The sequence below is a fragment of the Cohnella luojiensis genome (assembly GCF_004564235.1).
Lineage (GTDB): Bacteria > Bacillota > Bacilli > Paenibacillales > Paenibacillaceae > Cohnella > Cohnella luojiensis.
Genome location: NZ_SOMN01000003.1, coordinates 56,288 through 167,989, shown reverse-complemented (window position 1 = coordinate 167,989; position 111,702 = coordinate 56,288). Strand labels below are relative to the sequence as shown.

The window sequence follows — 111,702 nt, the reverse complement described above, 5'->3', positions numbered from 1 at the left end:
CTCTCGCCATGCGAAGTCTCCGCGCTCCAGCGCTTTAACGAGCAGCTCGCCCGTGGCGACATTCGTAGCGACCGGTATGCCTTGAACATCGCATAACCGCAGGAGAGCGATAATATCCGGCTCGTGCGGTTGAGCCATAAGCGGATCCCGGAAAAACAAAATGAGGTCCATCGTGTTCTCCGCTACCCTTGCTCCGATTTGCTGGTCCCCTCCGAGCGGTCCCGACATGAATCGATGTACGGAAAGGGACGTATTCTCCATAATACGAGTGCCTGTCGTGCCCGTTGCGTACAGGCGGTGATGCTTAAGTACATGTTCGTATGCGATCGCGAAATTAACCATTTCATCCTTCTTGCGATCGTGAGCGATAAGTGCGATATCCATCATGGAAATCAATCCCCTCTCCTAGGCAGTGCCAGCTAATCCAAGAAGTGTTCGAAGCCGTACACCATCCCGGTAACCGTCATAATCTTCTTAATGGCTGTATTGACTCCCGGCATGTACCCAGCGCGATCGTAAGAATCATGGCGAATCTTCAGGGTTTGTCCGAATGCGCCGAATACGACCTCCTGCTGAGCGAATACGCCAGGCAGCCGAACGCTATGTATGCGGAATCCGTTATAGTAACCGCCTCTAGCTCCTTCGATAACCTCTTCCTCGTTGGGGTTGCCTTGACGGAGCTCTTCCCGGGCTTCCGCTATCCACTCCGCCGTTTTGATCGACGTTCCGGACGGCGCGTCTAGTTTTTGGTCCCCATGGTATTCAATGATTTCCACATGGGGAAAATACTTGGCAGCCATCGCGGAGAATTTCATCATTAAGATGGCTCCGATAGAGAAGTTGGGCGCGATCAACCCGCCGATGCCTTTCTCTTTGCACTGCTTGTCCAACTCGGCAATCTGCTCTTGCGTGAACCCGGTCGTACCGATGACGGGTCGAACGCCGTATGCAAGCGCGGTTTCCGTATTGGGCATGGCGGATTTCGGATTCGTGAAATCGACCAGAACGTCCGGGCGGCTTACGGACAAGGCGTCACCAAGATGCGGAGTCACGATGACGCCTGTATCCGGCTTGCCGACCAGCGTACCGGCGTCAACGGGACCCGCGGAAGTAGCGATTGCCGCGACAAGCCGCAACTCGGGATCCTCCAATACCATTCTGACGACCTCGCGGCCCATGCGTCCGGCTGCTCCGGCTACGGCAACCGTAATTTTGTCCGACATGCTATCACCTGTTCCTTCTCGAATTGTAGTGGGAGTATTGTTGTTTAAGAAGACGACGCCTTTCGGCTCGCACTTCGTGCAGCAGTCGTTTGGCTTCCTCGAGCTGAGGTTCAAGCTGCAGAGCATCTTGCAGAGAATCAAGCGCAAGCTTGTATTTCCTCTGCATCCGGTATAAAATACCGAGCAGTAGCCTAGCTTCGGCAGAGAGCGGATCGAGATAAGCGGCTTCCTTAAGATACGCAACGCTTTGCTCTAAATCCGGAATAGGCATCTCGAGCAATTGCCTAGCCACCGTAATCTTTTGCCTAGCCATCATCGTCCGAAGATTCAACTGATAGGTCTTTTCATTAGGATTCAGCTCAACCGCTCTATGGGCATAAGTCATCGCAAGAGAGAGCTTTCCGCTTCTAGCGCAAGTAATCGAGCCTCTATAGTGGTACTCCGCATTGGTTGGTTCCATCTCGATCGCTTGCCCGAACCAGAACACGGCTGATTCAAAATCCCCATGAAAGATGGCTTCATATGCTTGCCGGAGGCACGTTTCCCCGTCCATGCCGACCATCCTCCCTTCACTTCGGGGATAGTACAGCATATGATTATTAGCCGTTATCGGTGTCCATCTTCGTCCAACGGTCCGCATCTCGGGTATTGAATTTGTGCATGACCTTCCGATGGGCTTCCGTCAAGTCGATGCCGAGAGAGTTGGCAAAGCAAGTGACGATGAATAAAATATCGCCGAGCTCCATTTCGATGGAATTATCCGCTTCGTCTCTTTTTTTGGGCTTCTCGCCGAATTGGTGATTGACTTCCCTTGCCAGTTCACCGACCTCTTCCGACATCCGCGCAAGCATGGACAACGGGGAGAAGTACCCTTCTTTGAATTGCGATATGTAAGCATCCACGTCACGTTGAATGTCTGCTAGCGTACGCTCGGCTAGCGTTAGTTCGGTTATGCGAGACTCTCCCATCGTACGCTTCCTTTCATGAAGGTGTCTATCCTATGTTAGCGTAAGACGTATGCGAAAACAAATGCATTTTTGGAGGAATCGTACTATGAATCAATCATTGGTTTGGAGCAATGTCAGATCCTGGGGCTTGGTCGTCTTGGGAACGGCACTCTATGCGTTCGGATTGCAGTTTTTCATTATTCCCAATCTGCTCATGGAAGGCGGAGTGACGGGCGTTGCCGTACTCTTGAACTATGCGCTCGATCTACCCGTTTGGTTGACGTCTTTGCTCATCAATCTTCCCTTGTTTATTTTAGGATGGAAGCAGCTCGGAAAAAGCGCGATGATCTTCACGTTGGCGGGCACGATTCTGCTCTCGCTGTTCTTATGGATCGCCGAAGTGCTCGTGGACGAGGGCTGGCTAGTCCCGTTTACTTCGGAGAATGACTTCATCCTCGTGGTTCTGTACGCGGGCGTTACTCTTGGAATCGGGCTGGGTCTCGTTTTTCGAGCCGGAGGTACTACGGGAGGGGTCGATATCGTTGCGCGGATCCTGCACCGCCTACGCGGCTGGAGCATGGGGCAAATCATCTTAACCTTGGACGTGCTCATCCTTGGCATCTCCCTCTTCTTTATTCCGAAGGAAAAAGTGCTTTACACACTAGTGAGCGTATTCATCGCCGCGAAGATTATCGACTTCATTCAAGAGGGCGCATACGCGGCTAAAGCATTCACCGTGATCTGCCATAATCCCGAGAAGCTTGCAAAGGACATTACCATAGAGCTTGACCGCGGAGTTACGCTCATGCCGTCGATCGGAGCTTATTCCGGGGAAAATAAAACCGTTATCTATTGCGTTGTCAGCCGGTTTGAAATTCGCAAATTAAAAAGCCTCGTCCGTCAGCATGACCGGAGGGCCTTTATCGTGATTAGCGATGTGCATGACGTGCTCGGCGAAGGCTTTAGAGACGAATAACGCACTCATCGTTTATCTTTGCTATTCCATCTTTTCATCAGCCTTTGCGCGGCATCCTCCTGCTCGTCCCGCTTAGGCGGGCTCTTAACAATTCTTGAGTACTCATCGACTTTATACCGCCTCCATCCGACCCAGGTCAGAATCGTAACGATAAACGAGCCCATCATGGCCGACCAACCCCAGGATGGCGGAGCAACGGGTAACGGAGGCACGAAAGCGGCGGAGGTTTCCTTGTTGCCGGGAAACAAATCGTCCATCGCCTCTTGCAGCGGCTGAATCGTTCCCTGCAATAGTTGGTTCGTTGGAGAATCCGCGTGCAAGATCCGTCTCGCATACCGGATGACCGAATCGCTTCGTTCTACCTTCCATGGTTCCGTTTGAAGGATCGCCGCGGTACGAATAACGCGATAATGTTCGGATAATTGATGAAAAGCAAGCAAGGCCGATTCAGGAGCAGGACCGGATATCGTCCCGCTCTGCGGTATGGCTTTGCGCATTTTCGCTAGATCCTCCTGCAGGACGCTTCGGTATTGATGCCAAATCGGCTTGTCCGGATGAACCAGCGCATCAGCGGCCAACCTCAGAGTCGCAGAACCGGATTTCCACTTCTCCTCGTTAGGTTTTACCGCTGCAATCGCTCGTTTCATGTCCGTGATACTCTGTGCGAGAGCATGTATCCCATCAACGGTAGCAATTTCCTTCATAGGCAGGTTGCGAAATTGCACCTCGATTTCCTTCAAATCGTTAATCGCTTTTGAAAGCTCTCCCTTGTTCACGGCATCATACAGGCTCTCAGTCGCGGTTAAGAACCGTTTGAAAGCGTTACTAGAAGTTGATGCGTTCATCGAGGGTACGACAATCAGCAATCCTAGCGTAAATAAAAGGCTGCCGATCGTCATTCTAATCCAGAAACGCCGCTCACCCCGAATATGAAACGAAAACACGGACATCCCCTCCTACCCCATAGATATGAGGGGATGTCCGCATTTAGAACGACTTGTCCTTGCCGCCTCTTACCGGGAAAGCGAACTTGGCGATCGCGGCTGCCAGTACGCTGACGGCAGTCAGAACGAATGTAAAAAGTCCGACGTAAAAGAGATCATCGTCAAGCTGCCAAGGCAAAGAAGGGAATACATCGAATCGATAATCGATCGTATCGTTAAGGAATGTCCATGCAGCGGCGGCTAGCAACGCTAATCCGCCGAACGTAAAGAATCTGGCATAGAAAAGCGCCGTTAACGCCATCGCGGAGTGCCCTACGATCAGCATCCAATGTTCCCACTGCAGCGTATCTCCTTGGGCTTGTCCCGCAAAGATGATCGCCGTAGCCCATACCCCGTATTTCACGGAGGTGACGACGCCAAGCGCCTCCACGATTCCGCGTACCCCATTCACCCACCCTCGTCTCGAAGGCTTAGGAGATATCCATAACCATAGAACCGCAATAGCAAAGAACAGAGATGCCGTAGGGCTGTCCGGCACGAAAGGAATTTGCCAATGCGGATTGTCATTCCATGTCCTCTGCAGCTGATCCTTGTACCAATAATAACCATAGACGGTTCCCGGAACGTAAATAAGCATCAACAGCCGCAAGGTCGCGGGGTGAAGCAATATACTCCGTGAAACGAGCCATTTTAACCAACTCATCCTATCCGTCCCTTCCTCGCCTATCCGTTATAAAAAAACCTGACCGATTAAGGTCAGGTTTTAGAGCGAAAAAGAGCGTTATTCCGCCGCTTCCGCTTTTTGTTTGGAAAGCCATGTCGCGATTTGATCGATTTGCTCGGCAGTAAGCGTATCCTTAAAGGCAGGCATTCCTTCGCCTTTACCGTTAGTAATCGTAGCGACTAATTCTTCCTTGCTCATTACATCGCCGATTCCTCGCAGCGCAGGACCGCTGCCGCCTTCGAGCTCTGCTCCGTGGCAAGCAATACAAGCCGCTTGCGTCATCGTATCGGTGAAAGCCGGATCGTCCGCGGCAACCATCGCGGGTATTTTCTCCTTGCCCGGAACCGGACGCGGCAATCCTTTCTCGACGGCTTCTTCCGCCTTGATCTCGCGTTCGATATGCTCGGGAACTACTCCGTTCTTCTCCAACTCGTGAGTGTAATGATCCCATGATACCCATGTGAGGTACGCTACAGCCACCAAGGAAACCATCATGAGGGAGGAAGCGATCGGACGACGATAGAACCGGCGTTCCTTGCCCGTATCCAAGAATGGAGCGAGCAGAAGCGCGATGAAAGGCAACCCCGACAATCCGAGTACGCCCAATACAAGATAATCTTCCGACGCGTAAGGGTATTTCAACAATTGGTACAAGAAAAGGAAATACCAGTCCGGCATCGGAATGAAGGACCCATTTAGCGGATCCGCAGGATAGCCAAGCGGTGCAGGTTCGGCAACGACCAATACCAAGAAACCTACCAGTACGACAACCCCGACCATCCATTCTTTAAGCAGGAAGTTCGGAATGAAAGCTTCCGACTTGCCTGGATACGCGGAATAATCCGGAGGAGTCACGTTCGAGTAATCACGTTTGCGTATGCGAGAATCGCCAATGAAGACGACTTTTTCGTTTGGATCATGTTTATGCGCCATCGCTTGTCACTCCCCTCTCTTACAGTGGCCCGGAAATGCCCTGTTTTCGAATCATAAAGAAGTGTCCGGCAAGCAATGCTAGCAGCGCACCAGGCAAGAAGAACACATGGAAAGCGAAGAATCTGGTCAGCGTTTGCGCGCCGACGATCGTTCCGCCGTTCAATAACTCCTTGATGTACTCGCCCAAGATAGGCACGGCGCCGGCGATTTCCAGACCAACCTTCGTCGCGTAATACGCTTTGTTATCCCAAGGGAGCAGATAACCCGTAAACCCTAGGCCTAACATGACGAAGAAAATCAACATTCCGACTACCCAGTTCATCTCGCGGGGCGCTTTGTAAGAACCCGTGAAGAATACGCGAAGAGTATGTAGGAACATCATGACGATAACAAGACTTGCTCCCCAGTGATGCATACCGCGCACGATCGCTCCGAAAGCGACTTGATGCTGCAGGTAATCAACGCTGTAATAAGCGTTAATGATATCCGGGACGTAATACATCGTCAGGAACATCCCCGAAAGGATCTGTATGACGGTAATAAAGAACGTCAGCCCGCCGAAGCAATAAACGAAAGCGGAAAAGTGGTGCGCCGGGTTAACGTGCTCAGGAACCTCGTGATCGGCGATATCTCTCCACATCGGCGTAATATCTAGACGTTCGTCGATCCAATTGTACATGTTTTTGAACATGGGACGAGACGCCCTCCTTCTAAACGCGACTATTCGGTTCTAATGGGCCTAAGTAAACCCAACCATTTTCCGTTTTGACTTCGTACTCGTCTAGCGGTTTTGGCGCAACTTTTAGGTTTTTGCCGTCTTTGGCGTAACGAGCTCCATGGCAAGGACAATGGTACTCGTTAGGCGCTTCTTCGCCGCCCCAGCTCACCATGCAACCCAAGTGCTTACATACGGGGGACAGAGCGTAGACCTTGCCGTCGTCGCCCTTCGTGATCCATGCCGCAAGCTTAGGATCGCTTTCAAACCAGCCGTCTACCTGATGAATCTTGAATTTCACCTCGGTCGGCTCCTTCGTCACCTTGCTTTCCTCGATGACTTTAACGAATCCGCCTTGTTCTTTCTTTTGCAATATAGGATCTACGGCAAAGCGGATCATCGGTAAAATGGCCCCGCCCGCCATGAAGGCTCCTGCTCCGCCAAGCGTATAGGACAGAAACTGACGTCTTGTCATTTCTTTGCGCTTGACCGGTTTATGCGTGGTTTCTTGCTGCTCATTGTGGTCCATTCATTCTACCCCCTTTGCCACACCAATCTCGCGTCCGGTACGGACTTTAACATTTTGTTCAACAATCGGATCGCTTAACTAAACTTTGGTTTGCGACGCATCCGATTGCACGATACAAACGTTCAACGCCGTTCAAAGAACGCCTGCAGTCGTTTTACTTGACAAGGACATAACTATAATAGCCCACGCGCTATGGAGCGTCAAGAATAGGGTCGGGACTTTCCTTATTCCGCGGGATTCGCGAAACTAAAATGTTCTCAAATTGTCACATTTCCCCTTGGGTTGTGTCTGCCTATTGTTTACCCCATGCAGCCCACCTTATGCGTCCTTTGCTTGATGAATAGTCCGATGGGAATGTTTTATCCGACCGGCTTCCGCCACAGTTCTGCAACTAATTTGCTTATCCTCTGCGTGTCCGGTTCCCCTTCGTCCGAGTCAGGCCGGATAATCAAATCCGCGTTTAGTCGTTCTTCCTGATGTACGGCTTGTCCGCTAATCACAATGACATAACGAAAGCCGACAGATTTCCAAGACCCGATTAACCGGTTAAGGCGATCTAGTTGTTCCCGACCCCCGAAATCATAATGGAATGCGGGCATCGTAACCGTTCTCCCGCGAAAGGCTTGCTCTACGGGGGCTAGCCATTCCCCGGTACGCGCGACTTTGTCCGTTGCCTCCCAAGGCGACTCATCGCCCGTTAATCCCGATAAGGGAAGCAAACAAGTATCCAGGTAAGGCTGCAGCTCCGGCCAGCTATCCGGATCGATCTCGCTGAATTTCATCTGAAGGATCCACTCCCCAATCTCCATACTCACTATAATCGTACTCCAAAAGAAAGAACAAATGAACCTCCCCTGCGTACGCTTCGCTAAGAAGCAGGGGTTTCTTACCAGCCACAGTCGTTACTTTCTATAAGCAAATGGGTTGCCCATTTGCTTTCGCTGAATGCGGAAACGTAACGACGAGGTTCAGTAAGCAACACTTTTTCAAGTGGGTGGGAACTCACCATCTACTACTTCTCGCTAAGCGATCCGTAGATACTTGAATGACTCTGTTTCGCCCAAATATCGAATATCCCCATGTAGATACTTGGACAATATTCCTTTGCTGCCGTGAACATCCCGATGTTCTTTATAGCCGCAGGAACATTTGTAGTTTCTTGTAGAAGTCTTATTTCTTCTACCGCAACAAGGGCATTGTTGACTAGAGTAGCTTTCATCTATGCTTGTCAAGTTCGTTCCATGTGCTTCAAGTTTATATTTGAGCTGCTTTTTCATCTTGCCAAAACTCCAATTGGACAGCTTTTGATTCAGCAGCTTTCTTTTTTTCTTTTTTGTATTTCGCTGTACACCCTCCACTTCTCCGATTACAACTTCCTTGACTTCATGTTCCTTACACCACTTTACGAAATGTTTTGTTGATTTGTGGATGACATCATTTAATTGCCGCTCGCTTTTGCTCAAAATGAAGCGTTTGGCTTGATTGTACTTTTTCCATTGCCGGCTCCCTTTTTTGCACTTGCTCATCAGCTTCTGAAGCTCGGCCAGCTTTTTATTTCGGAGCCGGTGAATACTTCTTGCTTTTCTCCCCGTTATGATGATCGCTTTGTTTTCCGTTGTCGTTGCCGCGATGGAGTGAATTTCACCCAAGTCAACGGCTGCAACCTCGTTTCCATGGTTTACTGCGGCAGCTTTCCCATCATCGTAGCTCATGGAAACCATCAATCTTCGATCGAATACAAGCTCAATTTCTTTAATTTCCGCATCAGGCATGTCAGGAACGATGATCTTGATCGGTTGCTGGCGCTTACCGTCTTGGATCCCCAAACTAAGAAGAATTGTATTACCTTCAATTTTGAACGATTTGTCAACCCATTTCGTATTGTAATGCCTCTTGTTTTTGTAAGGGTATTTGGAATTCAGGCCTTGTTTCTTTGCTTGTTTGGCGCTTTCTCTGGCAAAAAGATATTTGTGGCTTACAGCCTGAACGGACTGCGAGTGAAGGGGGAACTGATTTTTCAATGCTGCTTGAAGTTCCGTTTGGCCAATCCATTTCCCTTCATGCGCCAAGGAATAGTTCTTGGCGATGACAAGACACTTATTCCAAATTTGTGCCGATAACCGGTTGCACGCAAACAGCCGTTCAAGATCGAATTTAGTTGTTTGAAATGCTGTTTTGATACAACGGATCATCTTGTTTTCGCCTCCTTTCCTTGGTTTTCAATGTATGCCTTCAACACCTCCAAAGGCGCGCCCCCTGCTGTAATCATACAGTAGCTCTGCGTCCAAAAATATTCCTTCCACAGATTCTTTGTAACTGCGGGGAAATCTTTTTTGATGAGGCGAGAACTGGCGCTCTTGTACGCATTGATAAATTTGGATAACTCGGTGTTCGGATGAGCTTTGAATTGAACATGAACATGATCACCATCGTGATTCCACTCGATCAATGCAACATGATAGTTTTCTCCTATGCGTACAAAAACGCCTTTCGCATATTCGGAGATATCGTCTGTCATTACTCTTCTCCGGTATTTGATACAAAGAATGAGGTGGTAATGAAGAGAGAATACTGAGTGATTATTTGAATCTAATTTCACAGATACACCAGCCTTTTATCTAACTAAGACTGACTATATCAAACGAACACAACTAAGAGCAACAATAACTTCCAGGCTTCGCCTGGCCGATATTCATCCCCTCCCTAAAGAGGAAGGGGACTTCTCTCGGAAGACCGTTAAAATGAAAAAACCCGACCGTTTGAGGTCGGGTCATAAAGGGATTAGCAAATCGTCCGCTGCATGCGGCCTATCGCTGAATCGTTTTTAGTTCTTCGGTTAATCGCCGAAACGATTCTACATCGCCTTGCGCAAGCGCATCATCGATCGCATGATATATTTTCTCCGTCCGGTAATTGCGCAGCGCTTCGTCCAGGACCATTTCTGCCGCCAATCCCAGCATCGTCTCGTAGGCGACTTTCATGTTGTCCATTCGTTGCACCTCCGAAATCCGGCGTTAGGGCTCCCTGCCAGGGCTCCTATATTGCTCGCCTTTGCTCACGTAGCTGTCAGCCGTACTTTTCATCCGCTGCAAATCTTGTTCCGTTAACTCTCGAACAACCCTTGCCGGAGATCTTAAGCATAAAGTTCCGGGCGGAATGACCTGATTTTCAGTTACGAGTGCGCCGGCTCCCACTAAAGCATATTCACCGATGTCCGCCCCGTTCAAGACGATAGCCCCCATGCCGATCAATGTACTTTTGCCTATCTTGCAGCCATGGATGATAGCCGCATGTCCAACGGATACTCCGTCTCCCGCGATGAGGGGCTGGTTTGAGTTTACATGATCGATAACCCCGTCTTGAATATTACAATGCTCTCCGATGACGATAGGTGCTAAATCTCCACGCAGCACCGCATTAAACCAGATGGTGCTTCCAGCTCCGTCAAAGCCTTGGCTTACTAAGATCAAGAATCAACTTATCCTCGATAACCAGGGAATTTCCCGATACGAGCGTTTTCCCCTGCGGAGTAATCCGTACGACGCTGACGCCATCCGCCGTTTCCCCCCAGCGCAATACGCCAAGGTGCATGAGCATGATCAGCACGCGACGTTCTAGAACGTCTTTCTGCGTATCGTAATAGTAGGGTCTGACAAGAGGCTGCAAAATTTGATGGATCGATTCCACAGTTACCCAATCCGCGGACAATCTCATAATCCATTGCGTCAAGGTGGATAGATTAGGGATTGCACCTTTGTATAGTCGCAGCCAGAACCGATAAAGCTTGGTCGGGTCCGGCTTGGCCATCCCATCGGCCACGTTGCGCCCTTCGGGAGTGAGCGTGAGTCTATCCTTCTCCTCTACGATAAGGCCCTCGTAGTAAACAAAATCATAGAGCAACGAGAAACGATCCGGATAATCATGGAACTTGCGACCATATCCGAACCTCCAGCCTCCCCGATTCGGCAGGGTCTCGTTCACGGAGAGGAGGTCCAGCGCTTGCGCGATTTGCCGTTTGTACAAAACGCCCTCCGAGGTTAATTGCAAATCATTATCCCTAACGTACCGGAGAAAATGAACGATGTCCTCTAAGAGCAAGTTTCTCTCGTCGCGGTACGCCGGGGGTTCGTCCATGATCACGAGCGAGGAACGGTAACGTTTCTCGAGCGCGTCGCATAGCCTGAGCTTCACGTCTTCCGGCACTTGGTACAATTGTCGCGTCTGTTGAGAGAATCCGTTAAAAAGCCATCCGAACCTCTTAAATCTCGAGATGGAAAGCCTTGCCGTCTCATCGGGTCCCGGAGGGGGCTTCTGTTCCGTATTCTTGCCTTTGCGCGTACGATTTACGGGACTCGGAACAATCGGGATGGATTTCGCCTCTGCCGGCGTTTTGTCAACCTTTGCAGGTTCGCCGCCAAGAGCTCTTGCTTTCAGTTCCTCGAGGCTATATGCCGTCCGGTTCTCGAATACAAGCGAATTTAAGAACCGCAAATCGTTTCCCGTCATTTCTCCCACTCGCGACTCCATCACATCCCGTCTTTGAACAGTCGATAGGATCGACTGAATCAACTCGTTCTTGGAATGGCTGCTGCAGTTACAATCATAGGTTTCTGCAATTCTTGTCAACTCGGCAATATCTGCGTAACAGAGCATGTCAGCCAAGTTCATCGGCATACCCCGCTTTACGGAGGGATTTACTGTTCAGTATGGGCGCGGGTTGCCTGTCTTAAACGTTATCTATACGCAAAAAAATCCGGGCGAATGCCCGGATTCTTAAATGGAGGATTTAATTGTCTCTTCCGTCAAATGCCGCGTGCAATTATGGAGCAAAGGATACCAGCCTTCCTGTTGCTTCTCTAATAGGGTCAACGACATATTAAGCAAGTGCGAATCATTAAGGTCCGTACAGAGCGATTGCAACATTCTAGCCAGAAAGCTGCCGTGAGTAACGACTAACCACGCTTCTCCCGAATGCTTCTCGAGCAGTTCGTCAACAAACTCATGTCCGCGAGCTTTAATGATCTCGTCGGTCTCCTGATCCGGAACTAATCGTCGCCACTCCACGCCCCAGCGGGACAATCGTTCAGCCTCCGTCGTCCCTTCCGCTTGCCCGAAGGAGCGCTCCCTCAATCGGGAATCCTTGATCAGCGGTATGCCTAGACGTTCGGCAAGAATTTCCGCGGTCTGCGAGGCCCTCTGCAAGTCGCTGCAGTAGATTCCGTTCCATTGCCCTGCCTCTCTCGCTAGCCGGTTGGCAAGCAAACGAGCTTGCCGTATACCTTCGGCGCTAAGCGGGATATCCGTAATACCTTGTATTTTGCCTAGTTGATTCCATTCCGTAATTCCATGACGCACCCATCCGATTCGCGTGGCTGACCTCATGCGCGCACCCGCGAAAACCAATTGAGAATGAGCAGGGTCATGATCATGCCGACAATGGAGAGGGCAATCCAATACTCCGGCATGGCAGGCGATACATGAAGCATATATGGATCACTTAGGCTGGCAACAGGTACTTCCAGGTAGAGACTATCGCCGCTTTGGTGACTGGCCGCGAATGCGTTGGCGGAGTCCGTAACGTTCGTGTCTTTGCTGTTCGCACCGCCGATACCGCCGATACCGCCGAATGCGGTGTAAAGAAATCCGCACACGAACAAAGCTAATAACGCGGCCAGAATTCCTGCAACCTTCCGCCTGAACGCGAAGGTGAAGGAATAAGTGCGGCGAACGGTTGGCATATACCAGCTTTGTTCCGCGTAAATGCGGTTCATAACGTTCTGATTCATCCAAGCGGTAGTCACAGGCTCATCTTCCTGCACTTCATCGAACGGCAGCTCTTGAATCAATAGCGCGCTTTCTTCCCATATCCTGAACTCTTCCGCGCATTCGGTACATTCCCGCACATGCCTATCAACGGCGAGTCTCTCGGCGGAATCTTCGGGCAAATCCCGATAAATTCCGAACCATTCCCCGGCTTCTTCGCATTTCATCGCAGCTTCATCTCCTCGTACTCCTTCATCATGGCCGGTTCGGTAAAGTACGATTCCAACTGTGTTTTGACACTGGCCCTGGCCCGGAATAACAACGATTTGACGGAACTGACCGTCTGTCCTAGAATGTTGGCGATTTCTTGGTAGTCCATTCCATCATATTCTCGCAGAATAAGCGCGGACCGCTGCTTCTCGGGCAAGCTATTGATGGCCTCTCGTACCATGGAAACCTTCTCGTTGCGCAGCAAACGCTGCTCGGGCGCCTCCTCGGGAGGTGCGGCCGGTATGTATGTGGAGTCGTCGAGCGAGAGATGCGCCGTCTTCTGCTTGCGCAATTCACTGAGAACCGTATTACGTGCAATGGTATATAACCAGGTTGAAAAGGAAGCATCGACTTCCCTAAAGGAATGTAAACTCCGATATGCCTTGTAGAAGGTTTCCGAACTTAAATCTTCCGCCATGATTTCAAGCTTGGCGCTCTTGAGCATATGATATACAAAAGACAAGATCTTCTTCTGATAACGCCCCATAAGAGTAGAATACAATTCTACGTTGCCGTCTTTAATTTCCCGTATTAATTGGGAATCGGTCATCATAACCGCGACCCTCCCCCCATGTCAGGGTGAACGTTCGCAGCCGGTAGGGTGTTAACCTATTGTACCGGCTAAAAACGAAAAAGTTGCGCTTAGCGGCGCATGAATGTTTGTAAGCCAGTATTTTACAAATACTATATGCTATTGTATCACAGGAATGGGCATGTTGAGCTTAAAAATTTCTCAAATTTTATAGGGAATTGTGACCTTTACATGCCGAAAATGAATTAATCGCAAAAGGGCAAAAAAAATCCACCCCGAAGGGTGGCTGCACAAAGTGCTAGGATTGGATAGGAGTGGAGAGAAACCATACTGTACCTTTATTATATGTATCCGTTTTCATTTTGTCAATAAGCGTTTACATTTTATTTTTAAGCGTTTACAACTTGTCTTGAAGCGGTTCTATACCGATTTTCAATTAAAAGAGGCTGCATGTGAATGCAGCCCTCTAATACTTACATATGAACGTCATATCCCATTGATTTCAATAATGCCGTCGCATTATCCAAGTCATCGGATTGTTGGAAGGATAGCCGCAGTACTCCCGGTACGTCTTCTCTACTCTCGATGATCCGCAGATTGCTGAGGTTGATCTTGGCTTGACCGAGCTCAGTTGCGATTTTGCCGATAATGCCCGGGTGATCCGGTACGTCTACATAACATTCGTAGACAGACGTAATCATCCCCTTTCGGCGTTCCGGCAGCTGGCTGCGGAATTGTCCGGCGCGGCGGAATTGCTCCGCTACCCCATCGCCGTCCCCTTGTTCGATCAAAGCAACGAATCGGTCCATCTCGCCTTGCCAGTCGCGAACAAGCTTAATCATGACTTCGCGATTGTTGAGCAGGATATCCCGCCAGATCAGAGGATCGCTGGACGCGATCCGCGTGATATCCCTGAATCCGCCCGCTGCCAGCCTTCGATATAACTCGTTAGTCTCATTGTAACCTGCAATCTGGTTCACGAGAGCAACGGCGATCATATGCGGCAAGTGACTGATCGCCCCGACGATATCGTCGTGCTGGATGGCGTCAGTCTTAACGATGTGGGCCCGCGTCCATTTCAGAAGCTGCTCCAGCTTAAGCACGCATTCGTCCGGCGTGCCTTCGGTAGGCGTCAGCACATAGAAAGCATTCTCCAACAGATGCAAGCTTGCGGCTTCCACGCCGGAGCGTTCCGAGCCCGCCATCGGATGTCCGCCGATGAATACGGCGCCTTGCAGCGATAACTTAGCCGCATGGCGGACGACGGAAGCTTTGGTGCTCCCTACATCGGTAATGATGCACCCCGGTTTTAGAGGCAGCTTGGATAGTTCCTCTACATATTCCTCCAGCCGTCCGACTGGAACGCATAGAAACATAAAATCCGCATCCTTCGCCGCTTCCGCGATCGAAGTCGTTGCCCAGTCCACGACGCCGCGGGCCACGTATTTCCCCGTAGAGGACGCATTGACCGAATGACCGACGACTTCAACGCCTGGCTTACCTTTAAAACAAAGCGCGAGAGAGCCTCCGATGAGGCCTGCTCCGAAGATGGCGATCTTGATCCGATTCGATTCGTTTAATTCCGCAAAGCCGCTAAACTCTCCGCTCATGCCTTCACACCTTTACCGCTATTTCTTGCAGCACGGCAGTCAGTGCGGCGATAACCTTCTCGTTCTGTTCCCGGCTTCCGACGGTAATCCGGATATACGTCGGATATAGCTTATGACCCGCCCTTACGATGATGCCCCTGCGGAGCAACGCATCGAATACTTCTTGGGCCGATCTCTTCACGTCGACCATGATGAAATTTCCGTATGCCGGAAATGCTTGCAAACCAAGCTCTGCGAAAGAGCTGTTGAAATACGCTAAGCCTTGTTTGTTCGCCGCACGGCAATTCGCGATGAACTGTTCGTCTGCAAGGGCTGCCAAAGCGGCCGCTTGGCCGAATCTGGACGTATTGAACGGCTCTCTGACCTGATTGATGCTGCGGATGACGTCCGGGCGACCGATTCCGTAGCCGATTCGCAGAGATGCCAGCCCGTATATTTTCGAGAATGTACGCAGCAAGATAATATTTGGATATTTATTAAGCAGCTTCAATCCATCCGGAAAAGCGGGATCGTCAATATATTCGCAGTAGGCTTCGTCCAATACGACAAGGACATTGCTCGGCACCTTGGATAGGAACCGCTCCACTTCGTCGGCCGTGTTGATCGTTCCCGTGGGATTGTTCGGATTGCACACCCAAATGACTTTGGTTTTGTCCGTAACCCGTTCTAACATCGAATAAAGATCATGAGTGCCTTCTTTAAGCGGGACCTCGACGATAACCGCGTTCTCGATCTGGGCGTTATGCTTGTACTGCGGGAACGTCTGATCCGCCATGATCGTCTCGTCCCCGGGCACGAGGAACGCGCGGGCGATCATGAGAATGATTTCGTCGGATCCGGCTCCGAAAATAATCTGGTCGGGGTTAACGCCGAACTTACCGGCTATGGCGCTCGTTAATTCAACGGCCGCCCCGTCCGGATATATGCTAATGTTCTCCATTTCTCGAGCAATAGCTTCTTTTGCCTTGGGAGAGCTGCCGAACGGATTTTCGTTGGAAGCAAGCTTGATGACTTCGGTTAATCCGAGCTCCCGCTTTACGTCATCAACGGGTTTGCCGGGTTGGTAGACGGGCAAATGTACGATATTCGGTTTCGGTTGCATGGGTTTCCCTCCTGAGATCACGACAAACGGAGCGTTACGAGCTCCGCCGTTCGGCGGAACGTCAGTCGCTCCGTATGGAAATGTGTATTCTATTGTGACACATCAGCGCGGCACTGTACAGATGGCTTTTGCGTTCCGGCCGAGTTGGATGGCTAAGAAACGGACGCCCTTGGCTTCAGTCCCGCGATAAAATCCTGAACGGCTTGAATGCCTTGCTTGCGTTCCGACTCGTTAGCGGACGTGAGCAACGGCAATGCATCCTCGACTTGGCGTACGATCGCGCTGCCGACGATAACGCCGTCGCATTGGCCCGCGAACCGTTCCGCGTGTTCGCGGGAAGAAATACCGAAGCCGACGCAGATCGGGACGGACGCCGCTCTGCGAACGGTGCTAAGAAACGCGTCGATACCTTCGTGGAAAGTGGAACGCACGCCGGTAACGCCTAAGGACGAAACGCAATACACGAACCCTTTGGCATTGGCGGCTATGCGTTCCACTCGGGCTTCGGAAGTGGGAGCAACGAGCGGTATCAAATGAATCCCGCTTGCTTCCGCGAGAGCGCGCGTCTCGGAGTCTTCCTCCAGCGGCAGGTCGGGAATGATTACGCCGCTGAACCCATGCTCTTTCAGAAGCTCGAAGAAGCGCTCTAATCCAAGTTGCAGAGCCGGGTTGAAATAACTAAACAAAATAAAAGGCATCTTAACGCCCCGGGCTCTTGCGCTCGAAGCGACTGCCATGCAATCCGTCAAGCTGATGCGGTTCTTAAGCGCCCGCTCGGAAGCGCGCTGAATAACGGGACCGTCCGCGAGCGGATCGGAATACGGTACGCCGAGCTCGATCATGTGGGCTCCGGCTGCCTCGGCCGCTTGCACCAACGCAACCGAAGTGTCCAAGTCGGGGTCGCCCATCGTCATGAAGGGAATCAGCGCCGTTTCCCCTTTCGCTTTCAAATCGGCGAAAACGGTATCGATTGCGTTCGGTATGGATGTCGCGCTCATAATTGCTTGCCCTCCTCTGCAGCTAGATAAGACATGATCGACTCCACGTCTTTGTCCCCGCGGCCGGATAAGCTCACGACGATGATCTCGTCTTTGCCCATCGCCGGAGCGATCTTCAGCACTTGAGCGATCGCGTGCGCGGATTCTAGAGCGGGGATAATGCCTTCCATGCGGGATAGCATGCTCAATGCGTCTAAGGCTTCCTTATCCGTAATCGGAACATACTCCGCGCGTTTGATGTCTTTCAGATAAGAGTGCTCCGGTCCGATGCCCGGGTAGTCGAGTCCCGCGGAAATCGAGTGAGCCGGCAATACTTGTCCGCCCTCATCCTGCAGCACGTAGCTCATGGAACCTTGGAATACACCCGGACGGCCTTTGGTCATCGTTGCCGCGTGCTCTTCGGTATCGACGCCGCGGCCGGCGGCTTCCACGCCGAGGAGACGAACGCTTTTGTCCTCGATAAACGGGTGAAAAATACCGATGGCATTACTTCCGCCGCCGACAGCGGCCACGACGACATCCGGCAAGCGTCCTTCGGCTTCTAAAATTTGCTCCCGCGATTCCAATCCGATAATGCGCTGAAAATCGCGTACCATCATCGGATAAGGATGCGGACCCGTAACCGATCCGAGGATGTAGTAAGTATCGTCGACATGACTGACCCAGTAGCGTAACGTCTCGTTGCAGGCATCCTTCAGAGTTCGGGTACCCGACATGACGGGAATGACTTCCGAGCCGAGCAGCTTCATGCGGAATACGTTTAACTGTTGGCGCTTCGTGTCCTCTTCGCCCATGAACACTTTGCATTCGAGTCCCATAAGAGCGGCTACAGTCGCGGAGGCTACGCCGTGCTGTCCGGCTCCGGTTTCCGCGATCACTTTTTTCTTGCCCATGCGCTTGGCTAGTACCGCTTGTCCGATCGTGTTGTTGATCTTATGCGCGCCGGTATGGTTCAGATCCTCGCGCTTGAGGTAGATTTTGGCGCCGCCAAGGTGCTGGGATAACCTTTCCGCATAATAGAGCGGCGTCGGGCGTCCGGAATATTGCTTCAACAAGTATCGGACTTCCTCGAGAAAATCGGGATCGTCTTTATATTTCAGGTAAGCTTCCTCAAGCTCGATTAGGGCATTCATTAAGGTTTCCGGGACGTATTTCCCGCCGAAAGGACCAAAGCGTCCGTGTTGATCCGGTACTTGACTCATGAGCTTTTCACCCTTTCTACGAATGCGGCGATTTTATGATTATCCTTAACCCCGTCCGTCTCCACACCGCTGGAGATATCGACGCCGTCGGGAAGGTATGTCGTAATTAACTCGTCTGCGTTATCGGGATTCAGCCCGCCGGCGATGAATAATCGCAAGCCGTTGTTTCGGGCAGCCTCCTGATAGGATGGGATAACGTCCCACCGAAAGGCTGTTCCCGTTCCTCCGCCTGCCGTGTCGAGCAAGATGGTAGATACAGCGTCCTTGTAAGCTGTGAGACGATCTGCGCCGCTTTGTTTACTCGTCGGTTCTGATCCCTCGGATATTGGCAACGCGCGCCACACGTCAATCCGGAAGCGCTCGCGCACCTCTCGGCTGAACTCCGGCGTTTCCTCGCCGTGAAGCTGAACGACGTCGAGAGGCACGTCTGACAGCGTCTCTGCAAGCTGCTCCATCGTCGGGTCGACGAACACGCCGACCGTCAGAGGAGGCTTGCCGCCCGCCATCGGAATTTGCTTTGAAACGGCTTGGAGTTGGGCTGCTTGCATTGGTGTCAGTTGTCTACGGCTTTTCGCGAACACGAAACCGATGTACTCCACCGGAAGCCCGTTCATTCCCCGCAAAGTCGCCTCTTCTTTGATTCCGCATATTTTCACCATCGACGGCTTCTCGCTCGTCATCTCGTCGCGCCTTCTTTCGATACCGGTCCGAGAAGCTCGTTGACCGCGTCCTGAACGTTCGCTTGGCGCATGAAGTGCTCGCCGATCAACACCGCTTGCGCGCCAGCTTCGCGAACGAACGCCACGTCGTCCGTAGAAGCGATCGCGCTTTCGCTGACCGCGACGATTCCTTTCGGCATAAGCGCGATCAGCTCTTCCGTTACTTTCAGGTCCGTTACGAAAGTTTTCAGATCCCGGTTGTTGACGCCGATCAGCGATGCCTTGCCAATGTCTAGAACGGTCTCCAGTTCAGGACGATTGTGAACTTCAACGAGCACATCCAATCCCAGATCGCGAGCAAGCGTATAAAAGGTCGATAACTGGATCTTAGTCAGAATGGCGGCAATCAGCAGAATCGCGTCTGCTCCGATGAGTCGCGCTTCGTAGATTTGGCGCTCGTCAATGGTGAAGTCTTTACGCAGCAAAGGCGCATTAACATGCTCGCGAATTTGCTTGAGGTATTCATTGCTCCCCTGAAAATAATCCGTATCCGTCAGAACGGATATGCAGTCCGTTCCTGCTTGCTCATATGCTTGAGCTAGGCTGACGGGATGGAAATCCGGACGGATAAGGCCTTTGGAAGGACTCGCTTTCTTCACTTCCGCGATGAGCCCGACCGGACGGTTGCGCCCAATCAGCGCTTGTTCGAAGCCTCGGCATGGGGCGAGATCGGCGATCGTTCGTTCCGCTTGGCCGATGTGTAACGTTTGTTTAAGCTCCTGCACTTCTTCGTGCTTGGTGGCGACGATGCGATCAAGAAACATGGCTCACTTCTCCCGTCACAGCAATCCATTGCTGCAATTTATTCGCCGCAAGGCCGGAATCGATCGTTGACGCGGCGATCTTGACGCCTTCCGGCAACGAGTCGGCGCGACCCGCGACATAGATGCATGCCCCGGCGTTAGCGAGCACGACGTCACGATAGGAACTCTTCTCTCCGGCGAGTATCCGGCGTATGATTGCGGCGTTCTCCGCCGCGTCTCCGCCCTGCACCTCTCCTAGGGATACGGTGGACAGACCTAATTGTTCAGGCGTGATGTCATAGGTGATAACATCTCCGTTCCTTAGCTCGGAAACTTGGGTAGGCGCCGAGATGCTAATCTCGTCCAATCCGTCATGGCTGCCCACGACCATCGCCTTTTTCAAGCCTAACCGGGATAACACTTCCGCGACTGTCGCAGTACGAGTCCGATCGTATAAGCCGATAAGCTGGCGGTCCGCGTTAGCCGGGTTGGTGAGAGGGCCTAACATATTAAAGATGGTGCGAACGCCTAATTCTCGTCTTGGCGCGGCAGCATGCTTCAGAGCGGGATGATACAATTGCGCGAACATGAAGCACATTCCCGTTTTCTTGAGGCAGGTTGCCGCTTGTTCCGCGGTGAGGTTAATGTTGACTCCCAGCGCTTCCAACACGTCTGCGCTTCCCGCCTTGCCGGACATCGCGCGATTGCCATGCTTCGCTACTCTTGCTCCCGCAGCGGCGGCGATAATCGCGGATACCGTAGAAATATTGAATTTATGAATGCCGGACCCGCCGGTGCCGCAAGTATCGAGAAGATCATGGTTTTCCGTGGCGACATGGTTGGAGAAAGCTCTCATCGCTTCCGCAAAACCCGTGATTTCGTCTACCGTCTCGCCTTTCAAGCGAAGCGCGATAACGGTTCCGCCGATCTGAGCGGGCGTTGCTTCGCCTTTCATGATCGTCGTCATCGTACCGTAAGCTTCATCGCGAGTTAAATCGCCGCCGCTCATTATCTTGGCTAATGCTTGCGGCAGGCTTATCGTGAGAGTTGTGCTCATATCGCCTGATTCCCCTTCCCTATATTCGCCTTAGTCATAATCCAGATTCGTGCGGCGGTCTCCTGCTAGGACGGCAGAGAACTCATTGCCATTGCGCTTGGCGGAACCTGCAGGCGGAAAAGCCGCTTCCGCGGAACGGATCGCTTTGAGCATTCCCTTCGCTTTATTGACCGTTTCCTCGTACTCATTCTCGGGTATGGAATCCCAGACGATTCCCGCTCCGGCTTGCACGTAGGCTTTGCCATGCTTGAAAATAATCGTCCGAATCGTAATGCACGTGTTCAAATTTCCGGAGAAGCCCAGGTAACCTATGGCTCCGGCGTAAGCGCCTCTTGCTTCGTTTTCCAACTCGGCAATGATTTCCATAGCCCTTAGCTTCGGCGCGCCTGACACCGTCCCCGCCGGGAGACAGGAAAGAAACGCGTCGTAGAAGTCTTTATCCGGTCTCAATTGTCCCGTCACGTTCGATACGATGTGCATGACGTGGGAATAGCGCTCGATTTCCATGTAGCTATCGCACTTGACCGTGCCGAAGGTAGACACCCTGCCCAGATCGTTGCGGCCCAGATCGACGAGCATGACATGCTCCGCGCGTTCCTTCTCGTCCGCCAACAGTTCCTTCTCGAGCGCCAAGTCTTCCTCGGGCGTTTTCCCCCGCGGCCTCGTGCCGGCGATCGGACGGGTTTCTACCTTGCCGTTATCCACTTTGACCAGCAACTCGGGGGAAGTCCCCACCACTACCTCGTCATCCAGCTTGAGCACGTACATGTACGGTGAAGGATTCATTGTTCTAAGCACGCGGTAAACGTGGAGAGGATCCACTTCGGTTTCGATATGGAAGCGTTGCGACAACACCACTTGGAAAATATCGCCGGCGCGAATGTATTCCTTCGCTTGGTTGACGTTGTCCAGAAACTGCTGCTTTGTTAGATTCGACGAGATTTCTCCTAGATCCGGATCCTGCGGAGGCGTTCCTCTCGAAGGTTGAACCGGTATCGGTTGCTGAATTCTACGAATCGTGTCGTCTATGGCGTTTAACGTTTCCTTGTACGCGGATTCGATGTTTGCGTCAGTCGCACCTTCGGGAACGTGCACGTTGCCGATGACGAGCACCTGCTGCTTAAAGTGGTCGAAAACGATGATGCGGTCGCAGAACATGAATTGCATGTCATCCATATTCAGATCGTCCGTAGGATGCGGCGGAAGCTTTTTCTCGTAATACTGCAACAGGTCGTATCCGAAAAATCCGATCGCCCCGCCCGTGAATGGTGGAAGCTCGGGCAGCGCCGGACTGCGATAGGAGCGAAGTTTCTCGCGGAGGAGCTGCAACGGCTCGGTTGTCTTGTGGGACTCTGTCTTTCCGTTCTGTTCCAAGGTTAGGTGATTTTGCTTTAGTTTCAGAACGAGGAACGGGTCGGTTCCGATAAAAGAATACCGGGCCCATTTTACGCCGCCTTCTACGCTCTCCAGCAGAAATGCGCGCTTGTCACGGCTTAAATGCTGAAACACCCTAATCGGCGTTTCCGTATCCGCCAGCAATCTACGGACGACCGGAATGACGTTATATTGCCCTGCCATTGCTTTGATTCCTTGCAGCTCCTGCTGATCCATCGCTGATCTCTCCCTTGTCGACGACTCATCCTCACATGAAGCGTCTATTCTATCATTTCCGTGCTCGACAGGTGATGAAAAGTGGCCAAAATAACCATTAAAAAAGCACCCCTGCTCGGCAGAGATGCGCGTAATCGATAAGTTTAGGCTCCGACTTCATCGCGATTGCACGGCAATGCCCATGCTGCGCAAACGATACGGATTCTCCGCTCATCTCTTCTCATCTCTACTCGCATCCGCGTAAGTTGCCGTCCCTCTGGCCGACCGTTCCGCGATGCATAATATGTAACTAAATATAGCACTCCGTAGCAGTCAGCGTCAACTAACTTTAACTGACTACTCTTTATTCCCTCTAACAATTTTAGACCGCTGTCAGCGGCTTAGAGCTCTAAACCAATCGGATTTTTACTGTTTAGACCGCTATCAGCGGCTTAGAGCTCCAAACTAACCTGATTTTCGCCATGTAGACTGCTGGCAGCGACTTAGAGCTCCAAACTTAGACCGCTGGCAGCGGCTTAGAGCTCCAAACTAACCTATTTCCATTTAACACCGCTCTCAACGACTTATAACATTCTACCAAAGATACTTACTCGCGTCCTTGTCTAACACATATTCATGATGCCTTTGTCTATCGGCGTTGGTCGGATGCAATAATCTCTTATCGACCATTCGCTTTATCATTTTGGTGCTGAAGTCGTTGCTTTTCCCCAAACACTCCCGCAAGTCGGCCATCCGAATGGGGCGGTTCAACCATATCGCGTAACGGATAATCTCGCGCTCGTACAAATTCAGCTTCTGATAATTATCAGAGCCCGCATTCCCGCCATATCTGCCGTATAACTCATACAATGCCCGCCTGCACATATCCGGTTTTTTGTTCATTTCGTCATAAGAGAAAGGGACGAATCTCAATTGCAAAGCTCCCATTGAGCGAACTCTTTGTTTCTCGAAATCAAAACGTGGTCGAGTAATATTCTCCGCATGAGACACGTAACCTTCTGCCTCCAACCCAAACCGGAACGATTCATCCACGGCATCGACATAGGCTTTTACCCCGGAGAGGGTAGTGATCTCTTTCTCCAGCGTGATTCCTTTAAACGACCTGCGTACTGGCCAGAAAATATCCACCAACAGCATTCGTTCCCCCTCGCTTTGTTCTCGCAACTTCTCCAATCTCATTCCCGAAGCTCCGCGAATTTGTTCCTGTAACAAATCCGCATATTCCTTTTCCGCTACCGATATCGACATCGACATCAATATCCCTCCCTGACTGAATTAAAAACAAAAAACGCCGCCCCTCCGAAGAGAGAAACGGCGTGTGCTTCACGCGAGAACCGATAAATGCTGTATTAGAGAAGACTGGCGCTGGGTTGGTGCTGGGTTGGTGCTGGGTTGGTGCTGGGTTGGTGCTGGGTTGGTGCTGGGTTGGTGCTGGGTTGGTGCTGGGTTGGTGCTGGGTTGGTGCTGGGTTGGTGCTGGGTTGGTGCTGGGTTGGCTGGGTTGGTTCTGGGTTGAGCGGTGTTCTGCTGGACTACAGTCAGTACGCGCCGTGTTACTTCCCCGCTAAATCCGGACGAAGAGCTTGTGCTCTGTTCAGATAAACGTGGCGAATTTCCTTCTGGGAAGCTTCCGTGTTCACGAGTACCATGAGACGGATGCATTTCTCCAAGCTGCCCTTGACCGGAACTTCCAAAGAACACATGAGCGGCACAAGCTCCCATCCGTCCATCTGGCGAATAGCGCGAGCCGGGAACGTGGCGTCCAAATCCTGAGTTACCGTTACGAATACGCTGGCGATATCCTCGGGAGTAAAATGATTCACTTCTACGATGCCGTTCAGCAGCTCGATTGTCGCATCCAAGATCGGGCCCTCTTCGTTCAATTCAACCGTTATGGCTCCGCGGATTCCCCTAACGCTCATAGTTGTCAATTCCCCTCTCTTAATCCATCCACGATTTCCCTTACCCATGAGGAAGGCACGTCATTGCGAATTTCCACGCTGCCGATTGCGGTAGGTACGACGAATACCATTTTTCCCTCGGAAAATTTCTTGTCGTGCATCATCGCGCTCATGATCTCGTCTGTGTCCAAGTGGCTTGGAATTCGAACAGGGAGGCCGAATTTGAGATGAAGACGTTCCGTTTCCTGAGCGATGCGTTCTTCGTAGCCGAATTTGACGGCAAGTCTCGCAGCGCCGACCATTCCGATGGCGATCGCTTCCCCGTGCAACAACTCGCCGTAACCCGCGACGGCTTCAAGCGCATGACCGATCGTATGCCCCAAGTTTAAGATCGCGCGCAAATCATTCTCGCGTTCGTCCTTCGAGACGACTATGGCCTTTATGTTACACCCTTCATAAAGAGCATAACCGAGTGCGTCCGGATCTAGCGCAAGCAGCCGCTCCGCATGCTCGTCGCACCAATGCACGAAATCTCCGTCCCACAGCAAGCCTTGTTTCACAAGCTCGGAGAGCCCCGCCCGAACCTCGCGCATCGGCAAGCTCAAGATCGTATCCAAGTCGTATAAAACGAACTCGGGCTGATGGAAAGCGCCTATGATGTTTTTGGCTAGCCTATGGTTAACCGCAACCTTGCCGCCTACGCTGCTGTCATGCGCTTGGATCGTCGTCGGAATTTGCACGAATCGAACGCCTCTCATATAAGAAGCGGCAACGAATCCCGCCAAATCTCCGACTACTCCTCCTCCGAGCGCGATAACCGTTGATTTGCGGTCTAGTCCCGCTTCCAAGGCCGCGCCGACCAACTCGTCCAGCACTTCTAGACACTTGGAGGCTTCGCCGGAGGGAACGACTGCCGTCGTTACCGAGTACCCAGCCGACGCTAGAGCCGCTTCTACTTTTTCCGCGTATAGGTCAACGACCGACGAATCGGTTACGAGCAGAATCGGCGACTTGACCGGCAACCCGTGTCGATTAAAAATCTCGCCGGCCTGCTCGATTAAACCCGAACCGATATAGATGGGATAGGAACGTTCCCCTAGTTCAACCTTGAGTTCCCTCGTCCCGGCCGCCATTAGTAAGCCTCAACCTGACTTAAGTAATGATCCAGGTTCGCTTGAATTTCCTCGATGGAATCCCCGCCGAACTTTTCTAAGAAAGCTTTGGCTACTTCCCATGTAACGACATGCTCCATTACAACGCTAGCAGCCGGTACGGCGCATGCATCGGAACGCTCGACCTGAGCGGTAAAAGGCTCCTTCGTGTCGATATCCACGCTTGCCAAAGGCTTATACAATGTGGGAATCGGCTTCATGACGCCGCGAACGACGATCGGTTCGCCGGTCGTCATGCCGCCCTCGAATCCTCCAGCGCGGTTGGATGCGCGGTGGAACCCCTTGTCAGCCGTATGCAAGATTTCATCATGCACTTTAGAACCGGGAATGCGAGCGGCCTCGAAACCGATCCCTACCTCGACGCCTTTGAACGCGTTGATAGAAACGACCGCCTGGGCGATGCGACCGTCCAGCTTGCGATCCCATTGAACGTGGCTTCCCAGTCCGACCGGCAATCCCGTCACGATGCACTCGACCACTCCGCCGATCGTATCGCCTTCCGCTTTCATGCGATCGATCAACTCTATCATTTTTAGCTCCGCGTCTTTATCTACTACTCTCACCGGAGATTCTTCCGTAACCGCAATAAGTTCGTCGATCGGAAGGGTAGGCGCCGCGGCCACGACTTCGCCAATCGATACGACATGCCCTGCTACCTTTATGCCGAATTTAGCTAGCAGCTGACGCGCGATCCCGCCCACCGCTACGCGGGCAGCGGTTTCGCGAGCGCTAGACCGCTCAAGCACGTTGCGCAAATCCTTAAGATTATATTTCAAACCGCCATTTAAGTCCGCATGACCGGGGCGAGGACGGAATACGCGGCGTTTCGCCTCATCGTTACCTTCGATCGGTTCAACGTTCATAACGGATGTCCAGTGCTTCCAATCCTTGTTCTCGACAATAATCGCCACCGGTGCGCCCGTCGTGCGACCATGCCTTACTCCGCCGACGATCTGCGCGGTATCCGTCTCGATCTGCATGCGCCGGCCCCGACCATGGCCCTTCTGACGACGCTGCAATTGAAAATTCAAAGCTTCGAAGTCGAGCTCCAGGTTACTAGGTAATCCCTCGATAATAGCCGTAAGCTGCGGTCCATGCGTTTCTCCCGCTGTCAAATAACGTAAACTCAACTCCGGTTCCCCCTTTAGCCACAAAAGCCGTGAATATCTTTGACCATTATAGTACAGCGTTAAAGCGTTTGACAAGAAAACAGCCCGTCAGGTACGGACGGACTGTTTCTTGGCGGCTTTCGGACGCGCGACCCTCGACTCCCTCATGTAACCGAGCAATTCCACGTTGTCCAAGCCTAATATTTGCGCGCACTCCTGCACGGAAATTAACCCTCGCCTGTAAGCGGCTATGACTTTGCGTTTGTCCATGGTTCCCTCCGTGTGGCCTGAATAGCCTTATTATCGGTTGGGAGCCTTGTTAACATACGCTAAATCGATCGCCGGTAAAAAAAAGTATCGGCCGTTTCCAATCCGTATTGACCGGGAGAGAAAATTTGCTCCGTGCTGCCCACGAACAATAGGCCGCCGGGTTTAAGCGCGCGAGCAAACTTGCCATAGAGAACGTGCTTAGCGTCTTCGGTGAAATAAATCATGACGTTCCGGCATACGATCAAGTCGAACTTGTCTCCGAACGTATCCAGGAGCAGATTTTGCTTTTGATACTTCACGGCTTTCTTCAACCGGTCGGACACTTTGAAGGCGCCGTCCGCCGCGGTAAAATACTTATTCTTGAATTCCGTCGGCACATCCCGCAAGGACCGCTCCAAGTAAACGCCTTCCTTCGCTTTGGCCAAGACGCCTTCGTCTAGATCCGTTGCCAGAAGATTCGTCTTATCCAAGATGTCCAGCGAATCCAAGATCATGCCGATCGTATAGGGCTCTTCTCCGGTGGAGCAAGCGGCGCTCCATATATTAAGTCGCGGAGATTCTTTCAACATTCGGGGAATGAACTTGTCCTTCAGCACTTGCCAACGGTTAGGATTGCGCCAGAATTCGGAGACGTTGATCGTCATTCTGTCCAAAAATTCATTGCGCAATTTCGCATCCGAGGAAAGAGCCGCGAAATAATCGCTAAACGTCGAATAGCTGTATTTCATGCGCAGGGTAGTTAAACGGCGACGCATTTGATTTTCCTTGTACTGAGACAAATCGATGGACGTCAACCGCTTGATGCTAACGATAAACCGGGCAAAATCCTCATCCTCGGACAAATTCAAGCCAACGCTTAAACCGGAACGTATGTCTCCCATGACGCTTCCTGCTCTCCCCTTATAAATTCTCAACTGGTTTATTTCGAGAAAACGTAAAAAGGTGTGGATAAGGAGGACAGAGGAAAGGTATGGTCACGGAAAGTTTACGGCCGCCTTTAAAATCGAGTTGTCACCGCTTAATCCGATAAATACAACTTGATTGGTTTGGGGGTCCCCGCAAAGTAATCGGATTAAGCTTCGTCAGCATAATCTTCACTTTGTGGGGCTCAGCAGCGGTGTAGTGACCATACCTCTTCCGGCGTCCTTCTTAAATCCACACCTGTATCGCTTTATCGTAAGAGACCAGTTCCTCTTCCGAGAAGAAAATGCCGATTTCCCGTTCCGCGTTGTCATGGGAATCCGAGCCGTGGATCAGGTTGTAATTCGTATGTATGGCGAAGTCGCTGCGGATCGTTCCAGGGGCGGCTTCAAGAGCGTTGGTCTTGCCGATGAGCGCGCGGGACAACCCTACCGCTTGATCGCCCTCCCATACCATGGCGAATACGGGACCGGATGTAATGAACCTCAGAAGCATCTCATAGAAATCTTTACCCTTGTGCTCGGCATAATGCCGCTCAGCCCGTTCGAGAGAGACGTTCATAAGCTTTGCGCCGATCAGCTTTAACCCTTTGCGTTCGAAACGGCCAACGATTTCACCGATCAGTCCCCGTTGCACGCCGTCCGGTTTAATCATTAAGTAAGTTCTTTCCATTAAACTCACTCCTTCCTGCATAAAACGATATCGTATCGACTATTTTACCATAAAAGCGGCTGCTTAATAACTTCGTTTTGCGACAAATCTAGCGATATCCGCCAAATTTCGTTTGGCCGGAATATCCGGAAGCGACTCCAATGCTTTCAAGGCTTTAGCTATGTATCTATCGGCCATCTTTTCCGCCGTCTTGATACCGGAGCTGGAACGAACGAGCTTAACGGCAGCGGCCGAGTTCACCGGGCCTTCCGTATCGCGAATGAGCGTAATTTCGGTAAGCAATTGGTCTCTCAGAGAATCCTCTTGAAGAGCATATAAAACCGGCAAAGTAATATTTCCTTGACGCAGATCGCTTCCCGGGGGTTTTCCTATCGCTTTCTCCGTTCCGCAAAGGTCTAGCAAATCATCCGTAATCTGAAAAGCCATGCCGACATTGTATCCGAATCGATACAAAGCGTGGCTGACCCTGGGAGGAGCCTCCGTCGCCATCGCGCCAAGCTGGCAGCTAATCGCTATCAATAGCGCAGTTTTCCTTCTAATCCGTCGCATATAATTGCGAACGCTTTGATTCACGTTAAAGAAATCGCGGATTTGCTCCATTTCCCCGATGCACATCTGTACGATGGAACCGGATAGAATCTGATGAATTCTCGGCTTATCGAGATCCGTAATAACGGTGAGCGCTTTGGCGTATATGTAATCCCCGGTGAACATAGCGATCCGGTTATCCCATTTCGACTTAACTGTCAACTGTCCGCGCCGCGTCTCCGCGTCATCGATTACGTCATCGTGCACCAAGGTTGCCATATGGATGAGTTCAAGAGGCACGGCGACTTTTTTTAACGTCTCCATCGAATAGGTTCCGAACTTGCCCGATAGCAACACGAATATAGGCCGGAGCCGCTTGCCTCCCGCCTTAAGCAGATGTAACGAGGTTTCACTGAGAATCGGCAGGTCGGAGGTAACGGTTTGAGCCATTTGATCTTCGATTGCCTGCAAATCCGATTTCATAGCGGCATAGAGCTGCATTAATTTCATAAGTTCACCTGCGGTTCGGTAGGTTATCTGCTACGCGGGGGCTGGGGAGCTCCAAGAGTTCAACCTCTTCGCTCATAAGCCCAAGTTCCCTTGCGTATTGGAAGTATAGCTGAAGACCGGCTTTATGCTCCGGACCGAAGTCATGGCATAAATTCTGATAATAGTTGTGCCAATACTGCGATGTGCCGCCGATTTGGCTCATGGCTTTGGATACGATCGGTTCAAGATCGCGGGAGGATTTCCTTTTGCTCTCCAGCAATCCTTCGTAAATGAGATTAATAGCCTCGGGATAGCGTTGAGCCGTATTCTTGTGGACTGCCCATAAGGCATAAGTCATCCAGCGGCCGGTCCATACGTTCCATACTTCTCCCAAATCCAGAACGCGGTAACCCTTGTTCTCCCAAGAAGCACGAATCGCATGATCTCCTATCAGCAGCGCGGCATCCGCGTTTTCCAACATTTTTTCCAAAGAAGGCTCTGCGTCCTCATAGGTTGGTTTGCCTCCGTAGAACTTCTCCATGATGATCTTGAGCAAGTTAACCGACGTTGCGGATGTAATCGTTAGCGCAATCTTACCATGAATAACCTTCTCAAGCGGCGATTTCAGGAAAAGCAAGATCGATTGAACCCGACCGAGAGAGCTCACTGATAGGTTCGGAAGCAGATAGTACGATTCTGACGATATCCCGTAAGCATACGAAGATATCGCAGCCATATCGATGTCCCCCGCTCGCAACTTGCGGTTCAGAGTCGCAGGCATATCCGCGTGTATCTCCGTTTGGAAAGGAAGGATAGTAGGATCGAAGTGATGGAATACGGGCCAAGCGTTGGTGTAAGAAATGCGGCCAAGCTTTATTGGCCGCTCTAGAGAATTATTCATTGGGTTGTCCCCATCTTTTATATAGGTTATGTTGGATTCCCATGCTGTCCATCGCTTTGCCCACCATGAAGTTAACGATATCGTCCAAGGTTTGAGGGCCGTTGTAGAACGCCGGCATTGCCGGAATGATTCGAACTCCGAGTCGGGCAAGCTTGAGCATGTTCTCCAGATGAATCGCGTGAAGCGGAGTCTCCCTAGGGACGATCAACAACGGACGCCCTTCCTTAAGCATGACATCCGCTGCGCGAGTAAGCAAATTCGTCGATGCTCCGCTGGCGATCGCGGAGAGAGTGCCCATGGAGCAAGGCATAACGACCATGCCTTCACAGCGGAAAGAGCCGCTGGCTATGCTTGCTCCGATATCGTTGAGCGGATGATAGGTCATCCGTCCTGCGGATAGGGCATTGTCGAAAGCTTCGTTCAAACTGTCAATCCGACGCGAAGCATCCCAGCCCAATTCTTCTTTAAGAACCCGCCAGCCGGCATCGGAAATGACGAGGTGCAGATGAAAACCGGCAGTAAGCAATTGCCGGCATAAAGTAATCCCGTATATGGCTCCGCTGGCGCCCGTTATTCCGACTACCCATCTGGCGGGCGTATTTGAAGCTTGCGCTTCCCTCGCTGCGCTTACCAAGACCTCACCACCACCAGGTCAATGAACGTGAAGATGAAGATCACTGCGCTCAGCACTCCGTTCATTGTAAAGAATGCCGCGTTGAGCTTGCTTAAATCGTTGGGCTTCACTAGTCGATGCTCGTATAGCAGAAGAACCGCCGCGACTAACGTTCCGATAAGATACCACCAGCTTAAATCCGTCATGACGAGCAATAACGCAAATCCGGCAGCGGTAAGAGCATGAAGCATTCTAGCAATTCCGAGAGCGCGGGAGATCCCGAATCTCGCCGGAATGGAGTGCAAACCCTCCTTCCGGTCGAAATCCACATCCTGGCAGGCATAAATGGTATCGAAGCCCGCAGTCCATAACGCGACGGTAATGTAAAGGATAATAGCCGTCCAAGTGACGCCGCCCGTTACGGCTACCCAACCGCCGAGCGGAGCTAGTCCGATCGTGAGGCCAAGCACAAGGTGGCAAGCCCAAGTAAAACGCTTCGTATAAGAATAAATAACGAGAAAAAAAACGGCCAAAGGTAAAAGTTTAACGGCTAAGCTGTTGAGTTGAGCCGCGGCCCAGAACAATAAAACAAACGAAACGATGATGAAAATGAGGACGTCTTTGGATTTCAGCAACCCTGCGGGAATAGCCCTCATGGCCGTCCTTGGATTACGTCCGTCGATGGCTTTGTCGATAACCCGATTCAATCCCATCGCTGCCGTTCGGGCTCCTACCATCGCGAGTAGAATCCATCCGCATTCGCTCCAGTCCGGCAATCGTTTCTCCACCGTTACGGCACCAAGAATCGCGCCGACGAACGCGAACGGAAGAGCGAATAGCGTATGCTCGAACTTGATCATTTCAAGAAAAGTACGAATCTTGGACATCATGAGCCTTCATTCCCCTTCGTTCCGATATGCAACGCCGCTACTCCGCCGGTGAGCGGATAAGCCTTCACGTTACGCATTCCGACGGAGCGGAACAGCTCGGCAAGCGCCAGCAAATCGGGGAATGACGCCAAAGACTCCGGTAACCAGCGATATTGCTCGTATCTTTTTACGAACCATTTGCCCATAAGCGGCAGAAGCTTCTCGAAGTAGAAATAATAAATTCCTTTGAACGGCTGCCAAGTCGGCTTGGACAGCTCTAAGCAAACGATTTTGCCGCCAGGTTTAACGACCCTTTTCATTTCTTTAAGCGTCTTGACGATATCGGGAACATTACGAAGACCGAAACCGATCGTAACGAAGTCGAAGGAATTATCCTCGAATGGAAGTTCCATCGCGTTGCCTTGTATTAAAGTGATCTGTTCGCCTAAACCCAGCTTATCGATCTTAGCTTGTCCCACATCAAGCATGTTGCGGCTGAAGTCGAGGCCGACGGTTTTTCCTTTGCCGCTTGCCTTGGCAAGAGCAAGCGTCCAATCGCCCGTTCCGCAGCATAGATCCAAGGAAGTCTGTCCTTGCTGAACATCCATCTTGCGCATCGTGAACCGACGCCATGCTTTATGCCTTCTGAAGCTAAGAATGTCGTTCATCATATCGTATTTCGGAGCGATGCTCTCGAACACGGCATGCACATGCTTTTGTTTTGATTCCGCGTCCATCATGATGTGTTATCCCAGCTCCTTCAAAGCGGTTACCCGTTGCTGCCCTGTTGCCTGCAGGAACGGCTCGATCAAGGGTTGCAGTTCTCGTATCAGCTTGTCCGATTGAAGTCTCTGCAGCAACGTTTGTAATTGTCCCGTGGATTGCCGCAGCAAGGCGCCCAATTTCTCCGAGACGTCATATTTATGCAACATGGATTTAATTAGATTTTGGTCTTCACGGCGATCCGTCAGAATACGGCGATCTTCTTCGGTCCCTTCCTGAAGAATATGCCATACGCCCCAGCTGCTATCCAAGGATGACATCTTCTCGACCTTGCGCAGCTCATGAAGCAATACCTCGCATCTGCTGAACCGCTCAACCAATTCAGGCCATAAACGCTCGTATAGCCCGCTCATAAAACCCGTGAACGAGAGGAAAAGCCCAGACTTTAGTTCTGCGCCGAAATGGAGGTATTCCTCCGCGTTTAATTTCATTTGCTTCATCCTGCCATAGAAATTCATCTTGATTCGGTTGATGTTGCAAACCGCTTCGCTGAGCTGCCGAATCGTCTCGATTTGTCCCGCCTGCGATAACAAGTGATAGAACCGGCTGCTGAAGTAATCTCCTGCAAGCACCTTTAATTGCTGGGCCCGCATGCCAATCATTCCGCTCTTGGCAGGGTTTGGGGAATTCTCGACCATATCGTGGGTATCTAAGCCCATTTGGACGAGCGAGGTCACGATGGCTAGCAAATCCTTCTGCGAGGCCGCTCCGGGTTGATGACTCAATACGGTGTAAAGCAAAGAAATCCTGCCATCCGGAAATTCCGGCAATTCCGTATGCAGGCGAATCATTTCATGGCTCATATACTTATCGGCCATCTGCGTAATCTGTAATTTATTCATTTCTTCCGCCTCCGAACATGCTGCCAGGCACCAGTAACACCGGGATTCATTTCATTTATTATAACATAACCGAGAAAGGCTCGCATAAGACAAGGACTTTGTTCATTAATTTGCAAAATTTGCGATCCAGCGCTTTCCTTTCGGGGTTATCAATAGTCGGATTCTATCCATCAGCTCCGAAGCCTCCGAGAAGGAAGACGGCGTCAGAACGGACAATTCCTTATCCGTCCATTCGAGCTTGCGCGATTCCACCGCTATCAATAGCGAGCGATTCTGATTTTTATCCTTATCCGAGAATACCCTAATCAAGACCTGTTTAACGTTATGGACTTCCCCGTAGGAGAAAACAATCAATTCCCCGATGTCACCCCATACGTCGTCAGGAACGGCAGCTTGCAGGTCTACGGTCAATATGGCATGATCCCAGCCGACCTTAATGAGTTGCTCCTGCAGGGGAAGCATAGAAAGCGAATCGACCAAATTGTCGTCCGTTAATAGCGTCGCTTTATTCGGCTGAAATACGTTAACTGCTTGACGGCGCTGCTGCAGCCCGCGCTCTATCGCAGGTAATTGGCTTAAAAATAGGACGATCATAATTCCGACGAGCAGCATGAGGCTCCATTGCTTGAGCGGAACGTTGGGCACGGCGATTTCCCCTTTCTTGTACGATCATAGGGCTCCTCCTTACCCATTGTACAAATAAAAAGGGCAGGCTATGCCTGCGCTCCTGAAAGGCGGTTCAAAAAGTCGTCTTCTGTTCACGAAGCTATGTAATTCCTAAGCGTCCGTATCTAAGGTGCCATGCTTCGTCAGAATGGTTGCCTTGCCCCGTATTTTCATGGCCGACGTATGATCCGTAAATTGAACGATCAGCACTTCGCCCTTGTCCAGCTTCTCCGTGTGATGAAACTTCGTGTCCTGGCCCCGGGTCAACCCGATGACCTGCACGCCGTTGTCTTTCGCCTTGATGACGATATATTCCTGCTGTTCCGCATCCACAGTCATGGAACCTCCCTCTTTGAATTTCATAATGAAGAAAAAGATAGAGTGCTGTCAAACAAAAACTGCCCTCCCACATCAACTATGCGAGAAAGCAGTCTACTGTTATGTAATGGTCGGAACGGAGAGATTCGAACTCTCGACCTCACCCACCCCAAGGGTGCGCGCTACCGGGCTGCGCCACGTCCCGAATAATTTACGAGAGTGATTATAGCACAGCCTATTCTAGCGTTGCAACCCGCAAATGCAGCACTTGGCATGCACGGCCCACTACTTATTTGATACCTTCTTTAAGCGCTTTACCCGGCTTGAATGCGGGGATCTTCCCGGCCGGAATTTCGATTTCCTCTCCGGTTTGCGGATTGCGTCCTTTACGGGCGGAGCGTTCGCGCACTTCGAAGTTACCAAATCCGACGAGTTGTACTTTATCCCCGCCTTGCAGAGCTTCGGAGATTACGTCGAATACGGCGTCAACCGCTTGGGTTGCATCCTTCTTGGACAAGTCTGACAATTCAGCCACTTTGGTAATCAATTCGGTTTTATTCATAGCATTCACCTCCCACAACGGTACGATGGCATGTTATCTGTTTATCCGTTTCAACAGAAATTATACACTCCTGCAATGCGAACTTTCAAGCGGGGCGCGAATTTCAGCCCATTTTCCCGCTTCGAGATCACGAATTCCATCCATTTGGCCGATGTATACAACCGTTTTATTATTAACCGTCAAGGATTGAAAGCTTGACAACCGCCCGCAGTGCCGCTTCTATCTCGCGTTCGACCGCTAGCGCAACCACGTCGACGTTCGGGTCGTATACGGCTGCTAGATCGGCGTCGGCATAACCATCCAAAGCCAAGATCGCTCCCGCCCTGACCCCGCGCAAGCTCGCAATCACGTACAGCGCCGCTATCTCCATCTCTACCGCGATAGCACCGGCCTGTTTGTATTGCTTGTGCGGGAATTCTAAGACTCCTTGAAAGAACACGTCAAGCGTTACCGTAATGCCTTTGCGAACAACGCCGCCTTGCTCCAGCGCCGCTTCGTATAAAGCCTCGACTACACGGCTGTCTCCGACTGCGGGAAAACCTTCGGGAACAAGCTGGCGGGTCAAGCCATCGGTACGGACCGCAGCCGTGCTGACGATAAGGCTGCCCGCCGGCGTATCTTCCGAGTAGGAACCGGCGGTTCCCACTCGAATTAAGGTCTTTACTCCCGCTCGGATCAGTTCCTCGAAACAGATCGCCGCTCCGGCCGATCCCACGCCATGGCTAACGACGGCCAAGCGGACGCCGTTTATTTCCCCTATGAATGTTCGATATTCCCGGCTGAACGCCAGTTCTTGCGCTCCCTCCAGCTTGCGCGAGATGAGCTCGGCTCGCTTTGGATCGCCGCACACGATAGCATACGAAGGAATGTCTTCGGAATGAATTTGCATTATAGGCAGGAACATCTTAATCGAACTCCTTCTTCGTCCACTCGTCTTCCGGTATCGGCAACGCTTCTCCGGAGAACCGCTGCTCTTTGAAAGGATCGGCCTCGTTGTGAAAGCCGTTGCGCTCCCAGAAGCCCGGACGATCCTCCTTCATGAATTCAATACGTTTCACCCATTTCGCGCTCTTCCAGAAATAACGGTGAGGAACGATGGTCCTAAGCGGCCATCCGTGCTTTTCCGTCAGAGGCTCTCCCGCGTAACGGTAGGCGAGCATGACATTGTCGAGCATCAGATCGGCGAGCGGCACATTCGTTTCGTAGTCCGGATCCGCGTGGAACATTACGAACTTCGCTTCCGGCTTTACTTTGAGCAGAGGGAGAAGATCACTGAACAATACGCCCTCCCACTCCGTATCCAGCTTCGACCAACGCGTAACGCAATGGATGTCACACTGGATGCGCGTTGAGGGCAGCATAAGTATTTCATCAAAGCTGAAGGAGATCTCCTCCTCCACTTCGCCGCCAATCGTCAACCGCCAATCGTTCAAATCGTACTTCGGGACTTCGCCCTCATGAAGGATCGGGAACTTTCCGGTAAAGGTTTGACCGGCTGGAAGACGATCGCGTTTTTCGATGTCTATATCGGAAGGCAAGATCACCTTGGCATTCTTTAATCGATCTGCTTTATTATGCATGAATTTCTACCTCCATCTTGACGCGCTCAGTCGACTTTGGCCCTATCTGGAGCTGGAGCCGGAGCTTTGAGCGTCCTTCAGAAAACCTTTGTCCTTGAAGAAGAACATAGCGACGATTGTCACCGCGTAAGGAACCATTTGCGTAAAATGAGACGGCAACGACAAGCCCTGCAGCCGAATGCTGAACGAATCCATCAATCCGAAGAGCGCGCTGGATGCGACAACGCCGAGAGGGCCCGACTGCCCGAGCATCATGGCGACAAGCGCGATGAAGCCCCGCCCCGCCGTCATCCCCTCGGTGAACATCGTGACTTGCCCAAGCGAGAGCTGGGCGCCCGCCAATGCGCATAGAACGCCGCAAGCCAGCACAGCCCCATATTGGTAGCGCCGAACTCGTATGCCGATGCTCCTAGCTGCAAGCGGGTTGCCCCCGGCAGCCAGAAAGCGGAACCCGCCGATTGTCCGGTAGAAATAATACCATAACAGCCCGGCAAGAACCAAAGCTAAATAAACGAGCGGCGATTGGCCGGACAGAATATCTCCCACAACCGGGATATCTTTGATCAGCGGCAATTCCCACTTCGGAAGACCGATCATCTCTTTGTTGTGATAGGCGCCTTTTACATGAAAGATCGTCCTTAGGCTGAACGTTGTTAATCCTAGCGCCAGGAAGTTCATCGCGATCCCCACGACGATAACGTTTGCCTGGAGATGAATGCTTAAATAAGCGAACAAAAGGGAGAATATTGATACACAAGCAATAGCGAATAAAATAGCCAGCGCCGTATTCGAGAAATAGTGATTGCCGACGATCGCGGTGAATGCGCCGATCAACATCAAGCCTTCTAGTCCTACGTTAAACAACCCTGCGCGGGCGCAAAGCGCCCCGCCAAGCGCGGCAAGCAGTATCGGCGTAAGAACGCGCAGCGCGGAATTGAACAAAGCGAGATCAAGCAGTTGATCCATCGTGGTTTCTCCCCTTTCTCCGTTTCCAGAAGCTCAGCGTGAACTTGACGGTAATGAAGAGTATCAGCACCGCTTGAATGACCGCTCCAATTTCAAGCGGCACCTCCGTATTCAATTCAACGCCCATTCCGCCCGTCTGAAGCGCGGCCAGGAAGAATGCCGCCACGGCCGTGCCGAGCGGATTCGCGTTCGCAAGAAGGGCGGCCATAATGCCTGTCCATGCGTAATCGGCCGAAGAGAAAGCATTATCAATGTAACGGTACTGCGAGCCGAGAACCTCGGTCGCTCCCGCCAACCCGGCTAGCCCGCCGCTGGCGAACATCGTGGTAATCATCAGCGACGTCCGCTTAATTCCGCCGTATACGGCGAATAATGGATTTCCTCCCAGCATGCGCGCCTCATAACCCGACACTGATTTCGTCAGGTAAACGTACAGCGCGATAACAGCTATAACGGCAATAACCAATCCGGCATGCACGGCCATGCCCTTGAACAATTTAGGCAGCCAGATCCCGCTGTCCAACATGGCGGATTGCGCCATCGCGGCCGAGCCCGATCGATCCTTGAAGGGATAGGCGACCATATAACCGGCGAAGAGCGTGGCAATATAATTAAGCAGAAGCGTCGTAATAAGCAGATTTACCCGAAATCGCACATCGAAATAACCGGCCATAGCCGACCATAGCCCGCCTGCAATAACTCCGGCGAGTAAAGCGGCAATGCAAACAAACCATGCCGGTCCGGGCAAATACAGCCCGACGAGCGCGGCGCTTAATCCGCCGAGCACCATCTGTCCTTCGGCGCCAAGGTTAAAGAAGCCGGAACGGAAAGCGATCACCGCACCCATTCCGATTAGAATAATGGGGGTTGCGCGGCTAAGCGTGCTCGTAAAGAAGTAAAAGCTTCCGAACGCGCCTTTCCACATCTCGGAATACGTCTCCGCTATGGAACCGCCTGCGACTAGAATGGCTATCGATCCTGCCAGCAGACCAAGGAAAATCGCGACAATCGGTCCAACCAACGGTTGAAGCAGCTTATTGATCTTGTGCATTCCGCTTCCCTCCCGCCATTAACAAGCTTAGCTTTTCCTCGGTGGCATCGCTGACCTGTAATTCTCCCGCGATCTTTCCTTCATACATGACGAGAATACGGTCGGACAATTTAAGAACTTCCGACAGCTCCGAAGAGACCAACAAGATGGCCCCTCCGCCGTCTCTCTTTCGAAGCAATTGTTCATGAATCGTCTCCATCGCGCCGATATCTACTCCCCGCGTCGGCTCGGCGGCGATCAAGAACGGCGTATTTTGCGCAAGCTCGCGGGCAACGATTAGTTTCTGAAGGTTTCCTCCGGATAAATTCTGAGTTTGGTTATCGAGAGAACCGGCTTTAATCGAATATTGTTGAATCCAGTCCGATACGAGCGTTTTTATTTCTTTGCCTCTCATTAGCCCAAATCTCTGCAGCCTGCGTTGGTGGCCCATCATTCCCGTCTCGGCAACGGTTGCGGATTTGTTTGCCCCCCATATATAACGATCTTCGGGAATATGGGCAAGCCCTGCATCCCTAAGCTCGCGGGCGCTTCGTCCCGTAACGTTGGCTCCCAGGAGCGAGATGCTGCCTTGATCCGGCGCAAGCAATCCCGCGATGGCCTGGATAAGCTCCGATTGGCCGTTGCCGGATATGCCGGCGATTCCGACGATTTCCCCTGCCCTAACGTTCATGCTGATCGAGTCCAACAGCGGTTTACTCCCGCTGCCGAACAACGATACGTTGTTTAACTCGAGAACGGCGCGCTTTGGCGAGGAAGGCCGCTTGATTGCCGGCGCAAGCGATCGACCGACCATGAGCTTGGACAATTGTTCCACGTTGGTTTGCGAAGCCTCGAGGGTCCCCGTCACTTCGCCGTCTCGCAAAACCGTTATCCTGTCCGCGGCGCTCATGACTTCGTTCAGCTTGTGGCTGATAAGAATGAAGCTCTTGCCTTTAAGCGTCAGAGCCTTGATCGCGTCCAACAGCTCCCTAACCTCCAGAGGCGTTAGAACTCCGGTCGGCTCATCCAAAATAATAATTTCCGCTCCCTGATGGAGAACCTTCAGAATTTCCACGCGCTGCTGGACGCCAAGAGGACAATCGCCTGCTTTGGCCCAAGGATCGACTTTAATCCCGTAAGCATTCGACAAGGCCTCCACTTGGGCTGCGGCGGTTTTACGGTCAAACCTGACCTTGCCCGGCTCCTTGCCGATTACGATATTCTCGGCGACCGAGAAATTCGGAAACAACATGAAATGCTGGTGAACCATCCCGATTCCATGACGTATCGCTTCCTTCGGATCGGCGAAGAACACCTCCTTGCCCTTAAGCTTGATCATGCCTGAGGATGGCTGCTCCATACCGTATAAAATACGCATCAACGTTGTTTTTCCTGCTCCGTTTTCACCAACGATGGCATGCACTTCGCCTGCTTTGAGATTGTAGTCGATTCCCCTGTTCGCTTTCACGTCGCCGTAACTTTTGGTTATCCGTTCCATCTCGAGCAACATTTGATTCACTCCTATCCATTGTCCGAAAGCATAGGAAACCGGCTGCTTTGGGGCAGCCGGTTAAAATAAGCAGTATATGGTTTTTATTAAATTATTGCAGCGGGTTCTTGACTACGATAGTCCCTGCTACGATATCATCATTGATCTTCTTCAGCTTGTCAATGTTTTCTTGTCCGATCGCGTCGTTAAGCGGGGATTTGCTTTCTTTGTTGACGAAAGTCAAGCCAACGCCGCCCTCTTTAAGTCCGTAGTCGCGTACGCCGAAGGAGAAGTTGCCCGAAACGAAATCCTTCACCGTTTCGTAAGCGACCGCATCCGTTCCTTTAAGCTGAGAAAGAATAACTTGCTTGCCGTCCGTGTTATCGGTATCTTGTCCGGAAGCGAAGAAACCTTTCTCGCCGGCGGCTTCGAACACGCCCAGGTCGCCTACCGCGGACATTCCCGCAATGAAATCGGCGCCTTGAGAATTTTGCAGGATCGCAAGCTCTTTGGCTTTAGCCGGATCGGTAAATCCGCCAACGTAGTTCACCAATACTTTAATGTCCGGATTAACCGATTTCGCGCCTTGGTCGAATCCGCTCGTGTACTTCGACAACAACGGAATGTCCAATGCCACAACGTTGCCTACCGTACCGGATTTGGAAATCAACGCCGCTGCCGCTCCAAGTAAGTAAGAGGCTTCGTGCTCGCGGAACGCTACGCTGCGAACGTTCGGCAGGTCGATCACGGTATCGATGACCGCGAACGATTTGTCCGGAAATTCGGGAGCGATTTTCTTCAATGCGTCTTCGACTTGGAAAGTCGACGTAATAATCAGATCATAATCACCGGCGGCGGCAGTCCTCAGGTTCTGCTCGATGGATGCCGGATCGGTAGACTCTATGGTTTTGACCTCAACTCCGAATTCTTCCCCAGCTTTCTTGAAGCCTTCGTCCATAAGCTGGAAGAAAGGGTTGACGCCAATCGGTTCAGGAGTAACTAAAGCGATTTTCTTAGGTTTTGCGGCAGATTCGGATGGCGATGCGCTAGCAGATGCGCTTTCGGTGCCCGCAGGCGCGCTGCTTTTCGCGTTATTACCGTTATTCGAACCGCATGCCGCAAGAAGTCCCCCGAGTAATACGAAAGTAAGAACAAGCAGTAATGGTTTTTTCATTTGTATTCTCTCCTAGTCTAATATTCTATTATCTATTATTAGATCCTAGTTTAAAGGTTGGATTTTGTCAAAACATTAAATATGTTGCATGTATTTGGCGGATTTCGCTTAGGCTTTGCGTCGATTCAAGTGAATGAAAGTAACGGCAAGGGCCAGAACCAGAACGGATCCCTTGATGATGTCGGTCGTGTAATATTGAACGTTCATCATCGTTAATCCGTTGACGAGCACTCCCATTAGAACGGCACCGAAGAAGGTGCCGATAATGTTGGGGCGCCCGGCGGCGAACACGGAGTATCCGATGAATACCGCCGCCACGGATTCCATCAGCATCGGGGCGCCCGCGTCGATCTGACCGGAACCGATTCGAGAGGCAAACAGGATACCTCCGATCGAGGCGAAAATACCCGAAGCGATATAGGCTAGCGTTCTAACCCGTTTTACCTTCAAACCGGACAGCCTGGCCGCCTCCTCGTTGCCGCCGGTCATGATCATCTGCCGTCCCCATCTCGTATATTTGAAGAAAACGTGGGCGGCTACGACGGCCAGCAGCATGAGAATAACGGGAAATGGAACTCCCAGCAGCTTGCCTTGGCCGATCCAGAGGAAATCCTTGTCCATGACTCCCGGCGCCGTCGTTCCATCCGGCAAAGGCATATTGTTATAGATGGAATAGCCCTTGGTATAGGTCTTGTGGATTCCGTTCACGATGTACATGACGGCTAACGTCGCCAACAAATCGGGAATCCGGATTTTAACGATCAATAGCGCGTTCAATATTCCGACGAGAGCTCCAATGACTATCGGGACGATAAGAACGACGACGAGCGGCATTTCATACCACACCATCAAGGTCGCCGTTACTACGGTCGACAGAGAAACCGTGGCTCCAACCGATAAGTCGAATCCGTCTACCGTCAAGGATATCGTGACTCCGATTGCCACGAACGTTACGATGGAGATGGATCGAAGAATGTCCGTCAAGTTGCCGTAAGTGAAAAAATACTCGCTCTGAAAGGAGAAGAACAAAATAACCAATCCGATGAACGCAAGCGCTCCGTATTTGAATGTAAACGACAGCAGATGCTTTTTCACGCTAATTCCTCCCGGCCCGCGCTGGCGTAATACAATAGATCCTCTTGCGTTGCTTCTCCGCGGCTGAATGATTTTACGACGATGCCATCGCACATGACCAGAATGCGATCGGCCAAGCCGAGCGCCTCGGCAAACTCGCAAGTTAAGTACAATATCCCCTTGCCCTTTTGCGCTAGATTGCCTATGATTCGAAAAATATCGCCTTTCGCGCCGACGTCCACTCCCTTGGTTGGCTCGTCGAACAGAAAGACTTCCGCTTCGGTGCCCAACCATTTCCCGATAGCTACCTTCTGCTGATTTCCTCCGCTTAAGTATGCGGCAATCTGAGCTACCGAAGAGGTTTTGATCCCCAGCCCCGAAATCTGACCGTTAGCGAATTCCCGCTCCGATTTCCCCGACAAGAAACCGAATCGGCTTATGGCCTTCAAGATCGGCAAGCTAAGATTATGCAATACCGACTCCCTGACGAGAATGCCTTCCTTGCGCCGCTCCTCCGGAATAAGCGCTATGCCCGCCCGCACCGCGTCGGACGGACTTCCGAGCTTAACCGGTTTGCCGTCAACGGAGACGGTCCCCCGCTCCGCGGTATCGGCACCGAACAAAACCCTGGATAGCTCGGTTTTGCCGGCGCCGACCAGTCCTACGATCGCCAGGATCTCTCCTCGCCGAACATCCAGGTTGACGCCGCGGACGCGTCGCCCCGCCTCCAGTCCCCGAACCGTTAATATCGGTTCGCCGATAGTCGCGGGCAGCTTGGGGAATTCTTCGTCGAAGCTTTTGCCGAGCATAGCCCGGACGACTCCCGCCGAATCGATATCTTCTTTGCGCTCGGTCAACACTCGCTCGCCGTCGCGCATGACCGTGATTCGATCGCATATCCGGAACACTTCGGGCAGACGGTGAGAGATGAAGATAACGCCGATGCCCGCGTCCTTCAACCCCCGCATGATGCCGAACAGCTTGTCCGCTTCATCCAAGCTTAGCGGAGCCGTCGGTTCGTCGAGGATAACGAACTTCGCTTCCTCGGCAAGCAGTCTTGCGATAAGCACCAGCTGTTTCTCCGACAACGTCAAGTCCCTGATCAACGCCTGCGGGGAAATCGTTAGTCCGATCCGTTTGAGTACTTCTCTTGCCGCATCGTGAAGACTTCCCCATTTCAACCAAGGGTTACCCATTGAATTGGCAAGCTGATCAAGGAATATATTTTCCGATACGCTTAGATGGGAAACGAGGGAAGTGTCAACTTCTTGATAGACGCAATGAATGCCGGCGTTCTTCGAATCGGCGGGCGATCGGAAACTGTAGGTTCCATCTCCCGTTTCGATCGTACCTTCATCGGTTTCATAAGCACCGGACAAAATTTTCATCAGCGTGCTTTTGCCAGCGCCGTTGGCTCCGAGCAAGGCGTGGATCTCGCCCCCCTTAAGGTTAAAATCCACGTTCTTCAAGGCCGGAACGCCGGCAAAAGATTTCGAGATGCTTCTCATGTTCAACTCGGAAACCGTCTTGGCCTTCGACATCGTATTCCTCTCCTTTCTAACCGCGGACGATCGATCTTCCGCATTGACAGCAGGAAACGGCGCGGTTATTATCCGCGCCGCGCCATGCCTAGCTTTACGATCCATTCCTATTCTTACTTTGCCCCAACCAAAGTTTCGAGCTCTTTCAAATAATCCGTGTTCCCCAGATCGCTGCTTCCCCAACCTTCCACGTATTGTGAAAGATCGGCCGTGGTAATGACTTTATCCTTCGGCAACGCATCGCGATGCACGAATACCGGTTCGAGTTGAACGACGGGATCCGTCGTATCGCCATGGAACTTCTGGTACAAGTATCTCACTTGCACGGTTCCGATAGACGTAGGATCGACGGCCGCGGACGCAACCCATGGACTGGTCGGATCTTGGATCATCTTCAAGTCTTCGTCGCTAAGATCGATGCCGTATACTTTGATTTCGTCGCGGGCGGCTTGTTTAATCGCGTTGGCCGCTCCTTTAGCGAATTCATCCCACGCCGCCCATACGGCCGTAATGTCGCCTTTATTCGGATATTGCTTCAACACCGCTTCCATTCTAGTCTGACTATCGAGCTGAGGATTGCTGGCATCCCCGAATTGCGAGATTTCTTTGATATCCGGATACTTCTCGGTGAATGCCTTATAAGCAATTTGACGGCTTTCCATCGGCGGGAAACCGGCTACCCATACTTTAACGATATTGCCTTTTCCGCCCGCTTCTTCGGCGAGTTTCTCCAAAGTGAATTCCGCAAGCAACTGATCGTTCTGGGCAATGTTCGTAATCCCTTCGAAATCGTTCAGGCCGGAATCGAACGCTACGATAGGAATGCCGGCCTCTTTTGCTTTGTTGAGTCCGTTGGTCAGGGCAGCGGCGTCGCCGTGGTCGATCAAAATTCCGTCGAACTTTTGGTTAACGGCCGAATCCAGGTTCGCAGACAATTTAGCTAGATCGTTCTCGGAAGACAATACCGTTACTTCGCCTCCGAATTTCGCTACTTGCTTCTTTACTCCGTCTACATACTGCGCGGAGAACGTTCCCGTGTTAAACCGCATGACGAGCGCGATCTTCTTGCCTTTCAGGGAGTCAGCCGCGGACGCGCTCTCCGAAGGCTCTGCCGACGCGGACGCCTGTACGGAAGCAGTCGGGGATTCAGAAGCCGGCGCCGAATTTCCGGCGTTGTTCTCTTCTTTATTGCCGCAAGCAGCCAGCACCGCTACGAGTACCAATACAAGCGCGAGCCATGTTCCTTTGAACTTTCTTTGTGTCATCTCTCTCTGCCTCCCAAATCTGTTTCATAATATGATAAAATTTACTATAATCACTTATTCCGAGTATGTCAATCGGTTTTATATAATTCATTTCCCGGGTTTGTATAAGTTTAAAGTCGAATGAGCCATCCATCATTCTAGGGCATTTCCTAGTCTATGACAACAGAATAAACCTTATATTCCTAGAATAGAAACATCGTAACTGCTTACATTTCCTCAATTGGAGATTAACAGCGCACGCAAAAACACGAAGCGTATGCGGAGGATAAATCCACCCCAAACGCTTCGTGCTTAGCAAATCCGTTATAAAATGATCGCGATCAATCCGCCGGAGCCTTCATTAATGATGCGTCCCAGCGTTTCTTGCAGCTTGTAGCGGGCATTATCCGGCATCATCGCGATTTTGCCTTGAATGCCTTCCCTTACGATGGAATGAAGCGAGCGGCCGAAAATATCGGATTCCCAAATCTTGATCGGATCCTTCTCGAAATCCTGCATCAGATAGCGGACGAGTTCCTCGCTTTGCTTCTCCGTCCCGATGATCGGCGCGAACTCGGATTCCACGTCGACCCGAATCATATGAATGGAAGGTGCGGTGGCCTTAAGTCTGACGCCGAAGCGAGAGCCTTGGCGAATGAGCTCGGGCTCGTCGAGCACCATCTCGGCAAGCGACGGGGCTGCAATGCCGTACCCGGTAGTCTTGACCATCTCAAGCGCCTCGGCGAACCGATCGTACTCCCTTTTCGCGTGGGAGAACTCCTGCATGAGCTGAAGCAGGTGATCTTTGCCGCGGATTTCGGTACCGACAACTTCCATCAGTATTTTATCGTACAGCTCATCCGGAGCGTACAGGTCGATTTCGGCTACGCCTTGGCCCATGTTCATGCCGCTTAGGCCGGCGCGAGCGACGAAATCATACTCCATGAACTGAGCGACTACCCGCTCCACGTCGCGTAAACGGCGAATATCCTTCACGGTTTCGCGGACTGAATTCTCGTAACTCGCGCGAAGCCAGTGTCCTTCGTTGAGCACCATGACCCAGCTAGGGAGATTGACGTTCACTTCATGTACGGGGAACTCATATAGCACCTCTCGGAGGACGCCCATGACTTCCTCTTCCCCCATCGTTGCAGCGCTTACCGCCATGACGGGGATATCGTATTTAGCGGCTAGCTCGTTGCGAAGCGATTGGGCATCTTCGCTCTTGGGCCGCGCGGAATTTACGATTAACACGAACGGCTTGCCTACTTCCTTCAACTCATTGACGACCCGCTCTTCCGCATCGATATAAGAGCTTCTAGGAATCTCCGATATCGTTCCGTCGGTCGTCACGACTACGCCGAGAGTTGAGTGCTCTTGGATGACCTTACGAGTCCCGATCTCCGCCGCTTCCTGGAACGGTATCGGCTCTTCGAACCACGGGGTCGTAATCATCCGAGGGCCGCCTTCGTCCTCGAAGCCTTTCGCTCCTTCAACGGTATAGCCGACGCAATCGACTAACCGAACGTTGACCTCCAAGCCTTCCGCTACCTTAAGTTGAACCGCGTTGTTCGGAACGAACTTCGGCTCGGTCGTCATGATCGTCCGGCCTGCCGCGCTCTGCGGAAGCTCATCGATCGCGCGAACCCGGTCCGCTTCGTGAGCAATATTAGGTAAAACAACGGTTTCCATAAACCGTTTGATAAAGGTCGATTTGCCCGTACGGACGGCACCCACGACCCCGAGGTAGATATCACCGCCGGTGCGTTCGGCGATATCTTTGAAAATGTCCACTTTTTCCACTGAGATTCCCTCCCATCGTAATCGCGAAACTTTCGTGACCCGCCTGCAGGGCGGAACTCGTACACGAACTTGGACTAGTAACATTGTATGTGCGAACGTCCCGATTATGACGCATCCGCTCAAAATGTTTGCCCATCCGGTTTACGTCATCCGACGCCCCTGTTGTTTCCCCCATGATCATATGAAAAAAGAGAGACACGTATGTCAGCTCCCGAAAACTTTAAAAGGCTGCGTTTTCCCCGAAGAGGACGCAGCCTTCTTGATTAATTGGATGGAACGGCTTGAGGCTCCCCATTCGCCCAACGATAAGCAGGCGAACGTACGGGCACGAAGTACGATTCTTCGACGAGGATCCGCCTTAAGTCTACATTAGGACGGGGCTCGGTTCCCGATTTTTTAACGGCGGTAGCGATATCGATTCCGTAATCGACCAGTACTTCTCCCTTTACATTCACAAGCAAACTGAGCGACTGATGCGAGTACATGCTTGAAATATCCGGCTCTTCCGCGCCAAGCTTGCCGAAATCGATCGTTGAAAAACCAGGATATCTCTCATCCCCCGCGGGATTCCGATTTCCATGGCCGGACCGGTATTCGTTTATTTTCTTCTGAACGTCGCTAACAGCTTGGAATACCGTTAAATCCAGCAGCTTTACGAGAGGCTTCGTTTCTTCGTCGATAATCAAGAATTGATAGGCTCCCCCGTTCTCGAACGCTGCCGAAGGAATCTGCGCTAGGAAGTCCATTCGCTTCAGCTTTCCAAAATCGACTTTGTATTTTTCATAAAGAGGAGTGCTCTCTTTGGCATTCTGAATGGGTAACAGTCCGGTTTGCTCCTGATAGCTATCGACCGCATCCTGCACAGTCAACACCGATTGACGGGCGTTAACATTGCTTCCCGGCGTTTGGTCGTCCGGGTATAAGCATCCCGTCAACGAGAAAAGCGACAAGCTCAGAACACCGATAGCCATAGCCCTGCGAAAATTGCGAATTAACATCGATAGACCTCCTGGACAACGTCATTTCAACCAGTCGTCGTCCTCCTGTTGTTCTGCGAGTTTCTTGCGAATAGCCGCTTTTAACGGATCCTCGGGTACGGTTACGGTGACATTCCCCTTCGTGCGCGCTTGGCATGAAAGACGCACCCCTTCAGTCAACAAGGAACCTAGCTTGTGGGTTTCGGCGGGAGTCGGCTCTTTCAAGTTCTCCGCTTGATCGTCGTCAACATGGACTTTGCACATCAAACAGCCGGCCACGCCGCCGCAACGGGTTCGTATGGCAACTCCGGCACGCCTGGATGCTTCCAGCAACGTCGTGCCCGGTCTTACCGAAGCCGATCGGTCTTCTGGCAGGAATGTTACGACATGTTGATTCGTCATAAAGGCTCCTTCCCAAAGTCACGGATGGATTGGATGCCGGGCGTCGTCATCTCCATCGCCTCACTCTTGATTTCTGGAGAAAATTTGTTTCTACGAATCAAATCTTGAAGCAAAGGCATATGTTTCTCGGGATTCTGCGCCATTAGATCACCTGCGACGGCAGCTCTGTCTTTACGTTCGCGAAGCAAGTTAAACAAGAGTTCATGCGCTAACGGGACAATCGCGATCCCGAAACCATTTACCTCTACCTTATCGCCGTTCGGATACAAGAAATCGTTCACTTCCGCAAGGTAGTTGGATTGCATGGCCGATACCCGGAAATCCCCGACCAATTCTACCATCGCTCCCGCCAGGCGATAATGGGAAAGAATCGAATGGTAACGCTCCGTCCGGTTATCCTCCGGTCCGTCAAGCCAATTCGAACTTAATCTTTCGTGAACCGGGAATACGGAATCATGATCCACGTAGATGTCGATATCCCGGGGAGCCCGATCGAGCTTTGCTCCCCGCAGCACTAAACCCGTACTGCCTCCGACCACCCATCGGGCGTCGCAGCTTTCCAACGTTTCCGCTAGGAGAGCAAGCGCGGTAACCGGGAAATCACTATGCATACCGCGTCACTTCCATTCTCTATATCAGAAATAAGTCTTATTAACCGCTTGAATTTCTCCCTCTTCGATGACCGTTGCCTGGCAACCAAGCCGATATCCAGCGTTCAACTCATCGGGACCTAGCCTGTCCCATTCCGCATCATTCGCTTCCGAGAGCAGGTCGGCGCCTTCCGCCACTATGCACCTACATCTTGCGCAAGTGCCGCGAGAGCAATTATACTGCCAATCCACTGAAGCCGCTAGCGCCAAAGCAAGAAGACTTTGTCCAATTTGAGGCTCAACGGTTTTCTTGAGGGTGCGTCCGGTTAAAGTAATCAAGGTCATGCCCTCCGAGCAATAGGTTTATATGATGGCTAACAATCCGCACACGAATCCATAAATCAGAACGACGAGGGCTGCCAAAGTAAGCAAGAGACGAATCCAGCCTTTTGTCTTATTGCGCGCATAAGTAATGATGACTGCCGCGACGATCATCAACCCGATTCCGATGAAGGACACCCACATCTTACTCATCGGGTCTAGCTTGGCCGCCATAAACGTTTGTAGCATCGTGTACATCTATGTCTTCCTCCGTCTCCTAGACTAACTCAAATGCATAGTATTATACCATTCTAGAACGATAATAACAAAATAAACGAAACGGGAATATGTAAAAAAGCTGACCCGACTGCAAGCATTTGCAGAGGGTCAGCTTCATCATCATTTCTTGATCATCATTTTAACGAGCGATTCCAGGCTGTTCAGGTTCATTCCGCTCTTCTTCACGGCGCTAACGATTTCCTTCATCGTATCATCGGACACGGGAATGTTAGCCATTGTCGATACCTGCTTGATTAGCTGACGGATTTGCGCCTCGCTTTGCAGCGTGTTCGGCGTGACGTTGCTCGCTATTTTCTTGATCGAATTCTCGGAGATGTTTTTTCCCGCTTTTTTGTTCACGGCGCCTAACAGATCTTTCGGAAATTTATCCATGCTTCCCCTCCTCCGGGTGTTTGCACTGCATCCTATGAGGAGAAGAAGCGAAGCGTGCGGGCTAGTTTCTCGGCTTTGTTCGAGGAATCGCTCCGATTAACCCTTAAGCCATTTATTGCGGGAAGCCGATGCGATTTCCTCGATCTCGTGAGTACGAACGCGCCCCATCAATGCTCCGACGGCATTCTCAGGGGATAGGCCTTCGAATAGAACAGAGTACAACTGATCCGTTATCGGCATCTCTACCCCGTGTTGAACGGCCAGCGCATGAGCGGCTTTCGTCGTCCGGACGCCTTCGACGACCATCCCCATGCGCTCAAGAACCTCCGCAAGCGGCAGGCCTTGCGCCAACATGGATCCGGCTCTCCAGTTGCGGCTATGCTGGCTCGTGCATGTCACGATCAAGTCTCCGACACCCGCCAATCCGGCAAAAGTAAGAGGATTGGCCCCCATCGCGGCACCTAGCCGGGCGATCTCGGCAAGTCCCCGGGTTATGAGCGCGGCCTTGGCATTATCGCCGAAGCCAAGCCCATCGGATAACCCCGCCCCAAGAGCGATAATATTCTTAATCGCGCCTGCCGTTTCGACGCCGATATAATCCGGATTCGTATAGACGCGGAAATAGGCTTCGTTCATAAACAAATCTTGCGCCGTTTCCGCGCAAGCAATATCTTTCGATGCAACAACGATCGTCGTCGGAAGTCGGTTCACGACTTCTTCCGCGTGGCTAGGTCCGGAAAGCACGACGATGTATTGTTCGGGCCTACCTAGCTCCTCCGCTAACACCGTGGTCATCCGCTTAAGAGTATCGCTTTCAAACCCCTTAGTCGCATGAACAACCAATGCCTCTTTATGTAAGAAATTTGCCGCTTGGCGGGCAACTTCCCTCATCGCCGAGGAAGGGGCGACGAACAACACCGCTTCCGCATCGGTAACGGCTTCGGCGATATCCGTCGTAGCCGTGATCCCTTCAGGCAAGATCGCGCCGGGAAGGAACTTCTCATTGCGACGTTCGCTATTGATCTGGTCCGCTTGAGCCGCATTGCGCGTCCAAAGCTTCACGTAATGTCCATTGTCCGCTAATACCCTCGACAATGCCGTACCCCAACTGCCCGCGACTATAACCGCGATCTTCTTATGCGCCATGAGGCTCACCCTTTTTGCCGCTGCCCAGCTTATTCTCGGTACCGTTCAATAGCTTTACGATATTATTGCGATGGCGAACGATAGCTAATAAAGCTACCGCCAAAGCACCCCAAATATAGGCAGCATCTAGGTGAAACAAATAGAACAATATCGGCAGCCATACCGCGAAAACCATAGATCCCAGCGATACGTAACGAGTAAATACGATGACGAGAATGGCGACGATTCCGGCGATCAATGTCGGCAAGAACGCCCATATTACTAGCGCCCCCACTGTCGTCGCAATTCCCTTGCCACCTTTGAACCGGAAATAAATCGGCCAATTGTGCCCGCCGATCGCAGCTAATCCGCAAGCAACGGGCACCCATTCGCTTCCCTCGCCGAGCCATAAACCTATCAATACGGCGACGGAGCCCTTCGCTATATCAAGCAGGAATACCGCGATCGCCGGACCCTTACCCAACACTCTTAGCGTGTTCGTTGCTCCCGCGTTGCCGCTTCCGTGCTCTCGGATGTCGATCTTACGGAGCCCACGGGCAAACAAAATGCTGAACGAAATAGAGCCTAACAAATAACTGACGATGATCGCGATGATTGAGTTAAACACTCTCGGTCTCCCCTATTCTTGATCCGACTTCTTACGGGTGAACAATCTAAGCGGCGTTCCTTCGAATTCGAAGGCCGCGCGAATTTTGTTCTCCAAATAACGCTCATAAGAAAAATGCATCAATTCGGGGTCGTTCACGAAAATAAGCAATGTTGGCGGTTTAACCGCAACCTGAGTGACGTAGTTAATTCTCAACCTGCGTCCTTTGTCTGTTGGCGGAGGATTGATCGCAACCGCGTCCGAGATAATGTCGTTAAGCACGTTAGTTGGAACCCGAAGCGCATGCTGCTCGGCAACGCGGTCGATGACCGGGAACAGCTTCGTCAAACGATGTTTCGTCAGCGCCGATAAAAATACGACGGGCGCGTAAGTCATGAACAGGAAATGATCGCGGATCGTGTTCGTAAAGTGTTGCATCGTCTTGTCATGCTTCTCGACGACGTCCCATTTGTTCACGACGAATATCGCGGCTTTGCCATTCTCATGCGCGTAACCGGCGATATGCTTGTCTTGTTCGATGATGCCTTCCTCGCCGTTTATGACCACAAGCACCACGTCTGCGCGTTCGATGGCTTGCATGGCCCTCATGACGCTATATTTCTCCGTGGTTTCGTACACTTTACCGCGCTTGCGCATGCCTGCCGTATCGATAAGCACGTATTTCTGCCCATCTTTCTCGAAAGGCGTGTCGATGGCATCGCGCGTCGTTCCCGCGATGTTGCTGACGATAACGCGTTCTTCGCCTAAAATGGCGTTGACAAGCGAGGATTTGCCGACATTCGGACGTCCGATGAGCGCCACCTTAATAATGTCGTCGTTATACTCTTGCTCTTCCTTGACCGGAAGCTTATTCACTGCCGCATCCAGCAAATCCCCGACTCCCTGTCCGTGCGCACCGGACATAGGCACGGGATCGCCGAAGCCAAGCGAGTAGAATTCATAGATATCGTCCATACGTCCCAGATTGTCGACTTTATTAACTCCGAGCACTATCGGCTTCTGGGAACGGAATAACATCTGCGCGACTTCTTCGTCCGCATTGGTAACGCCAGCCTTGGCATCCACCATGAATATAATGACGTCGGCCTCTTCGATGGCTAATTCCGCCTGCATCCGAACCGAGCGAAGCAAGCCGTCTTCTCCATCGATCTCGATGCCTCCGGTGTCTATGACGCTGAAAGAACGTCCATTCCACTCGCCTGTGCCATAGATACGGTCGCGGGTAATCCCCGGCTTATCCTCGACAATAGCGAGCCGGTCTCCGATTATTCGGTTAAATATCGTGGATTTGCCCACGTTGGGTCTTCCGACGATAGCGATTACGGGTCGTGCCATATTTTCCACTCCTCAACTTATCGAACAACTTCTCCAGCCCATGGCTGAATTCCTTCAAAAAAAACACCCACAACCTTCATCATAGCAAAAATCGGCTGGCTTGGCTAACGATAATTACCAATCCCGCGATAGAATCTAATGCCGATTGACGATTATGAACAAGTCCTTATTCACTTCATGAGCGGCGCTATCCAGCACTTTCTCCAAAAGATGGGCAATGGTCTGCAGCTGATCTCTGTCCTTGGCATAGAAGATAGGAGCTCCGCCTCCCACTTCCGTATCACCGGTCGCAACGACCCCGACGATCTTAGCCATTCTGCTTCGCCTCCGTGCTCTTGCGGTTCGCTTCCGTCGGCATTCTGACCGCCGCCTCGAGTAAAGGTACGTTGCAAACCGCTTGATAAGCCTTATCTGTATCTTTCTCGCGCGGCAGTACAAGAAGTCCCAGCTTGCCGGTTCGAAGGCCTAGCTTCCCGATGGGCAACAGCCCTGGATCCCCATCATCGCGGTAGACGCCCAATCGAGTGGAGACATCGTGCAGAATGGCCTGCCTCTGACCCATGTTGGCAATAGTAACTCTTGCGTCATCGTTCTTGGGCGTTAGAATAAATCCGATTCCTTGTTCTTGAATGATTTTTCTGTTCTCATCCAAACCGACGTTCATCAAATAGACGTCCCCGACGTATAAGTTAGGACCGTCCATCTTCAGGGGGGCCATCTCGACGTCGGCGATATGCGTGATTTTCTTCCCTTTCATGAAGTGATTGGCGAGAAGAAGCGACAGTGCGCCCGCGATTAAACCACCCCACCACCCGATCAGCATGACGAATAAGCTGGATAAGAAAGCCGTAAGGATCGCCAAGTAGTTCCTGCCTTCGAAAACGACGGCTATTCCTTCTATGTATGCAGCACCCCGAGGCACCAATTCCAATTGGTCGATGGCTGTCAGAGTGTTCCGCTCCATGTTGCGAACTTCACGAAATTGTTGGGCCGCAAGCGAAAGAAAAGTAATTGCCGTGTAATCCTTGTTATACAGCGCAGGAACGGCCACTGCCCCTAGTGCGCCCGCGATCAACCCTAAAGCTAAGTGAATGATCTTGCCATGCGGATATGCCGGATATTGCCGATAATCGCTGCGCAGCATGGATATCCTTGCCGCCATCCCGAATGCCGACCCCATAATAACCCCAGTTAAATCCTTATGGGAATGAAGCCAATCCAGCATCATGATCGCTGCCCCCCTCTTTTCTCGCCCATTTTGAACGCCCATCTCCGTCCGGTATTAGCAAGGGTCCTAACGGCCGCTGACCACAACCGAGCGGATAACAGCGCAATCCACCATCCCTCTACCCACTCCGCTCCCCTGAGGACTGGAACTCCACCTAAAGAAGTTTGGAACAACATACCTATGCCAGCGCTTAAATACAAACCCACCGAGAGCGTGAGCACCTGTTCCCAAACGTTACGCAGTAGCAGAGAGGATATCAACCCCAAGAGGATGGCCGTGCCCCAAGGGGCAAAATAATGCGAGAACCCTGACGGATAAAAAGCTAATCTGTTTAACAACACATATACGGAACCTACAAGCATACCCGCGGAAATAGAAGTCCCTCTCCTGCTTGGCGGGAGCCTCCATGACAACACTAGGACGAAGACCGTCGTCCATATCCATGCTCCGTTTACGGCTATTGAAGAAGTAAGAGGTATGTTTATCAGCACGGCCATCGGCCACAAGGATAGGAACACCCCCACTCCCCAATGGGGAAACCCCTCCGTCGAGTCTTCTCGCCAGCCGCTCCACCATAGAATCGCTGCTAACAGCCATAAAAACACAGCACCGAACAACGGCGACATCCATCCACCCCCTTCATGGATAGTATGCGCTTGTACGAACGGAAACCATGCCCTCCTTGAAGGATAAAATCGAAAAAGCGACTCCGGTTGGAGTCGCTGATGTTTCAATGATCGGAAAGTATACGATTACTTGAATTTGCTGAGCTTATCGCCGAATCTTTCGCCTAGGTTAAAGCTCATGCTTTCCGCAGGCGGCAAGTTCGTTTCTTCTCTCCGTTCGCGCGGAGCGCGCGGTTCGCGGTGTTCGCGCTCTGGACGAGCCGGAGCTTCTTCCGTTTCCTTGATGGATAGAGAAATGCGTTTCTCCGCAGGGTTGAAGTCCAGCACTTTAGCTTGAACTTCTTGACCTTCTTTCAGCACTTCGAAAGGCGTCGCAACATGTCGATGCGCGATTTGCGAAATGTGAACCAGGCCTTCGACGCCAGGAGCGATCTCAACGAAAGCACCGAAGCTAACGAGACGTTTTACAACGCCGGTAACGATGTCGCCGATGTTGAATTGTCCTGTCGCCGAATCCCAAGGACCCGGTTGAGCCGCTTTGATGCTAAGGGAGATCTTGCCAAGGGAAGGATCGACTTTCAGAACCTTAACCTTCACGCTTTGCCCTTCGGAAACGACATCCGCAGGATGGGCAACGTGCTGCCAAGCCATCTCGGATACGTGAACGAGGCCGTCGATGCCGCCGATGTCCACGAACGCGCCGAATGGCGTAAGACGTTGGACTTTGCCTTCCAGTATTTGACCGGGCTGCAATGTACCCATGATCTGTTGCTTTTGGTTCTCGTATTCAGCGTCCAGCACGTCTTTGGCCGAAAGGATGACCTTATTGTTCTCGCGGTCGATTTCTTTCACTTTAACCTTCAAAGCACGGCCTTTGTATGCGCTGAAATCCTCGACGAAATGTCGCTCTACCATCGAAGCCGGGATAAATCCGCGAACGCCGACGTCAGCTACCAGACCGCCCTTAACGACGTCGGTGATAACTACTTCGAATGCTTCGCCGCTATCGAACTTCGCTTGCAGTTCATCCCATGCGCGAGGGCTGTCGACCTGACGCTTGGAAAGAACGAGCGACTCCTTAGCATCGTTGATGCTAACGATTTTCGCTTCGACTTCTTGGCCGATTTGCACGGCTTCAGCTGCGTTCTCCAGATTAACGGAAGAAAGCTCGCGCAAAGGAATAACGCCGTCGTATTTATATCCAAGGCTAACGTACGCTTGGTTATCCTCGATTTTGACTACCGTACCTTTCACGGTGTCCCCTTTCTTCAAGGTCACGAGATTTTCCAGTGCATCTTGACTGACTGCCGTTTCCGCTACCGGTTCGGCCGCCGCCGTTTCCTGGATGTTGATTTCTTCAGACATGAAAATTACCTCCTCAGTTCTACCCCAACTTTATTTAAACCCGCTTCAAGCGGCGCTTAAATCTTTATTACCCGAAAACAGAAGAATCGATCGTCCAAATAATACCGTTAGTATGAGGGTTTCTCCTAATAAACATGCATCGGTTAGGACGCCGGTCGACCCGAACTTACCATTTCCCGGATTCGCGACATGATGAGCTCAGTCGCATCCTCCATGCTTTCGGTCGTGCCTTGCTCCGCGAACGGCGTTAAATCGATAGGCGCGCCGTAGACCGCGAGCATCTTGCGAAACAATCGGTACTCTCCAACAAGAGCAACCGGCACGACAATTGCCTTGGATCGGATCGCCATCGTTACGGCTCCTCGTTTCCCCATGCCAACCGACTCATTGCGGGTACCTTCCGGAAATATCCCCATCACGTTACCACCCTGCAAGAGGGTAATAGCCGTCCTTATCGCTTCCTTGCTCACGCCTCCGCGTTTGACCGGGAATGCGCCCACAGCTCTGATTAGCGAACCGAAAAGAGGAATGCGAAAGAGTTCTTCTTTCGCCATATAATGAACTTTGCGGGGCACCCAAACCCCCAAAGTGATGGGATCCAATAAGCTTTTATGATTGCTGCATAAGATGACGGGTCCCTCGCGGGGGATGTTGTTAATTCCCCTGGCTTCCAAACGGTATAGAAGCGTAAAACAAATGCGAAGGATCATTCTGCAAAAACGGTATAACATAGTCTACTTCTCCCCCGTCGAAATGGTTCTTGTCGCAGCAAGTCCCCATTGTACGATTTGTTTCACCACTTCGTCCACCGTTTGACCCGTAGAGTCGAGCAGGTGAGCGTCCGGCGCTTGGAGGAGGGGAGCGAATTCCCGTTCTTGATCCAATCTGTCCCGCTCAATGATTTCTTGCTCAAGCTGTTCCAGCGTGATCTCCGCGTCCGGTCCCATCTCAAGGTGCCGGCGATTGGCCCTTTCCCTGGGGGAGGCGGTGAGGAACACTTTCAATTCCGCGTCCGGGAGCACATGGGTACCGATATCTCGGCCATCCATCACAACGCCCTTCTCAAGCGCCATCTGGCGTTGCAGCTCCGCCATTCGCAAACGCACGCTCTCCAAACGGGCAACGTAAGATACGTTCCGATTGATGTCGAGCGATCTCAGACGCGAGGTAATGTCTTCTCCGTTAACGTGTACGCTTTGCGTTTCAGCACCCGGCAGTAAAACAATGTCCAATTCGTTCGCCAGGCGTCCAACGCTTTCATTGTCTTCCGTCGATAGTCCTGACTCGAGTACCTTGAGCGTGACCGCTCTGTACATCGCGCCGGTATCCACGTAAATATATTTAAGAGCCTTTGCTACCATTCGGGCAACCGTGCTTTTGCCCGCACCTGCAGGCCCATCAATAGCAATGTTAATACGCCGAGAATTCGATTCACTCATGAGAGAACGACAAGCCTCCTACACGCCAACGACAAGATGTCACTAGAAAAAATAAGGCAGGCAGAGCCTGCAAGGAATGAGAAAATTATACCACACGGCACCCTTGGATGCAAAAAAGAAGCCGGAGTATGCTAATGCGCTACGTAATGAAAAGGGACTCCCTCGATTTCGTCCGTCGTGGTCATCCATTGCCTGGCGATCGGGGATCGCAAGACAAGCTGGGAGACGACGAGCAGGATGACGAGCAACAAGATCCCTTTCATCAATAGCCGTTCTATTCTGTCCGACCAAGCAGCGAAATCGGATTTATACCGTTCGTTTTCATTGTTGTCCTTCAATTAAAAGAGCCTCCTGGCTTCTCGCCTTGACAACGGAGGGCTCCAAAAAGCTTGGATTATTCCTTACGTTTGTCCAATTGGCGTTCGAAGCAATACCGAATAATCTTCTGTTGATCGGAATCGGCGATATCCTGAAACCGCATCATGATCAGATGCTTATCGGGATCCGCCTCAAGCACCCTCACGACTTCCCCTTCAAATCTTGCATGGGCAATGGTTCCTCCCTTATAGCTTAATAATAGCCAACAAGAGAGTACCGCATTCTGAACGACCGGCCATTTCTTCTCGCAAATAAACGACACGCCGCCGCCGCCGACATCTTCCGTGATTGCCACGAACTTGATCTTATCGTAGATGCTGACGGCCAACTCCAGGTTTGCTTCAACCCTTAGGAAACTTCGGCGTTGGTCTTTCGTGATCTCCCCCGGTAACGGCTTACGAATAGCCACAAGAGGAACAATATCCTTGCGGAATCCGGTGACGGAGCTCTGAAATAAATGCTTAACCCCTTCTTGGGTAAAGAAATAAATCTGGAATGTTTCCCCGACTTGCGAAAGGTATGACTTCCGGCTCTTCTCATCAATCGGGATTTCCATATAAATGCTTTGATCATCCTCGTCAGCTATGCGAGTACGTAACGTGACTGGCTCGGTTGCGGATTCGGTTTGTATGTACAATGTCTCATTGATTTTAGGCAGCACTCGGAACCCTCCACTATAAGCATGATCGGAAAACATTCCTCTCGATATGCCTCATTATAGCATGGGTGGAGAAGTTGGGGAATGACATGCACGCTTCGCCTGAACCGAATTCGGGCGCAGCGTGCATGAGTGCCAGCTATTTGTAGATCGCTTTCGCCGAGTCGGGAATCTCCTCGATGTTTTCTTCCAATCCCGTCTCCCCGCTCATATAGATCCGATAACGATGATCGTTGATCTTACCCAAAAACTCGTGGCAGAGGATCGGCTGGCGCATATCGTTCTCTATGACTGCCAGGGAGTAATCCTCTACCCGGAAGTCCGGATTTAACCCCTTTTGCGCCTTCTCCTTGGTAACTTTAGCTTTGCCCGGGGTGAGCAGCTTCTTGGCAAACACATGGTCCGAAGCCTGCAGTCCGACGACCTCTCCGTTATCCAGCGCAACCCTTACCGTGACTTTGTCCGGATAGATTTTCACTCCGTCGATCGTATGCACGTAAGTGAATACCGCGACATGATCGTATTCGTCATAGGTAATCGGCGTCATATCCTTATATTGATGCCTGATCAAGAATTGCGAACCCTTGTTGCGGGCCGTATCGAAATTCAGCTTGCGGCTCGTCACGTCGCGAGGATTCATGAACCAAAGGAGGTGCCCTCCCTTTCGGGTGTAGTCCATCTGGATATTAGCTCCGCCCTTTCCTTTCACCGTAACGGTGTAGGCAGGCAGGTCCGTCTTCCCTCCATCCTCGGTTACTGCGGCTTCCTCTCCTGATGCTTGTCGCCCAAGGAACTCTACAGCCTTGTTCCTGATCTCCTCCGCCGTCATATCCTTGCCTTCCAATCCGGCGGAAGAGAGTTTCCTATCGGCGGACATGGCGGATGGACCCCAATCATTCTCCGGGTATTCCCCCATTTGCTTGTCTACGGTTTTAAAGCCATCGATAATCGTATTGTCATGGGGGTTGTTCTCGCTTGCCATCGCCACTTCAACGTCCATCCAACGCAAGTGATCGGATATCACCGCATCTTGTACCTTCCCAAGCTCCGCATTGACGGATTCTGCGGTTTTGTACAAGGATTTCATCGTTTTTAGCTCGACGGGAGTTAATGGTTGCTTATTCAGATCTCTTACAGCAGTGCGATAGGCAAAGCTTGAAATTCGCGAAAGGAATTCCTCGGCCTTGTTGAACGGCAGAAGAGCCAACGGAAGCTGGTTGATCTCATTCTGGGCTTGACTTGTCAATCTCCATACGTTTACCAGACCTTTGCGCTGCATGCCTTGGGATGCCGAAGACACCGCCAAAGTTTGACCCAGTTGATCATGCAGGCTCAGCATGTGATGGTTAAGATCGTGGAACGCGCGCTGGTATTGGTTCTCCGCCTTGATGAGGACGGAGTTTTTCTCCTGATGCTCCTGATAGCCCCAGACGATGGCGCCGATAAAGAGAAGCGTTGCAATCGGGAACATTATGGAACTTAATCGTGCGTACATGAAATGCCGACCCCTTTCATTCCCAAACGGTATGCCGTTATTGTGGGACGAAGGTTCCAACTTTATGCGCGGGCGAAACCGTTCATCAAAAAAGAAGAGGAAGCCCCATCCTCTCAGATGAGCGCTTCCTCTTCGATCTCGAAATCGTCCGTATTGCTGCATACGCATCTCTTGAACTCTGTGTCAACGCGTCCTCTGTCCTTGCGACCTCGCAGAATGAACTTTTCGTTGCAACGGTTGCAGCGTATCGTTACTTTATGTCGAATAGACAACGGGTAGCTCCCCCTATACCGGTTATTCCCAAACCCAGTATCGACGGAACGGTCAGGATTTAACCTCTTCCTCCCTTTTTATGAAACGGAACGGGGAAACGGCATTGGCGCTATTTACCTTGCGCATTCCCCCGAACCACAAAAGGAACATGAAGGGGACCACCAACCAGATCCAAGTAGGAGGGACGGTTATCAGCAAGAAATCATACCCGCCATGCCAAATGATCGGCAACAGCAAGGCAAGCCAGAGGTGAACCTTGACGCTCTTTCCGGCTGAAAATTTGGCTTTCCCAAGCGAATAACCCATGAAGACGCCGAATAACGCGTGTCCTGACACAGGAAGCAGCGCCCTCATCATAAGCGTTCCGAAGGTTGCAGGCTCGAGAAACGCGTACAGCACGTTCTCCAATGTAGCAAATCCTAGAGAAACCGCCACGGCATACACGATACCATCGTAGGGTTCATCGAACTCCGTGTGATTATAGATCATATGGTATAGAACAAACCATTTAAAAAACTCTTCAACGCCCGCGGATATGATAAACGAGAAGGTTAGAGGCGCCTCCCCTCCCCAAAACAATAAACCCCGTTGCACGACCATAATGGGAAGAACGATCAACGCTCCGGTCAGGAACATCTTGAGCACGATCGAAACCGGTTCGGTATCATATCGATCTTTCCAGTAAAAATAAGCCAGCAACGCAATACCCGGCACGATCGAGGCAGCCAATACCGATACGAGCAGCATCAACAGTTCCCTCCCTTCCCACTAATCCATTATAACAGTAAAAGGATACCTATAAAAAAAGAACATTTGGTGAAAAGGGGTAATTCTTGCATTTAAATAAAAAAAGAGACCGCCGAACATCCAACCGCGCGGGTGTGATGAAGGCGATCATCCTGAAAAATTCTTAATTGGTGAAATGTTCCGCTAATACCTTCACCGCTTGGGAACCGATGATAAGTTTCCCATACTCCTCCAGAACCGCAGGCGTTATCGAGGTCGCTTCCCCATATTCCGCGAGTACGGCGATCAAAGCATGATACCCGGTACTTTCCAGCCCCGCGGGATCGAAACATAGAACCCACTGATTCTGATATCGGTACATTCTGCCTTCTTCCGTGAGATGGCCGACCAAAGTCTTGGCCGCCCCAATCGCGTCCTCAATGTCCCTGAAACGATATATAATGGCTTCGCTTTGTTCAAGCGTAACTTCCAATTCATATACTTCTTCTTCGTCCTCGGCAATGGAATCCGTATCCCTCTCGAGCTTACCTCTCGTAACGATAACGACCATTCCCTGAGCAGGCATCGCGAATACTTCCACGGCAAGCGGGCCTGAGGCATCGAATCCTAGTTCGTTATAGGCTTGATCCATCATTTCGCTGAAAAGCTCGTGAACCTTAGGAATTTCGCGCCACATATCTTCCTTCTGGATCCCGCGCTCAGTCAAATCATCGAACGTGAGGAAAATCCGAATCTTGTCTTGGCTAAGCCGCTCCATCCTCATGACAGGATCCTCCTTCTGTGGGTGATAACAGCTTATGATTACGCATATAATGCGTGATTGAAACTTTCTTGAGAACATGTTATCACTTCTCCCAACGAAATGCACTAGGGAAAACCCTCGATAAACAAAAAAACGGCACCCTCCTCCCCTCTTCGGGAAGGACGATGCCATTAGGTTTTAATAGCTATTTCTTAGATGCGTTGCTGGCCGTTCTGCTCCAAAATCGCATTCACTTCATGGCTGACGCTTGGATCCTGAGCGACTATTTTCTCAATCTCGTCCAATCCTCCACCATGCGACGAAGAGTTCTGTACCTTGTGGCTTACGCTGTCAGTCGCGCGTTTAAAGCTGCTTGCGAACTTCATGTTCAACGCCTTCTCGATGGCATCGACCTTCATGTCGTTCATTCGATGTTTCAGGTTATGCCCGACGCTCGCGGCAACCGCGGACATCATTTGATTGCGTTGAATCATCATGACGACCGCAGCACCCGCTAATCCACCCATAACGAAAGACCCGATTTTCATTTTGCCACCTCCTTATTGCCTTTATTGTGACCGAGTGAGTGCAGGACATGCCCCATCAAAATAAGGAAGTTAGTCGTCTGTCGAGTTAGGCCGGAATATGTTACAATTCGATTGATCTTGCGTAATGAACGCTATCGGAGGGAATCTCATCATGAATCGTCTAGTCATAGGAATTTGTACAACTGCTTTGTTACTCGGCCTTGTGGCCTGCAACAGCAACTCGTCTCCCAGCAACGCAGCTTCTCCAACGGCATTGCCGTCCGCGACGGCTCCTGCTTCGCAAGCCGCGTCTCCCTCCGCTTCGCCGTCGGCTAGCCCGACTGCTTCCGAAGACAGCGGGCCAAGCGCAACGCCCGAGCCTACAGCTGTCGTGAAAACTTATCGGATGAATAAAAATTATTTTATCGTTCCTATCGATAAAGAGAAAACCGAGAACAAAGTGGTACTTCTTACTTTCGACGACGGTCCTAAAGAACCCGAGACGTTGGATCCTCTCTTGGATATCCTGGATAAGCACCATGCGAAAGCGATCTTCTTCGTGAACGGCTACCGCGTCGAAGCAAATCCCGATTTGCTAAAGTTGATCGACGACCGCGGCCAGACCATCGGCAATCATTCTTGGGATCACATCATGCTGAAAAAAGAAAAAGCGCCAAAGATCAAGGAACAGATAGAAAGCGTCCAAGCTATTGTCAAGGATATTACCGGCAAAGCCCCGGTTTTCTTTAGACCGCCGCACGGTTCCTCTAACGACGAAGTCCGCAAGACCGCCAAGGAGAACGGTTTGCTGTTCATGACGTGGTCCAATGGCTCCCTGGATTGGGATATGAATAAGATACCCGAGAACGAACGACCGCAAGCCGTCATCGACAACGTGATGGAGCAATTACATCCGGGCAGCAATATTCTCATGCACGAGCTAGCTTGGACCGCCGCTGCCTTGGATGATCTCTTGACTCAGCTGGAGCAAAAGGGTTATTCCTTCGTAGACCCAAATGCCATTGACACGGAATTCTCGGACTCCTAGGTTTTGAATAAAGAAGCTGCCTCCCGTCCTTATTTGGTCGGGAGGCAGCTTTTTACGTTCTTATTAACTGCTATAGTGCTCGCGTCCCCACCAGACTAGTCCGACGACCAAGCTTGAGAAAAGGACGACGAGAAAGAGGTAAAACCATCGAGATACTTGGCTTCGTTTAACGGGGTGTACTACAGCGCGCGGCGGCAAGCCGATCTCCGGCAATCCGGAGCTTGCGGCGGTCTGCGCGATTGCCGCTTCCAACTCCTCCAAGGTCAGTGGTTCTCCGCTTTCCTTGGGAGGGCCGAACGCGGTTTGCTTAGCCGCCACATACCTGCTCCATACCGATGAAGAATCGCCGTCTTCCTTCATTACTCTTCCCTCCGAAATCTTATGATGCAACCCATCACTAAATCCACCAAAAAATGCGCTAGGATCGGTGCCCACAAAGTTCCCGTGTGGATCATGATCCAGCCTAATCCGTAACTGATCGAGAAAACCAATCCCGTCGGAATCCAATGACGCAAGTACCGGACGTGAATCGCGGCGAAGAGAATGCTCGTCCAATAGGGACCGATCGCGAATTGTATGGCGCCGCGGAATAGAATCTCTTCGCAAATCGCTACGACTAACGAAATGACCGCGATATGCCAAACCGCCCGCTTCTTGAATATCCTTTCGTTAACTCCCCCGTCGTCCGATGCCTCCTCCGGAACGAAACGGGAAATTCCCAAATCGAAGAGCAAGACTACCAGCGCTAATCCCCCTCCCCATAAGGCAAATTCGGTTGTGGACGGAGGTTTAAACAAATCGAGAGGATTTCTACCCTGAAATAATATCCATGCGATACCGATAATAAGAGTGATTGCTTGCGTCGCATACAAATTGGCTAATAACATCTTGTCGTTCAGTTGGTCCACGGTCACTTTGCGAATCTTGATGTTTCGAATGTCGAATTTTCTCATGCTACCTCGGTTTATGCTAATTTTTGTATGTTCAAGCGCCATGTTTTTTTCTATACTAGGACTACTAACTAACCGTTAAAAGGAGCAACCGATGGAAAAGCGTCTGAATCGATCCGACCTTATTTTTTCACTAGCTTTCTTACTCATGCTTATCATCGCGGTAGGAGCTTTTTTTTACGGCGTCAAGGTGGGTTCTGATCGTACCGAAGCAAGGTATGCAACCGCAGAAGTATCGGAATTAGCCGCTACTCCCGAGCCGAATGCTTATCAGCAGCAAGATTTGGTTTCTTTCTATCATACCGTATTTTTGTCTTATCGTGAATTTCAAAACGATTGGTTCGCCGCCCAAGAAAAATGGCTGTCAGAATCGACCGCCGATCGATCGTCTTCCATGAAGGAACTAGCCAAGTCCGCGCAAAACAAATACGATGCGATTAAAGCCGTCTATGTGCCGCCTATCTCGCCGCAATTGAAGAGCTCGCAAACGAGCTACCTCAAGAGTCTGAAGTTGTTCAAGGAAGGCTTTTCCTTGCTTGCAGCCACGGCAAACGAAGGAACTGCGCAGATGACTATGGATAAGGTGAACGATAACTCTTATTATAAAGAAGGACTCGCGCATTCGCTCGACGCGCAGAAGGAATATTATAACTCCATGCTGAAATGGGCCGCATCGGTCGACTCCGATATCCCGGGTGAATACGATAGACCGGATGTTCTCACGATTGCGAAGTGGAAAACCCTGCCTCTGATCGTGAAAATCAAGGTTTCGTCCGACTACCTTTCCGAGCAAGCTCAACTTGCGGACTTCCTGCCTCATGACTTGACCGCACGTATCGATCAATTCATCGGCTCGGGCCAAGCGGACAAACGGAAAGTGAAGAGCTTCAACGCTATCGCCGAGCTGCTGACGAGCACGGAGGCGGTACGCAGCGGAGATTTCATTGGAATGAAATCCCGGATCTACGAGAGCGACCAACTGCCGCAGCTGCCGTTTTTCTTCCCGGAGAAGTAAAGAGTATAGTTTAACTACTGGATAAAGCGCCATTTTGTCGCACATTCGCCATTGCAATTGTCTATCCCGTTGCTATAAAATAGGAAGGGCATTTGGAACCGTCTCGTGCGTAAAGCGATACAAGAAAAGAAGTGACCTTGCGGAGTCACCCTCTACGCACCGTTTGCCCGCTTAATGCGGAAAGCGGCGGTTGAGGGTGTTTTCTATATATCGAAGGAGGGGTTCCACCATGTTTAAGGTTTTAGTTTCGGATCCGATTAGCGATTTGGGCATTTCGCTCCTGGTCGAAGCATCCGATATCACCATTGACAAGAAGACAGGCTTAAGCGAGGACGAATTAGTCGCCATCATCGGTGAATACGATGCATTGCTCGTTCGCAGCCAAACGCGAGTTACCGAAAAAATCATGACCGCCGGGAAAAAACTTAAAGTGATCGGACGAGCCGGCGTCGGCGTTGACAACATCGAACTTGATGCAGCAACGAAACGCGGGATCATCGTCATTAACGCACCGGATGGCAACACGATAACGACTTGCGAGCACACTTTCGCCATGATGATGGCCGTTGCCCGCCACATCCCTCAAGCTTATTTGAAAACAGTCGGCGGAGTATGGGACCGCAAATCCTTCGTCGGCGTCGAACTTCGCAACAAAACGCTCGGCGTTCTAGGCATGGGCCGTATCGGCAGCGAAGTAGCCGCTCGTGCCAAAGCCTTCGGAATGAACGTACTCGGCTATGATCCTTTCCTAACGGAAGAGCGCGCGGAGAAAATGGGCGTACGCAAGGCGTCGGTAGACGATATCATCGGCGAAGCGGATTTCATTACGGTTCATACCCCGCTTACGCCGGAAACGCGTCACATGATCGGTAAAGATCAGTTCGCTCGCATTAAACCAGGCGTTCGCATCGTTAACTGCGCTCGCGGCGGCATCATCGACGAGCTTGCGCTTGTCGCCGCTATCGACGCCGGTCAAGTCGCTGGCGCGGCCTTCGACGTATTCGAAGAGGAACCGCCAGCTCCCGACCACCCGTTCCTGTCGCATCCGAAGATTATCGTCACTCCTCACTTGGGCGCTTCTACCATCGAGGCGCAAGAGAACGTGGCCATCGACGTTTCGGAACAATTGCTTCACATTTTGCGCGGAGAGCCTTTCAAGAATGCGGTTAACATGCCTCCGGTAGCGGCCGAAGTCCTTTCCAAGCTTGAGCCTTACTTCTCGCTCGGCAAGAAACTCGGCAGCTTCGCCGCTCAAATCGCGGAAGGCCCGGTCAAGGAAATCGCGGTTTCTTATGCCGGCGATCTGGCAGAGGTCGACACTCAGCCGCTAACTCGGCATATCGTGGAAGGCGTGCTTGCCCACCACCTCGGCTCCGATCAAGTTAACGTCGTCAACGCGATGCATCTTGCTAAGAACCGCGAAGTCAATATCGTCGTCACGAAATCCCATGCTTCCAAGGGGTTCACCAACCAAGTCAGCGTTACGCTTCGCACGGATAAGGAAGAACGTCTAGTCGCAGGTACGCTGCTGAACGGATTCGGTCCTCGGATCACGCAAGTCGATAAATTCCCGGTCGACGTTGAACCGCAAGGTCACATCCTGCTTATCTCTCACCACGATAAGCCGGGAATCATCGGACGCGTAGGAACGTTGCTCGGCACGAACGAGATTAACATCGCCACCATGCAGGTAGGCCGTAAAATCGTCGGCGGAGCGGCAATCATGATGCTTGGCGTGGATAAAGGCGTGACCAAGCAAGTACTGGGCGAACTCACGGCTCTTCCGGACCTTAACAATGCTAAGGAAATTCATTTGCACTAGGAAGAAAATGCAAAAAAAAGCTGCTCAAAAGCGAAAACCTTTTGAGCAGCTTTTTTTCCATTACACTTTATTTCGGACGAGGAGCGCAATGCCAAGCTGCGTTAACGCGGTTAGAAGCAACACGACCGGAAGTGCCGGGGAATTCAAGTCGCTCGCGAATAAAATCTGCAACAAGATCGATAATACGCGACCCGCGTTTAGGAAAAATTCACGAATGACAACCGATTCGATCCGGAACATTCCCTTAAGCGGCAGTCCATCCATTATCCTATAATAATAGGAGGTTAACGTATTGATGATCAGAGGCGCCATCAGGGAATAGACGGACATGAAGAGGATAACCGTCCACAGCTTAATATCCAGAAACAGAACGGCAGCTCCCGCGATGATGAATAGCGATGCCACTGACAAATCGCGGCGTATGTTGCTTTGCTGTTTCCTGCGAGAGATGAACAGTCCTGTCAGGATCGTAAGCAACGCGAAGAATACGGTTAAATAGCCGACTTGATCTTCACGGCCGACCGTTTGAAACATTAAGATGTTAGGCAAGAACAGCATCAATCCCTGGAACAAGCCCAGTATGAGAAACCCTATTAGCGAGAGCATCCACAGCCGGTTTTTCATCATCATAAGTCCGGAATACTTTAAATAATAGGTCTTGTGATGCGATTGAATTCTTCGAATGCGCAAGCTGAAGAAAGAAGCGACTCCGAACAAAGACGATGCGGCGGCGAACGTGAGCAAGTAGCCCTTCAAGCCTTCGAACAAACTGATCAGGAAACCCGACAAAGCCGGCCCGGCCAATCCCGCGGAATTAAAGACGATCATGTTGATCCCCAAAAAGCGCGAGCGGTTTCTAGCTTCCGTAACGTCATACATGAGAACGAGGTACCCCGTCCAATAGAGCCCCAAAGCCAGCCCGTTAAAGGCCGCAAACCATGGATAATAGGTAACGACCTTCTCCTGAGCGAAAATGACGACAAGAAAAAAGACCGTGATCAACGCGATGCCGAGGCGATACGTGACCATCCGGTCCTTCTTCTTCGCGATCCATCCGCCGAGAGCAAACGCGATGGGAGTCATTCCGTAAACGATAATATTGAAAATCCCGTTGATAACTAAATCTTCGGTCAAACGCCACAAATATAAATTGAGGAAAAGTCCCGACATCGATGCACCGAATTGAAGCAACCGTGAATGAGTAATGCGACGCGGGCTTCCTTAGACAATTGAAATTCGGATGCTGATTTTGAGGGATTGCGTGAAGGCCAAAACCGGCGGAAGTTCATGTCGTTCCCTCTTTTCAACGCAACGGTTCTTTAGCGTTCTTCTTGCGGTTAGCTTCAACGGGAAGCTGTATCGTAAAAGCAGTCCCTTGCCCAGGCGCGCTAATCGCGCTAATGGTGCCTCCATGGGCCACGATCAAGTTCTTGACGATAGCTAACCCTAAACCGGTTCCGCCGCCCGTCGTCTCTCTTTTGCGAGCCTTATCCGCCTTGTAGAAGCGTTCGAAGATGTAAGGCAAATCCTCGTGAGGAATTCCCTGACCTTCGTCGATAACTTTCAGTTCCAGCCATTCGCCATTGCTCCCGCCGATTCTCGAGGCACACAAGGCGATAGACGCTCCTGAGGGCGTATGGCGAAGCGCGTTGTCCATGAGGTTCGTCAACACCTGCTCTAGACGATCTGCATCTGCGGCTTCCAGCAGCAACGATGGATCCTCTTCCGACTTCGTAAGCACGATATGGCGTTCTTTGGCTAGCACCGCGAATTTGCGGTATACCCGCGAAAGGAGACCGTTCACGTCCAACGGCTGAAAATTCATTTCCAGATATCCCGCTTCCATCCTAGCCAAGTCCAATAGGTCCTTGACCAGGCGCCCCATTCGAAGCGACTCGTCATGGATGACCTGCACGAGCTCTCTTCGCTCTTCCGGTGTAGCCGCGATATCGTCCATAAGCGCTTCGCTATAGCCTTGAACCATAGACAGCGGAGTTCGTATCTCATGGGACACGTTCGCTACGAAATCTTTACGCATTTTGTCCACGCGGAACTCCTCGGTGACATCCCGCAGCACGGCGACGGCGCCCCTAACGGAATCCGTCGAAGCCAATGGAGTCATCACGACCGACCAAACCCCGCTTTTCACGTGTACCTTGACGGTAAGCTCTTTGCCGCTCGAGATGACATTGCGGAACGTCTCGCGCAGAGGCCCGGGAACGTGCGCGTCGCGCTCGGGAGAATCCTCGTCGGACCAGTCCACGGAGCTCCAGTCCTCCAACAGGTGTTGCCCCTGGGGGTTGGTCAGGATAACCTCTCCCCCGGCGTCGAAGGAGATGACGGAATCCGTCATGCTTCGAAGGACGCTGCTTAAGTGGTCGCGTTCATGCTGAAGGTCCTTTATGAGGGTATGCAGCTCCGAAGCCATTTGGTTAAACGTATTGGCAAGCTCGCCGATTTCATCGGAGGACCGAATGGCTACCCTTGCCGTGTAATCGCCTTGCGCAACGCTGTTAGCCGCATCCTTCATCTCCCGCAACGGCTGCGTGATTTTCGTCAGAAGGAAAAAAGCGAAGAACGTCGTCAACAGAAATCCGATGACTCCGGAATAGATAAACAAATGTTTGATCTTCATCGGATCGGCAAAAGTCAGGTCGATGTATTCTAGCAGAAACAAGCCTAACGTCGTAATAACGACCGCAACTAATCCTATGATCGTCAGCCACATCTTGCCGACGACCGTTCTCCATATCGCCATACCCTATTTCGCCGCCTCTAACTTGTAACCCACGCCCCATACCGTCGTGATCATCGAAGCCGCTTCCGACGATACGCGGTTCAGCTTCTCGCGAAGGCGTTTTACGTGGGTATCGACCGTCCGCAGGTCCCCGAAGAAGTCATAGTTCCACACGTCCTTAAGCAGCTCTTCGCGCGAAAACACTTTGTCAGGCGTACTGGCTAAATAGTGCAAAAGCTCGTATTCCTTGGGCGTTAAGTTTACTTCTTGTCCGCTGGCGGTTACGCGATGGGCATCATGCTCGATGATCAAGAAAGGAAACACGATATTGTTGCTCGTATTCAGTTCCTTGGATAGGAATGCCGTAGCCGACGAACGGCGCAAGATCGCCTTAATGCGGAAGATGACTTCCCGCGGGCTGAACGGCTTCACCACGTAATCGTCCGCGCCAACCTCGAAGCCTTGGACGCGATTGACTTCTTCGCCCTTGGCCGTGAGCATAAGCACGGGAGTCGCCTTCTGCTGACGAAGACGCGCGCATACCTCGATGCCGTCGATGCCCGGCAGCATAAGGTCAAGCACGATCAGATCGAAGTCGTCCTCCTGCGCTTTGCGAAGCGCGGTTTCGCCGTCCTCCGCCTCATCGATGACGTAACCTTCCTTCTCCAAATACATCCTTAGCAAGCGACGGATTCTTTCCTCGTCGTCTACGACCAATATCCGATTACCTGTATTCATGCGCATGCACTCCTCTCGGCTTTTAACCTTCTGTGTGCCCTATTATACTCCGGAGTAAGAATGCAATCCGGCAATGACGAGATTAACTCCAATTAACGTGAACATGACGACCAAGAATCCAATGACCGCAAGCCAAGCGGAGCGAGTACCTTGCCAGCCGCGCGACAAGCGAAGATGCAAGTATACGCTGTAGAACAAGAACGTAACGAGAGCCCATACTTCCTTCGGATCCCAGCCCCAGAAACGCGACCAGGCTATCTGAGCCCAGATCATCGCGAAAATGAGCGCACCTAGCGTAAAGATCGGGAATCCGATCGCGATGGCACGATAACTGATCTCCTCCAAATCTTCCGGATCGATGTCCGTAAGGTGAGGATGTATAACTGCCGCGAGCGGTTTACGGGTAATTAGCCGAAGGAGACCGTACAAGATTAATCCCGCGATAACGGACCAAATGACCGTATTCAGCTTACGTCCCGCGTTGACTCCGTTTAACCAAGAAGGAGATTCGAACAGCGGCTCGTTCATTCCGATGAAGGATTGGAAGGAAACCGTATCGCTATTGTAAGGCGCCACGATCGGCGGTAAACTATACTTCACTTCTTTGACTTCGGTAATGGCAACCCCGTCGTCGTCGATCGATACCGTCTCTTGGCTAAAGTTCGATTCATAACCCGCTCCGCGGAAGGCGAAAACGGCGACTAAGAAGCCTATGAGAACAATAATGACGAATAGCGAGAATTCCGTCCAGAATTGCGCTCGTTTCCCCGCTTTATCTTTACGGGTGAAGTCGACTACCCTAATCAGTTGCATCAGGGCGGCTGCAAAACCGACAGCGAAGAAGGCTTCTCCCGTAGCGGCAGTCGTCACGTGAATTTTCAGCCAAACACTATTCAATGCCGGTATAAGCGGCTGTACTTCGGACGGGAATACGGAAGCGTACGCGATAATGATAATGACGAGCGGAAGCGCGAACGCTCCCAGCAGCATATTGCGGTATATAAGATGCACTACGATAAAGGCGAGCATAATGGCCATACCGAGAAAAGTCATGAATTCATACATGTTGCTCGTCGGAATGTGTCCTCCCCCATGCCAACGGGTAAAGAAAAAGGTCAAATGGGCTATCCAGCCGATCACGGCCAGCACGAATCCGATTTTGCCCCAACGCGCCGTGTGGTCTTCCGGTTTACGGTTGCTCCAACGTTTGCCTGCCACGCCGATGGCGAAAGCGATAAACGAAACGCAATAGAAGTAAAACGCGGTTATAAACGCATTACTGCTGAACTCTAACCAATTCAACGTAAATTCCTCCTGTTATCGAGCGATTTGGGCGTAACCTCGATGCCTGCTCGTCCCAAAGCCCAAGCGACGTCGGCTCTCAAGCCGAAGCTATTCTTATTCGTGTGTCCGCCAAGCGATAGCTTATCATCGTCGAATCGCAACCAAATCCGCCTATGCTGCCAGTAGAAGCCCATGATCAGACCAATCATCGATATGGCGGCGCCGACCCAGATGTATGGCATCGCCTTGTCCATCCGGATGTTCAGGTAGGTTGTATATTCGGAATACTTGATATTATTCATTTTACCATCGACGATCGGGTTTTCCACCTTTATGGCGAATTTACCCGTATTGTCCCCTCTTTGCTTGAAGCTTTCGTTGAAAAGCTGCTCGTAGTACTTGCTCTTCTCGCTCGGCATTGGGAAATAAATGTATACTTCCCCTTCCGGTCGTATTTCCGGGCCCGTAACGCGGAACACGAACGCAGGATTGTTCGGCTCCCTCGTCTTGGTCATAGGGCGCTTCTGTTCGTCCAGACTAAAGTCCGGGTAATAGTCGTTTAGCTTCAACTGATAGGAACCGACCTCATACGATTCCGATGGATTATCCATAAGCAGGTCAAACGAGCCTAAGGATTCCCCCGTAGAAGCGTTCAAGAGCGAAGGATGCACGGAAATGAACCGAACCTTTTCCTGGAAGCTATTCTGGTACAGCTTTAGTCCGTCATAGGATAACGCGCTGTTTACGTGGATGTCATGCTGCATGACCTCCGTCAATACGGGCTCCTTGATCGGATCGTCGCAGTCGGCCGTGCATTCGTACAGCCGGGCTTTCGTCTCATACAGCTTGACGACCTTCGTACCCTTCTGATTGCTCGCCAGCTCGCTCTCCGAGTAGTAGTCCACGGTGAAATCATCGTTTTTTGCATAGTAGTTCGTACCCGGAATTTGCCTCGTTTCGCCTTCGTAGAGAGATAAATATTGATCCATGTGCCATGAAGGAATCCCGCGTCCGAGTACGGCGAGCAGGAAGATGATAAGTCCGATATGGTTAATATAAGGTCCCCAGCGGCTGAACCTGTTTTTCTCCGCGAGCAACGCGCCGTCCTCTTGCCACACCCGGTAACGCTTGCGCTTCAACTGTTTGCCGAACTCCGCGAGCCAAGCTTCCCGGTCGCCTTCAAACGTCCCCGTATAGACCACTTGCTGACGGGTTATGAATTGGAGATGTTTACGTATCTGCTGTCTCGCTAACGCGCGGTAAAGCGGGAGAACTCGATCCAAGCTGCATACGACAAGCGAAGTCCCGATCATGACCAGCAATGCGACGAACCACCATGACTCGTATGTCCTCGATAATCCGAGCGCATGATAGATAACGCCGGCCGTTCCGTGCTCTTCCTTGTAATAGGCCGCGAATTCCGACCTCTCGGTCAGATTGATCAGCGTGCTTTCCTGTTGGAAAATAGTGCCGAGAGACGCGCCTAGTAACGTAATAAAGATCAAATATACGGCGATCTTAACCGAGGAGAAAAAGTTCCATATCCGGTCGATGAAATGCGGGTTTGCTTTCTGGGACCTGCGCGCCACACCGTCATATCTCATCTCGAGCGGGGTATTCTCGTCTATTAACAGGTCCTCGTCCAGAGGCTTGCCGCATGATTCGCACAATACCGTGCCTACGGGATTCTGGTGTCCGCATTCGCACTTGGTGTTCTGAAACAACTGCCAGGCCTCCTTGACGTCACGAGTTCGACTTCATTAGCCGTTCTACGCGCGTCTCGATCTCTTCTTCGGTCAATAAACCGCCGATGACGACCTCTTGGATCGTCCCTTTCGCGGTTATGAAGAACGTTGTCGGGTACTGCTTAAGCCCGTACGCCTTCTCCGTTTTCTTATCCATGTCGAGCAGAATCGGGAAACTCACTCCTACTTGCCGAATGAAGCTCTCGACGGTTAACGAGTCTTCGCTAAGATTGATTCCGACTAACTGCAGCCCTTGCCCGTTCCACTTTTCGTATTGCTTCTGAAGGGCAGGCATTTCATTGCGGCATGGCGGACAGAAGGTACCCCAGAAGTTCAGGATGAGCGGCTTCCCCTCGTAATCCTTCCATTCGTGAACCTTATCGTCCAGGCCGGCTAAGCGGAAAGCCGGCGGCTTGTCTCCTTTGTTCAGCACGACGCTCGTCGTGAACAGCGAATTGCCGATCGCGTATCCTCCAACGAGGAGCACGACGGCTAAGATAATATATTGCATCGCTTTGCGATATCGTCCCATATAAGCCTTCTCACCACCCGTAATCCGATATTCCCATTATAACGAAAACACCGGGGTCAAGGGCAAGGGCCCGACCTCCGGTTTTGAACATTGTGTGACGCAATATAGGGTCAATCCTCGGCCGATTCCGTCGTCTCGGTGCCTGGTTCAACTGCTACTCCCGCTACCGACTCTTGAAGCTTGGCTATCTCGTCCGCCGTTAATCTGCGATTCTTGCCGCGCTGCAGATTGCCCAATTGCAAACTGCCGAACGTAATCCTCTTAAGCCGGGTGACGGGATGATTAATCGCGTCGAACATCCGGCGAACTTGGCGGTTGCGGCCTTCGCGGATCGTAATGGAAATCGTGGCGAACTTCTTCTCGGGATCGATATCGTGATATTCGACCTCGGCAGGAGCCGTCATCCCGTCCTCAAGCTTAATGCCCTTCTGCAGCTTCTCAAGCGCGTTGCCATGAGGAACCCTTTCGACGGTGGCGTGATAGGTCTTCGGTACATGATGACTCGGATGCGTCAGCTTGTGGGCTAGATCGCCATCATTCGTCATAAGCAGCAGACCTTCCGAGTCGTAATCCAACCTTCCGACCGGATAGAGCCGTTCTTTGATTTCTTTCATATAATCGGTAACGACGCTGCGGCCTTGGGGATCGGATACGCTCGTGATGACCCCTTTGGGCTTATTGAAAATAATATATACTTTTGCTTCCTTCTTGATCGCTTTTCCAGATACCGTAATAAAGTCTTTGGTTGGATCGGCTTTCACGCCTAGCTCGGTCACGACTTCGCCGTTAACCGTCACTTTCCCGGCGGTAATGAGCTCTTCGCACTTCCGCCTGGATGCGACGCCGGCGTTCGCAAGAACCTTCTGTAATCTTTCCTCCACGGTCTTTCACCTCATACTCCATCATACCAATCCGAACATCAACCAGCAAGCGGCAACGGCGGCAAAGAACCCGATGAAATCGGATAAAAGGCCTACCTTAAGCGCATATCGCGAATTCCGGATTCCCACGGCCCCGAAATAGACGGTCAGAACGTATAACGTCGTATCCGTGCTGCCCTGTATAGTGGATGCAATCCGCGCCACGAACGAATCGGGTCCCTGCTCCTTGATAAGGTCTGTAACGAAGGCTAGCGAGCCTGCGCCGGTAATCGGCCTAAGCAAGGCGAGCGGAAGAACGTCTCCGGGGATGCCGACCCCTTCCAGCAGGGGCTTGATCAAGCCTACGATGGCATCCATTGCTCCCGATGCCCTGAACATGCCGATGGCAGTCATCATGCCGACAAGATGAGGAATAATGCCTATCGCCGTCTGGAACCCGTCCTTGGCTCCATCGATGAAAGTCTCGTACACGGGCACCTTGCGGAGCGAAGCGTATAAAGGAATAAAGGCAATAAGAACGGGAATTGTCCATGTTGAGACGACTTGAATCCATGAGATCAATAAGCTCAGCCTCCCCCTGCGGGAGCCGGAGGTTTATACAAGGTTGTCGGGGGCGCTGCTCCATCTTTTTGGATGATCGTCGAGGTTGGCGGGAATTTATTTCTCCTGCGATACCACCTGTCGATAATGACGGCAGCTCCGGTTGAGATCAGCGTAGCCAGCAAGGTAGGGGCTACGATGTCCGCGGGATGAACGGAGCCGAAATTCATCCGGATCGCGATCATCGTCGTTGGAACGAGCGTTATGCTTGCGGTGTTTAGAGCGAGCAGGGTACACATCGCCGGAGTGGCGACCGTCGGATGGGGATTGAGCTTCTGCAGTTCCTGCATCGCCTTGATTCCCATTGGCGTTGCCGCGTTACCCAAGCCAAGAAGATTAGCGCTCATATTGGATAAGATATAACCCATGGCTGGATGTTCCGAAGGGACATCCGGGAATAACCGTCTGACGATCGGTGCCAATAGCCTGGATAACTTGCTAACTAAGCCTGCAACTTCGGCAATTCTCATTAGGCCCATCCAGAACACCAGAATGCTTATAAGCCCCAAGCATACGGTCACTCCCGTCTGGGCGCCGCCGAACGCAGCCTCGGCAACCTGCTCCATTTTGCCATTGGCTGCCCCGAACAATACGCTGAATACGATCATGCCCATCCAGATCCAATTCACCATCGTTAAGTCCCTCCTTGCAGGAACAGCGCTTTAAGAGTTGTCCGGATGGATGTCTCGAAGGAAGTCGCGGGGGAAGCCTGAGTGTACGACGGCTTGTGGAGTTCAGTCCGCTTTCCCGAGCTCTCTTGTTGTTCTTGTTCTCCCGCAACCAACGGCACCGTTCCGATGACCCTGTCGTTCAGCACGAAGTTTAGTTGACCCCGATACCCGAGATTATAGTGGGCCGTGCCTTCCCGCAAAGGAGTCAGACGAATCTCAAGCCGCTCGCGTTCTCCCTTGGCGAATGGATAAGCGAAGCTATTCGATGTCTTGAAAGGATAACCGGCAATGGGATCTCCGGCTTTGGTTACGCTCGTGAGCGGAAAATGGGCAAAGCCGAAATCGAGCAGGTTTCGGTGGTCGATCCAGTCATTTCCATCGTTCAGCGTTACCGCGACCAGTTGTTGTCCGTCTCGGGTAGCGGAGGTAACGAGAGTCCTAAGCGATTGTTTCGTATAACCTGTTTTCACGCCGTCCGCACCATCATACATCGTTAGCATTCTATTTTTGTTTACCCACTTGTAATCCCATTCCTCGTTAGGATTAGGCGCTGATTTCACGCGAGTTCTGACGATCTCCTTGAATACCGGATTGCGCAAGGCGTATACGGTAAGCTTGGCCAAATCATTGGCAGACGAATAATGTCCCTGCTCGTCCAAGCCGTGAGGATTCATGAAATGGCTATGGGTGAGGCCAATCTCCTCCGCCTTCCGATTCATGAGGAAAGCAAAACCCTCGACGGATCCCCCGACATGCTCCGCGATCGCCATCGCCGCGTCATTGCCCGAACGGAGCATAAGGCCGTATAGCGCATTGCGGAGCGTTATTTTCTCGCCGGCCTTCAAGTATAGCGACGAGCCTTCCTTCCCGGCAGCGCGGACGCTTACTTTCACAGCGTTATCTAACCGTCCATGTTCTATCGCTACTATTGCGGTCATGATTTTCGTCAAGCTGGCAATTTTCATCGGCTCGTCTCCACGCTGGCTAAACAGAATGCGTCCGGATGTTACGTCAGCCAATGCTGCCCCTTTGGCATGGTTTCCGGGTGGTGAAGGCAGATTCGCTATTCCGGAGACGACTTCGTTATTTGCTAATGCCTCCGTTTGAATGGCGGCGGTAAGAAGCGGCATGCCGATTAAGCCGAACATGATAAAGCGAGCGTAACGATTCCTGAACAAGGTGAACATGCGTTTCCCCCTTATGCCGCAAGCCGTCGTTGCAGGCATGCGCACTTTCCTGATGCTCCTATCCCCATTTTATGTAGGCATGTCCGGAAGTATGTGAATGCCGTTAGAAACGCAAGAAGCGGCTGCGCAGGTTTTTCTTGCGCAACCGCTTTTCTTCGTACAATCGGAAAGTATAAGTTTTCGAACTCCTTATACTCATCTGATTGTTCCGATATAAACGTATTCGCCGATAAAGTACGGCGAAAGCCATTTATGCTTGGATAGTCACATGATATTGTTGGAAGGCGGTTTTGATTGATTAGGCTGCTGAATATTCACGGTGACATCTGAAGAATCCGCGTTCGCGCCCTTCTGGAATGCGTTCTTTAATTTGTCTACCCACTGCGGAGCGGCGTCGATCAAACGTTCGAGAATATGGGTTTGGTTATCCAGCGGAACCACTTTGACGCCTTGAGTACCGACGACGAGGAACGCTATCGGCGTAATCGATACGCCGCCGCCGCTGCCGCCGCCGAACGGAAGGGATACGGAAGCATTATGCGCGTCTTGTCCGCTAGCGCTTCCTGAAGATTCTTCCATTCCGCTGAATTCGCTCCCGCCTGCCGCGAAGCCGAATCCCACCTTGCTGATCGGCAGGATTACGCTTCCGTCCGGAGTCTGGACCGGTTCGCCGACGATCGTGTTGACATCCACCATATCCTTGATATTTTCCATGGCGGTTTGCATAAGGCCGTTAATGGGGTGCTCAGACATGTTTAACTCCTCCTTTCGTGTACCTAATTTGCCCTAAACAGTCGTACGGTTATTCCTTCCAACTCCGATTCGACAGCTTATGCGCACTCTAATTCAAGGTCTCTTTAGGTGCTGAAATCAATATGCGCCATGCGCGAATGGCTTTACGCAGGTAAATCGTCTTCGTACCCAGCTTAATTCCGGCTGCTAGCGCAGAGCTTACGCGAATTCTGAAATCCGCTTCCCATACAACGCTGAATTCCGTCGTGACATAATTCGGCATGACATGGCCGTGCGGCGATGTCTTCAACGTGATAAATTGCCCCGCGGCACCCGACGCGCATCCCATTACCGCCCATAACAGACCGGAAACGACCGCCGTAGTTGCGGCATCACCCGTACCCACGCGGAAATCCAGGCGCCACCGGGTACACTCTACCTTCTTCATCGTTCGTCTCGCCCAACGCCTGAATTTTTTCGTGGAAAACAAGATCGTTCGATAAGATCTGGCATTTCGTAACAGGCTTCCCTTGCTGATTTTCCGCTTATTCTGCTTCTGATCATCCGTTCCGATTCCCGACAATCCTCCTTCTCTCTTGTCGCGATAGACGATACTCCATCCGCGAATAACGATGGAGGGAAGGATAATCTGATAGTGAAACAGTCCGTATAACGCTTGAATAACGATTACGAGCTGATCCAACCGGCCGCTGCGCGAATATCGGACGCGAAACCGTACACGGGAGAATAACGCTGCCACTATGCCCACAAGGACAACTGCCAATACTATCCAAAGCCAGAAGGCCATACTTCCCCCGCCTTTCCTAGGGGTAGTATGACCTTCTGGCACTTCTTCATTCCATTACCTGAATATCAATCCGTATCCAGTTCCTTATCCATATCCTCCATGGACAACTGCCTGCCCTCTATTCGATCGAACAGCATCTTCGTTCTTTCTTCCAGCTCGTCGTCGCCATCCGCTAAAGAAGGTTCGGGCAAACTCGCAATGCTCGCTAAACCGAAATAATCAAGGAATGATTTCGTCGTACCGTACAGGATAGGCCTGCCTAGCGCATCCGCCCGACCCTTTTCTTCGATCAAATCTTTGTTGACCAGGTTATGCAAAGCCCGATCCGCCTTAACGCCTCGTATTTCTTCTATCTCGATACGGGTTATCGGCTGCCTGTACGCAATGATCGACAATGTCTCCAACGCGGCTTGCGAAAGAGCAGCCCGGGTAGGAGAATACGCCAATTTCTCGAAATAGGGGGCATGGTTGATTACGGTAGTTAACCGGTATCCGCCGGCAACTTCCGCGATTCGGATTCCGCGGTTTTTCTTCGCGAGCTCCTTCTGAAGGTCCTTCAGCACGTCCTTGACGACCTCCACGTCGGTCTCCACCACTTCGGCGGCCGTCTTGGCGCTGATCCCTTCGTCCCCGGAGACGAAGAGCAGCCCTTCAAGTACTGATTTCAATGTCGAGTAATCCATGGTTAACCTCTCTCCCCGTCCACATCAACACGATTTCGTCGAACAAAGCGTTCTGGTGGCAGGAAATCCACTTTCGCTTCATCAACTCCAAGATAGCCAGGAAAGTGACCACGATTTCCTGGCGATCGTCCTCGTCCCCAAGCAGTTGAGAGAACAACAGTTTCCCGTCGTGGGATCTGCTTTTCAACGTATCGATAATATCGTTGATCCGATCTTTTACGGAAATCTCGTCTTTGCGAATCGAGGAAACCCGATGGCGTCCGGCAAGTCGTCTCATCGCTTTCTGAAACGCGTTAACCAAATCATCCACATGCAAGCCCTCGACCGGATTGGTTTGAACGACTTTCTCGAAAGGCGACAAGTCCGCGGGCTCCCGGGTATAGACTTGGCTTCGATCCCATTCCTTCTCCCTAAGCTGCCCGGCAACCGATTTGAACTTGCGGTATTCGATCAGCTTGCGAATCAATTCCTCGCGCGGATCCAAGTACTCGTCGTCCTCCACCGTAAGCCAAGGCTCTTCGGTAACCGGCGGCTTCGGAAGCAATCCCCGGCTCTTCATGGAGAGCAGCGTCGCGGCCATGACGAGAAACTCGCTGGTGATATCAAGCTCCAACTCCTGCATGGCCCCCAGATACTCCATATACTGATCCGTAATATCGTTGATCGATATATCCTGTATATCGATTTCTGCCTTGTCGATTAAATGCAGCAGCAGATCTAGCGGGCCTTCGAACGTTTCAAGCTTGTACAGCATCGCCACGCGGGTTTCTCCTCCTAACTGATTGATTCTTACTCGTTAAGCTCAGCCCGTAATCTCGCGGGTAAGGTTCGCCATCTCGATTGCCGTAGACGCCGCTTCCCAGCCTTTGTTGCCGGCTTTCGTGCCCGCGCGCTCAACCGCTTGCTCGATGCTGTCCGTGGTCAACACTCCGAATATGGTTGGAACGCCCGTTTTTAGCGAGATTGATGCAACGCCCTTGGCTACTTCATTGCAAACATAGTCGAAATGCGGAGTCGATCCGCGAATAACGGCGCCGAGCGTGATGACGGCATCGTATTTACCGCTTTCCGCAAGCTTTTGCGCGATAAAAGGGATCTCGAACGCTCCAGGTACCCAAGCGATCTCGACTTCGCTCTCTTCCGCGCCGTGGCGTTTCAACGCGTCTAATGCGCCGCCTAATAGCTTGGACGTGATAAACTCGTTGAACCTGCCGACAACAATCCCGTATTTTAACCCCTTGGAAATTAAATGACCTTCGTATACGACTGACATTTCATTCATCCTCTCATGGTTGGTTTTGAAAAAAGTTTCTTATATTTCTTATTCCTGCTCGCCCTTAAAGGACAAGAGGTGACCTAGCTTAGCTTTCTTGGTGTGAAGGTATCCGGTATTGTCTTCGTTCTCCAACATCTGAATGGGAACGCGTTCCACGACATTCAGGCCGTAGCCTTCTAACCCTTTGATCTTGCGCGGATTGTTCGTCATCAACCGCATATCCTTGATGCCGAGATCCTTCAAAATTTGAGCCCCGATGCCATAATTCCGCAAATCGGGAGCAAACCCCAGCTTAATATTCGCCTCCACCGTGTCCAATCCCTGCTCTTGCAGGCTGTAAGCGCGCAATTTGTTGATGAGACCGATGCCACGGCCCTCCTGCCTCATGTAGAGCAGCACGCCGCTTCCGGCTTCATCGATTTGCTTTAGCGCCGCCTCGAGCTGAGGTCCGCAATCGCATCGATGGGAATGAAACACGTCTCCCGTCAAGCATTCCGAATGGACGCGCACGAGCACGGGTTTCGAGCTGTCGATCTCGCCCTTGACGAAAGCGACATGCTCCTTGTTATCGACGTCGTTCGTATAGGCGATTGCTTGAAAGGTTCCGAAGTCGGTTGGCATTCTGACCTCTACTTCCCTCTTGACCAGCTTTTCCTTCTCGTTACGGTACTGGATCATATCCTTGATCGTAATGAGCTTCATGGAGTGTTGCTCCGCGAAAATCTCCAGATCGGGAAGCCTAGCCATCGTTCCGTCTTCCTTGATAATCTCGCAGATCACCGCGGCAGGAGAGGCGCCGCACATGTTAGCGAGATCAATAGCCGCTTCCGTATGGCCTGCGCGTCTAAGGACGCCGCCTTTCTTGGCGATTAGCGGGAAAATATGACCGGGTCTACGGAAGTCCCCGGGCTTCGTCGATGGATCAATTAAAGCTTTGACGGAGAGCGAACGTTCTGGTGCGGATATACCCGTCGTCGTGGAAATATGGTCCACGGAAACGGTGAACGCCGTTCCATGATAATCCGTATTGTGACTGACCATCGGCGGCAGGTCAAGAGCATCGGCTCTCTCTTGCGTGATCGGGACGCACAGCAGACCTCTCGCCTCTCTGATCATGAAGTTAATGACCTCCGGCGTCGCCTTATCCGCGAGCGCGATAAGATCTCCCTCGTTCTCGCGGTCCTCGTCGTCTACGACGATGACCATCTTACCGTTCATTAAATCTTGGATCGCTTCTTCTATGGTATTAAACCGGGTTTGTGCCATTTCCCTCGCTCCTTTCACATAAATCCATTATCGCGCAATATCGACTCCGTTAGACCGCCCGCCTTGCGGGTTGGTGAACTATGACTATCCCGAAAGTTAAGCAGATGGTCGACGTACTTTCCGAGAATATCGCATTCGATATTCAACGTGTCTCCCGGATGCTTATGTTGAAGCACCGTTTCTCTCAGCGTGTGCGGAATGATGGAAACGGAAAAAGCGCATGCATCGCGATCAACCGCAATAACCGTTAGGCTAATTCCGTCAAGCGTCACCGAACCCTGCTGCACCACGTGCCGCAGCAATTGCGGGTCATTCGGCTCAATCGTAAACACGACGGCATTCGCTTCGGCGATTCTGCCTTTTATCGTCCCCGTTCCGTCCACGTGCCCTTGAACGAGATGTCCGCCGAATCTGCCTCCGGCCATCATGGCTCTCTCCAAGTTCAAAGAACTGCCTTGCTTTATGGATTTGAGGTTCGTCAACCGGAAAGTTTCCGGCATGACGTCCACGGAGAAGCCGTTACGATCGAATTCGACTACGGTAAGGCAGACTCCGTTAACGGAAATGCTGTCTCCCATCTTCACATCGGCAAGGACTTTATTCGCGCTAATGGTAAGAATCATCGCTTCGCCCCGTCGTTGAACCGATCGGAGCACGCCTATCTCTTCAATGAGTCCCGTAAACATTTTAATTGTCCTCCTTATCGGAGAGTGCTCCAGCACCGGTAAACGTCTCAGCCGCTCTGCCCGCAGGATACCCTGTGATGCACCAATCCTCGCCGTAGGTTTGCATCGTGACGTTTTTCAAGCGCAAGGCAGATGACATCTCTTCCGGTCCCGAGAAGGCGAAGGCGGCCGGCGATCCTTCCCCCCCGACGATGACGGGAGCGTAGAATAGCATTACCTTGTCGATTAACCCGGCTTCAAGCATCGCGCCGTTCAATACTCCGCCGCCTTCCAGAAGGATCGAACCGATGCCCCGTTCGCCCAAAATGCTCATCGCTTTTACAAGATCGACTCGCGGTCCTTCGCCGCACTCTATCACTTCGACGCCAAGCTCTTGCAATCGTTCCGACTTCTCCTGATCGGCGCGTCCCGTCGTCAATACGAACGTGGCGGCCGCATCGTTCAATACCCGCGCCGTTTCCGAAACCCTAAGCTTGGAGTCGACGATGATTCTCGTCGGGTTTATCCCCGGAACGGTTAATCTCGTCGTCAGCTCGGGATCGTCCGATAGCACGGTGTCCACGCCCACCATAATAGCATTATGGCGATGCCGCAGCGTATGCACCGCCGCCCTCGACTCGGGTCCGGTTATCCAACGGCTGTGGCCGGTCCGAGTCGCGATTCTTCCATCCAGCGTTATGGCGGTCTTCAACGTCACGAAAGGAGTACCCGTCAGGATGGATTTATTGAATGCTTCGTTCTGCGCGATCGCCTGAGGTTCAAGGACGCCGACTTCCACTTGAATGCCCGCCTCGCGCAGACGCTCGATGCCGCGGCCTGACACTAGAGGATTAGGATCGACGGTAGCCACGACGACTCGCGATACCCCCTCCGCAATGAGCCGATCGCAACATGGCGGCGTCCTGCCGTAATGACTGCAAGGCTCCAAAGTCACATAGGCCGTCGCCTCTCGGGCTTGATCTCCGGCCATGTTCAACGCGAGCACCTCCGCATGTCCTTCGCCGCGCTTGAGATGAGCGCCCATCCCGACAATACGTCCGCCATGAACGACCACGCAGCCGACAACGGGATTTACGCCGGTCTGACCGGTTGCGCTACCCGCTAGATTCAACGCTAATTGCATGTAATACTCATCGTTCAATAGCTCCACTTGCTACATCCTTTCCAGCCAGGTATAACAGCTTCGCAGTTAACTAAGGAGCAAACAGAAAACCCCCGAGAAAAATGCCTCGGGGGTAGTAGATGCACAGCGAAAAGAAACCTTCAGGCCATGTCCTGAAAAGCAAAGGAAACAGAAGCTGCCGAACAAGCACAATGAAATTACCTTAGACAAGCAAGGCAAACACCATGCAAGAGCAATCTGAAACAGCCTGTCGCAGTCGCAGGTTTGTGAAAAAAAGAACATATAAAGCCGATGTTCCTCTTATTCTAAAACTTACGGCTGTCATTGCTTCTATGGACACGGCATGACCGCGCTGCGCTTCCTTCTCCCATCCAGACTATAACTGTCGGTCCCGGAATTTCACCAGATCCACCGCACCACGCCCGCCGGTTGTTCCGGAAGCAGCGATGACGGGTCACGGACTGACGGCTGCGAGCCCTTATAGATTCCTCTATTACGGCTTTGCTGCCGATCACCGCCGGTGGGGAATTACGCCCCGCCCCGAAGGTTTAGCGACAAAAATTATTGTTAACGATAATGTATTATTCGTTATCAAAAGTGCATTGCCATTTCCGATATTGCCCTATCGAAAACCTACCGAAAGCACTGAGTTGAAACCGAAATACAATAACGTAACTTTGAATGGAATATTATCACTGAACAAAGAAAAAAGCAAGGATTCTCATCCCTGCTCTTCGTCGGCTTATAACCATTCAAAGAAAGCGTCACGATAGTTTAATTATTCCCCTGCAATATTTCCCCCGCCGATCGGCAAAGCTACATTCCAGTTGAATAAATATTTGAAAATTGCACAGTTTAACTTGCATCCCTAATTAACGATTAAGGAGTGAAAAGATGGATCTAACTTGGATTTGGAAATCCGCCATTGTAGTCCTTGCCGGAATGGTACTTCTGCGAATCTCAGGAAGAAAGTCCATCTCCCAAATGACAGTAGCCACTACTGTAATAATGATTTCGATTGGTACGACTATTGTTCAACCAATTGCTAACAATCAAATGTGGATAGCTATCGGTTCAGCTGCAGTTTTCGTAGGGAGTCTTTTAATTATTGAATTTTTACAAATTAAATTTGACTGGTTCGAGAAATTAATGGCTGGGCGTTCAAAGATAGTCATTCAGAACGGACAAATTGTTCAGCAGAGCCTGCGTACGATGCGCATGACTGTTGATCAATTGGAGACAAGGCTTCGTCAATTAGGAATTTCTAATATCAGCGATGTCAAAACGGCTACTTTAGAGCCTAATGGACAAGTAGGTTATGAGTTTATGGAACATGCGAAACCGCTGACCATCGGTGATTTTGAGAGAATACTCGGCTTGAAATCAGGGACGACACTAGATCAAAATCAAAACTACCTATTCCAAGAAGTTATCCAAAACCGCAATCCAACACCTTTCAATCCCAATCTACAATAAAAATTATTATCAACATTCACAAGCCTATTTTTGAAACATAAAAAACGCCGAAACCGCTTATTTATCAGAAGGTTCCGGCGTTTAATCATGACGGTACAGGATGATTATCCGACAAAACCCATGCGCCATGCCGGAGGGCAGGAGCACGGGTTGAGCAGAAGGTGTAATAAAATTTAACTTACGCGGATCGATTCCATCTTGTCTAAACCTTTAAGTGCATCGACATGCTCCATGCCGGAAGACACTTTGCCGAATACGGTATGAACGCCGTCCAGATGCGGCTGGGAATTAAAGCAAATGTAAAATTGGCTTCCGCCCGTGTTCGGTCCGCGATGTGCCATTGCAAGGCTTCCGCGCTCGTGCTTGTTTTTGTTGTGCTCGCAATTGATGGAATATCCCGGTCCGCCGGTACCGTTGCCGTTCGGGCAACCTCCTTGCGCGACGAATCCCGGAATAACGCGATGGAACGGAATTCCGTCATAGAAGCCTTCATTCGCCAGCTTCTCGAAATTCGCGACCGTGTTAGGAGCGTCCTCGTTGAATAAGTCCAATACGATCTCATTGCCGTCTGCTAATTTAATTACCGCTTGTTTAGACAAATCTATCAACCTCCCCGAATCCATTCAATCTATCTTACTTCGTAACCGTCTGCTTCTGCAAACGTTGCGGAATGACGTCGTTCCCGACGATGTTGTGATACGTTTCCCGCGCGACGACGAGATCCGCTTTGCCGTCTTTCACGAATACGACCGCCGGACGACGGATCCGGTTATAATTACTTGCCATGGCGTAGTTATAGGCACCTGTGCAGAATACCGCAAGCAGGTCGCCGGATTGAACCCGTGGAAGCTTCAAATCCCAGATTAGCATATCTCCGCTTTCGCAGCATTTGCCGGCTACCGAGACGATCTCGTCCAGGGTATCGTTCGCGCGGTTCGCAAGAACCGCCTCGTATTTGGATTCGTAGAGCGCCGGACGAGGGTTGTCGGTCATTCCGCCGTCAACCGCGATATACTTGCGAACGCCCGGGATGTCTTTGCTTGTCCCTACCGTGTACAAAGTCGTTCCGGCGTCGCCGATAATGCTGCGGCCCGGTTCGATCCATACTTCCGGCAACGCGAAGTTCGCGTTCTCGCAAGTCGAACGGACGGCATCCGCGATCGCCTTTACATATACGCCGACCGGAAGCGGCTGGTCGCCTTCGACGTAACGAATCCCGAAGCCGCCGCCTAGGTTGAGGACGGTGAACGTATGGTTCAGCTTGTCGCGGATCTCGACCGCAAACGCGGCTACCTTCTCCACGGCCATGCGGAAGCCTTCGACTTCGAAGATCTGCGATCCGATGTGGGAATGCACTCCCAATACCTTCAGATTCGGCAAACCGATCGCGGTTTCGATCGCTTTGAACGCCGTTCCGTTGCCGAGGTCGAAGCCGAACTTCGAATCCTGTTGGCCGGTCGAGATGTAATCGTGCGTATGGGCTTCGACTCCCGGCGTGATGCGGAGCAATACGTTAACGCGCTTGCCCTTGCCCCCTGCCAAGGCGTTCAGAAGCTGCAGTTCGTTGAAGTTGTCCACGACGAAGCAGCCGATTCCCGCTTCCAACGCCATGATGATCTCTTCAGGCGTCTTGTTGTTGCCGTGGAAATGGATGCGCTCCGCAGGGAAGCCTGCTTGCAGCGCCGTATATAACTCTCCGTCGGACACGACGTCAAGGCTCATTCCTTCTTCTTCCGCGACGCGGCACATGGCCATAACGCAGAAAGCTTTCGACGCGTAAGCGACCTGATGGCGCAATCCCGTCGAACGGAACGCGTCCATGAATTCGCGCGCGCGTTGGCGTACGAGAGCCTCGTCCACAATGTATAGAGGCGTGCCGAACTCCTGAGCCAAATCCGTTACGTCGCATCCGCCGATCTCAAGATGACCTTTGCCGTTTATTTTGCTCGTACCATGTAAGAACATATCTAATTCCCCTTTGGCGAAATTACCGGCGACGGTCAATATCGACGCTATCCGGCGTTTGCAATAATTAACCTGAGTATAGCGGAAAAACCTCCTCGGGGAAATGGAGGATTTGCCACAACATTTGCATTATTAACTTTAGACCGGTTGCTTGCGGTTCTTCTTCGCCCGATAAAGCGATAACCTTTTCTTGTTCGTCGATATGGGTCGACGGAGAACGATGTTCCGTAGCGCCGTGGCGTTAAAGGGCAAGAACGGCCAAAGGTAAGGCGCGTTAAAGGATCTCTCGAAGGCCAAATAGAGGAACACGAACGTCGTAAGCAACACGAATCCGATCTCATGGAAGAAAAACACGGATAGCAGCAGCCCAAGCCTGATTATTCGATTCGCGAGACCTAATTCGTAGCTCGGAGTAGCGAACATCCCGATCGCCGAAATCGCCATATAGAGAATAACCTCGTTAATGAATAGTCCGGTCTTGACCGCGATGTCCCCGATCAGGATGGCGGATAGCAGGGACATGGCCGTGACGAGAGGGGCCGGCGTATGCACGGCGGCCAATCTGAGCAAATCCACTCCGATTTCCGCGATAATAAACTGCAGGATCAAAGGGATTGCTCCCGCCTGGTCAGCTCCCACGAACCAGAGCCATTCCGGACGCAAGAATTGCCTCTCGTTATAAAGGAACCATAGCGGCATTAGGAATAACGAAGCTAATATCCCCAAGTACCTTACCCAACGCATATACGTTCCCATAAAGGGATTCTGGCGATTCTCTTCCGCGTGCTGCACGAGATCGAAATAAGTGGTTGGAAGCAAAATCGCGCTTGGGGAAGTATCGACAAGTACAGTGACGCTGCCGTCAAGAAGCTGCGCGGCCACGACGTCCGGTCTTTCCGTATATCGCAAGAGCGGAAACGGACTCCACCCGCTTTTCACGGTCATCTCTTCCAGTTGCTTATCGGCGAGCGGTATTCCATCGATATCGATCGCCTTGATTTTGTCCCGGATGGATTCGACGAGCTCGGTATTCGCGATATCATCGATGTATCCGATGCAGACGTCCGTTTGCGTACGTCTCCCCACCTTATGCATCTCGAAGCGCAGGTTAGGATCGCGCAGCCTTCTGCGTATGAGCGCGACGTTAACGATCAACGTCTCGGTAAAGCCGTCTTGGCTGCCGCGCACGACCTTTTCCAGCGATGGCTGCTCGGGGGTGCGCGCGGGATAAGCCTTCGCATCGATTATAAGGGCAGCCGGTTCCCCGTCAACGTAGAATGCAGTATTCCCCATCAGCACTTCGTCGATCATCTGTGGGAATGATGTCGTCTTCTTGATTTGCACGGCGGGAACGTAGCGTTCTAGGAAGGTATGCATGGCATCATGGTCCATCAAGCTATCAGGCTCAAGATAAGAGAGACGTTTGATGATCTCGGTAAGCGAAGTGTCCTTGGTGAAAACGCTTAGAAAGAGGAACGCGATCCTTCTGTTGCCGAACGTCATCTCTCGGACTTGAACTTCGAAGCTTTTGTCCAGGCCGATCGTTTCGGTTAGCAAAGCTTTCCATGACTTCAGATCGTCCGGAATCCGTTTCTGATGCTTACGCGCTTGCTCTGAAGAAGAGGGGTTGATTTCGGAACTATGATCATGATCCTCGGAGGATCTGCCATGTTCTTTCTGCTGTTCATTGCCCTCATCTTTCTCGCGAAAGAGACCCGGATGACCGGCGTTGTCCAAATCCATGCTTCCATGTTCCGTCGTTTCTATCTTGCCCACGCTCCTTAAGGGTGTAGCCATATCCAGTCCACCAAAGACCCCGCAACCTTACCGAACACCATGGCCATCAGCAACGACAGTAGATACGGCTTCAGCTTGAACCTTCTGGATATGATCGGTATAACGTTAAGTACTTCCGTTAACGCGGCTGCGAACATTCCGACGAATAAGCCTTGAAAAATAGCCGGAAGCAGCAGCAGGTTGGCCGGAAGTTGAAATGACCAATCGAATAAGTCCGCGCTGCTCCAATATAATGCTCCCGATAATATGCCCGATTCGAAAATAGACGCACGGCGATATGCCCTCGTAAGTTGGACCAGCCTAGGGATAAGATCGAGCACGATGAGCAGCGCGACGAATGCGCTCCCTACCGCGAACCCGCCGGCCAGGCCGATGATTCCGAGCATAATGCCATGCCATACCTCAACCACCGTCTCCCCCCGCCCGGTTCTCGTGTTTTTTGCGATACTCTTCCGTTATGACGTAGTGATTTACGTTTTCCTGGTACATGAACATCTCTACTTCAAGAGGGTTAGGCTCGTCGTTCAGCCGCTTACGCAATAACCGATTGAAGAATAACAGCATTCCCATACCGACTCCGATGGAGTACGGAATTTGGAATAACCATGGATGCGACTTGGAAGTCCCGGTGATCAACTCCGTAATTCTACGCTGCACGGCGGGCATGTTGACGTCGGCATGGAAATTCAACATCGCCATCCCCGATCCGAAGAACAGGAGCAACCATGCAAGGACAAGCACGACCCTTCGCGGCTTTACCTCGCCCGCCGGGGAAATCTCGAGCAACACGTGCGGCTCGCCGAAAGTCTCGATGATCATTCCCTGCTCCGCCTCGCGAATCGCCTTAACGACCTGCAGCATATCAATGAGAAGCAGGTTGCCGTCGTTGTCGGTCACATGATGCAGCGGCAGCTTTTTCAGGCGATCCTGAAGATGATCTTCCGTAACGATCCGTGCGACGTCCCCGAGGGTGACGATCGATCTAGGGCGAACCACCGCCCTGCGGCGCATCCGTACGTAGACGACTTTAGAATCCTCCTTGCCAGAGAGCTCCACCAGTTCCTCCCTCCTCTGCCTGCATTTCGCTTAGTATGGAGCACAACCGTCTAATGTAGTCGGAAAAACGCAAAAAAAAGCATGCTTCTCGCTAGGGAGAAACATGCTTTCACACGGTCTTATTCACTGCGCGATCTGATCTTTGATGTTCTGCAGAATCTTCTTTTCCAGCCGGCTGACTTGGACTTGGGATATTCCCAGCCGTCCCGCGACTTCGGATTGGGTTTGGTCGCGGAAATAGCGAAGGTAAACGATTAGGCGTTCGCGTTCGCTCAACCCTTGGATCGCTTCCGTCAACGCCAGCTTATCGAACCATCGTTCCTGCGATTCGTCGGCAATCTGATCCATCAGAGTAATCGGATCGCCGTCGTTCTCGAACACCGTCTCGTGGATCGAGGCCGGCGGTTTATTCGCTTCTTGGGCAAACACGATTTCTTCCGGCGTAACGCCAAGCTCCTCGGCTACCTCGCTAATCGTCGGCGCGCGGCCGTTGCGCTTGGATAGTTCGTCCTTGATCTTCCTGACCCGGTTGGCCATCTCCTTAAGCGAGCGGCTCACTTTCAAGGTGCCGTCGTCGCGAAGGAATCGCTGGATCTCTCCGATGATCATCGGGACCGCGTAGGTGGAAAATTTCACGTCGTAGGATAGATCGAACTTGTCGACGGACTTCAGCAGCCCGATACAGCCGATCTGGAAAAGGTCGTCGCTGTCGTACCCTCGGTTCGAGAACCGTTGAACGACCGACCAAACCAATCTGATATTGCTATTTACGAGCGTATCCCGCGCGGTCGTATCTCCGGATTGACTGAGCGCTATGAGGCGCTTCACTTCACTGTCATCCAAGTAAGCCGGCGGAGACGATCGTTTCCATTCTGAGTCCATGCCTCCAACCCCTGCCGCACGGTTTTTAATTAAACAGCGCTTTTTTCGATTCGATCCGCTTCTTCATTCTGAGCGATGTCCCGCCCGCTTCCGAACTGACTACGTCGAACTCGTCCATGAAGTTTTCCATGATGGTGAAGCCCATACCGGAACGCTCTAGCTCAGGGCGGGAAGTAAACAGCGGTTGCCTTGCCAGCTCCAAATCCTCAATGCCTCTGCCTTGGTCGCTGATCGAGAGCGTTACCGTATCCCCGTCGATTTCGGCTTCAACATTAACTATGCCTTCCGCGCTCCCGTTATACCCGTGGATGATGGCATTGGTTACCGCTTCGGACACGACCGTCTTGATCTCGTCTAACTGCTCCAACGTCGGATCCATCTGCGTGACGAACGCGGCGACCGTAATCCTGGCGAACGCCTCGTTCTCCGAACGGCTGGCGAACGATAGTTTCATATGATTGTGTCCGCTCATGAGACGACCTCCAGACTGGCAACAGCCGAACGCTCAGTTTCGTAAAAGGATAAAATCTTGAACAGCCCCGACAATTCGAATAAACGTTTCACGCTGGCTTGCGTGTCGCACACGACCATTTTGCCGCCGCGGCTCTTAACAAGCTTATACCGCCCGAGAATGACGCCAAGCCCCGAGCTGTCCATGAATTGCAAGTCCTTCAGGCTTAGCACGACATGGTCGCATCTGCCTCTTAGAATCGCGTCCTCCATCTTGAACCGGACGATGTCCGCCGTATGATGGTCCAATTCTCCTCTCAGACGGACTATCAGTACATTGCGGTGCTGCTCCAGCTCGACCTGTAAGCTCATGCCCATTTCCCCTTCCCCAATCGTGCGGATATAACCCGTCACGCCTGCTATACCGCAAGAGCGATATGCTCATGGTTGCATCGTCACCAATTCTACGAGAGGCTCTCCCATTCCTGCCCCCCGACAAAACTAGAAGTAACGTTGCCCAAATCGACAAAACAAGGCAAAGAGGCGGCGACGAAAACTCCGTCCATCCGCCCTTGCCAACCGTTAATCGGACAAGAACAAGTGTCCTGTCGTTCTGCGGAGCAAAGTCCACCAGCCTGCCCGACCGACCGCCATCGGCGATTCCACCGGAAATTCGGTCAGAACGTCCGCGCCGCGGAAGACGACCAGCTTACCGATTGGTTGACCGATCTCTATCGGCGCCTTCACGTTCGGATCGAGCACGAGCTCGTGACGAATGCCCTTGCCTGCATCACCCTTCTTAAGCAAAATGCTATAAGAATGCTTCGCAGTTAACGGGATGCGGTCCACTTTGCCTTTTTCTACCGAAAGCGTCCCGATCGGATCGCCCTTCTTGTAAATCGGAACGTTCGTATACTGTGCGAAAGCATAGTCGAATAGATGCGAAACCTCGGCATTGCGGGTCTTCGTATTCGGCTCGCCCATCACCACCGCGATCAATCGCAGGTTATCCCTTCTGGCAGTCGCCGACAAGCAGAACTTCGCTTCGCTCGTAAAGCCGGTTTTCAAACCGTCCGCGCCGCTATAGAACCTGACAAGCTTGTTCGTGTTAACGAGCCAGAATGGCTTGGGACTCCCCTTGCGCAAGTAGTCCTGATAGAGTCCCGTATACTTCGTGATGCCTTCGTATTTAAGCAGTTCCCGCGACATGATAGCGATATCGTGCGCGGAGGAAACGTGGCCTTCAGCCGGAAGACCGTTGCAATTCACGAACTTCGTATTCTTCATGCCAAGCAGTTCGGCCTTCTCGTTCATCATCGCGACGAATTGTTGCTCGCTGCCGCCAAGCTTCTCCGCAAGCGCCACGGAAGCATCGTTGCCGGAGGCCAACGCCACGCCCTTCAGCATTTCCTCGACGGACATTTCCTCGCCAGGCTCCAAGAAGATTTGCGAACCGCCCATGGAGGACGCATATTCGCTCGCCTGCACCTTGTCGGTTAGCTTAAGCCTTCCCTCGTCGATGGCTTCCATCACGAGCAGCATCGTCATGATCTTCGTGATGCTCGCGGGCGGCAATGCGGCGTTGCTGTTCTTCTGGTAGATGACCGTTCCGCTGTCCGCATCCATAAGTATGGCGGACTTTGCGCTTGGGGCCATATCCGTAACCGCCTTGCCCGGTGCCGGCTCCTTCGCCCATGCGACCGTAGGAATCATCAACGCGACCGTAACCATCCAAGCTAGCAACCCTGCTAATGTGCGAATTCCTTTTCTATGCGTTTCTTTACCTTCCAAAAGTGGCTCCCCCTCCTGCGGCCGCATAACGGCCAAGGTTTGTCTTCCCATTAGTTTGTCCCTTCGGGATGAAAAATATTCCAAGGGTGAGGGGGACAATTACATAACAAAAAACGGAGTCGCACACAGAGGTGCGCGCTCCGTTTCTTATTTAAGCTTTTACATTTTCGGAATGACCGTGAGCACGAGGGAAAGGAACTGCTCCTTCACGAGCTCGGTCGTTTCCATGACCTCTTCGTGGGAGAGCGGCTGATCCAGGATACCGGCGGCCATGTTGCTAATGCAAGAGATTCCTAGCACTTCGATTCCGGAATGCCTCGCTACGATAACCTCCGAGACGGTGGACATTCCGACCGCGTCGACTCCGAGCGTTCGGAGCATGCGGATCTCCGCCGGAGTTTCATAGTTCGGTCCGAGTAGTCCGACATAGACTCCTTCCTGAACGGAGAAGCCTAGCTCGGCAGCGGTATCCTTGGCAATCTTGCGGAGTCTCGGGCTATACGCGTCGGACATATCGGGAAACCGAACGCCTAACGCGTTATCGTTCGGTCCGACAAGCGGGTTGCGACCCGTAAGGTTGATATGATCGGAGATCAGCATTAAATTGCCCGGTTCATAATCCAGATTCACTCCGCCGGCGGCATTCGTTACGAGCAGCTTAGTAACGCCAAGCGCCTTCATTACGCGCACCGGCAATGCGGTGCGCTCCGGCTCATACCCTTCGTACATATGGAAGCGTCCACGCATGAGCACTACGCTGCGGCCTTGCAGCTTACCGATCAACAATTCCCCTGCGTGTCCTTCTACCGTGGAAACGGGAAAATGCGGAATATCTTCGTAAGGGATCGTAACCGCGTCCTCCAGCTCATCTCCGAGCACGCCAAGTCCCGAACCTAGAATAAGGCCGATCTCCGGGCGAACGTCCGTCGTGGAGCGGATAAACGCCGCAGCTTCCTCAATAATCGCTTTCGAAGTTACGTATGCCATTCCAATCTCTCCTCTGCAATCATTTCGTTTTACTTCAATAATTCAAGAAAGCTCTTTCCGTGAGTGGAGAAATTTGCCCCGAAATTCTCGGCGATCGTCGCCGCTAAATCCGCAAAACTAGCCCTATCGGCCAATTTCCCTTCACCGGTAAGTCCGGGGCTCCAAATTAATAGCGGAACGAACTCCCGAGTATGATCGGTGCCTGCATGAATCGGGTCATTGCCATGGTCTGCCGTGATGATCAATAATTCGTCGGCTTTCATGGCACCCATAAGATCGGGAAGAGCCCGGTCGAATTCCTCAAGCGCTCTTCCATAGCCTTCCGGATCCCGCCGATGCCCGTACAAGGAGTCGAAGTCCACCAAATTCGTGAACAGGAAGCCGTGAAAATCCGCTTGCATTTCCTTCAAAGTGACGGCTATGCCATCCGCGTTGCTTTTCGTCGAAGTGGACCGGGTAATGCCTTCTCCGCTGAATATGTCGTTGATCTTGCCGACTGCAACGACGTCTAAGCCCTTAGCTTCTAGGGCGTTCAGCAACGTAGGCTGCGGCGGCTTAACGGCATAATCATGACGGTTCGACGTCCGTTTGAAAGCTCCGGGCTCTCCGATGTAAGGACGAGCGATGACTCTGCCTACGGAAAACTCATCCTTCATCGTAAGCCTGCGTGCAATGCGGCAAGCGTTATATAGCTCTTCCAACGGAATGACTTCCTCGTGCGCCGCAAGCTGGAACACGCTGTCAGCCGACGTGTAGACGATCCACGAACCGGTCTTCATCTGCTCCTCGCCGAGCTCGTCCAAGATTTCCGTACCGGAAGCCGGCTTGTTGCCGATGACCGATCTCCCCGTCAAGTTTTCGAACTCCGTCAGAAGCTCTTTAGGAAATCCGTCTGGAAACGTACGGAACGGAGTATCAATGCGAAGGCCGGTTAGTTCCCAGTGACCGGTCATCGTGTCCTTGCCTACGGATACTTCCGCCATTTTCCCATGGTATCCTTGCACCGAAGGCTCCGGCTTCCAATCCCCGAGCGGGGCGATGTTCCCAAGTCCCAGCTTGCGTAAGTTAGGCAATGCAAACCCTTCGACCTTCTCCACGATATGGCCCAAAGTATGAGCGCCTTTATCCCCATACTGCTCGGCGTCCGGCAATTCGCCGATCCCGACGCTATCCAAAACAATAACCGTAATTTTCCGATAAGCCATAGGGTTGTTCCTCTCTGTCATTCGTCGCTCGGTCAAGTTCGAGCTCTTGGATGATTGCGTTCATAGATCTCTTTGATCTTTGGTTTCACGGAGGACTGGTACATCGAGGTCGTCGACGGGTCGGAATGTCCGAGCATTTCCTGCACCGCGCGAATATCCGCACCGTTATCCAGCAAATGAGTCGCGAAGGAGTGACGCAAGGTATGCGGCGTGATGTCCATTCCCAGACGGTCCGCGTATTTTTTCATCAGCTTCCAGAAGCCTTGGCGCGTTAGCCTCGTACCCAAATGGTTTAAGAATAGCGCGGAATCGGGCTTGTCCGGGTTAGCTGCGCTTGGCCTTGCATCTTCTAAGTACTTAGTTACCCATTGTGTGCCGTGTGCCCCGATCGGAACCATGCGTTCACGTCCCCCAGATCCCAAGCATAGCAAAAATCCCATGTCCAGTCTAACATGCTCGATGTCGAGCGAGATCAACTCCGTTACCCGCAAGCCGGTCGCGTACAGCAATTCAAGCATGGCCCGATCCCTTAATCCGAAACCGTCGCTTACGTCCGGCAATGCTAGCAGTTTGTCCAAATCGTTGGCTTTGACGCTTATCGGCGGCTTTTTCTCGGCCTTAGGCGACTCCAACTGGATGGCCGGGTTATAATCCACTGCCCTCTGTATCGTTAAATATTTGCACAAGGAACGAATGGACACGATCCTGCGCGTTATCGTAGCCGTCGTGCGGCCTTCCTTGCGCAAGTCGTTCAGATAAGCGGTTATATGATGAGCACGAAGCTCGCTCGTTTGACTCACTTGATTCGATTCAAGAAACCGAATGAAATCCGACAAATCGCTGAAGTAGCTCTGCTCCGTGTTCCGAGAAACTCCTCGTTCTCCCACCATATAGATGAGATAGGAATGCAGCCAGTCTCTCAATACCATCGTGATTACCTTCCTCCCGCTCTCTTCATTCTCCCAGCCAGTAAAACAGACGCAGCCTGTCTCCGGGAGAGCCGTTCGGATCATCGCCTTCGCCCGTCTGAAATACTTTCGAGGCACGACCTTCGGGCACCTTATAAGGGTCGGAAGGCCGCAACCAGCTATGAAACCATCCGAACAAACCATGAACGAATACGGTCAACGCGAGAAAAAGGAGCGTGAACTGCAGACGCTCCCACCATTTTTCCAAAGGATTTTTCATTGGAACGCTCCCTTCTTGTCCTTGCTCATACTCATCCGTATGAAGAAGGGAAGCTATTCATGTCATCATTTCACCACAAGTGCTCCAACGGAGTATATGTCAAGCCGATGGCGCCTGCTACCTGCGGATGGGTAATCGACCCTCGGTAAGCATTAACCCCCAAAGCCAGCATCGAATTGAAATTCACCGTTTCTCGGAAACCTTTGGCAGCAAGCTGTAAAATATAGTCTATCGTGACGTTCGTAAGCGCCAAAGTCGAGGTGCGGGGAACCGCTCCGGGCATGTTGGCGACGGCATAGTGGATGACTCCGTGCTTCTCGTAGATAGGATTCTCGTGCGTGGTGGCACGATCTATCGTGGCGATGGAGCCTCCCTGATCAACGGCAACATCCACGATGACCGCACCTTTTTTCATCGTCTTGACCATATCCTCCGTAACGAGCTGAGGAGCGCGGGCGCCTGGGACGAGTACGGCTCCGATCAACAGATCGGCTCTTCGTACCGCGTGCGCGATATTATACGGATTGCTCATCAGGGTCCGAAGCCGGCCTTGGAAAACGTCGTCCAAATAGCGCATACGGTCGCCGCTTTTCTCGAGAACCACGACCTCCGCTCCCATTCCAAGCGCCATCTTCGCCGCGTTCATCCCGACGATTCCACCGCCGATGATAATAACCTCCGCTGGCGGGACTCCCGGCACGCCGCCGAGCAGAACTCCTCTTCCTCCTTGGAAAGCCTCCAAATATTTGGCACCCTCCTGCACGGACATTCTACCCGCCACTTCGCTCATCGGAGTCAGGAGGGGCAGACTTCCATTCGGAGCTTGGATCGTCTCGTAAGCGATCGCCGTAACCCGCTTATCCATTAAGGCACTTGCTAGATCGGGAGCGGCGGCTAGATGCAAGTACGTGAAAATAATCTGACCCTCGCGGAAAAACCCGAACTCCTCAGGCAGAGGCTCCTTTACTTTAACGATCATATCCGCCGATGCCCATACTTCGGAAGCATCATTGACAAGCTTGGCTCCTGCTACCGCATATTCCTCATCCGCGAAACCGCTGCCTTCCCCCGCCCCGCGTTGAACGACGACCTGCTGCCCTTGACGAACGATCATCTCGCATCCCGCAGGCGTCAGCGCGACGCGGTACTCCTGTTTCTTGATTTCTCTCGGTAATCCGACAATCATGGTATATTCCTCCCGCCATCCTGCTTACTGTCTTCCTTACATTCTCCCTTGCGCAAAAAACTATGCTTGATATTCCGCTTATGCACCATCTGCCCGAATCTCCCATACTTTACAACAGAATACGGCCAAGACCCGCCCAGGAGGACATCGATGAACTCATTGGTTATGCGACTAAACCGCTCGGTCAAGAACAAGCCTTCCCCGCAAACCGAACGAAGAAACATCGTCTTTCATCGCGCTGCCGATTATCGAAGTTGTCTAAAGCAGTTATCCGCCGCCGGAATCACGCCGGTCAAAGCCCTGGACTCCGTGCGGCTATTGTGCTGTCACTCAGATCGGAGAATCAGTTGGAACCGGCTGCGCTCGCATCCAAGCGTTGCTTTCGTGGAGAAGGATCGTAAAGTTAGCGCACACGGAATGCAGACAAGCACAGCGCGCGCGAAACTCGTCAATAAAGCCCGATTTCCGTGGAACGTAGTACGGGTCAAAGCGCCTCCTGTTTGGCCTGCCGCAAATTTCGGCAAAGGCATTAAGGTCGCGATCCTCGACACCGGCATTGCCCGTCATCCGGATTTGAAAATCGCCGGCGGTGTGAACACCATTAACGGCAAGTCATTCTCGGATGACAATGGCCATGGTACCCATGTCGCAGGAATTGCTGCCGCGACGGGCAAAATTAGAATATTCGGTGTCGCTCCTAAAGTCAAGCTGTATGCCGTGAAGGTGCTGAATGCTTCAGGCACGGGCTTCATCTCCGATATCGTCGAGGGCATCGATTGGAGTCTGTCTCGCGGGATCCGAATCATGAACATGAGCTTCGGCTTGACCGGCGAGAGCAAGCTGTTGAGGGATGCCGTCCGGCGTGCACGAAGGAGGGGCGCAGTGATCGTAGCGTCGGTCGGGAACAGCGGGACGCTGCTCAAGCAAATCGATGCTCCCGCCCGTTATCCGGAAACGATCGCGGTAGCGGCGACGACACGCGGCAATCGAATCGCTTCCTTCTCCAGCCGCGGGCGCGGAATCGACCTTGCTGCCCCAGGGGTCAATATTTTATCGACATGGCTTAGAGGAACTTACCGGAGAGAATCCGGCACATCGATGTCTACGCCCCATGTAACCGGAGCAGCCGCCCTCCTTCGAGGTATTAAACGCGACTTAAGCGCTGCGAACGTAAGCCGCAAGCTTAAGAAGGCAGCTCTACCCATTCCCGGGGGCATTAACGCTGCCGGCAGCGGATTGCTGCAGATCGCTCCAGCGGCGCGTACCCTCTAATTGCACACTACGCAAATACCGCTGACATTGTCTGGGTATATGTAGGATAGAGGGAGGTCCAGCGGATCTCCCTCTTTCTATTTTAATCCAACAACTTCTCGATTTCAGGCGCGATTTCAAGAGGCTTCACGGATGAATCGTATTGCTTTACGACACGTCCTTGGCGATCTACGAGAAATTTGGTGAAATTCCACTTGATCTCTCCGCCGGTCTGCTCTTTTAAGTACTGAAAGATCGGATCGGCATTCGGGCCATTCACGTCCACCTTCTCGAAGATCGGGAAAGTGACTCCGAAATTCAAGCTGCAGAAGGACTCTACCTCCGAGGACGTACCAGGCTCCTGTCCTCCGAATTGATTGCAAGGAAACCCGAGCACGACAAGCCCCTTGTTCCCATAAGTCTCGTACAGGCCTTGGAGATCGGTAAACTGCGGAGTAAATCCGCACTCGCTGGCCGTGTTGACGAAGAGAATCACCTTATCCTTGTAGCTGCTTAATTCCACGGTTTCGCCGTTAGGTTTACGGGTAGAGAATGAGTGGATAGACATTTAATTTTACCTCCCAAGTGATTTCTGAATCGATTATAAAGGCAACTTCTGTACTTTCTTTAACATATCCGTAATTTGCGCGCGCAACGCTTCGGCTTCTTTCGGGGAAATCCCTGCCTGGCAAAATAGCTTCTCTGGAATTTCAATTGCCCGCTCCTTTAGCCTCGCGCCTTGCTCGGTCAATGCGATGATAACGCTCCGTTCGTCTTGCTTATCCCTTACCCGTGTCAGCAGCCCCATATTCTCGAGTTTCTTCAGCAATGGAGTTAAAGTTCCGGAATCCAAATATAGCCTCTCGCCTAGCTTTTTAACCGACATCCGATCCTCTTCCCACAGGACTAACAGCGTAATATATTGGGTATAGGTAAGTCCGAGCTCTTTCAGAAGAGGATGGTAGAGCTTCGTGAATTCTCTGGAACAGGCATATACCGCGAAACAAAGCTGATTATCTAATTTCAATACCGAATCGGTATCCATTTGCGCCTCCTTTCCTTCGTCCATGCCGAAGCAAATAGATTGTATACAATTTAATAGCCTTTACTATAACATTCACGCGCCCCGACTGTCAAAGGCTTGACTTTTCGTTTTAGTTGTATACAATTTAGTTTAATGAAATCATTCGATTTTATTCCCACAACCATTAGGAGGCGTATATCCGATGTCTTTATACGACATTCAAGTTAAATCAAATCGAGGCGATTCTATGGATTTAAGCGAGTACGAGGGCAAGGTTATGCTCATCGTGAATACGGCTAGCAAATGCGGATTCGCACCGCAATTCAAGGGTCTGCAGCGACTGCATGAGACATATTCCGACCACGGCCTGGCCGTGCTTGGTTTCCCCAGCAACCAATTCGCTAACCAGGAGCCGCTGGAAGGGGAATCGCTCGCCGAGCATTGCCAGATCAATCATGGGGTAACTTTCCCCCTATACGCGAAGATCGATGTCAAGGGCAGCGGCATTCACCCGCTCTATAAGCAACTCACGAAGGCCGCTCCGGGTTTCTTCGGCCTTAAGAGCATTAAATGGAATTTCACGAAGTTCCTCGTCGACCGGAACGGCAAGGTGGTCAAGCGTTTCTCTCCGACCGATACACCGGAGAAGATCGAAGGCCAAATTCGGAAGCTGCTCCAACAACGTTAACAATCAAATAGAGGCTATCCCGAAGTTGACTTCGGAATAGCCTCTAATCATTTTTCCAATTTTATTCTTTATCGGTTTCATTCGGAGAGTTGGATTGACACTTCGAGCAGATTCCTTGGAAATCCAGACGATGATCCAGCACGGTAAAACCGTAATCCCTCTCCAACCTCTCTTCTAGCGGACCGAGCCAATCTTCCATAATCTCCGTCATAGATCCGCATTTCACGCAGATAAGATGATGATGATGATGTTTGTTGCTATCCGTGCGCAGATCGTAACGGGCAACGCCGTCTCCGAAATTCATCTTCTCGACGACATGCATTTCGCTAAGCAGCTCTAATGTCCGATATACGGTCGCAAGGCCGATCTCGGGAGCCTTATCCTTAACGAGCATAAACACATCTTCCGCGCTAAGGTGATCCTCTTCGTTCTCCAGGAGTACGCGAACCGTGGCTTCCCTTTGCGGGGTCAGTTTGTAGCCCTGAGATTGCAGTTGTTGTTTGATTTTTTCGATGCGGGCTTCCATGGTTTCCCCCTCCGGTCGCTGGTGCACTTCCTTCTATTATAGGATGAGCCTATTCGATAAGTCAAACCTCATATCATCAATTAGAAGAATGGATAGAGATATCATCGGTCACGATCGTCGGAGTTACGCGCTCTAGGATTAGAGGAGACAGGAAAGCTTCATAGGAAGATGCCACGCCTATCATGATCAGCATGAGCCCCGTTACGGCCGTATGCGCGAGAAAGGGAGGGAGCAGTTGCCCCTTGCGGCGAAACAACCTCTCTCTCACGACAAAATAAGCAAACCTAGCAGCTGAAATGCTAGCGATCATAAGCGCGGGGATGACGATCGCATTCTGGGGCGCAGTCGCGACAAGGAAGAAGAATACCCCTTTCCATGCTAGCTGCTGGGCCAATAGAGCGACTGCGAATCCAATTAGCACGCCTTTCAGGAAATCAAGCACGAGAACGAGCGGAAGTCCGATGACGGATAAGCCTAAAAACCAAATCAACATCAACCATTTTCCATAAAACCAGAAGCTTTCCCATAATGTCGTCATTGGAGCTACGGACTGAGATTCCTTAACGGTTGTCATATAAACGCCGATCTCATCCGCCAGCTCCTGTTGCTGCTCTAACGTCAACGCATTGACAAGCAGCGCGCCGAATATCGCTCCGACTACGAGAAGGACACCCACGAATACGTATAAATTCACATTATCGCGCGCCGACAGGTTCCATAGCCTAAAGTTCACCCGCGCCCCCCCTTGTCCGCCAGTCACATATTACCTCGTGCCTATGTTTATGATGGACAAGACGGGTTTATGATTGAAGGACGCTCCCATAGCTTCCTCCGCTGCCGGGAACAAATGAAACTCTGCCCTCTCGCGCGCCGACGATGGAATCGGCGATTTTCTCTCCAACCACTGCCGCTATTCTCTCTTGCGGAATACGGTGCAGGATCTCCATCTCCGTGCCGATTTCAGTAAACATTCGCTCGCGCGCGGTTGGTCCGACGCCGGGGAAGAAAGATAACGGGACCTGAGGACGGTAGGGAGGACGGCCGGTTGGCTGTTTCGACTGTTTCCGATCTGACAATTGCCGGATTCGGCCGGATACGCCGCGGGTTAGCTTCTTATTGCCGCAAGCCGTGCATGCACCGGCAAACTCGTCATCATCGTCTAGCGCTTTCTTGCAGCGATTGCAGTAGGTCGTATGATATTTCCCCAATTGGGGATGAAGACCATAATTTGCGATTATATGACGTCCTGCTTGCCCTCTGAGCGCCATAGAAAACTCCTCGAAGGAAGGTTCCTTCAGCATCATCTCGTTACACTCTCTGCCGATCATACCCGTCGAATGCGCATCGGAATTTGTAAGAAAGGGGTAGCGATCCAGTTCGGACAAGTATCCGGCCATGTTCGAATCGGCGCTTAACCCGAGCTCGACCGCAGCGATACCTTCCGGATCGAGCCGATCCGCCAGACGATCGGCTGAACATCCGAGAATTCCCCTATGCGGGGTGAACACGTGCGCAGGAACCAGCAGACCTCCTCTAACCAATAGCTCCATCTGCAATTCCCTGGCGGACACCCTTATTCGCTGGGAGCTCAGGTTAATATTCGTTACCCGGGGTTTCATCCAAGAGGTCCACTCCTGCATCGCCTGCAAGGTGGGCAGGTAGCCCAGCAGATGATAAGGACCACCGCCCTCTTCCTTAACTTCCATCTCGATGCCGAGCAAGATCGTCGTGCCTCGGTAGCGAATGCCGCCCCCGTCTATTTCTTGCATCTCGCCGGAATTCAAGCAGTCCATGATATCTTTCTGCACGGCAGGAGAATGGCAATCGATGATACCGATAAGTTCTATCCCTTTGCGTTGCGAAGCTTCCAATGCGATGTTGCGGAAGGTCAAATCCTTGCTCCCGCTGATCTTGATAGGCTGCCCATCTTGGCTGCGACCGATATGGACATGCAAGTCCGCAAAGCAAGGCGCCAGCTGTAAGTCGTCGTTCATTAGAAGGAGCCCGTAAGCGTACGAATACGCCACGCAGAGACGGCTAGCAATGTTTTCGCATCGCAAATTCGGCCGTCTTGAATATATTGCAGCGCTTGATCCAATGTTATCGCTTCGCAGGTCAGGAACTCTTCCTCATCCAGATGTACTTCCCCTTGCTCCAGGTCGTCCGTGAAATACAGATGTATGATTTCTTCCGCGAATCCCGGTGACGTGGAGAACGACTGAAGATGGACGATGCTTCGCGCTCGATAACCCGTCTCTTCTTCCAATTCTCTTAACGCAGCCGCCTCAGGCTCTTCTCCCGCATCCAATTTACCCGCTGGAATTTCCACCTGCGCTTTCTCCAACGCTTTGCGGAATTGCTCAACGACCAGCATTTTGTTATCGACGATGGCGATTACGGCAACGGCTCCCGGATGTCGAACGATTTCCCTTGTTGCGGTTTCCCCGTTCGGCAGGCGGACCGTATCCACTTGCAGGGAGATGATCCGTCCTTGGAAAATCGGCTTGCTTTCTATCGTTTCTTCGTAGAAAGGATGCTGAATTGATTCGTGATTCTCGCTCATATTTGAACCTCCTGGAATGAAATCGAAATAATGCGCATAGGTTCAAGATATAGACTTGTCCGATTGATTGCAAGCTCCGGTAACTAAGTTTTCCGGTGAAGAGGAGGTTGTTGGGATGTTGAAAAAGTACGTAACGCCGCGTAAGCTCCAACTTGTCGGCAAAGCGTGGGAAGTCCGTCACGCTCTGCGTCAGGAGCAGAAGAAACGAGGAGGAAATACTCCATTAATCGAACTGCTTTCAACGGTTAACCTCGAATCGGGCAACGGAACCGTTCTCTTGAAATAGATACTAAAAAAGGAGCTGTCTCAAAAGTGGAAATTTTGAGACAGCTCCTTTGCTGCATAAACCCACTCCCAGAACGCAATTAGTTCGACCTACGCAAACTACGACGCCTCGAACATACTCCCAGAATGCAATTAGTTTGACCTAAGCAAACTACGACGCCTTGAATCCGCTCCCCGCACGAGGTTAGTTTGACTTACGCAAATACGGACGAATTCTTCATATTAGCAGCAACTATATCGATCAACTTCCGAATGCTTTCGATCAAATCTCCTGCAAATACCATTTATGATCAACAAAAAACCCCCGATTGCTCGGAGGTTTAAGCGACACCATCTATTACCCGCGTTTTAGCGTTTCAGACACAATTGAAAGCACTAATTTCGCCGTTTTCACGAGATCGTCCGCTTTAATCTGTTCCTTCGTCGTATGGATATGCTCATAGCCTACAGCCAAGTTAACAGTCGGAACGCCGTTTCCGTTGAACATATTGGCATCGCTGCCCCCGCCTGAAGCGAAAGTATGCGGCGTAAGACCGATTGCTTCGATTGCGGCTTTAGCTACTTGTACGACCTCGTCGTCATCGCCGTAACTATAAGCCGGATAAATCGTTGTCGTGATGAATTCGAATTCCGCGCCAGATTCCTTAGCGGCGCTTTCTACAGCCTCGCGCATGGACTCGATTTGGCTGTCCATCTTCTCTTGAACCTGGCTGCGCGCTTCCGCGTAAATCTTAATCGTATCGGTAACGATATTCACTTCGCCGCCGCCTTCGAATCGGCCGATATTCGCCGTTGTCTCGCTGTCGATCCGGCCAAGCTTCATGCGGGATACCGCCTTGGAAGCAACCTGGATCGCGCTGATGCCATCCTCGGGATTCACGCCGGCATGAGCGGCCTTGCCGCGGATTGTAATGTATTGACGGGAGTTCGTCGGCGCGGCAACCGCAATATCGCCGATGGATCCGTTGGAATCCAAGGCATAGCCGAATTTAGCGCGCAATCGCGAACCGTCCATTGACCGCGAGCCGAGCAAGCCGGATTCCTCGCCTACGGTGATTACGAATTGTATTCCTCCATGAGGCAACGCTTGTTCTTTAAGTACGCGCAACGCTTCGAACATCGCGGCTAATCCCGCTTTGTCGTCGGCGCCCAGAATCGTCGTTCCGTCACTGCGGATGTAACCGTCCGTATCCAGACGGGGCTTTATTCCTTTACCGGGCGATACCGTATCCATATGAGACGTAAAAAGAATAGCAGGAACGTCCTCCTGTCCTGCGGTAGGCGGCAACCAAGCGAATAAGTTCCCCGCGCCGTGCCCGATCTTGTCGGCCACGTCGTCTTCCGTCACTTCCAAACCGAAGGCTTCGAATTTGCCCTTTAGCACCTTGCTGATTTCCGTTTCGTATTTCGTCTCGCTGTCGATTTGTACCAGTTCCATGAATTCCGTCAATAAGCGTTCTTTTTGTACCATGATCTTTCCTCCTGACGAAGCTTTCGTTACAATAGAATAGTGGACAAGCCCTTATTGAAAGGATGTTATCGATGAACAATCGTTGGTTTAAGATCGTCATTTACGTTACGTTGCTGGTGTTGGTCGTATCTACTTTGCTTATGAGCTTAGGCTCTCTATTACAGTAGGTACGGCGTAACCGAATACCTCCGCGAAATAAGGGAGTATTCGACGCCCGATATCCTCAACCTGCCATTCAAGCCCGGTAAGCGTCTCGAGAGAAGTGACTCCGAACTCCGTGATCCCGCAAGGAATAATCCCTTGAAAACCTTCCTGCTCCACGTTCTTCTTCACGTTAAGAGCGAACCCGTGACTCGTGACGAACCCCCGCCGAGTGCGGGCTTTATTAAATTTGACGCCTATTGCCGCGATCTTCGAATCCCCTACCCAGACTCCCGTGTACTCAGGCTTTCTTCCTCCCGAAATTCCGAAGTCTGCCAACAGCTTAATAATGACTTCCTCTAAGTTTCTTAGGTACGCATGCAGATCCAACCCTACCGCGTCCAAGTACAGTAACGGATATCCTACCAACTGGCCGGGACCGTGATAAGTGATGTCGCCTCCCCGATCGATTTCGTACAGCGAAATTCCTCTTCGGGCTAACTCCTCTTTACCGTAAAGCAGATGTTCGGGATGGCGGTCCGAACCGATTGTATACGTTGGAGTATGCTCCAATAAGAGCAGCGCTTCCGAACTCTCCTCGCGGTCGATTTCCCTTATGAGCTTCTTCTGCAGTTCCCAAGCAATACCGTAGTCCATTCTAGCCAACCATTGGGCTTCCAGCATAGGCATTCCTATGGCCCCCTTCCGCAACTCAACTCTCATTGTAGCTTATCGTAATCCCCCACCGCAAACGAAAACCGAATCTTATTGGGAGAGTAGCCACAAGAAAACCCGGCGCATCTTCATTAGCGATGAACCGGGAGCAGTTCCTTGCTTAGTACAGCTTCGTATCCAGATTGTAGCTTTCAAGATTCTCCTTGACGCGTTGCAGGAATCGTCCGCAGATGACTCCGTCAAGGATTCGGTGATCAAGCGACAGGCACAGATTAACCATTGAACGAACGGCAATCATGTCGTTGATGACGACAGGCTTTTTGACGATGGATTCAAAAGTGAGAATCGCCGCTTGAGGATAGTTAATGATAGGCTGAGACAGAATCGAACCGAATGACCCCGTATTGTTTACCGTGAAGGTACCGCCTTGCAAATCGGTTAACGTGAGCTTGTTATTTCTCGTTCGCCTCACCAAATCGTCAATCTCATGGGCGATTCCCGGTACGTTCTTCTGATCGGCATTGCGAATGACCGGAGTAATAACGGAATCCTCGGTACCGACCGCCAGCGAAATATTGATATCGCGCTTCACGATGATTTTGTCGACTGCCCAGATGGAATTCATGATCGGATAGTCTTTGATCGCGTTCACGACCGCTTTGATCAGGAAAGGCATGTAAGTGAGGTTAATGCCTTCTTTTCTCTGGAAGTCGTCCTTCAACTTGCCGCGGAGCATGACCAGATTGGTTACGTCCACCTCGATCATCGTCCACGCGTGAGGGATTTCCGTTACGCTCTGACGCATGCGGCTGGCGATCGTGTTCCGAATAGGCGTAATATCGATAAAATATTCACCGCGCCCGGGAACCTCTTGAGCTTGCGATTCGACAGACGGGATACGCGGGGACTCGGTCAGATGCATGCCCGTAGAGCGAACCGGAACCTTCGGATCCATCGGAACGAAATGGGACGCGGAAGCTGCACCGGCGCTTGGCTGAGCCGAGCTCGGTGCCCCTCCGGTTGAGGCTGAACCTAGCTTCGCGGAACCTGACTCAGCCGCGACAAGTACGTCTTTGCGCGTAATTCGTCCGCCTTCTCCCGTTCCCGGCACAAGCGACAAATCGATGCCATGCTCAGCAGCCAGCTTCTGGACGGCCGGCGAGTAACGATGGCGCATCGGCGCATTGGAGTCGATAGCGCTGGAAACCGATGCCGAGACTAACGGACGGGACGCTGATGGTTGCATCTGCGGATTGGCGGTCGCCGCTTCCGAAACGCCGTTATCCGTCGACTGACTCGACTGATCGCTTACTTCCGTTTCTATCAGGCAGATCGCCGTGCCGACTTCGACGGTTTCCCCTTCTCCGATCAAATGCTTGACGAGCTTGCCCCTTACGGTCGACGGAAGCTCCGCGTTTACTTTATCGGTAAGAATGTCGCATAGCGGCTCATACATATCCACCATATCGCCGGGCTGCTTCACCCACTTGTCGATCGTCGCGGACACGAGCGATTCCGCTAATTGCGGCATCGTAACTTCGATAATCTGTTTTGCCATTTATTAGTTCTCCTCCCCGGTAATCGATCGCCGGCTTAGTAGCGCGCAAGCTCCAGCATCGCTGTTTTGAGCTTTTCTTTGTTCAGCAGGAAATGCTTCTCGCCCGGAGGATTGATCGGCATTGCCGGCACATCCGGTCCGCATAGTCGACGAATGGGAGCGTCCAAATCATATAGAAGCTCCTCCGCGATAATAGCGGCCACTTCGGCCCCAATACCGCCCGTCTTGTTATCTTCATGAATGATTAGAACTTTGCCGGTCTTGGCAACGGCTTCGAGGATGCCTTCCCGATCGAGCGGTTGAATCGTCCGCAGATCCAGAATATGAGCTTCGATTCCATGCTCCTGGGACAATTCCTCCGCAGCCTGCATCGCGAAGTGAAGCGGCATGCTGTAGCCGATAACCGTAAGGTCGCTGCCTTCCCTCATGACGTTCGCCTTCCCGATCGGAACGATATAATCCTCGTCCGGAACTTCGTCCGTAATGAGTCGGTAGCATTTCTTGTTCTCGAAGAAAATAACGGGATCCGGATCGCGAATGGCCGCTTTAAGCAACCCCTTCGCATCGTAAGCGGTAGAGGGAGCTACGATCTTCAAGCCGGGGGTTCCGAAGAACACGGATTCCGGACATTGAGAGTGGTACAATCCGCCGAACACGCCCCCGCCGATCGGAGCCCTGATTACGATAGGGCAATCCCAGTCGTTGTTGGAACGATAACGAATCTTGGCTGCTTCGCTAATGATTTGGTTCGTCGCGGGGAACATGAAGTCCGAATATTGCATCTCGGCAATCGGCTTCATTCCGGCCATGGCCGCGCCGATCGCAACGCCTGCGATCGCGGATTCCGCGAGCGGAGCATCTAAAACGCGCTGTTCGCCGAATTGCAGCTGCAAGCCCTTAGTCGTGGTGAATACGCCGCCTTTAAGCCCGACGTCCTCGCCCATGACGAATACGTCGCTATCCCGCTCCATCTCTTCCTTCATCGCCAACCGAATGGCATCGATATATTCAATAACCGGCATTATTGGCCCTCCCCGCTTTGCTCCGCATAGACATACCGAAATGCGTCTTCCACGGGCTGGAATGCCGCTTTCTCCGCGTACTCGTTGCCTTCGTCGATAATGGCGCGGATTTCGGTCTGCAGCTTCGCTTCCTGTTCCTCCGACCACAAGCCGGCATCAACCAAATACTGCTTGTACACCGGTAAAGAATCTTTGCCTTTATGAAGATCTACTTCTTCCTTCGTTCTGTAGGCAAGATCGTTATCGGACGTCGAATGCGCGGTGACTCGATAAGTCATGATCTCGATCAACGTCGGTCCTTGGCCGGACGCCGCGCGTTCGCGGGCTTCGCTAACGACGCGATAAACTTCCAGCGGATCGTTTCCATCCACGCGGATGCCTGGAAATCCGTATCCGAGCGCACGATCGCAGATGCGTCCTCGCGTCTGCTTCTCTAACGGCATGGATATGGCGTACTGATTGTTCTCGCACACGAAAATAACCGGAAGCTGATGGACGCCCGCGAAATTGCAGCCCTCGTGGAAGTCCCCTTGATTGCTTGAACCGTCTCCGAACGTTACGATCGCGACGGACGGCTCGCCTCTCATCTTCGCCGCAAGCGCAAAGCCCGTCGCGTGAGGAACTTGGGTCGTAACCGGGCTAGAGCCCGTAACGATCCGGAGCCTCTTGCTTCCGAAATGTCCCGGCATCTGGCGTCCGGCGCTATTCGGATCTTCTCCCTTGGCGTACACGGACAACATCAATTCCTTGACCGTCATCCCAAGCGATAAAACAAAGCCGTAGTCCCTGTAATACGGAAGAAACCAATCGTTCTTCAAATCCATGGCAAAGCCCATCGCGACTTGCGATGGTTCCTGGGTAATCCCCGAGATATGAAAGTTGACTTTACCGGCGCGTTGCAGCAATTGCCCCCGCTCATCGAAGCGACGGGCAAGCATCATCGTCTTGTACATCTCGACAGCGCGCTCGTCGGATAAGCCGAGAGCGGTATGCCGATGGGTTTGCTGGACGGAACCTGCTTGTTTCATGGGCGCGTCCTCCTGCTTTGGTTTAGGTTGGTTTTATAACCAGGTCTTAATACTTGAACTTAAAACCTATTATACTCCGCTTGGAAGCAAAAAGAAACGCCCAACCCCGTCGCCGCCCGGATGAATTTGCCCAAAAGGCAATTCACCCGCTGCAAGAAGACAAAGTCTCCGGGGTTGAGCATCCTCTTCGCTGTCGTCAGCCGTGACTCGCTCCGCCATCCAATGCGAGCATCACTTCCTGCATAGCTTCCGACAATGTCGGATGCGGGTGAATCGTACGACCGATTTCCCACGGAACGGCATCGAGCAGCTTGGCCAACGCTGCCTCCGCAATTAACTCCGTTGCATGCGCGCCAACCAAATGGACTCCGAGCAGGTCCCCTGTAACGGAGTCCGCCACTACCTTGGCGAAACCGTCGCTTTCGCCGTATACCAGCGCTTTACCGAGAATTCGAAGCGGCAGTTTCGCCGTCTTTACGGAATGACCTTGCGCTTTGGCATCCGCTTCCGTCCAACCGACGGAGGCAGCTTCCGGGCGGGAATAGATACAGCGAGGAATGTCGCGATCCGCGTAACGCGATGGCTTATGCCCCGTCAAGTGCTCTACCGCGACGTTCGCTTCGTGCATGGCCGCATGCGCTAGTTGTATCCCGCCTATGCAATCTCCGATCGCGTAAATATGCGACTCGCCCGTCTGAAGCGTATTCGGATTTATTTTTACGAAGCCCTTGTCCGTTTTTACATCCGTATTCTCCAAACCAAGATTTTCCGTGTTGCCTTGCCTTCCGATAGATACGAGCATTCTCTCCGCAGTCAAAGCAAGAACCTCGCCCTTCACTGTAACTTCCGCTTGAACACCCGTGTCCGTCAATCGGCAGCCTTCCGCGCGCAAAGACGCACCCGTGTGAATGATAACGCCTCTCTTCTTCAGCGCTTTCGCGATTTCCGAGCTGACATCCTTGTCCTCCGTCGGCAACACGCGGTCCGCGGTCTCGATGAGCGTGACTTTCGTTCCGAAGTCGCTAAGCATCGACGCCCACTCCACTCCGATAACTCCGCCG

The 111,702-nt window shown here is 51.8% G+C and carries 128 protein-coding genes, 1 tRNA gene, 1 pseudogene and 1 riboswitch (2 of these 131 only partly in view); of the genes and pseudogenes, 9 read left to right on the top strand and 121 right to left on the bottom strand.

Annotated features, from left to right (window positions below; translation table 11 throughout):
- The 4 genes in view from E2980_RS04575 to E2980_RS04560 are tightly spaced (at most 46 nt apart) and all read right to left on the bottom strand, a layout consistent with a single transcriptional unit that may run on beyond the window.
- A protein-coding gene (locus E2980_RS04575; RefSeq protein WP_205699917.1) for a methylglyoxal synthase crosses the window boundary here: on the bottom strand, positions 1-387 show its 5' portion. The gene continues 36 nt to the left of window position 1, outside the view; only the first 387 of its 423 coding nucleotides appear in the window; its start codon is at positions 385-387; the stop codon falls past the left edge of the window.
- A 32-nt stretch (positions 388-419) separates the two neighbouring features.
- Positions 420-1,223, bottom strand: a complete 804-nt coding sequence (dapB, locus tag E2980_RS04570) for a 4-hydroxy-tetrahydrodipicolinate reductase (RefSeq protein WP_135150942.1) — start codon at positions 1,221-1,223, stop codon at positions 420-422.
- Between the two features lie 4 nt (positions 1,224-1,227).
- Positions 1,228-1,776 (bottom strand): tetratricopeptide repeat protein, encoded by a 549-nt coding sequence (locus E2980_RS04565; RefSeq protein WP_167746968.1) that lies wholly within the window; start codon positions 1,774-1,776, stop codon positions 1,228-1,230.
- A gap of 46 nt (positions 1,777-1,822) precedes the next feature.
- Positions 1,823-2,191: a nucleotide pyrophosphohydrolase gene (locus E2980_RS04560; RefSeq protein ID WP_135150940.1), complete on the bottom strand. Its 369-nt coding sequence runs from the start codon at positions 2,189-2,191 to the stop codon at positions 1,823-1,825.
- An 85-nt stretch (positions 2,192-2,276) separates the two neighbouring features.
- Here E2980_RS04560 and E2980_RS04555 point away from each other — a divergent pair, with 85 nt between their 5' ends.
- Positions 2,277-3,146, top strand: coding sequence for a YitT family protein (locus E2980_RS04555; RefSeq protein ID WP_135150939.1), 870 nt, complete (start codon positions 2,277-2,279; stop codon positions 3,144-3,146).
- 5 nt (positions 3,147-3,151) lie between these two features.
- Here E2980_RS04555 and E2980_RS04550 read toward each other — a convergent pair whose 3' ends face one another.
- The 71 genes from E2980_RS04550 to E2980_RS04210 all read right to left on the bottom strand — a co-directional run bounded on the left by E2980_RS04550 (position 3,152) and on the right by E2980_RS04210 (position 62,663).
- Positions 3,152-4,090, bottom strand: a complete 939-nt coding sequence (locus E2980_RS04550) for a sporulation protein YpjB (RefSeq protein ID WP_167746967.1) — start codon at positions 4,088-4,090, stop codon at positions 3,152-3,154.
- Positions 4,091-4,133: 43 nt separating this feature from the next.
- A complete protein-coding gene (locus E2980_RS04545) occupies positions 4,134-4,793 on the bottom strand; it encodes a DUF1405 domain-containing protein (RefSeq protein WP_135150937.1) in 660 nt (219 codons plus the stop codon).
- Positions 4,794-4,871: 78 nt separating this feature from the next.
- Complete coding sequence (locus E2980_RS04540; protein WP_135150936.1) at positions 4,872-5,747, bottom strand: c-type cytochrome; 876 nt, start codon at positions 5,745-5,747, stop codon at positions 4,872-4,874.
- 19 nt (positions 5,748-5,766) lie between these two features.
- The gene (gene qcrB / locus E2980_RS04535; RefSeq protein WP_135150935.1) at positions 5,767-6,438 is read right to left on the bottom strand and encodes a menaquinol-cytochrome c reductase cytochrome b subunit; all 672 of its coding nucleotides are present in this window, start codon (positions 6,436-6,438) and stop codon (positions 5,767-5,769) included.
- A 19-nt stretch (positions 6,439-6,457) separates the two neighbouring features.
- On the bottom strand, positions 6,458-6,991 hold the full coding sequence (locus E2980_RS04530) for a Rieske (2Fe-2S) protein (protein ID WP_135150934.1): 534 nt from the start codon (positions 6,989-6,991) through the stop codon (positions 6,458-6,460).
- A gap of 359 nt (positions 6,992-7,350) precedes the next feature.
- A complete protein-coding gene (locus E2980_RS04525; protein ID WP_240702886.1) occupies positions 7,351-7,800 on the bottom strand; it encodes a DUF2487 family protein in 450 nt (149 codons plus the stop codon).
- Between the two features lie 213 nt (positions 7,801-8,013).
- On the bottom strand, positions 8,014-9,183 hold the full coding sequence (locus E2980_RS04520; protein WP_135150932.1) for an RNA-guided endonuclease InsQ/TnpB family protein: 1,170 nt from the start codon (positions 9,181-9,183) through the stop codon (positions 8,014-8,016).
- Positions 9,180-9,590: an IS200/IS605 family transposase gene (gene tnpA / locus E2980_RS04515; protein ID WP_135150931.1), complete on the bottom strand. Its 411-nt coding sequence runs from the start codon at positions 9,588-9,590 to the stop codon at positions 9,180-9,182. The genes E2980_RS04520 and tnpA overlap by 4 nt, the downstream gene beginning before the upstream one ends.
- A gap of 208 nt (positions 9,591-9,798) precedes the next feature.
- Entirely contained in the window at positions 9,799-9,981 is a 183-nt protein-coding gene (locus E2980_RS04510) for an IDEAL domain-containing protein (RefSeq protein ID WP_135150930.1), read from the bottom strand.
- Between the two features lie 24 nt (positions 9,982-10,005).
- Positions 10,006-10,461, bottom strand: coding sequence for a gamma carbonic anhydrase family protein (locus E2980_RS04505; protein ID WP_135150929.1), 456 nt, complete (start codon positions 10,459-10,461; stop codon positions 10,006-10,008).
- Positions 10,436-11,659 carry a hypothetical protein gene (locus E2980_RS04500; protein WP_135150928.1) on the bottom strand — a complete coding sequence of 408 codons (1,224 nt, stop codon included), beginning with the start codon at positions 11,657-11,659 and terminating at the stop codon, positions 10,436-10,438. Before E2980_RS04500 ends, E2980_RS04505 begins: the two co-directional genes overlap by 26 nt.
- Before the next feature lie 105 nt (positions 11,660-11,764).
- A complete protein-coding gene (locus E2980_RS04495; protein WP_135150927.1) occupies positions 11,765-12,373 on the bottom strand; it encodes a histidine phosphatase family protein in 609 nt (202 codons plus the stop codon).
- Positions 12,370-12,981 (bottom strand): anti-sigma factor family protein, encoded by a 612-nt coding sequence (locus tag E2980_RS04490; protein ID WP_135150926.1) that lies wholly within the window; start codon positions 12,979-12,981, stop codon positions 12,370-12,372. The genes E2980_RS04495 and E2980_RS04490 overlap by 4 nt, the downstream gene beginning before the upstream one ends.
- Positions 12,978-13,574 carry an RNA polymerase sigma factor gene (locus E2980_RS04485; protein WP_135151051.1) on the bottom strand — a complete coding sequence of 199 codons (597 nt, stop codon included), beginning with the start codon at positions 13,572-13,574 and terminating at the stop codon, positions 12,978-12,980. Before E2980_RS04485 ends, E2980_RS04490 begins: the two co-directional genes overlap by 4 nt.
- A gap of 455 nt (positions 13,575-14,029) precedes the next feature.
- Positions 14,030-15,166 (bottom strand): prephenate dehydrogenase, encoded by a 1,137-nt coding sequence (locus E2980_RS04480; protein WP_135150925.1) that lies wholly within the window; start codon positions 15,164-15,166, stop codon positions 14,030-14,032.
- Between the two features lie 4 nt (positions 15,167-15,170).
- A complete protein-coding gene (gene hisC / locus E2980_RS04475) occupies positions 15,171-16,268 on the bottom strand; it encodes a histidinol-phosphate transaminase (protein WP_135150924.1) in 1,098 nt (365 codons plus the stop codon).
- 152 nt (positions 16,269-16,420) lie between these two features.
- The gene (gene trpA / locus E2980_RS04470) at positions 16,421-17,266 is read right to left on the bottom strand and encodes a tryptophan synthase subunit alpha (protein WP_135150923.1); all 846 of its coding nucleotides are present in this window, start codon (positions 17,264-17,266) and stop codon (positions 16,421-16,423) included.
- Complete coding sequence (gene trpB, locus E2980_RS04465) at positions 17,263-18,468, bottom strand: tryptophan synthase subunit beta (RefSeq protein ID WP_135150922.1); 1,206 nt, start codon at positions 18,466-18,468, stop codon at positions 17,263-17,265. Before trpB ends, trpA begins: the two co-directional genes overlap by 4 nt.
- Positions 18,465-19,148, bottom strand: a complete 684-nt coding sequence (locus E2980_RS04460; RefSeq protein WP_135150921.1) for a phosphoribosylanthranilate isomerase — start codon at positions 19,146-19,148, stop codon at positions 18,465-18,467. The genes trpB and E2980_RS04460 overlap by 4 nt, the downstream gene beginning before the upstream one ends.
- A complete protein-coding gene (gene trpC / locus E2980_RS04455; RefSeq protein ID WP_135150920.1) occupies positions 19,145-19,951 on the bottom strand; it encodes an indole-3-glycerol phosphate synthase TrpC in 807 nt (268 codons plus the stop codon). The genes E2980_RS04460 and trpC overlap by 4 nt, the downstream gene beginning before the upstream one ends.
- The gene (gene trpD / locus E2980_RS04450) at positions 19,941-20,987 is read right to left on the bottom strand and encodes an anthranilate phosphoribosyltransferase (protein WP_135150919.1); all 1,047 of its coding nucleotides are present in this window, start codon (positions 20,985-20,987) and stop codon (positions 19,941-19,943) included. The genes trpC and trpD overlap by 11 nt, the downstream gene beginning before the upstream one ends.
- 30 nt (positions 20,988-21,017) lie before the next feature.
- Positions 21,018-22,598, bottom strand: a complete 1,581-nt coding sequence (gene trpE, locus E2980_RS04445; RefSeq protein WP_135150918.1) for an anthranilate synthase component I — start codon at positions 22,596-22,598, stop codon at positions 21,018-21,020.
- A 573-nt stretch (positions 22,599-23,171) separates the two neighbouring features.
- The gene (locus E2980_RS04440; protein ID WP_135150917.1) at positions 23,172-23,852 is read right to left on the bottom strand and encodes a hypothetical protein; all 681 of its coding nucleotides are present in this window, start codon (positions 23,850-23,852) and stop codon (positions 23,172-23,174) included.
- A 298-nt stretch (positions 23,853-24,150) separates the two neighbouring features.
- Entirely contained in the window at positions 24,151-24,519 is a 369-nt protein-coding gene (gene aroH, locus E2980_RS04435; RefSeq protein ID WP_135150916.1) for a chorismate mutase, read from the bottom strand.
- Positions 24,520-24,524: 5 nt separating this feature from the next.
- A complete protein-coding gene (gene aroB, locus E2980_RS04430; protein ID WP_135150915.1) occupies positions 24,525-25,631 on the bottom strand; it encodes a 3-dehydroquinate synthase in 1,107 nt (368 codons plus the stop codon).
- On the bottom strand, positions 25,631-26,800 hold the full coding sequence (aroC, locus tag E2980_RS04425; RefSeq protein ID WP_135150914.1) for a chorismate synthase: 1,170 nt from the start codon (positions 26,798-26,800) through the stop codon (positions 25,631-25,633). The genes aroB and aroC overlap by 1 nt, the downstream gene beginning before the upstream one ends.
- Before the next feature lie 87 nt (positions 26,801-26,887).
- Positions 26,888-27,049, bottom strand: coding sequence for a hypothetical protein (locus E2980_RS24045; protein WP_167746966.1), 162 nt, complete (start codon positions 27,047-27,049; stop codon positions 26,888-26,890).
- A gap of 59 nt (positions 27,050-27,108) precedes the next feature.
- Positions 27,109-27,930 (bottom strand): CheR family methyltransferase, encoded by an 822-nt coding sequence (locus tag E2980_RS04420; protein WP_135150913.1) that lies wholly within the window; start codon positions 27,928-27,930, stop codon positions 27,109-27,111.
- Positions 27,931-28,198: 268 nt separating this feature from the next.
- Positions 28,199-28,642 carry a nucleoside-diphosphate kinase gene (ndk, locus tag E2980_RS04415; RefSeq protein ID WP_135150912.1) on the bottom strand — a complete coding sequence of 148 codons (444 nt, stop codon included), beginning with the start codon at positions 28,640-28,642 and terminating at the stop codon, positions 28,199-28,201.
- Positions 28,643-28,705: 63 nt separating this feature from the next.
- Positions 28,706-29,680, bottom strand: a complete 975-nt coding sequence (locus E2980_RS04410; RefSeq protein ID WP_135150911.1) for a polyprenyl synthetase family protein — start codon at positions 29,678-29,680, stop codon at positions 28,706-28,708.
- Between the two features lie 4 nt (positions 29,681-29,684).
- Positions 29,685-30,560, bottom strand: coding sequence for a menaquinone biosynthetic enzyme MqnA/MqnD family protein (locus tag E2980_RS04405; RefSeq protein ID WP_135150910.1), 876 nt, complete (start codon positions 30,558-30,560; stop codon positions 29,685-29,687).
- On the bottom strand, positions 30,553-31,194 hold the full coding sequence (locus E2980_RS04400) for a UbiX family flavin prenyltransferase (RefSeq protein ID WP_135150909.1): 642 nt from the start codon (positions 31,192-31,194) through the stop codon (positions 30,553-30,555). The genes E2980_RS04405 and E2980_RS04400 overlap by 8 nt, the downstream gene beginning before the upstream one ends.
- Positions 31,188-32,063, bottom strand: a complete 876-nt coding sequence (locus tag E2980_RS04395) for a UbiA-like polyprenyltransferase (protein WP_135150908.1) — start codon at positions 32,061-32,063, stop codon at positions 31,188-31,190. The genes E2980_RS04400 and E2980_RS04395 overlap by 7 nt, the downstream gene beginning before the upstream one ends.
- Positions 32,060-32,782: a demethylmenaquinone methyltransferase gene (locus E2980_RS04390; protein ID WP_135150907.1), complete on the bottom strand. Its 723-nt coding sequence runs from the start codon at positions 32,780-32,782 to the stop codon at positions 32,060-32,062. Before E2980_RS04390 ends, E2980_RS04395 begins: the two co-directional genes overlap by 4 nt.
- Positions 32,783-32,788: 6 nt before the next feature.
- Positions 32,789-33,667 (bottom strand): heptaprenyl diphosphate synthase component 1, encoded by an 879-nt coding sequence (locus tag E2980_RS04385; RefSeq protein WP_135150906.1) that lies wholly within the window; start codon positions 33,665-33,667, stop codon positions 32,789-32,791.
- A gap of 105 nt (positions 33,668-33,772) precedes the next feature.
- Positions 33,773-34,312, bottom strand: coding sequence for a hypothetical protein (locus tag E2980_RS04380; protein WP_135150905.1), 540 nt, complete (start codon positions 34,310-34,312; stop codon positions 33,773-33,775).
- Between the two features lie 132 nt (positions 34,313-34,444).
- Positions 34,445-34,672: a trp RNA-binding attenuation protein MtrB gene (gene mtrB, locus E2980_RS04375; RefSeq protein ID WP_135151050.1), complete on the bottom strand. Its 228-nt coding sequence runs from the start codon at positions 34,670-34,672 to the stop codon at positions 34,445-34,447.
- Positions 34,673-34,779: 107 nt separating this feature from the next.
- Positions 34,780-34,856, bottom strand: a tRNA-Pro gene (locus E2980_RS04370).
- Positions 34,857-34,940: 84 nt separating this feature from the next.
- Positions 34,941-35,213 (bottom strand): HU family DNA-binding protein, encoded by a 273-nt coding sequence (locus tag E2980_RS04365; RefSeq protein WP_135150904.1) that lies wholly within the window; start codon positions 35,211-35,213, stop codon positions 34,941-34,943.
- A 172-nt stretch (positions 35,214-35,385) separates the two neighbouring features.
- A complete protein-coding gene (locus tag E2980_RS04360) occupies positions 35,386-36,117 on the bottom strand; it encodes a nucleoside phosphorylase (protein WP_135150903.1) in 732 nt (243 codons plus the stop codon).
- 1 nt (position 36,118) lies between these two features.
- Entirely contained in the window at positions 36,119-36,793 is a 675-nt protein-coding gene (locus E2980_RS04355) for a sulfite oxidase-like oxidoreductase (RefSeq protein ID WP_135150902.1), read from the bottom strand.
- A 42-nt stretch (positions 36,794-36,835) separates the two neighbouring features.
- Complete coding sequence (locus E2980_RS04350; RefSeq protein WP_135150901.1) at positions 36,836-37,759, bottom strand: ABC transporter permease; 924 nt, start codon at positions 37,757-37,759, stop codon at positions 36,836-36,838.
- Positions 37,743-38,810, bottom strand: coding sequence for an ABC transporter permease (locus E2980_RS04345; protein WP_135150900.1), 1,068 nt, complete (start codon positions 38,808-38,810; stop codon positions 37,743-37,745). Before E2980_RS04345 ends, E2980_RS04350 begins: the two co-directional genes overlap by 17 nt.
- The gene (locus tag E2980_RS04340; RefSeq protein ID WP_135150899.1) at positions 38,794-40,299 is read right to left on the bottom strand and encodes an ABC transporter ATP-binding protein; all 1,506 of its coding nucleotides are present in this window, start codon (positions 40,297-40,299) and stop codon (positions 38,794-38,796) included. The genes E2980_RS04345 and E2980_RS04340 overlap by 17 nt, the downstream gene beginning before the upstream one ends.
- Positions 40,300-40,390: 91 nt before the next feature.
- Positions 40,391-41,452, bottom strand: coding sequence for a BMP family lipoprotein (locus tag E2980_RS04335; protein ID WP_135150898.1), 1,062 nt, complete (start codon positions 41,450-41,452; stop codon positions 40,391-40,393).
- A 108-nt stretch (positions 41,453-41,560) separates the two neighbouring features.
- Positions 41,561-42,553, bottom strand: coding sequence for an ABC transporter permease (locus tag E2980_RS04330; protein WP_420808607.1), 993 nt, complete (start codon positions 42,551-42,553; stop codon positions 41,561-41,563).
- Positions 42,544-44,067 (bottom strand): sugar ABC transporter ATP-binding protein, encoded by a 1,524-nt coding sequence (locus E2980_RS04325; RefSeq protein WP_167746965.1) that lies wholly within the window; start codon positions 44,065-44,067, stop codon positions 42,544-42,546. The genes E2980_RS04330 and E2980_RS04325 overlap by 10 nt, the downstream gene beginning before the upstream one ends.
- Before the next feature lie 113 nt (positions 44,068-44,180).
- Positions 44,181-45,332: a sugar ABC transporter substrate-binding protein gene (locus E2980_RS04320; protein WP_135150896.1), complete on the bottom strand. Its 1,152-nt coding sequence runs from the start codon at positions 45,330-45,332 to the stop codon at positions 44,181-44,183.
- A gap of 303 nt (positions 45,333-45,635) precedes the next feature.
- Positions 45,636-47,114 carry a stage IV sporulation protein A gene (spoIVA, locus tag E2980_RS04315; protein ID WP_135150895.1) on the bottom strand — a complete coding sequence of 493 codons (1,479 nt, stop codon included), beginning with the start codon at positions 47,112-47,114 and terminating at the stop codon, positions 45,636-45,638.
- A gap of 263 nt (positions 47,115-47,377) precedes the next feature.
- A complete protein-coding gene (locus E2980_RS04310; RefSeq protein ID WP_135150894.1) occupies positions 47,378-48,112 on the bottom strand; it encodes a hypothetical protein in 735 nt (244 codons plus the stop codon).
- Between the two features lie 21 nt (positions 48,113-48,133).
- Entirely contained in the window at positions 48,134-48,493 is a 360-nt protein-coding gene (locus E2980_RS04305; protein WP_135150893.1) for a 2Fe-2S iron-sulfur cluster-binding protein, read from the bottom strand.
- Positions 48,490-49,104, bottom strand: a complete 615-nt coding sequence (locus tag E2980_RS04300) for a nucleotidyltransferase domain-containing protein (protein ID WP_135150892.1) — start codon at positions 49,102-49,104, stop codon at positions 48,490-48,492. The genes E2980_RS04305 and E2980_RS04300 overlap by 4 nt, the downstream gene beginning before the upstream one ends.
- Positions 49,105-49,128: 24 nt before the next feature.
- Entirely contained in the window at positions 49,129-49,428 is a 300-nt protein-coding gene (locus tag E2980_RS04295; RefSeq protein WP_338080614.1) for a 2Fe-2S iron-sulfur cluster-binding protein, read from the bottom strand.
- Positions 49,429-49,446: 18 nt separating this feature from the next.
- Positions 49,447-49,662, bottom strand: coding sequence for a DUF2768 family protein (locus E2980_RS04290; protein WP_240702870.1), 216 nt, complete (start codon positions 49,660-49,662; stop codon positions 49,447-49,449).
- 141 nt (positions 49,663-49,803) lie between these two features.
- Positions 49,804-50,076: a stage VI sporulation protein F gene (locus tag E2980_RS04285; protein WP_135150890.1), complete on the bottom strand. Its 273-nt coding sequence runs from the start codon at positions 50,074-50,076 to the stop codon at positions 49,804-49,806.
- Between the two features lie 96 nt (positions 50,077-50,172).
- Positions 50,173-51,222, bottom strand: a complete 1,050-nt coding sequence (locus tag E2980_RS04280; RefSeq protein WP_135150889.1) for an NAD(P)H-dependent glycerol-3-phosphate dehydrogenase — start codon at positions 51,220-51,222, stop codon at positions 50,173-50,175.
- The gene (gene plsY, locus E2980_RS04275; RefSeq protein ID WP_135150888.1) at positions 51,212-51,829 is read right to left on the bottom strand and encodes a glycerol-3-phosphate 1-O-acyltransferase PlsY; all 618 of its coding nucleotides are present in this window, start codon (positions 51,827-51,829) and stop codon (positions 51,212-51,214) included. The genes E2980_RS04280 and plsY overlap by 11 nt, the downstream gene beginning before the upstream one ends.
- 12 nt (positions 51,830-51,841) lie before the next feature.
- Entirely contained in the window at positions 51,842-53,164 is a 1,323-nt protein-coding gene (der, locus tag E2980_RS04270; RefSeq protein ID WP_135150887.1) for a ribosome biogenesis GTPase Der, read from the bottom strand.
- A 135-nt stretch (positions 53,165-53,299) separates the two neighbouring features.
- Positions 53,300-53,479: a capping complex subunit for YIEGIA gene (locus tag E2980_RS04265; RefSeq protein ID WP_135150886.1), complete on the bottom strand. Its 180-nt coding sequence runs from the start codon at positions 53,477-53,479 to the stop codon at positions 53,300-53,302.
- On the bottom strand, positions 53,472-54,389 hold the full coding sequence (locus tag E2980_RS04260; RefSeq protein ID WP_135151047.1) for a YIEGIA family protein: 918 nt from the start codon (positions 54,387-54,389) through the stop codon (positions 53,472-53,474). Before E2980_RS04260 ends, E2980_RS04265 begins: the two co-directional genes overlap by 8 nt.
- Positions 54,389-55,018, bottom strand: a complete 630-nt coding sequence (locus E2980_RS04255; RefSeq protein ID WP_135150885.1) for a hypothetical protein — start codon at positions 55,016-55,018, stop codon at positions 54,389-54,391. The genes E2980_RS04260 and E2980_RS04255 overlap by 1 nt, the downstream gene beginning before the upstream one ends.
- 126 nt (positions 55,019-55,144) lie before the next feature.
- Entirely contained in the window at positions 55,145-56,383 is a 1,239-nt protein-coding gene (gene rpsA, locus E2980_RS04250; protein WP_135150884.1) for a 30S ribosomal protein S1, read from the bottom strand.
- A 143-nt stretch (positions 56,384-56,526) separates the two neighbouring features.
- Positions 56,527-57,114: a lysophospholipid acyltransferase family protein gene (locus E2980_RS04245; RefSeq protein ID WP_135150883.1), complete on the bottom strand. Its 588-nt coding sequence runs from the start codon at positions 57,112-57,114 to the stop codon at positions 56,527-56,529.
- Positions 57,115-57,117: 3 nt separating this feature from the next.
- Entirely contained in the window at positions 57,118-57,822 is a 705-nt protein-coding gene (gene cmk, locus E2980_RS04240) for a (d)CMP kinase (protein WP_135150882.1), read from the bottom strand.
- Between the two features lie 131 nt (positions 57,823-57,953).
- Positions 57,954-58,160, bottom strand: coding sequence for a hypothetical protein (locus E2980_RS04235; protein WP_135150881.1), 207 nt, complete (start codon positions 58,158-58,160; stop codon positions 57,954-57,956).
- A gap of 56 nt (positions 58,161-58,216) precedes the next feature.
- On the bottom strand, positions 58,217-58,861 hold the full coding sequence (locus E2980_RS04230) for a flagellar brake protein (protein ID WP_135150880.1): 645 nt from the start codon (positions 58,859-58,861) through the stop codon (positions 58,217-58,219).
- Positions 58,862-58,997: 136 nt separating this feature from the next.
- On the bottom strand, positions 58,998-60,353 hold the full coding sequence (ypeB, locus tag E2980_RS04225) for a germination protein YpeB (protein ID WP_135150879.1): 1,356 nt from the start codon (positions 60,351-60,353) through the stop codon (positions 58,998-59,000).
- Positions 60,354-60,466: 113 nt separating this feature from the next.
- A complete protein-coding gene (locus E2980_RS24040; protein WP_167746964.1) occupies positions 60,467-60,625 on the bottom strand; it encodes a hypothetical protein in 159 nt (52 codons plus the stop codon).
- Positions 60,626-60,677: 52 nt separating this feature from the next.
- Entirely contained in the window at positions 60,678-61,373 is a 696-nt protein-coding gene (prsW, locus tag E2980_RS04220) for a glutamic-type intramembrane protease PrsW (RefSeq protein WP_135150878.1), read from the bottom strand.
- Positions 61,374-61,536: 163 nt separating this feature from the next.
- Positions 61,537-62,136, bottom strand: coding sequence for a genetic competence negative regulator (locus E2980_RS04215; protein WP_135150877.1), 600 nt, complete (start codon positions 62,134-62,136; stop codon positions 61,537-61,539).
- A gap of 191 nt (positions 62,137-62,327) precedes the next feature.
- Positions 62,328-62,663: a hypothetical protein gene (locus E2980_RS04210; protein ID WP_135150876.1), complete on the bottom strand. Its 336-nt coding sequence runs from the start codon at positions 62,661-62,663 to the stop codon at positions 62,328-62,330.
- Positions 62,664-62,814: 151 nt separating this feature from the next.
- On the opposite strand from E2980_RS04210, the gene E2980_RS04205 reads away from it, so the two are divergent.
- Positions 62,815-63,690: a polysaccharide deacetylase family protein gene (locus E2980_RS04205; RefSeq protein ID WP_135150875.1), complete on the top strand. Its 876-nt coding sequence runs from the start codon at positions 62,815-62,817 to the stop codon at positions 63,688-63,690.
- Positions 63,691-63,753: 63 nt separating this feature from the next.
- Here the strand turns inward: E2980_RS04205 and E2980_RS04200 are convergent, their stop codons facing one another.
- Together E2980_RS04200 and E2980_RS04195 are read right to left on the bottom strand one after the other, a co-directional pair.
- A complete protein-coding gene (locus tag E2980_RS04200; protein ID WP_135150874.1) occupies positions 63,754-64,050 on the bottom strand; it encodes a hypothetical protein in 297 nt (98 codons plus the stop codon).
- A complete protein-coding gene (locus E2980_RS04195; protein WP_135150873.1) occupies positions 64,050-64,643 on the bottom strand; it encodes a type II CAAX endopeptidase family protein in 594 nt (197 codons plus the stop codon). Before E2980_RS04195 ends, E2980_RS04200 begins: the two co-directional genes overlap by 1 nt.
- A gap of 91 nt (positions 64,644-64,734) precedes the next feature.
- Between E2980_RS04195 and E2980_RS04190 the strand changes: the two genes are divergently transcribed.
- Both E2980_RS04190 and serA read left to right on the top strand, forming a co-directional pair.
- The gene (locus tag E2980_RS04190; RefSeq protein WP_135150872.1) at positions 64,735-65,655 is read left to right on the top strand and encodes a hypothetical protein; all 921 of its coding nucleotides are present in this window, start codon (positions 64,735-64,737) and stop codon (positions 65,653-65,655) included.
- A gap of 229 nt (positions 65,656-65,884) precedes the next feature.
- Complete coding sequence (serA, locus tag E2980_RS04185) at positions 65,885-67,477, top strand: phosphoglycerate dehydrogenase (protein WP_135150871.1); 1,593 nt, start codon at positions 65,885-65,887, stop codon at positions 67,475-67,477.
- A 60-nt stretch (positions 67,478-67,537) separates the two neighbouring features.
- Here the strand turns inward: serA and E2980_RS04180 are convergent, their stop codons facing one another.
- The 18 genes from E2980_RS04180 to ribD form a co-directional block, all read right to left on the bottom strand.
- The gene (locus tag E2980_RS04180; RefSeq protein WP_240702868.1) at positions 67,538-68,611 is read right to left on the bottom strand and encodes an MFS transporter; all 1,074 of its coding nucleotides are present in this window, start codon (positions 68,609-68,611) and stop codon (positions 67,538-67,540) included.
- A 169-nt stretch (positions 68,612-68,780) separates the two neighbouring features.
- Complete coding sequence (locus E2980_RS04175; RefSeq protein WP_135150870.1) at positions 68,781-70,235, bottom strand: ATP-binding protein; 1,455 nt, start codon at positions 70,233-70,235, stop codon at positions 68,781-68,783.
- A 3-nt stretch (positions 70,236-70,238) separates the two neighbouring features.
- Positions 70,239-70,952: a response regulator transcription factor gene (locus E2980_RS04170; RefSeq protein ID WP_135150869.1), complete on the bottom strand. Its 714-nt coding sequence runs from the start codon at positions 70,950-70,952 to the stop codon at positions 70,239-70,241.
- A gap of 42 nt (positions 70,953-70,994) precedes the next feature.
- A complete protein-coding gene (gene ccsA, locus E2980_RS04165) occupies positions 70,995-72,254 on the bottom strand; it encodes a cytochrome c biogenesis protein CcsA (protein ID WP_135150868.1) in 1,260 nt (419 codons plus the stop codon).
- Positions 72,251-73,960: a cytochrome c biogenesis protein ResB gene (resB, locus tag E2980_RS04160; RefSeq protein ID WP_135150867.1), complete on the bottom strand. Its 1,710-nt coding sequence runs from the start codon at positions 73,958-73,960 to the stop codon at positions 72,251-72,253. Before resB ends, ccsA begins: the two co-directional genes overlap by 4 nt.
- 19 nt (positions 73,961-73,979) lie before the next feature.
- The gene (locus E2980_RS04155; protein ID WP_167746963.1) at positions 73,980-74,513 is read right to left on the bottom strand and encodes a redoxin domain-containing protein; all 534 of its coding nucleotides are present in this window, start codon (positions 74,511-74,513) and stop codon (positions 73,980-73,982) included.
- A gap of 110 nt (positions 74,514-74,623) precedes the next feature.
- Positions 74,624-75,394 carry a pseudouridine synthase gene (locus E2980_RS04150; RefSeq protein WP_135150865.1) on the bottom strand — a complete coding sequence of 257 codons (771 nt, stop codon included), beginning with the start codon at positions 75,392-75,394 and terminating at the stop codon, positions 74,624-74,626.
- 21 nt (positions 75,395-75,415) lie between these two features.
- On the bottom strand, positions 75,416-75,955 hold the full coding sequence (locus E2980_RS04145; RefSeq protein WP_135150864.1) for a spore maturation protein: 540 nt from the start codon (positions 75,953-75,955) through the stop codon (positions 75,416-75,418).
- A gap of 5 nt (positions 75,956-75,960) precedes the next feature.
- Positions 75,961-76,626, bottom strand: coding sequence for a nucleoside recognition domain-containing protein (locus E2980_RS04140; protein WP_135150863.1), 666 nt, complete (start codon positions 76,624-76,626; stop codon positions 75,961-75,963).
- Positions 76,627-76,628: 2 nt separating this feature from the next.
- Positions 76,629-77,897, bottom strand: a complete 1,269-nt coding sequence (locus tag E2980_RS04135; RefSeq protein WP_240702864.1) for a D-alanyl-D-alanine carboxypeptidase family protein — start codon at positions 77,895-77,897, stop codon at positions 76,629-76,631.
- Between the two features lie 219 nt (positions 77,898-78,116).
- On the bottom strand, positions 78,117-78,605 hold the full coding sequence (gene ytfJ, locus E2980_RS04130; protein WP_135150862.1) for a GerW family sporulation protein: 489 nt from the start codon (positions 78,603-78,605) through the stop codon (positions 78,117-78,119).
- Positions 78,606-78,693: 88 nt separating this feature from the next.
- The gene (locus E2980_RS04125) at positions 78,694-79,392 is read right to left on the bottom strand and encodes a DUF2953 domain-containing protein (protein WP_135150861.1); all 699 of its coding nucleotides are present in this window, start codon (positions 79,390-79,392) and stop codon (positions 78,694-78,696) included.
- 65 nt (positions 79,393-79,457) lie between these two features.
- Positions 79,458-80,075, bottom strand: coding sequence for an SMC-Scp complex subunit ScpB (scpB, locus tag E2980_RS04120; protein ID WP_135150860.1), 618 nt, complete (start codon positions 80,073-80,075; stop codon positions 79,458-79,460).
- Entirely contained in the window at positions 80,044-80,829 is a 786-nt protein-coding gene (locus tag E2980_RS04115) for a segregation and condensation protein A (protein WP_135151045.1), read from the bottom strand. Before E2980_RS04115 ends, scpB begins: the two co-directional genes overlap by 32 nt.
- Positions 80,830-80,877: 48 nt before the next feature.
- Positions 80,878-81,348 (bottom strand): 6,7-dimethyl-8-ribityllumazine synthase, encoded by a 471-nt coding sequence (gene ribH, locus E2980_RS04110; RefSeq protein ID WP_135150859.1) that lies wholly within the window; start codon positions 81,346-81,348, stop codon positions 80,878-80,880.
- Positions 81,349-81,396: 48 nt separating this feature from the next.
- Positions 81,397-82,617, bottom strand: coding sequence for a bifunctional 3,4-dihydroxy-2-butanone-4-phosphate synthase/GTP cyclohydrolase II (locus E2980_RS04105; RefSeq protein WP_135150858.1), 1,221 nt, complete (start codon positions 82,615-82,617; stop codon positions 81,397-81,399).
- A 14-nt stretch (positions 82,618-82,631) separates the two neighbouring features.
- Positions 82,632-83,303, bottom strand: coding sequence for a riboflavin synthase (gene ribE, locus E2980_RS04100; RefSeq protein ID WP_135150857.1), 672 nt, complete (start codon positions 83,301-83,303; stop codon positions 82,632-82,634).
- Position 83,304: 1 nt separating this feature from the next.
- Complete coding sequence (ribD, locus tag E2980_RS04095; RefSeq protein WP_240702862.1) at positions 83,305-84,453, bottom strand: bifunctional diaminohydroxyphosphoribosylaminopyrimidine deaminase/5-amino-6-(5-phosphoribosylamino)uracil reductase RibD; 1,149 nt, start codon at positions 84,451-84,453, stop codon at positions 83,305-83,307.
- 328 nt (positions 84,454-84,781) lie between these two features.
- A riboswitch (FMN riboswitch) is annotated at positions 84,782-84,978 on the bottom strand.
- A gap of 342 nt (positions 84,979-85,320) precedes the next feature.
- Here ribD and E2980_RS04090 point away from each other — a divergent pair.
- A complete protein-coding gene (locus E2980_RS04090) occupies positions 85,321-85,902 on the top strand; it encodes a DUF421 domain-containing protein (RefSeq protein ID WP_135150856.1) in 582 nt (193 codons plus the stop codon).
- Positions 85,903-86,075: 173 nt separating this feature from the next.
- On the opposite strand, the gene E2980_RS04085 is transcribed toward E2980_RS04090, so the two are convergent.
- The 14 genes from E2980_RS04085 to ald all read right to left on the bottom strand — a co-directional run bounded on the left by E2980_RS04085 (position 86,076) and on the right by ald (position 98,409).
- Entirely contained in the window at positions 86,076-86,501 is a 426-nt protein-coding gene (locus E2980_RS04085) for a peptidylprolyl isomerase (RefSeq protein WP_135150855.1), read from the bottom strand.
- Positions 86,502-86,535: 34 nt separating this feature from the next.
- A complete protein-coding gene (gene lysA / locus E2980_RS04080) occupies positions 86,536-87,867 on the bottom strand; it encodes a diaminopimelate decarboxylase (protein WP_135150854.1) in 1,332 nt (443 codons plus the stop codon).
- A gap of 138 nt (positions 87,868-88,005) precedes the next feature.
- Positions 88,006-89,664: a spore germination protein gene (locus E2980_RS04075; protein WP_240702860.1), complete on the bottom strand. Its 1,659-nt coding sequence runs from the start codon at positions 89,662-89,664 to the stop codon at positions 88,006-88,008.
- Positions 89,649-90,074 carry a stage V sporulation protein AB gene (locus E2980_RS04070; protein WP_276322239.1) on the bottom strand — a complete coding sequence of 142 codons (426 nt, stop codon included), beginning with the start codon at positions 90,072-90,074 and terminating at the stop codon, positions 89,649-89,651. Before E2980_RS04070 ends, E2980_RS04075 begins: the two co-directional genes overlap by 16 nt.
- On the bottom strand, positions 90,067-90,720 hold the full coding sequence (locus E2980_RS04065) for a stage V sporulation protein AA (protein WP_240702858.1): 654 nt from the start codon (positions 90,718-90,720) through the stop codon (positions 90,067-90,069). The genes E2980_RS04070 and E2980_RS04065 overlap by 8 nt, the downstream gene beginning before the upstream one ends.
- A gap of 123 nt (positions 90,721-90,843) precedes the next feature.
- On the bottom strand, positions 90,844-91,602 hold the full coding sequence (gene sigF / locus E2980_RS04060) for an RNA polymerase sporulation sigma factor SigF (RefSeq protein WP_135150853.1): 759 nt from the start codon (positions 91,600-91,602) through the stop codon (positions 90,844-90,846).
- A 25-nt stretch (positions 91,603-91,627) separates the two neighbouring features.
- Positions 91,628-92,074, bottom strand: a complete 447-nt coding sequence (gene spoIIAB, locus E2980_RS04055; protein ID WP_135150852.1) for an anti-sigma F factor — start codon at positions 92,072-92,074, stop codon at positions 91,628-91,630.
- Positions 92,071-92,424, bottom strand: coding sequence for an anti-sigma F factor antagonist (gene spoIIAA / locus E2980_RS04050; RefSeq protein WP_135150851.1), 354 nt, complete (start codon positions 92,422-92,424; stop codon positions 92,071-92,073). The genes spoIIAB and spoIIAA overlap by 4 nt, the downstream gene beginning before the upstream one ends.
- 210 nt (positions 92,425-92,634) lie before the next feature.
- Complete coding sequence (locus E2980_RS04045; protein ID WP_240702884.1) at positions 92,635-93,765, bottom strand: D-alanyl-D-alanine carboxypeptidase family protein; 1,131 nt, start codon at positions 93,763-93,765, stop codon at positions 92,635-92,637.
- Positions 93,766-94,002: 237 nt separating this feature from the next.
- Complete coding sequence (locus tag E2980_RS04040; RefSeq protein ID WP_135150850.1) at positions 94,003-94,830, bottom strand: purine-nucleoside phosphorylase; 828 nt, start codon at positions 94,828-94,830, stop codon at positions 94,003-94,005.
- Between the two features lie 29 nt (positions 94,831-94,859).
- Positions 94,860-96,035: a phosphopentomutase gene (locus E2980_RS04035; protein ID WP_135150849.1), complete on the bottom strand. Its 1,176-nt coding sequence runs from the start codon at positions 96,033-96,035 to the stop codon at positions 94,860-94,862.
- Positions 96,036-96,067: 32 nt separating this feature from the next.
- The gene (locus E2980_RS04030; protein WP_240702856.1) at positions 96,068-96,964 is read right to left on the bottom strand and encodes a site-specific tyrosine recombinase; all 897 of its coding nucleotides are present in this window, start codon (positions 96,962-96,964) and stop codon (positions 96,068-96,070) included.
- Positions 96,965-96,989: 25 nt separating this feature from the next.
- Positions 96,990-97,223 carry a DUF4227 family protein gene (locus E2980_RS04025; RefSeq protein ID WP_135150848.1) on the bottom strand — a complete coding sequence of 78 codons (234 nt, stop codon included), beginning with the start codon at positions 97,221-97,223 and terminating at the stop codon, positions 96,990-96,992.
- 70 nt (positions 97,224-97,293) lie between these two features.
- On the bottom strand, positions 97,294-98,409 hold the full coding sequence (ald, locus tag E2980_RS04020; RefSeq protein ID WP_135150847.1) for an alanine dehydrogenase: 1,116 nt from the start codon (positions 98,407-98,409) through the stop codon (positions 97,294-97,296).
- A 150-nt stretch (positions 98,410-98,559) separates the two neighbouring features.
- Here ald and E2980_RS04015 point away from each other — a divergent pair, with 150 nt between their 5' ends.
- The gene (locus E2980_RS04015; RefSeq protein ID WP_135150846.1) at positions 98,560-99,681 is read left to right on the top strand and encodes a S8 family peptidase; all 1,122 of its coding nucleotides are present in this window, start codon (positions 98,560-98,562) and stop codon (positions 99,679-99,681) included.
- An 82-nt stretch (positions 99,682-99,763) separates the two neighbouring features.
- Here E2980_RS04015 and E2980_RS04010 read toward each other — a convergent pair whose 3' ends face one another.
- Complete coding sequence (locus E2980_RS04010) at positions 99,764-100,228, bottom strand: glutathione peroxidase (RefSeq protein WP_135150845.1); 465 nt, start codon at positions 100,226-100,228, stop codon at positions 99,764-99,766.
- Between the two features lie 33 nt (positions 100,229-100,261).
- The gene (locus tag E2980_RS04005) at positions 100,262-100,705 is read right to left on the bottom strand and encodes a MarR family winged helix-turn-helix transcriptional regulator (protein ID WP_135151038.1); all 444 of its coding nucleotides are present in this window, start codon (positions 100,703-100,705) and stop codon (positions 100,262-100,264) included.
- A gap of 181 nt (positions 100,706-100,886) precedes the next feature.
- Between E2980_RS04005 and E2980_RS04000 the strand changes: the two genes are divergently transcribed.
- Positions 100,887-101,372 (top strand): glutathione peroxidase, encoded by a 486-nt coding sequence (locus E2980_RS04000; protein WP_135150844.1) that lies wholly within the window; start codon positions 100,887-100,889, stop codon positions 101,370-101,372.
- A gap of 61 nt (positions 101,373-101,433) precedes the next feature.
- On the opposite strand, the gene fur is transcribed toward E2980_RS04000, so the two are convergent.
- From fur to E2980_RS03980, 4 genes are all read right to left on the bottom strand, one after another.
- On the bottom strand, positions 101,434-101,898 hold the full coding sequence (fur, locus tag E2980_RS03995) for a ferric iron uptake transcriptional regulator (RefSeq protein WP_135150843.1): 465 nt from the start codon (positions 101,896-101,898) through the stop codon (positions 101,434-101,436).
- Between the two features lie 76 nt (positions 101,899-101,974).
- On the bottom strand, positions 101,975-102,631 hold the full coding sequence (gene spoIIM, locus E2980_RS03990; protein WP_135150842.1) for a stage II sporulation protein M: 657 nt from the start codon (positions 102,629-102,631) through the stop codon (positions 101,975-101,977).
- Positions 102,632-102,698: 67 nt separating this feature from the next.
- Positions 102,699-103,892, bottom strand: a complete 1,194-nt coding sequence (locus tag E2980_RS03985; protein ID WP_135150841.1) for an endonuclease Q family protein — start codon at positions 103,890-103,892, stop codon at positions 102,699-102,701.
- On the bottom strand, positions 103,892-104,461 hold the full coding sequence (locus E2980_RS03980) for an NUDIX domain-containing protein (protein WP_135150840.1): 570 nt from the start codon (positions 104,459-104,461) through the stop codon (positions 103,892-103,894). The genes E2980_RS03985 and E2980_RS03980 overlap by 1 nt, the downstream gene beginning before the upstream one ends.
- 118 nt (positions 104,462-104,579) lie before the next feature.
- On the opposite strand from E2980_RS03980, the pseudogene mciZ reads away from it, so the two are divergent.
- A pseudogene (gene mciZ / locus E2980_RS24555) lies at positions 104,580-104,666 on the top strand (Z-ring formation inhibitor MciZ); the annotation flags it as partial.
- Between the two features lie 417 nt (positions 104,667-105,083).
- Here mciZ and E2980_RS03970 read toward each other — a convergent pair.
- Positions 105,084-106,217 carry a M20/M25/M40 family metallo-hydrolase gene (locus E2980_RS03970; RefSeq protein WP_135150839.1) on the bottom strand — a complete coding sequence of 378 codons (1,134 nt, stop codon included), beginning with the start codon at positions 106,215-106,217 and terminating at the stop codon, positions 105,084-105,086.
- A 62-nt stretch (positions 106,218-106,279) separates the two neighbouring features.
- Here E2980_RS03970 and prli42 point away from each other — a divergent pair, with 62 nt between their 5' ends.
- Positions 106,280-106,384: a stressosome-associated protein Prli42 gene (gene prli42, locus E2980_RS25075; protein ID WP_420808603.1), complete on the top strand. Its 105-nt coding sequence runs from the start codon at positions 106,280-106,282 to the stop codon at positions 106,382-106,384.
- On the opposite strand, the gene lipB is transcribed toward prli42, so the two are convergent.
- The 5 genes from lipB to lpdA all read right to left on the bottom strand — a co-directional run.
- Positions 106,356-107,048: a lipoyl(octanoyl) transferase LipB gene (gene lipB / locus E2980_RS03965; RefSeq protein WP_135150838.1), complete on the bottom strand. Its 693-nt coding sequence runs from the start codon at positions 107,046-107,048 to the stop codon at positions 106,356-106,358. The two genes, prli42 and lipB, sit on opposite strands and share 29 nt — an antisense overlap.
- A gap of 145 nt (positions 107,049-107,193) precedes the next feature.
- On the bottom strand, positions 107,194-108,591 hold the full coding sequence (locus E2980_RS03960) for a dihydrolipoamide acetyltransferase family protein (protein ID WP_135150837.1): 1,398 nt from the start codon (positions 108,589-108,591) through the stop codon (positions 107,194-107,196).
- A 35-nt stretch (positions 108,592-108,626) separates the two neighbouring features.
- Positions 108,627-109,613 (bottom strand): alpha-ketoacid dehydrogenase subunit beta, encoded by a 987-nt coding sequence (locus E2980_RS03955; RefSeq protein WP_135150836.1) that lies wholly within the window; start codon positions 109,611-109,613, stop codon positions 108,627-108,629.
- Positions 109,613-110,641 (bottom strand): thiamine pyrophosphate-dependent dehydrogenase E1 component subunit alpha, encoded by a 1,029-nt coding sequence (locus E2980_RS03950; protein ID WP_135150835.1) that lies wholly within the window; start codon positions 110,639-110,641, stop codon positions 109,613-109,615. Before E2980_RS03950 ends, E2980_RS03955 begins: the two co-directional genes overlap by 1 nt.
- A 196-nt stretch (positions 110,642-110,837) precedes the next feature.
- On the bottom strand, positions 110,838-111,702 hold the 3' portion of the coding sequence (lpdA, locus tag E2980_RS03945) for a dihydrolipoyl dehydrogenase (protein WP_135150834.1). The gene runs 566 nt beyond the window's last position; only the last 865 of its 1,431 coding nucleotides appear in the window; its start codon lies off the right edge, out of view — the gene reads right to left on this strand; the stop codon is at positions 110,838-110,840.

What these genes read in the sequence shown, in the direction of transcription:
- prsW (WP_135150878.1), bottom strand. Translation starts at nt 61,373, where the DNA reads ATGCTGCTCGTATCGGTATTGGCTGCCTCGATCGTGCCGGGTATTGCG.
- E2980_RS03980 (WP_135150840.1), bottom strand. Translation starts at nt 104,461, where the DNA reads ATGAGCGAGAATCACGAATCAATTCAGCATCCTTTCTACGAAGAAACG.
- dapB (WP_135150942.1), bottom strand. Translation starts at nt 1,223, where the DNA reads ATGTCGGACAAAATTACGGTTGCCGTAGCCGGAGCAGCCGGACGCATG.
- aroH (WP_135150916.1), bottom strand. Translation starts at nt 24,519, where the DNA reads ATGAGCGTTAGGGGAATCCGCGGAGCCATAACGGTTGAATTGAACGAA.
- ytfJ (WP_135150862.1), bottom strand. Translation starts at nt 78,605, where the DNA reads ATGTCTGAGCACCCCATTAACGGCCTTATGCAAACCGCCATGGAAAAT.
- cmk (WP_135150882.1), bottom strand. Translation starts at nt 57,822, where the DNA reads ATGAGTGAATCGAATTCTCGGCGTATTAACATTGCTATTGATGGGCCT.
- E2980_RS04200 (WP_135150874.1), bottom strand. Translation starts at nt 64,050, where the DNA reads ATGAAGGAAGACGGCGATTCTTCATCGGTATGGAGCAGGTATGTGGCG.
- E2980_RS04010 (WP_135150845.1), bottom strand. Translation starts at nt 100,228, where the DNA reads ATGTCTATCCACTCATTCTCTACCCGTAAACCTAACGGCGAAACCGTG.
- E2980_RS04205 (WP_135150875.1), top strand. Translation starts at nt 62,815, where the DNA reads ATGAATCGTCTAGTCATAGGAATTTGTACAACTGCTTTGTTACTCGGC.
- E2980_RS04405 (WP_135150910.1), bottom strand. Translation starts at nt 30,560, where the DNA reads ATGAATAATTCTCTAGAGCGGCCAATAAAGCTTGGCCGCATTTCTTAC.
- E2980_RS03985 (WP_135150841.1), bottom strand. Translation starts at nt 103,892, where the DNA reads ATGAACGACGACTTACAGCTGGCGCCTTGCTTTGCGGACTTGCATGTC.
- scpB (WP_135150860.1), bottom strand. Translation starts at nt 80,075, where the DNA reads ATGGATTACTCGACATTGAAATCAGTACTTGAAGGGCTGCTCTTCGTC.
- E2980_RS04175 (WP_135150870.1), bottom strand. Translation starts at nt 70,235, where the DNA reads ATGGCGATATGGAGAACGGTCGTCGGCAAGATGTGGCTGACGATCATA.
- mtrB (WP_135151050.1), bottom strand. Translation starts at nt 34,672, where the DNA reads ATGACTGTGGATGCGGAACAGCAGGAATATATCGTCATCAAGGCGAAA.
- E2980_RS04500 (WP_135150928.1), bottom strand. Translation starts at nt 11,659, where the DNA reads ATGAACTTGGCTGACATGCTCTGTTACGCAGATATTGCCGAGTTGACA.
- E2980_RS04170 (WP_135150869.1), bottom strand. Translation starts at nt 70,952, where the DNA reads ATGAATACAGGTAATCGGATATTGGTCGTAGACGACGAGGAAAGAATC.
- trpE (WP_135150918.1), bottom strand. Translation starts at nt 22,598, where the DNA reads ATGGATCAGCAGGAGCTGCAAGGAATCAAAGCAATGGCAGGGCAATAT.
- E2980_RS04255 (WP_135150885.1), bottom strand. Translation starts at nt 55,018, where the DNA reads ATGTCGCCGTTGTTCGGTGCTGTGTTTTTATGGCTGTTAGCAGCGATT.
- E2980_RS04320 (WP_135150896.1), bottom strand. Translation starts at nt 45,332, where the DNA reads ATGACACAAAGAAAGTTCAAAGGAACATGGCTCGCGCTTGTATTGGTA.
- trpC (WP_135150920.1), bottom strand. Translation starts at nt 19,951, where the DNA reads ATGTTTCTTGATCGCATCGTCGCCACCAAGCACGAAGAAGTGCAGGAG.
- aroB (WP_135150915.1), bottom strand. Translation starts at nt 25,631, where the DNA reads ATGGCGGCCGGGACGAGGGAACTCAAGGTTGAACTAGGGGAACGTTCC.
- E2980_RS03970 (WP_135150839.1), bottom strand. Translation starts at nt 106,217, where the DNA reads ATGGTACAAAAAGAACGCTTATTGACGGAATTCATGGAACTGGTACAA.
- qcrB (WP_135150935.1), bottom strand. Translation starts at nt 6,438, where the DNA reads ATGTTCAAAAACATGTACAATTGGATCGACGAACGTCTAGATATTACG.
- E2980_RS04340 (WP_135150899.1), bottom strand. Translation starts at nt 40,299, where the DNA reads ATGTTGCTCGAGATGGAACGGATAACCAAAAGTTACGGCGACGTGAAA.
- E2980_RS04565 (WP_167746968.1), bottom strand. Translation starts at nt 1,776, where the DNA reads ATGGACGGGGAAACGTGCCTCCGGCAAGCATATGAAGCCATCTTTCAT.
- E2980_RS04545 (WP_135150937.1), bottom strand. Translation starts at nt 4,793, where the DNA reads ATGAGTTGGTTAAAATGGCTCGTTTCACGGAGTATATTGCTTCACCCC.
- E2980_RS04155 (WP_167746963.1), bottom strand. Translation starts at nt 74,513, where the DNA reads ATGGGACGATATCGCAAAGCGATGCAATATATTATCTTAGCCGTCGTG.
- E2980_RS04360 (WP_135150903.1), bottom strand. Translation starts at nt 36,117, where the DNA reads ATGTTCCTGCCTATAATGCAAATTCATTCCGAAGACATTCCTTCGTAT.
- E2980_RS04045 (WP_240702884.1), bottom strand. Translation starts at nt 93,765, where the DNA reads ATGATTCCTACGGTCGCATGGGCGAAGGAGCCGGCACCGGGCAAGGCG.
- sigF (WP_135150853.1), bottom strand. Translation starts at nt 91,602, where the DNA reads ATGGACTCAGAATGGAAACGATCGTCTCCGCCGGCTTACTTGGATGAC.
- E2980_RS04495 (WP_135150927.1), bottom strand. Translation starts at nt 12,373, where the DNA reads ATGAGGTCAGCCACGCGAATCGGATGGGTGCGTCATGGAATTACGGAA.
- E2980_RS04510 (WP_135150930.1), bottom strand. Translation starts at nt 9,981, where the DNA reads ATGGACAACATGAAAGTCGCCTACGAGACGATGCTGGGATTGGCGGCA.
- E2980_RS04075 (WP_240702860.1), bottom strand. Translation starts at nt 89,664, where the DNA reads ATGGCTACACCCTTAAGGAGCGTGGGCAAGATAGAAACGACGGAACAT.
- E2980_RS04485 (WP_135151051.1), bottom strand. Translation starts at nt 13,574, where the DNA reads ATGACCGATTCCCAATTAATACGGGAAATTAAAGACGGCAACGTAGAA.
- trpD (WP_135150919.1), bottom strand. Translation starts at nt 20,987, where the DNA reads ATGAGCACAACTCTCACGATAAGCCTGCCGCAAGCATTAGCCAAGATA.
- fur (WP_135150843.1), bottom strand. Translation starts at nt 101,898, where the DNA reads ATGGAAGCCCGCATCGAAAAAATCAAACAACAACTGCAATCTCAGGGC.
- E2980_RS04015 (WP_135150846.1), top strand. Translation starts at nt 98,560, where the DNA reads ATGAACTCATTGGTTATGCGACTAAACCGCTCGGTCAAGAACAAGCCT.
- E2980_RS04030 (WP_240702856.1), bottom strand. Translation starts at nt 96,964, where the DNA reads ATGGTATTGAGAGACTGGCTGCATTCCTATCTCATCTATATGGTGGGA.
- ribH (WP_135150859.1), bottom strand. Translation starts at nt 81,348, where the DNA reads ATGTCAGTCGTATACGAAGGTCATTTAATTTCCAAGGGGTTAAAATAC.
- E2980_RS04325 (WP_167746965.1), bottom strand. Translation starts at nt 44,067, where the DNA reads ATGTCGAAGGCCAAGACGGTTTCCGAGTTGAACATGAGAAGCATCTCG.
- ribE (WP_135150857.1), bottom strand. Translation starts at nt 83,303, where the DNA reads ATGTTTACGGGACTCATTGAAGAGATAGGCGTGCTCCGATCGGTTCAA.
- E2980_RS04335 (WP_135150898.1), bottom strand. Translation starts at nt 41,452, where the DNA reads ATGAAAAAACCATTACTGCTTGTTCTTACTTTCGTATTACTCGGGGGA.
- E2980_RS04350 (WP_135150901.1), bottom strand. Translation starts at nt 37,759, where the DNA reads ATGGATCAACTGCTTGATCTCGCTTTGTTCAATTCCGCGCTGCGCGTT.
- E2980_RS04310 (WP_135150894.1), bottom strand. Translation starts at nt 48,112, where the DNA reads ATGTTAATTCGCAATTTTCGCAGGGCTATGGCTATCGGTGTTCTGAGC.
- ndk (WP_135150912.1), bottom strand. Translation starts at nt 28,642, where the DNA reads ATGGAAAGAACTTACTTAATGATTAAACCGGACGGCGTGCAACGGGGA.
- ypeB (WP_135150879.1), bottom strand. Translation starts at nt 60,353, where the DNA reads ATGTACGCACGATTAAGTTCCATAATGTTCCCGATTGCAACGCTTCTC.
- serA (WP_135150871.1), top strand. Translation starts at nt 65,885, where the DNA reads ATGTTTAAGGTTTTAGTTTCGGATCCGATTAGCGATTTGGGCATTTCG.
- E2980_RS04480 (WP_135150925.1), bottom strand. Translation starts at nt 15,166, where the DNA reads ATGAGCGGAGAGTTTAGCGGCTTTGCGGAATTAAACGAATCGAATCGG.
- E2980_RS04290 (WP_240702870.1), bottom strand. Translation starts at nt 49,662, where the DNA reads ATGTACACGATGCTACAAACGTTTATGGCGGCCAAGCTAGACCCGATG.
- E2980_RS04040 (WP_135150850.1), bottom strand. Translation starts at nt 94,830, where the DNA reads ATGGCATACGTAACTTCGAAAGCGATTATTGAGGAAGCTGCGGCGTTT.
- E2980_RS04115 (WP_135151045.1), bottom strand. Translation starts at nt 80,829, where the DNA reads ATGCTGTACAAGCTTGAAACGTTCGAAGGCCCGCTAGATCTGCTGCTG.
- lipB (WP_135150838.1), bottom strand. Translation starts at nt 107,048, where the DNA reads ATGCCTATGCTGGAAGCCCAATGGTTGGCTAGAATGGACTACGGTATT.
- E2980_RS04440 (WP_135150917.1), bottom strand. Translation starts at nt 23,852, where the DNA reads ATGTCGATGTCGATATCGGTAGCGGAAAAGGAATATGCGGATTTGTTA.
- E2980_RS04005 (WP_135151038.1), bottom strand. Translation starts at nt 100,705, where the DNA reads ATGGATACCGATTCGGTATTGAAATTAGATAATCAGCTTTGTTTCGCG.
- E2980_RS04210 (WP_135150876.1), bottom strand. Translation starts at nt 62,663, where the DNA reads ATGAAAATCGGGTCTTTCGTTATGGGTGGATTAGCGGGTGCTGCGGTC.
- rpsA (WP_135150884.1), bottom strand. Translation starts at nt 56,383, where the DNA reads ATGTCTGAAGAAATCAACATCCAGGAAACGGCGGCGGCCGAACCGGTA.
- E2980_RS04295 (WP_338080614.1), bottom strand. Translation starts at nt 49,428, where the DNA reads ATGACCTTGATTACTTTAACCGGACGCACCCTCAAGAAAACCGTTGAG.
- E2980_RS04140 (WP_135150863.1), bottom strand. Translation starts at nt 76,626, where the DNA reads ATGGTGAATTGGATCTGGATGGGCATGATCGTATTCAGCGTATTGTTC.
- E2980_RS04490 (WP_135150926.1), bottom strand. Translation starts at nt 12,981, where the DNA reads ATGAAATGCGAAGAAGCCGGGGAATGGTTCGGAATTTATCGGGATTTG.
- E2980_RS04215 (WP_135150877.1), bottom strand. Translation starts at nt 62,136, where the DNA reads ATGAGGATGGAGCGGCTTAGCCAAGACAAGATTCGGATTTTCCTCACG.
- E2980_RS24045 (WP_167746966.1), bottom strand. Translation starts at nt 27,049, where the DNA reads ATGGACAAACGCAAAGTCATAGCCGCTTACAGGCGAGGGTTAATTTCC.
- E2980_RS04525 (WP_240702886.1), bottom strand. Translation starts at nt 7,800, where the DNA reads ATGGAGATTGGGGAGTGGATCCTTCAGATGAAATTCAGCGAGATCGAT.
- E2980_RS04105 (WP_135150858.1), bottom strand. Translation starts at nt 82,617, where the DNA reads ATGGCACAAACCCGGTTTAATACCATAGAAGAAGCGATCCAAGATTTA.
- E2980_RS04555 (WP_135150939.1), top strand. Translation starts at nt 2,277, where the DNA reads ATGAATCAATCATTGGTTTGGAGCAATGTCAGATCCTGGGGCTTGGTC.
- E2980_RS04265 (WP_135150886.1), bottom strand. Translation starts at nt 53,479, where the DNA reads ATGGCTAAGATCGTCGGGGTCGTTGCGACCGGTGATACGGAAGTGGGA.
- E2980_RS04385 (WP_135150906.1), bottom strand. Translation starts at nt 33,667, where the DNA reads ATGAATAAATTACAGATTACGCAGATGGCCGATAAGTATATGAGCCAT.
- E2980_RS03960 (WP_135150837.1), bottom strand. Translation starts at nt 108,591, where the DNA reads ATGGCAAAACAGATTATCGAAGTTACGATGCCGCAATTAGCGGAATCG.
- E2980_RS04410 (WP_135150911.1), bottom strand. Translation starts at nt 29,680, where the DNA reads ATGAAATTAATGCAGCTCTATGCCGCTATGAAATCGGATTTGCAGGCA.
- E2980_RS04000 (WP_135150844.1), top strand. Translation starts at nt 100,887, where the DNA reads ATGTCTTTATACGACATTCAAGTTAAATCAAATCGAGGCGATTCTATG.
- E2980_RS04195 (WP_135150873.1), bottom strand. Translation starts at nt 64,643, where the DNA reads ATGAGAAAATTCGACATTCGAAACATCAAGATTCGCAAAGTGACCGTG.
- E2980_RS04285 (WP_135150890.1), bottom strand. Translation starts at nt 50,076, where the DNA reads ATGGATAAATTTCCGAAAGATCTGTTAGGCGCCGTGAACAAAAAAGCG.
- prli42 (WP_420808603.1), top strand. Translation starts at nt 106,280, where the DNA reads ATGTTATCGATGAACAATCGTTGGTTTAAGATCGTCATTTACGTTACG.
- E2980_RS04280 (WP_135150889.1), bottom strand. Translation starts at nt 51,222, where the DNA reads ATGGCGCATAAGAAGATCGCGGTTATAGTCGCGGGCAGTTGGGGTACG.
- E2980_RS04190 (WP_135150872.1), top strand. Translation starts at nt 64,735, where the DNA reads ATGGAAAAGCGTCTGAATCGATCCGACCTTATTTTTTCACTAGCTTTC.
- E2980_RS04540 (WP_135150936.1), bottom strand. Translation starts at nt 5,747, where the DNA reads ATGGCGCATAAACATGATCCAAACGAAAAAGTCGTCTTCATTGGCGAT.
- E2980_RS04090 (WP_135150856.1), top strand. Translation starts at nt 85,321, where the DNA reads ATGGATCTAACTTGGATTTGGAAATCCGCCATTGTAGTCCTTGCCGGA.
- E2980_RS04460 (WP_135150921.1), bottom strand. Translation starts at nt 19,148, where the DNA reads ATGACGAGCGAGAAGCCGTCGATGGTGAAAATATGCGGAATCAAAGAA.
- spoIIAA (WP_135150851.1), bottom strand. Translation starts at nt 92,424, where the DNA reads ATGAGCTTACAGGTCGAGCTGGAGCAGCACCGCAATGTACTGATAGTC.
- trpA (WP_135150923.1), bottom strand. Translation starts at nt 17,266, where the DNA reads ATGAGCGCGACATCCATACCGAACGCAATCGATACCGTTTTCGCCGAT.
- E2980_RS04520 (WP_135150932.1), bottom strand. Translation starts at nt 9,183, where the DNA reads ATGATCCGTTGTATCAAAACAGCATTTCAAACAACTAAATTCGATCTT.
- E2980_RS04530 (WP_135150934.1), bottom strand. Translation starts at nt 6,991, where the DNA reads ATGGACCACAATGAGCAGCAAGAAACCACGCATAAACCGGTCAAGCGC.
- E2980_RS03950 (WP_135150835.1), bottom strand. Translation starts at nt 110,641, where the DNA reads ATGAAACAAGCAGGTTCCGTCCAGCAAACCCATCGGCATACCGCTCTC.
- E2980_RS04365 (WP_135150904.1), bottom strand. Translation starts at nt 35,213, where the DNA reads ATGAATAAAACCGAATTGATTACCAAAGTGGCTGAATTGTCAGACTTG.
- E2980_RS04035 (WP_135150849.1), bottom strand. Translation starts at nt 96,035, where the DNA reads ATGGCTTATCGGAAAATTACGGTTATTGTTTTGGATAGCGTCGGGATC.
- E2980_RS04025 (WP_135150848.1), bottom strand. Translation starts at nt 97,223, where the DNA reads ATGAAAAATCCTTTGGAAAAATGGTGGGAGCGTCTGCAGTTCACGCTC.
- E2980_RS04560 (WP_135150940.1), bottom strand. Translation starts at nt 2,191, where the DNA reads ATGGGAGAGTCTCGCATAACCGAACTAACGCTAGCCGAGCGTACGCTA.
- E2980_RS04305 (WP_135150893.1), bottom strand. Translation starts at nt 48,493, where the DNA reads ATGACGAATCAACATGTCGTAACATTCCTGCCAGAAGACCGATCGGCT.
- E2980_RS04245 (WP_135150883.1), bottom strand. Translation starts at nt 57,114, where the DNA reads ATGTTATACCGTTTTTGCAGAATGATCCTTCGCATTTGTTTTACGCTT.
- der (WP_135150887.1), bottom strand. Translation starts at nt 53,164, where the DNA reads ATGGCACGACCCGTAATCGCTATCGTCGGAAGACCCAACGTGGGCAAA.
- E2980_RS04125 (WP_135150861.1), bottom strand. Translation starts at nt 79,392, where the DNA reads ATGGCCTTCTGGCTTTGGATAGTATTGGCAGTTGTCCTTGTGGGCATA.
- E2980_RS04260 (WP_135151047.1), bottom strand. Translation starts at nt 54,389, where the DNA reads ATGCTGGATTGGCTTCATTCCCATAAGGATTTAACTGGGGTTATTATG.
- E2980_RS04345 (WP_135150900.1), bottom strand. Translation starts at nt 38,810, where the DNA reads ATGCACAAGATCAATAAGCTGCTTCAACCGTTGGTTGGACCGATTGTC.
- E2980_RS04395 (WP_135150908.1), bottom strand. Translation starts at nt 32,063, where the DNA reads ATGATGTCCAAGATTCGTACTTTTCTTGAAATGATCAAGTTCGAGCAT.
- trpB (WP_135150922.1), bottom strand. Translation starts at nt 18,468, where the DNA reads ATGAGTCAAGTACCGGATCAACACGGACGCTTTGGTCCTTTCGGCGGG.
- E2980_RS04390 (WP_135150907.1), bottom strand. Translation starts at nt 32,782, where the DNA reads ATGATGGACGCGGAATCAAAACAAAAGCATGTGCATGCCGTGTTCGAG.
- ald (WP_135150847.1), bottom strand. Translation starts at nt 98,409, where the DNA reads ATGATTGTCGGATTACCGAGAGAAATCAAGAAACAGGAGTACCGCGTC.
- E2980_RS04420 (WP_135150913.1), bottom strand. Translation starts at nt 27,930, where the DNA reads ATGGGAGACATACGTTCCGGTTTAAGCGTTGGCTTGAATTTGTCCGAG.
- spoIIAB (WP_135150852.1), bottom strand. Translation starts at nt 92,074, where the DNA reads ATGAGCGGACACAATCATATGAAACTATCGTTCGCCAGCCGTTCGGAG.
- lysA (WP_135150854.1), bottom strand. Translation starts at nt 87,867, where the DNA reads ATGTTCTTACATGGTACGAGCAAAATAAACGGCAAAGGTCATCTTGAG.
- E2980_RS03955 (WP_135150836.1), bottom strand. Translation starts at nt 109,613, where the DNA reads ATGCCGGTTATTGAATATATCGATGCCATTCGGTTGGCGATGAAGGAA.
- E2980_RS04355 (WP_135150902.1), bottom strand. Translation starts at nt 36,793, where the DNA reads ATGCATAATAAAGCAGATCGATTAAAGAATGCCAAGGTGATCTTGCCT.
- hisC (WP_135150924.1), bottom strand. Translation starts at nt 16,268, where the DNA reads ATGCAACCGAAACCGAATATCGTACATTTGCCCGTCTACCAACCCGGC.
- E2980_RS04300 (WP_135150892.1), bottom strand. Translation starts at nt 49,104, where the DNA reads ATGCATAGTGATTTCCCGGTTACCGCGCTTGCTCTCCTAGCGGAAACG.